General features: G+C 64.8%; 115 protein-coding genes, 1 tRNA gene and 2 pseudogenes (2 of these 118 running past the window's edge). 78 read left to right on the top strand and 40 right to left on the bottom strand.

Going from position 1 to position 109515, the window contains the following annotated elements:
• Positions 1 to 1163, top strand: the 3' portion of a protein-coding gene (rlmN, locus tag EOD29_RS17830) for a 23S rRNA (adenine(2503)-C(2))-methyltransferase RlmN (protein WP_127247343.1). It extends 73 nt beyond the left edge of the window; the window shows 1163 of its 1236 coding nt (coding positions 74-1236); its start codon lies off the left edge, out of view; the stop codon is at positions 1161 to 1163.
• The gene (locus EOD29_RS17825; protein ID WP_127247342.1) at positions 1160 to 1627 is read left to right on the top strand and encodes a hypothetical protein; all 468 of its coding nucleotides are present in this window, start codon (positions 1160 to 1162) and stop codon (positions 1625 to 1627) included. Before rlmN ends, EOD29_RS17825 begins: the two co-directional genes overlap by 4 nt.
• 14 nt (positions 1628 to 1641) lie before the next feature.
• On the opposite strand, the gene EOD29_RS17820 is transcribed toward EOD29_RS17825, so the two are convergent.
• On the bottom strand, positions 1642 to 2283 hold the full coding sequence (locus EOD29_RS17820) for a LysE family translocator (protein ID WP_127247341.1): 642 nt from the start codon (positions 2281 to 2283) through the stop codon (positions 1642 to 1644).
• A 180-nt stretch (positions 2284 to 2463) separates the two neighbouring features.
• On the opposite strand from EOD29_RS17820, the gene EOD29_RS17815 reads away from it, so the two are divergent.
• Entirely contained in the window at positions 2464 to 3687 is a 1224-nt protein-coding gene (locus EOD29_RS17815) for an argininosuccinate synthase (protein WP_127247340.1), read from the top strand.
• A 166-nt stretch (positions 3688 to 3853) separates the two neighbouring features.
• Positions 3854 to 4441, top strand: a complete 588-nt coding sequence (locus EOD29_RS17810) for a hypothetical protein (RefSeq protein WP_245456919.1) — start codon at positions 3854 to 3856, stop codon at positions 4439 to 4441.
• Positions 4442 to 4554: 113 nt separating this feature from the next.
• Here EOD29_RS17810 and EOD29_RS17805 read toward each other — a convergent pair whose 3' ends face one another.
• Entirely contained in the window at positions 4555 to 5352 is a 798-nt protein-coding gene (locus EOD29_RS17805) for a lytic transglycosylase domain-containing protein (RefSeq protein WP_066991813.1), read from the bottom strand.
• A 469-nt stretch (positions 5353 to 5821) separates the two neighbouring features.
• Between EOD29_RS17805 and EOD29_RS17795 the strand changes: the two genes are divergently transcribed.
• Positions 5822 to 6916, top strand: a complete 1095-nt coding sequence (locus EOD29_RS17795; RefSeq protein WP_127247339.1) for a putative zinc-binding metallopeptidase — start codon at positions 5822 to 5824, stop codon at positions 6914 to 6916.
• 64 nt (positions 6917 to 6980) lie between these two features.
• The gene (locus tag EOD29_RS17790; RefSeq protein ID WP_066991818.1) at positions 6981 to 7586 is read left to right on the top strand and encodes a DUF1236 domain-containing protein; all 606 of its coding nucleotides are present in this window, start codon (positions 6981 to 6983) and stop codon (positions 7584 to 7586) included.
• Between the two features lie 181 nt (positions 7587 to 7767).
• On the opposite strand, the gene EOD29_RS17785 is transcribed toward EOD29_RS17790, so the two are convergent.
• Positions 7768 to 8706, bottom strand: coding sequence for a tyrosine recombinase XerC (locus EOD29_RS17785; protein ID WP_095799631.1), 939 nt, complete (start codon positions 8704 to 8706; stop codon positions 7768 to 7770).
• A 98-nt stretch (positions 8707 to 8804) separates the two neighbouring features.
• Between EOD29_RS17785 and rimM the strand changes: the two genes are divergently transcribed.
• The gene (gene rimM / locus EOD29_RS17780; RefSeq protein ID WP_066991935.1) at positions 8805 to 9401 is read left to right on the top strand and encodes a ribosome maturation factor RimM; all 597 of its coding nucleotides are present in this window, start codon (positions 8805 to 8807) and stop codon (positions 9399 to 9401) included.
• Positions 9398 to 10099: a tRNA (guanosine(37)-N1)-methyltransferase TrmD gene (trmD, locus tag EOD29_RS17775; RefSeq protein ID WP_127247338.1), complete on the top strand. Its 702-nt coding sequence runs from the start codon at positions 9398 to 9400 to the stop codon at positions 10097 to 10099. The genes rimM and trmD overlap by 4 nt, the downstream gene beginning before the upstream one ends.
• Here the strand turns inward: trmD and EOD29_RS17770 are convergent.
• A complete protein-coding gene (locus EOD29_RS17770; protein WP_127247337.1) occupies positions 10081 to 10833 on the bottom strand; it encodes a sulfite exporter TauE/SafE family protein in 753 nt (250 codons plus the stop codon). The two genes, trmD and EOD29_RS17770, sit on opposite strands and share 19 nt — an antisense overlap.
• 323 nt (positions 10834 to 11156) lie before the next feature.
• On the opposite strand from EOD29_RS17770, the gene rplS reads away from it, so the two are divergent.
• The 5 genes from rplS to leuC all read left to right on the top strand — a co-directional run bounded on the left by rplS (position 11157) and on the right by leuC (position 16270).
• On the top strand, positions 11157 to 11675 hold the full coding sequence (rplS, locus tag EOD29_RS17765; protein WP_040974610.1) for a 50S ribosomal protein L19: 519 nt from the start codon (positions 11157 to 11159) through the stop codon (positions 11673 to 11675).
• A gap of 344 nt (positions 11676 to 12019) precedes the next feature.
• Positions 12020 to 12817, top strand: a complete 798-nt coding sequence (locus EOD29_RS17755) for a transporter substrate-binding domain-containing protein (RefSeq protein WP_095782807.1) — start codon at positions 12020 to 12022, stop codon at positions 12815 to 12817.
• A gap of 257 nt (positions 12818 to 13074) precedes the next feature.
• A complete protein-coding gene (locus EOD29_RS17750; protein WP_095799636.1) occupies positions 13075 to 13887 on the top strand; it encodes an amino acid ABC transporter permease in 813 nt (270 codons plus the stop codon).
• A gap of 57 nt (positions 13888 to 13944) precedes the next feature.
• On the top strand, positions 13945 to 14580 hold the full coding sequence (locus EOD29_RS17745) for a class I SAM-dependent methyltransferase (RefSeq protein WP_127247336.1): 636 nt from the start codon (positions 13945 to 13947) through the stop codon (positions 14578 to 14580).
• Between the two features lie 280 nt (positions 14581 to 14860).
• The gene (leuC, locus tag EOD29_RS17735; RefSeq protein ID WP_066991840.1) at positions 14861 to 16270 is read left to right on the top strand and encodes a 3-isopropylmalate dehydratase large subunit; all 1410 of its coding nucleotides are present in this window, start codon (positions 14861 to 14863) and stop codon (positions 16268 to 16270) included.
• Between the two features lie 60 nt (positions 16271 to 16330).
• On the opposite strand, the gene EOD29_RS17730 is transcribed toward leuC, so the two are convergent.
• The gene (locus EOD29_RS17730; protein ID WP_066991843.1) at positions 16331 to 16645 is read right to left on the bottom strand and encodes a hypothetical protein; all 315 of its coding nucleotides are present in this window, start codon (positions 16643 to 16645) and stop codon (positions 16331 to 16333) included.
• 126 nt (positions 16646 to 16771) lie between these two features.
• Here EOD29_RS17730 and EOD29_RS17725 point away from each other — a divergent pair, with 126 nt between their 5' ends.
• Positions 16772 to 17965, top strand: coding sequence for a GGDEF domain-containing protein (locus tag EOD29_RS17725; RefSeq protein ID WP_127247335.1), 1194 nt, complete (start codon positions 16772 to 16774; stop codon positions 17963 to 17965).
• Positions 17966 to 18072: 107 nt separating this feature from the next.
• A complete protein-coding gene (locus EOD29_RS17720; protein ID WP_127247334.1) occupies positions 18073 to 19272 on the top strand; it encodes a GGDEF domain-containing protein in 1200 nt (399 codons plus the stop codon).
• Here the strand turns inward: EOD29_RS17720 and EOD29_RS17715 are convergent.
• Positions 19256 to 19609: a hypothetical protein gene (locus tag EOD29_RS17715; protein WP_095799639.1), complete on the bottom strand. Its 354-nt coding sequence runs from the start codon at positions 19607 to 19609 to the stop codon at positions 19256 to 19258. The genes EOD29_RS17720 and EOD29_RS17715 overlap by 17 nt on opposite strands.
• Before the next feature lie 465 nt (positions 19610 to 20074).
• Between EOD29_RS17715 and EOD29_RS38020 the strand changes: the two genes are divergently transcribed.
• From EOD29_RS38020 to EOD29_RS17675, 7 genes are all read left to right on the top strand, one after another.
• The gene (locus EOD29_RS38020; protein ID WP_336618886.1) at positions 20075 to 20320 is read left to right on the top strand and encodes a hypothetical protein; all 246 of its coding nucleotides are present in this window, start codon (positions 20075 to 20077) and stop codon (positions 20318 to 20320) included.
• 223 nt (positions 20321 to 20543) lie between these two features.
• The gene (gene sdhC, locus EOD29_RS17705) at positions 20544 to 20966 is read left to right on the top strand and encodes a succinate dehydrogenase, cytochrome b556 subunit (protein ID WP_127247333.1); all 423 of its coding nucleotides are present in this window, start codon (positions 20544 to 20546) and stop codon (positions 20964 to 20966) included.
• Positions 20966 to 21361 carry a succinate dehydrogenase, hydrophobic membrane anchor protein gene (gene sdhD / locus EOD29_RS17700; RefSeq protein WP_066991857.1) on the top strand — a complete coding sequence of 132 codons (396 nt, stop codon included), beginning with the start codon at positions 20966 to 20968 and terminating at the stop codon, positions 21359 to 21361. The genes sdhC and sdhD overlap by 1 nt, the downstream gene beginning before the upstream one ends.
• A 4-nt stretch (positions 21362 to 21365) precedes the next feature.
• Positions 21366 to 23201, top strand: a complete 1836-nt coding sequence (gene sdhA / locus EOD29_RS17695) for a succinate dehydrogenase flavoprotein subunit (protein ID WP_127247332.1) — start codon at positions 21366 to 21368, stop codon at positions 23199 to 23201.
• Between the two features lies 1 nt (position 23202).
• The gene (locus EOD29_RS17690) at positions 23203 to 23637 is read left to right on the top strand and encodes a DUF3052 family protein (protein WP_067322940.1); all 435 of its coding nucleotides are present in this window, start codon (positions 23203 to 23205) and stop codon (positions 23635 to 23637) included.
• Positions 23637 to 24416, top strand: coding sequence for a succinate dehydrogenase iron-sulfur subunit (locus tag EOD29_RS17685; RefSeq protein ID WP_066991866.1), 780 nt, complete (start codon positions 23637 to 23639; stop codon positions 24414 to 24416). Before EOD29_RS17690 ends, EOD29_RS17685 begins: the two co-directional genes overlap by 1 nt.
• 293 nt (positions 24417 to 24709) lie before the next feature.
• Positions 24710 to 25339 carry a DUF480 domain-containing protein gene (locus EOD29_RS17675; RefSeq protein WP_127247532.1) on the top strand — a complete coding sequence of 210 codons (630 nt, stop codon included), beginning with the start codon at positions 24710 to 24712 and terminating at the stop codon, positions 25337 to 25339.
• Positions 25340 to 25541: 202 nt separating this feature from the next.
• Here the strand turns inward: EOD29_RS17675 and EOD29_RS17665 are convergent, their stop codons facing one another.
• Positions 25542 to 25967 carry an OsmC family protein gene (locus tag EOD29_RS17665; protein WP_095799953.1) on the bottom strand — a complete coding sequence of 142 codons (426 nt, stop codon included), beginning with the start codon at positions 25965 to 25967 and terminating at the stop codon, positions 25542 to 25544.
• Between the two features lie 205 nt (positions 25968 to 26172).
• Here EOD29_RS17665 and EOD29_RS17660 point away from each other — a divergent pair, with 205 nt between their 5' ends.
• The 3 genes from EOD29_RS17660 to EOD29_RS17650 all read left to right on the top strand — a co-directional run bounded on the left by EOD29_RS17660 (position 26173) and on the right by EOD29_RS17650 (position 27379).
• Positions 26173 to 26391: a hypothetical protein gene (locus EOD29_RS17660; RefSeq protein ID WP_067322949.1), complete on the top strand. Its 219-nt coding sequence runs from the start codon at positions 26173 to 26175 to the stop codon at positions 26389 to 26391.
• A 2-nt stretch (positions 26392 to 26393) separates the two neighbouring features.
• The gene (locus EOD29_RS17655; RefSeq protein ID WP_067322951.1) at positions 26394 to 26750 is read left to right on the top strand and encodes a YciI family protein; all 357 of its coding nucleotides are present in this window, start codon (positions 26394 to 26396) and stop codon (positions 26748 to 26750) included.
• A gap of 98 nt (positions 26751 to 26848) precedes the next feature.
• Positions 26849 to 27379, top strand: coding sequence for a hypothetical protein (locus EOD29_RS17650; protein WP_067322954.1), 531 nt, complete (start codon positions 26849 to 26851; stop codon positions 27377 to 27379).
• Between the two features lie 271 nt (positions 27380 to 27650).
• On the opposite strand, the gene EOD29_RS17645 is transcribed toward EOD29_RS17650, so the two are convergent.
• Positions 27651 to 28913: a ubiquinone biosynthesis hydroxylase gene (locus EOD29_RS17645; protein WP_095825193.1), complete on the bottom strand. Its 1263-nt coding sequence runs from the start codon at positions 28911 to 28913 to the stop codon at positions 27651 to 27653.
• A 107-nt stretch (positions 28914 to 29020) separates the two neighbouring features.
• Between EOD29_RS17645 and tesB the strand changes: the two genes are divergently transcribed.
• The 7 genes from tesB (at position 29021) to EOD29_RS17610 (ending at position 37008) form a co-directional block, all read left to right on the top strand.
• Positions 29021 to 29884: an acyl-CoA thioesterase II gene (gene tesB, locus EOD29_RS17640; RefSeq protein WP_066998363.1), complete on the top strand. Its 864-nt coding sequence runs from the start codon at positions 29021 to 29023 to the stop codon at positions 29882 to 29884.
• 248 nt (positions 29885 to 30132) lie between these two features.
• The gene (locus EOD29_RS17635; protein ID WP_066998360.1) at positions 30133 to 30471 is read left to right on the top strand and encodes a P-II family nitrogen regulator; all 339 of its coding nucleotides are present in this window, start codon (positions 30133 to 30135) and stop codon (positions 30469 to 30471) included.
• A gap of 196 nt (positions 30472 to 30667) precedes the next feature.
• On the top strand, positions 30668 to 31849 hold the full coding sequence (locus EOD29_RS17630) for an ammonium transporter (RefSeq protein WP_245322420.1): 1182 nt from the start codon (positions 30668 to 30670) through the stop codon (positions 31847 to 31849).
• Between the two features lie 295 nt (positions 31850 to 32144).
• Entirely contained in the window at positions 32145 to 32420 is a 276-nt protein-coding gene (locus EOD29_RS17625) for a hypothetical protein (protein WP_066998346.1), read from the top strand.
• 211 nt (positions 32421 to 32631) lie between these two features.
• Positions 32632 to 35292, top strand: a complete 2661-nt coding sequence (locus EOD29_RS17620) for a DNA translocase FtsK (RefSeq protein ID WP_095825195.1) — start codon at positions 32632 to 32634, stop codon at positions 35290 to 35292.
• A 143-nt stretch (positions 35293 to 35435) separates the two neighbouring features.
• Positions 35436 to 36104, top strand: coding sequence for an outer membrane lipoprotein carrier protein LolA (locus EOD29_RS17615; RefSeq protein ID WP_066998340.1), 669 nt, complete (start codon positions 35436 to 35438; stop codon positions 36102 to 36104).
• A 103-nt stretch (positions 36105 to 36207) separates the two neighbouring features.
• Positions 36208 to 37008, top strand: a complete 801-nt coding sequence (locus EOD29_RS17610) for an exodeoxyribonuclease III (protein WP_067322968.1) — start codon at positions 36208 to 36210, stop codon at positions 37006 to 37008.
• Positions 37009 to 37041: 33 nt separating this feature from the next.
• Here the strand turns inward: EOD29_RS17610 and EOD29_RS17605 are convergent, their stop codons facing one another.
• Together EOD29_RS17605 and EOD29_RS17600 are read right to left on the bottom strand one after the other, a co-directional pair.
• Entirely contained in the window at positions 37042 to 37500 is a 459-nt protein-coding gene (locus EOD29_RS17605; RefSeq protein WP_127247331.1) for a cyclic nucleotide-binding domain-containing protein, read from the bottom strand.
• Positions 37501 to 37746: 246 nt separating this feature from the next.
• Positions 37747 to 38430 carry a response regulator transcription factor gene (locus tag EOD29_RS17600; protein WP_066998380.1) on the bottom strand — a complete coding sequence of 228 codons (684 nt, stop codon included), beginning with the start codon at positions 38428 to 38430 and terminating at the stop codon, positions 37747 to 37749.
• A gap of 146 nt (positions 38431 to 38576) precedes the next feature.
• Between EOD29_RS17600 and EOD29_RS17595 the strand changes: the two genes are divergently transcribed.
• Complete coding sequence (locus EOD29_RS17595) at positions 38577 to 39110, top strand: L,D-transpeptidase (RefSeq protein ID WP_245322417.1); 534 nt, start codon at positions 38577 to 38579, stop codon at positions 39108 to 39110.
• A gap of 69 nt (positions 39111 to 39179) precedes the next feature.
• On the opposite strand, the gene EOD29_RS17590 is transcribed toward EOD29_RS17595, so the two are convergent.
• Complete coding sequence (locus EOD29_RS17590) at positions 39180 to 39437, bottom strand: DUF1127 domain-containing protein (protein WP_066998328.1); 258 nt, start codon at positions 39435 to 39437, stop codon at positions 39180 to 39182.
• A 131-nt stretch (positions 39438 to 39568) separates the two neighbouring features.
• Here EOD29_RS17590 and gcvA point away from each other — a divergent pair, with 131 nt between their 5' ends.
• Positions 39569 to 40495 carry a transcriptional regulator GcvA gene (gene gcvA / locus EOD29_RS17585; protein ID WP_127247330.1) on the top strand — a complete coding sequence of 309 codons (927 nt, stop codon included), beginning with the start codon at positions 39569 to 39571 and terminating at the stop codon, positions 40493 to 40495.
• 76 nt (positions 40496 to 40571) lie between these two features.
• On the opposite strand, the gene EOD29_RS17580 is transcribed toward gcvA, so the two are convergent.
• The 6 genes from EOD29_RS17580 to tsaD all read right to left on the bottom strand — a co-directional run bounded on the left by EOD29_RS17580 (position 40572) and on the right by tsaD (position 44665).
• On the bottom strand, positions 40572 to 40997 hold the full coding sequence (locus EOD29_RS17580) for a DUF1761 domain-containing protein (protein ID WP_127247329.1): 426 nt from the start codon (positions 40995 to 40997) through the stop codon (positions 40572 to 40574).
• A gap of 50 nt (positions 40998 to 41047) precedes the next feature.
• Positions 41048 to 41719 carry a methyltransferase gene (locus EOD29_RS17575; protein WP_127247328.1) on the bottom strand — a complete coding sequence of 224 codons (672 nt, stop codon included), beginning with the start codon at positions 41717 to 41719 and terminating at the stop codon, positions 41048 to 41050.
• Positions 41716 to 42141: an EVE domain-containing protein gene (locus EOD29_RS17570; RefSeq protein ID WP_095826266.1), complete on the bottom strand. Its 426-nt coding sequence runs from the start codon at positions 42139 to 42141 to the stop codon at positions 41716 to 41718. Before EOD29_RS17570 ends, EOD29_RS17575 begins: the two co-directional genes overlap by 4 nt.
• A 102-nt stretch (positions 42142 to 42243) precedes the next feature.
• On the bottom strand, positions 42244 to 42540 hold the full coding sequence (locus EOD29_RS17565) for a YciI-like protein (RefSeq protein WP_066998315.1): 297 nt from the start codon (positions 42538 to 42540) through the stop codon (positions 42244 to 42246).
• Between the two features lie 17 nt (positions 42541 to 42557).
• Positions 42558 to 43583, bottom strand: a complete 1026-nt coding sequence (locus EOD29_RS17560) for an NAD(P)H-dependent glycerol-3-phosphate dehydrogenase (RefSeq protein ID WP_095826265.1) — start codon at positions 43581 to 43583, stop codon at positions 42558 to 42560.
• The gene (tsaD, locus tag EOD29_RS17555; protein ID WP_179293682.1) at positions 43580 to 44665 is read right to left on the bottom strand and encodes a tRNA (adenosine(37)-N6)-threonylcarbamoyltransferase complex transferase subunit TsaD; all 1086 of its coding nucleotides are present in this window, start codon (positions 44663 to 44665) and stop codon (positions 43580 to 43582) included. Before tsaD ends, EOD29_RS17560 begins: the two co-directional genes overlap by 4 nt.
• 229 nt (positions 44666 to 44894) lie before the next feature.
• Here tsaD and hemC point away from each other — a divergent pair, with 229 nt between their 5' ends.
• From hemC to EOD29_RS17525, 6 genes are all read left to right on the top strand, one after another.
• Complete coding sequence (gene hemC / locus EOD29_RS17550) at positions 44895 to 45821, top strand: hydroxymethylbilane synthase (protein ID WP_127247327.1); 927 nt, start codon at positions 44895 to 44897, stop codon at positions 45819 to 45821.
• A 1-nt stretch (position 45822) separates the two neighbouring features.
• Complete coding sequence (locus tag EOD29_RS17545) at positions 45823 to 46536, top strand: uroporphyrinogen-III synthase (protein WP_127247326.1); 714 nt, start codon at positions 45823 to 45825, stop codon at positions 46534 to 46536.
• A gap of 105 nt (positions 46537 to 46641) precedes the next feature.
• Positions 46642 to 48114, top strand: a complete 1473-nt coding sequence (locus tag EOD29_RS17540) for a mitofilin family membrane protein (protein ID WP_127247325.1) — start codon at positions 46642 to 46644, stop codon at positions 48112 to 48114.
• A gap of 10 nt (positions 48115 to 48124) precedes the next feature.
• The gene (locus tag EOD29_RS17535; protein WP_127247324.1) at positions 48125 to 49696 is read left to right on the top strand and encodes a heme biosynthesis protein HemY; all 1572 of its coding nucleotides are present in this window, start codon (positions 48125 to 48127) and stop codon (positions 49694 to 49696) included.
• Between the two features lie 32 nt (positions 49697 to 49728).
• Entirely contained in the window at positions 49729 to 50208 is a 480-nt protein-coding gene (locus tag EOD29_RS17530) for a TerB family tellurite resistance protein (RefSeq protein ID WP_066998287.1), read from the top strand.
• An 18-nt stretch (positions 50209 to 50226) separates the two neighbouring features.
• On the top strand, positions 50227 to 50943 hold the full coding sequence (locus EOD29_RS17525) for a glutamine amidotransferase (RefSeq protein WP_127247323.1): 717 nt from the start codon (positions 50227 to 50229) through the stop codon (positions 50941 to 50943).
• 70 nt (positions 50944 to 51013) lie between these two features.
• Here EOD29_RS17525 and EOD29_RS17520 read toward each other — a convergent pair whose 3' ends face one another.
• From EOD29_RS17520 to EOD29_RS17490, 7 genes are all read right to left on the bottom strand, one after another.
• A complete protein-coding gene (locus EOD29_RS17520) occupies positions 51014 to 52252 on the bottom strand; it encodes an MFS transporter (protein WP_066998282.1) in 1239 nt (412 codons plus the stop codon).
• 157 nt (positions 52253 to 52409) lie between these two features.
• A complete protein-coding gene (locus EOD29_RS17515; RefSeq protein ID WP_127247322.1) occupies positions 52410 to 53510 on the bottom strand; it encodes a pyridoxal phosphate-dependent aminotransferase in 1101 nt (366 codons plus the stop codon).
• A gap of 110 nt (positions 53511 to 53620) precedes the next feature.
• Entirely contained in the window at positions 53621 to 54085 is a 465-nt protein-coding gene (locus tag EOD29_RS17510; RefSeq protein WP_127247321.1) for a MucR family transcriptional regulator, read from the bottom strand.
• 190 nt (positions 54086 to 54275) lie between these two features.
• Positions 54276 to 54980: an ROK family protein gene (locus EOD29_RS17505; protein WP_067323017.1), complete on the bottom strand. Its 705-nt coding sequence runs from the start codon at positions 54978 to 54980 to the stop codon at positions 54276 to 54278.
• Positions 54981 to 54996: 16 nt separating this feature from the next.
• A complete protein-coding gene (zwf, locus tag EOD29_RS17500; protein ID WP_127241022.1) occupies positions 54997 to 56373 on the bottom strand; it encodes a glucose-6-phosphate dehydrogenase in 1377 nt (458 codons plus the stop codon).
• A 16-nt stretch (positions 56374 to 56389) separates the two neighbouring features.
• Positions 56390 to 57397, bottom strand: a complete 1008-nt coding sequence (gene gnd / locus EOD29_RS17495) for a phosphogluconate dehydrogenase (NAD(+)-dependent, decarboxylating) (protein WP_066998266.1) — start codon at positions 57395 to 57397, stop codon at positions 56390 to 56392.
• Positions 57398 to 57428: 31 nt separating this feature from the next.
• Positions 57429 to 59846 (bottom strand): glucan 1,4-alpha-glucosidase, encoded by a 2418-nt coding sequence (locus EOD29_RS17490; protein ID WP_127247320.1) that lies wholly within the window; start codon positions 59844 to 59846, stop codon positions 57429 to 57431.
• Between the two features lie 224 nt (positions 59847 to 60070).
• On the opposite strand from EOD29_RS17490, the gene EOD29_RS17485 reads away from it, so the two are divergent.
• Both EOD29_RS17485 and EOD29_RS17480 read left to right on the top strand, forming a co-directional pair.
• Positions 60071 to 61348, top strand: a complete 1278-nt coding sequence (locus EOD29_RS17485) for a GAF domain-containing protein (RefSeq protein WP_127247319.1) — start codon at positions 60071 to 60073, stop codon at positions 61346 to 61348.
• On the top strand, positions 61348 to 62088 hold the full coding sequence (locus EOD29_RS17480) for a response regulator transcription factor (RefSeq protein WP_066998258.1): 741 nt from the start codon (positions 61348 to 61350) through the stop codon (positions 62086 to 62088). The genes EOD29_RS17485 and EOD29_RS17480 overlap by 1 nt, the downstream gene beginning before the upstream one ends.
• 22 nt (positions 62089 to 62110) lie before the next feature.
• On the opposite strand, the pseudogene EOD29_RS17475 reads toward EOD29_RS17480, so the two are convergent.
• Positions 62111 to 62450 (bottom strand): annotated as a pseudogene (locus EOD29_RS17475) (putative quinol monooxygenase).
• 142 nt (positions 62451 to 62592) lie between these two features.
• Between EOD29_RS17475 and EOD29_RS17470 the strand changes: the two are divergent.
• The 10 genes from EOD29_RS17470 (at position 62593) to EOD29_RS17425 (ending at position 73094) form a co-directional block, all read left to right on the top strand.
• A complete protein-coding gene (locus EOD29_RS17470; RefSeq protein ID WP_067323038.1) occupies positions 62593 to 62787 on the top strand; it encodes a 4-oxalocrotonate tautomerase family protein in 195 nt (64 codons plus the stop codon).
• Complete coding sequence (locus EOD29_RS17465; protein WP_127247318.1) at positions 62787 to 63671, top strand: SMP-30/gluconolactonase/LRE family protein; 885 nt, start codon at positions 62787 to 62789, stop codon at positions 63669 to 63671. Before EOD29_RS17470 ends, EOD29_RS17465 begins: the two co-directional genes overlap by 1 nt.
• Before the next feature lie 95 nt (positions 63672 to 63766).
• The gene (locus EOD29_RS17460; RefSeq protein WP_066998252.1) at positions 63767 to 64783 is read left to right on the top strand and encodes an ABC transporter substrate-binding protein; all 1017 of its coding nucleotides are present in this window, start codon (positions 63767 to 63769) and stop codon (positions 64781 to 64783) included.
• Between the two features lie 45 nt (positions 64784 to 64828).
• The gene (locus EOD29_RS17455) at positions 64829 to 66292 is read left to right on the top strand and encodes a sugar ABC transporter ATP-binding protein (protein WP_067323041.1); all 1464 of its coding nucleotides are present in this window, start codon (positions 64829 to 64831) and stop codon (positions 66290 to 66292) included.
• Position 66293: 1 nt separating this feature from the next.
• Entirely contained in the window at positions 66294 to 67268 is a 975-nt protein-coding gene (locus tag EOD29_RS17450) for an ABC transporter permease (protein WP_127247317.1), read from the top strand.
• Positions 67269 to 67271: 3 nt separating this feature from the next.
• Positions 67272 to 68219 (top strand): ABC transporter permease, encoded by a 948-nt coding sequence (locus EOD29_RS17445; protein WP_067323048.1) that lies wholly within the window; start codon positions 67272 to 67274, stop codon positions 68217 to 68219.
• Positions 68220 to 68365: 146 nt separating this feature from the next.
• Positions 68366 to 69391 carry a BMP family protein gene (locus tag EOD29_RS17440; protein WP_067323051.1) on the top strand — a complete coding sequence of 342 codons (1026 nt, stop codon included), beginning with the start codon at positions 68366 to 68368 and terminating at the stop codon, positions 69389 to 69391.
• A 164-nt stretch (positions 69392 to 69555) separates the two neighbouring features.
• Positions 69556 to 71067 carry an ABC transporter ATP-binding protein gene (locus tag EOD29_RS17435; RefSeq protein WP_127247316.1) on the top strand — a complete coding sequence of 504 codons (1512 nt, stop codon included), beginning with the start codon at positions 69556 to 69558 and terminating at the stop codon, positions 71065 to 71067.
• 30 nt (positions 71068 to 71097) lie between these two features.
• Positions 71098 to 72153, top strand: coding sequence for an ABC transporter permease (locus EOD29_RS17430; RefSeq protein WP_127247315.1), 1056 nt, complete (start codon positions 71098 to 71100; stop codon positions 72151 to 72153).
• The gene (locus EOD29_RS17425) at positions 72150 to 73094 is read left to right on the top strand and encodes an ABC transporter permease (protein ID WP_127247314.1); all 945 of its coding nucleotides are present in this window, start codon (positions 72150 to 72152) and stop codon (positions 73092 to 73094) included. The genes EOD29_RS17430 and EOD29_RS17425 overlap by 4 nt, the downstream gene beginning before the upstream one ends.
• A 61-nt stretch (positions 73095 to 73155) precedes the next feature.
• Here the strand turns inward: EOD29_RS17425 and EOD29_RS17420 are convergent, their stop codons facing one another.
• Positions 73156 to 73917 (bottom strand): SDR family oxidoreductase, encoded by a 762-nt coding sequence (locus EOD29_RS17420; protein ID WP_127247313.1) that lies wholly within the window; start codon positions 73915 to 73917, stop codon positions 73156 to 73158.
• Positions 73918 to 74197: 280 nt separating this feature from the next.
• Here EOD29_RS17420 and EOD29_RS17415 point away from each other — a divergent pair, with 280 nt between their 5' ends.
• Together EOD29_RS17415 and EOD29_RS17410 are read left to right on the top strand one after the other, a co-directional pair.
• Positions 74198 to 74347, top strand: a complete 150-nt coding sequence (locus EOD29_RS17415) for a hypothetical protein (RefSeq protein ID WP_082953811.1) — start codon at positions 74198 to 74200, stop codon at positions 74345 to 74347.
• Between the two features lie 153 nt (positions 74348 to 74500).
• Positions 74501 to 75532 (top strand): LLM class flavin-dependent oxidoreductase, encoded by a 1032-nt coding sequence (locus tag EOD29_RS17410; protein WP_245475363.1) that lies wholly within the window; start codon positions 74501 to 74503, stop codon positions 75530 to 75532.
• Positions 75533 to 75659: 127 nt separating this feature from the next.
• Here EOD29_RS17410 and EOD29_RS17405 read toward each other — a convergent pair.
• A pseudogene (locus tag EOD29_RS17405) lies at positions 75660 to 76333 on the bottom strand (isochorismatase family cysteine hydrolase).
• Positions 76334 to 76523: 190 nt separating this feature from the next.
• On the opposite strand from EOD29_RS17405, the gene exbB reads away from it, so the two are divergent.
• From exbB to EOD29_RS17345, 12 genes are all read left to right on the top strand, one after another.
• A complete protein-coding gene (gene exbB, locus EOD29_RS17400) occupies positions 76524 to 77522 on the top strand; it encodes a tonB-system energizer ExbB (RefSeq protein WP_245475362.1) in 999 nt (332 codons plus the stop codon).
• Positions 77523 to 77529: 7 nt separating this feature from the next.
• Complete coding sequence (exbD, locus tag EOD29_RS17395; protein ID WP_127247311.1) at positions 77530 to 78009, top strand: TonB system transport protein ExbD; 480 nt, start codon at positions 77530 to 77532, stop codon at positions 78007 to 78009.
• Positions 78006 to 78983: an energy transducer TonB gene (locus EOD29_RS17390; RefSeq protein WP_127247310.1), complete on the top strand. Its 978-nt coding sequence runs from the start codon at positions 78006 to 78008 to the stop codon at positions 78981 to 78983. The genes exbD and EOD29_RS17390 overlap by 4 nt, the downstream gene beginning before the upstream one ends.
• Positions 78984 to 79142: 159 nt before the next feature.
• On the top strand, positions 79143 to 80237 hold the full coding sequence (locus EOD29_RS17385; RefSeq protein ID WP_127247309.1) for a transporter substrate-binding protein: 1095 nt from the start codon (positions 79143 to 79145) through the stop codon (positions 80235 to 80237).
• A complete protein-coding gene (locus EOD29_RS17380) occupies positions 80234 to 80836 on the top strand; it encodes an ANTAR domain-containing protein (protein ID WP_066998217.1) in 603 nt (200 codons plus the stop codon). The genes EOD29_RS17385 and EOD29_RS17380 overlap by 4 nt, the downstream gene beginning before the upstream one ends.
• Before the next feature lie 19 nt (positions 80837 to 80855).
• Positions 80856 to 81722, top strand: coding sequence for an ABC transporter permease (locus tag EOD29_RS17375; protein WP_206520477.1), 867 nt, complete (start codon positions 80856 to 80858; stop codon positions 81720 to 81722).
• Entirely contained in the window at positions 81719 to 82639 is a 921-nt protein-coding gene (locus EOD29_RS17370; protein WP_067323079.1) for an ABC transporter permease, read from the top strand. Before EOD29_RS17375 ends, EOD29_RS17370 begins: the two co-directional genes overlap by 4 nt.
• A 33-nt stretch (positions 82640 to 82672) precedes the next feature.
• Positions 82673 to 84316 (top strand): ABC transporter substrate-binding protein, encoded by a 1644-nt coding sequence (locus EOD29_RS17365; protein ID WP_127247307.1) that lies wholly within the window; start codon positions 82673 to 82675, stop codon positions 84314 to 84316.
• Positions 84306 to 85250 carry an acetamidase/formamidase family protein gene (locus tag EOD29_RS17360; RefSeq protein WP_127247306.1) on the top strand — a complete coding sequence of 315 codons (945 nt, stop codon included), beginning with the start codon at positions 84306 to 84308 and terminating at the stop codon, positions 85248 to 85250. Before EOD29_RS17365 ends, EOD29_RS17360 begins: the two co-directional genes overlap by 11 nt.
• 151 nt (positions 85251 to 85401) lie before the next feature.
• Positions 85402 to 87207: an ABC transporter ATP-binding protein gene (locus EOD29_RS17355; RefSeq protein ID WP_127247305.1), complete on the top strand. Its 1806-nt coding sequence runs from the start codon at positions 85402 to 85404 to the stop codon at positions 87205 to 87207.
• Positions 87208 to 87336: 129 nt separating this feature from the next.
• Positions 87337 to 88731: a multicopper oxidase family protein gene (locus EOD29_RS17350; protein ID WP_127247304.1), complete on the top strand. Its 1395-nt coding sequence runs from the start codon at positions 87337 to 87339 to the stop codon at positions 88729 to 88731.
• 125 nt (positions 88732 to 88856) lie between these two features.
• Entirely contained in the window at positions 88857 to 89345 is a 489-nt protein-coding gene (locus tag EOD29_RS17345) for a hypothetical protein (protein WP_127247303.1), read from the top strand.
• A 54-nt stretch (positions 89346 to 89399) separates the two neighbouring features.
• Here the strand turns inward: EOD29_RS17345 and EOD29_RS17340 are convergent, their stop codons facing one another.
• Entirely contained in the window at positions 89400 to 89579 is a 180-nt protein-coding gene (locus tag EOD29_RS17340) for a hypothetical protein (RefSeq protein ID WP_127247302.1), read from the bottom strand.
• A 275-nt stretch (positions 89580 to 89854) separates the two neighbouring features.
• Between EOD29_RS17340 and EOD29_RS17335 the strand changes: the two genes are divergently transcribed.
• Positions 89855 to 90190, top strand: a complete 336-nt coding sequence (locus tag EOD29_RS17335; protein ID WP_127247301.1) for a hypothetical protein — start codon at positions 89855 to 89857, stop codon at positions 90188 to 90190.
• Positions 90191 to 90227: 37 nt separating this feature from the next.
• On the opposite strand, the gene EOD29_RS17330 is transcribed toward EOD29_RS17335, so the two are convergent.
• Positions 90228 to 90303, bottom strand: a tRNA-Ala gene (locus EOD29_RS17330).
• A 140-nt stretch (positions 90304 to 90443) separates the two neighbouring features.
• Between EOD29_RS17330 and EOD29_RS17325 the strand changes: the two genes are divergently transcribed.
• Both EOD29_RS17325 and EOD29_RS17320 read left to right on the top strand, forming a co-directional pair.
• Positions 90444 to 90734 (top strand): YggT family protein, encoded by a 291-nt coding sequence (locus EOD29_RS17325; protein ID WP_067002157.1) that lies wholly within the window; start codon positions 90444 to 90446, stop codon positions 90732 to 90734.
• A gap of 9 nt (positions 90735 to 90743) precedes the next feature.
• On the top strand, positions 90744 to 91055 hold the full coding sequence (locus EOD29_RS17320; RefSeq protein ID WP_067323104.1) for a DUF167 family protein: 312 nt from the start codon (positions 90744 to 90746) through the stop codon (positions 91053 to 91055).
• 106 nt (positions 91056 to 91161) lie between these two features.
• Here the strand turns inward: EOD29_RS17320 and EOD29_RS17315 are convergent, their stop codons facing one another.
• From EOD29_RS17315 to EOD29_RS17305, 3 genes are read right to left on the bottom strand one after another with little or no spacing between them, the layout of a single operon-like run.
• Complete coding sequence (locus EOD29_RS17315; protein WP_067001412.1) at positions 91162 to 92043, bottom strand: MurR/RpiR family transcriptional regulator; 882 nt, start codon at positions 92041 to 92043, stop codon at positions 91162 to 91164.
• Positions 92044 to 92052: 9 nt separating this feature from the next.
• A complete protein-coding gene (ugpC, locus tag EOD29_RS17310) occupies positions 92053 to 93120 on the bottom strand; it encodes a sn-glycerol-3-phosphate ABC transporter ATP-binding protein UgpC (protein ID WP_127247300.1) in 1068 nt (355 codons plus the stop codon).
• Between the two features lie 2 nt (positions 93121 to 93122).
• Entirely contained in the window at positions 93123 to 93893 is a 771-nt protein-coding gene (locus tag EOD29_RS17305) for an SDR family oxidoreductase (RefSeq protein ID WP_127247299.1), read from the bottom strand.
• Between the two features lie 171 nt (positions 93894 to 94064).
• Between EOD29_RS17305 and EOD29_RS17300 the strand changes: the two genes are divergently transcribed.
• From EOD29_RS17300 to EOD29_RS17285, 4 genes are all read left to right on the top strand, one after another.
• Positions 94065 to 95294: a sugar ABC transporter substrate-binding protein gene (locus EOD29_RS17300; RefSeq protein ID WP_067002159.1), complete on the top strand. Its 1230-nt coding sequence runs from the start codon at positions 94065 to 94067 to the stop codon at positions 95292 to 95294.
• A 304-nt stretch (positions 95295 to 95598) separates the two neighbouring features.
• Positions 95599 to 96468, top strand: a complete 870-nt coding sequence (locus EOD29_RS17295; RefSeq protein ID WP_127247531.1) for a sugar ABC transporter permease — start codon at positions 95599 to 95601, stop codon at positions 96466 to 96468.
• Entirely contained in the window at positions 96465 to 97292 is an 828-nt protein-coding gene (locus EOD29_RS17290) for a carbohydrate ABC transporter permease (RefSeq protein ID WP_067001418.1), read from the top strand. The genes EOD29_RS17295 and EOD29_RS17290 overlap by 4 nt, the downstream gene beginning before the upstream one ends.
• A gap of 79 nt (positions 97293 to 97371) precedes the next feature.
• Positions 97372 to 98898 carry a M81 family metallopeptidase gene (locus tag EOD29_RS17285; protein WP_127247298.1) on the top strand — a complete coding sequence of 509 codons (1527 nt, stop codon included), beginning with the start codon at positions 97372 to 97374 and terminating at the stop codon, positions 98896 to 98898.
• Positions 98899 to 99007: 109 nt separating this feature from the next.
• Here the strand turns inward: EOD29_RS17285 and EOD29_RS17280 are convergent, their stop codons facing one another.
• The 6 genes from EOD29_RS17280 to EOD29_RS17255 form a co-directional block, all read right to left on the bottom strand.
• The gene (locus tag EOD29_RS17280; protein ID WP_127247530.1) at positions 99008 to 101062 is read right to left on the bottom strand and encodes a M3 family metallopeptidase; all 2055 of its coding nucleotides are present in this window, start codon (positions 101060 to 101062) and stop codon (positions 99008 to 99010) included.
• A gap of 82 nt (positions 101063 to 101144) precedes the next feature.
• Positions 101145 to 101561: a hypothetical protein gene (locus EOD29_RS17275; protein ID WP_095799694.1), complete on the bottom strand. Its 417-nt coding sequence runs from the start codon at positions 101559 to 101561 to the stop codon at positions 101145 to 101147.
• Between the two features lie 10 nt (positions 101562 to 101571).
• Complete coding sequence (locus EOD29_RS17270; protein WP_067001427.1) at positions 101572 to 102213, bottom strand: carbonic anhydrase; 642 nt, start codon at positions 102211 to 102213, stop codon at positions 101572 to 101574.
• 140 nt (positions 102214 to 102353) lie between these two features.
• Positions 102354 to 103121 (bottom strand): DUF429 domain-containing protein, encoded by a 768-nt coding sequence (locus tag EOD29_RS17265; RefSeq protein WP_127247297.1) that lies wholly within the window; start codon positions 103119 to 103121, stop codon positions 102354 to 102356.
• Complete coding sequence (gene pdxY, locus EOD29_RS17260; protein WP_095824173.1) at positions 103118 to 104002, bottom strand: pyridoxal kinase PdxY; 885 nt, start codon at positions 104000 to 104002, stop codon at positions 103118 to 103120. The genes EOD29_RS17265 and pdxY overlap by 4 nt, the downstream gene beginning before the upstream one ends.
• Positions 104003 to 104014: 12 nt before the next feature.
• Positions 104015 to 104266 carry a hypothetical protein gene (locus EOD29_RS17255; protein ID WP_095824172.1) on the bottom strand — a complete coding sequence of 84 codons (252 nt, stop codon included), beginning with the start codon at positions 104264 to 104266 and terminating at the stop codon, positions 104015 to 104017.
• Between the two features lie 155 nt (positions 104267 to 104421).
• Between EOD29_RS17255 and EOD29_RS17250 the strand changes: the two genes are divergently transcribed.
• The 5 genes from EOD29_RS17250 (at position 104422) to ppa (ending at position 108144) form a co-directional block, all read left to right on the top strand.
• Positions 104422 to 105066 carry a LemA family protein gene (locus EOD29_RS17250; RefSeq protein ID WP_067001437.1) on the top strand — a complete coding sequence of 215 codons (645 nt, stop codon included), beginning with the start codon at positions 104422 to 104424 and terminating at the stop codon, positions 105064 to 105066.
• A 230-nt stretch (positions 105067 to 105296) separates the two neighbouring features.
• The gene (locus tag EOD29_RS17240) at positions 105297 to 106094 is read left to right on the top strand and encodes a YgcG family protein (protein WP_245475368.1); all 798 of its coding nucleotides are present in this window, start codon (positions 105297 to 105299) and stop codon (positions 106092 to 106094) included.
• Between the two features lie 6 nt (positions 106095 to 106100).
• Positions 106101 to 106739, top strand: coding sequence for a TPM domain-containing protein (locus tag EOD29_RS17235; protein WP_067324916.1), 639 nt, complete (start codon positions 106101 to 106103; stop codon positions 106737 to 106739).
• A 149-nt stretch (positions 106740 to 106888) separates the two neighbouring features.
• The gene (locus EOD29_RS17230) at positions 106889 to 107395 is read left to right on the top strand and encodes a GNAT family N-acetyltransferase (protein ID WP_067001444.1); all 507 of its coding nucleotides are present in this window, start codon (positions 106889 to 106891) and stop codon (positions 107393 to 107395) included.
• 215 nt (positions 107396 to 107610) lie between these two features.
• Positions 107611 to 108144 (top strand): inorganic diphosphatase, encoded by a 534-nt coding sequence (gene ppa, locus EOD29_RS17225; protein WP_067001447.1) that lies wholly within the window; start codon positions 107611 to 107613, stop codon positions 108142 to 108144.
• Between the two features lie 280 nt (positions 108145 to 108424).
• On the opposite strand, the gene EOD29_RS17220 is transcribed toward ppa, so the two are convergent.
• Together EOD29_RS17220 and EOD29_RS17215 are read right to left on the bottom strand one after the other, a co-directional pair.
• Positions 108425 to 109015, bottom strand: a complete 591-nt coding sequence (locus EOD29_RS17220) for a hypothetical protein (RefSeq protein ID WP_127247296.1) — start codon at positions 109013 to 109015, stop codon at positions 108425 to 108427.
• A 130-nt stretch (positions 109016 to 109145) separates the two neighbouring features.
• A protein-coding gene (locus tag EOD29_RS17215) for a TetR/AcrR family transcriptional regulator (RefSeq protein WP_127247295.1) crosses the window boundary here: on the bottom strand, positions 109146 to 109515 show its 3' portion. Its footprint extends 248 nt past the window's final position; only the last 370 of its 618 coding nucleotides appear in the window; its start codon lies off the right edge, out of view; its stop codon occupies positions 109146 to 109148.

Genomic DNA, 109515 nt, shown 5'->3' with positions numbered 1-109515 from the left:
GGCCGTCGCTGATCGGCCTGACGCGCGCCGAGCTTGGCGCCGCTCTGGTTGACGCCGGCATTGTGCCGGAGCGCCAGGCGAAGATGCGCGCCCAGCAGCTCTGGCACTGGATGTATGTGCGCGGGGTCTCCGACTTCGCCCATATGTTCAACATCTCCAAGGATCTGCGCGCCGAGCTCGATAAGCACTTCACCGTTGCGCGGCCCGACATCGTCGAGGAGCAGATCTCTTCCGACGGCACGCGCAAATGGCTGTTTCGCTTTCCGCCGCGCGGCGCCGGCCGTCCGGTCGAGATCGAGACCGTCTATATTCCGGAGGAAGGCCGCGGCACGCTCTGCATCTCCTCGCAGGTCGGCTGCACGCTGACCTGCTCTTTCTGCCACACCGGCACGCAGAAGCTGGTGCGCAATCTGACGACGGAAGAAATCCTGGCGCAGCTGCTCACCGCGCGCGACCGCCTCGGTGACTTCCCCGACCGCGACACGCCGGACGGCGCCATTGTGCCGGCCGAGGGCCGCAAGGTGTCCAACATCGTCATGATGGGCATGGGCGAGCCGCTCTACAATTTCGAGGCGGTGAAGAAGGCGCTGCTGATCGCTTCCGACGGCGACGGACTTTCCCTGTCGAAAAGACGCATCACGCTGTCGACCTCGGGCGTCGTGCCGGAGATTGCCCGCACCGGCGAGGAGATCGGCGTTATGCTGGCGATCTCGCTGCATGCCACCAATGACGACCTGCGCGACCTGCTGGTGCCGATCAACAAGAAGTATCCGCTGAAGGAGCTGATCGCTGCCTGCCGCGCCTATCCGGGTCTCTCCAACGCCCGCCGCATCACCTTCGAATATGTGATGCTGAAGGACGTCAACGATTCCCTCGAGGACGCCAAGGCGCTGGTCAAGCTGCTCAAGGGCATTCCAGCCAAGATCAACCTGATCCCGTTCAACCCGTGGCCCGGCACCAACTATCAGTGCTCGGACTGGGAGACGATCGAGAAGTTCGCCGACTACATCAACAATGCCGGCTACGCCTCGCCGATCCGCACGCCGCGCGGCCGCGACATCCTCGCCGCCTGCGGCCAGCTCAAGTCGGAATCGGAACGCATGCGCAAGGTCGACCGGCTGGCGCTTGAAGCGATGATGATCGCGGGGCACGGCGAGGCGTGAAGCGTATCATCGCCTATCTCGTCCGCTTCGCCGCCATCCTGATCGGCTATGTGATCGCCTCGCTGGCGGCGAGCGCCTTTCTCAACGTGCTGTTCCTCGGCTATTTCGGCTATGCGCCGGAGCCCGGACATCAGACGATCGCGCCCGCGCTCTATTATTCGGTGCCTTTCCTGGCATTGTTCGTCGCCTATTTCGGCTTCATGCCGGCAGCGATCGTCATCCTGATCGCGGAAGTGCTCGGCCGCCGCGACTGGCTGTTCTATGCGCTGGGCGGCGCCGTCATCGCTGTCGTCTTCCTCGGCTTCGCGCATAACATCGGCGACGGCGATTTCGATGTCGCCGACAACAATGTCAGGCTCGCGCTGATCGGCAGCGGCATGGTCGGCGGCATCTTCTATTGGCTCTCTGCCGGCCGCTGGGCCGGAAGCTGGCGCCGCGAGGCGCTGCCCGATCTGGAGCCCTGAGCTCGGCGCGGGCTTTACTTCGCCTGTGCCGTCAGGATCTTGAGCGCGAAGGCCGAGAACACGCCGCCGAACAGATAATCGACCACGCGCGTGACGCGCGGGCTCGCCTTCATCGCCGCCGCGAATTTCTCCGCCGCGAGCACCATCGGCGCCGTCACCGGGATCGACAGCACGATGAATGTGATGCCGAGGAAGAACAGTTTTCCGGGCGCGTTCGAATCGTGCACGGAGACGAATTGCGGCAGGAAGGTCATGAAGAACAGGATGATCTTCGGATTGAGGAGGTTGACCCCGAGCCCGGCCGCCCAGCTGCGGAACAGCGAGATTTGCGGTCCGGTCTTCTTCTCCGGCGAAAAGGCCGAGCCTTTGGTCACCGCCTGCCAGGCTAAAAACACCAGATAGCCGGCGCCGAAAATCTTCAGCGCAAAGAAGGCCATGGGAGAGGCCACGATCAGCGCCGAGACGCCGACCACCACCAGTGTGGTGTGGACCAACGTGCCGGTGAGCGCGCCTGCCATCGAGGCGAAGCCGGTGGCTCGGCCCTGGCTCAGCGTGCGCGACACGAACAGCGTCATGTCCGGTCCCGGCGTGATCGCCAGGATGAGCGTGGCGATCGCGAACTGGATGAGCGTCGAAGTGTCGGGAATGAAGGACATGGGTCGCCTCGGAGTGGATCGCGCAGCTCTATAGCGCGGCGATTTTTGCGTCGCCAGCGTCTGCCCAGGCAAACATCTGGCCCAGCCTGTGCCATCGGCGGGCATCTGTTCGTCTCTTGCGCCGCCCGGAACGGCCGTGATACCTCGCCCGCGAAGCCATCTTCCCGCGGAACCGCCAAAATGTCCAAGACCAAAGACGTCAAGAAAGTCGTGCTCGCCTATTCCGGCGGCCTCGACACCTCCATCATCTTGAAATGGCTGCAGACCGAGCTCGGCGCCGAAGTCGTCACCTTCACCGCCGATCTCGGCCAGGGCGGCGAGCTGGAGCCGGCGCGCCGCAAGGCCGAGATGATGGGCATCAAGGACATCCGCATCGTCGACGTGCGCGAGGAATTCGTTTCGGACTTCGTCTTCCCGATGTTCCGCGCCAACGCCGTCTATGAAGGTACATATCTGCTCGGCACTTCGATCGCCCGGCCGCTGATCTCCAAGCACCTGGTCGAGATCGCCAAAGAAACCGGTGCCGACGCCATCGCGCATGGCGCCACCGGCAAGGGCAACGACCAGGTCCGCTTCGAACTTTCGGCTTACGCGCTGAACCCCGACATCAAAGTCATCGCGCCGTGGCGGGACTGGTCGTTCAAGTCGCGCACCGATCTCATCCACTTCGCCGAGCAGCACCAGATCCCGGTGCCGAAGGACAAGCGCGGCGATGCGCCGTTCTCGGTCGACGCCAACCTTTTGCATTCCTCCTCGGAAGGCAAGGTGCTCGAGGATCCGTGGAGCGAGCCGCCGGAATTCGTCCACCAGCGCACCGTCTCGCCGATGGACGCGCCGGACGTCGTCACCGAGATCGAGATCGAGTTCCTGAAGGGCGATCCGATCGCGCTCAACGGCAAGAAGCTGTCGCCGGCTACCATGCTGGCGGCGCTCAACGACCTCGGCCGCGACAACGGCATCGGTCGCCTAGACCTTGTCGAAAACCGTTTCGTCGGCATGAAGTCGCGCGGCGTCTACGAAACCCCCGGCGGCACCATCCTGATCGCCGCCCACCGGGCGATCGAATCGATCACGCTCGACCGCGGTGCCGGGCACCTCAAGGACGAGTTCATGCCGCGCTATGCCGAGCTGATCTACAACGGCTTCTGGTTCTCGCCCGAGCGCGTGATGCTGCAGGCGATGATCGACAAGAGCCAGGAAGACGTCGAAGGCGCGGTGCGGCTGAAGCTCTACAAGGGCAATGTCATCGTCACCGGCCGCAAGTCGAAGAAGACGCTCTATTCCGATGCGCTGGTCACCTTCGAGGATGATCGCGGCGCCTACGACCAGAAGGACGCCGCCGGCTTCATCCGTCTCAATGCGCTGCGGTTGCGGACGCTGGCGGCAAGGAACCGCGAAACATGATTTCCGAACGTCGAAAGTTGAGATGAGCGGGAAAAACCCGGCGGGGATGCCGGGTTTTATTTCGCGTATCTGATCTAAGAAAAGTTCAGACTACTTCAGAGAAATTATCGTTTGACCTTTCCGCCGCTCCAATTAAGTTCGCCAGCGGGATGCGGGGGTTTTGACAGTGAAAAGTAGTATTTCTCTTCTGGTCGCGACGGCGTTGACCTTGATGACGTGCGGGTCCTCGCAAGCAGCCACGAAGCAGGCGTCTGCGGCTAATTTGGACGGGTGCATCTCCGCTGTCCATCTATGGAGCATCACGTTCAAGCACGAAATCGCCTCCTTCATGGGCGTCTCGCAGGAGCGCATGCCGGCCTTGTTCTGCCAGCGCATAGCCGAGGGGATACGCAGCGGCCGCATCAGCTACTCCGACATAAACAGGCTGCAGCTCGACCAACCGACCGAAATCTGGTTGGTCATCAAGGGCAAGTCCAAGGCGGCTGCTGCGGCCACAACGGCGCCGCGGAACTCTAAATTCCGTACCTGCTCAAATGTTATCACCGGCTCCTTCGAGGTTGCCGCTTCCGAGAAATGCCCCTTAGGCGGCAGCTACTCGCAAGCTGCCGGAGTCCCGACGGTGATCGAGGACAGGCCAAAGGCGGCTCCTTCAGCGCCGCGGAACCCCAAATTCCGTACCTGCAACGGCACTACCGGTACCTTCCAGATTCCCGTTTCCCGGAAATGTCCATTGAGCGGCTACGCGAACGATTGAGAGTTAGGTGATGAGATCGAACCTGGTCGTTCCGGGTGGTTGGGTTTTGATCCTTGCTCCGTAACAAAAAGCCCGGCGCAGGCCGGGCTTCTCGTTGGAATGGAGATATTGCATCAGTTGGCGTCGATCGCCTCGGCGATGCGGGCGATGGCCTGCTGGTAGACGCTTGCCGAATTCCAGCCGGCGATGGCGCCCATATTCGCCTCATATCCCGCGCCGGCCTGCCAGCCATGGGCTTTGAGGAAGTTGGCGGTGGAAGCCAGCGCGGTGTTCCTGTCGCGCAGATTTCCGTTGCCGACGCCATACTTCAGAACATTTCCGGGCAGGAACTGCGTATGGCCGATCTCGCCATGCATGGCGCCGACCGAGGAGGCGGTCAGCGCGCCGCGATCGACCAGCTTCAGGGCGGCGATGGCATGGGGGGTGAAATAGTCCGGGCGGCGGCAATCATAGGCCAGCGTCAGAATGGCGGAGACCGTGTTCTGGTTGCCCATCGACGCGCCGAAGCCAGTCTCCATGCCCCAGATCGCAAGCAGGACGCCCGGCGGCACGCCGTAAGTCTGTTCGATCCTGTCGAACATCGCCGCGTTCTGCTTCTTCAACGCACGGCCCTTGGAAATAATCGCGGCCCCGCCACGACGCTGCATGAACGCTTCCACCGAGCCGCTGAAAGCCTTGTGGATCGCGCGGTCGGCAGCGATCGTCCTTGTCGCGTAAGTCGCGCCGGCCAACGCGGACAGACCCCTCTGGCCCACGCCCTCGGCTTGTGCTTCCGCGGCAAATTGCTGTTTCCATGCGTCGAAGCCGGCGCCGTTCTTGCCGCAGCTGGCCGCGGCCTGCGCGCCTGTCGCCAGCCCGAAAGCCGCCACAACGGCGGCCATGAAAATCCTTCCCTTGGCAAAAAATGCCATATCGTTCTCCTGGTTGCCTGAATCACGTCCCGGCTGCAAATCTGCCAGTGAAGCGCCCGGTTGTCACCGCCCGCGCGGGCTGCGCGGCGCTTGAAGCTGGCGAATGCCGGGGAATTTGCCCACGATCAAGCATAAATTATGGCGCAAGGATTTATTGTGGCGTGTCTTGAGGGAAGACGTCGATATTTGTGATCATTGGCGCAGGCTCGCCTATGCGGCTGCCCATCCCGGCTGTTCCGAAGCGCGCGCCACACTGATGCAGGCGGTAGCGGAGAAGATCTTCTTCGCCGGCGCGCATGTCGCCGGACCGCTCACCCAGGCTTTGTTACGGCGCGACATTGTCAGGCGAAAGCGTGGCCAGGCGGGGCGTCGCCCTGCTCGCGACGAAATAGAAACGGAACGACGGCCGGCGACGGGCGTTTGGGCGTTGCCCAACTTCGTTGACCTTTTTCCCGCGGTTCGATGACCGATGAAGCTGTTCGACTGCCCTCATTGCGGCCACCGTCTCTATTTCGAGAACGCGCAATGCCTGAACTGTTCAAGCCTGGTGCTTTACGATCCGGAGCGGGCGTGTTTCGTGCTTTCCGGCGGCGACGCCGTTCCATGCGGAAATGCCGACGAGTGCGCCTGCAACTGGCGGGCCGAGCCGGGCAGGATTTTCTGCCGCGCTTGCGCGCTCAACCAATTGATCCCCGACCTTTCGGTGGAGGGCAACCGCCGGCGCTGGATCCGCGTCGAGGCGGCCAAGAAACGCGCCGTCTACTCGCTGCTTGCCTTCGGCTTGCCGGTCGCGCCCAAGGTCGGACCGCAGGACGAGGCCGGGCTCGCTTTCGACTTCCTCGCCGATCCGATCGGCGGCGGACCAGGCGGCGAGCGCATCCTGACCGGCCACGACAACGGCAGGATCACCCTCAACGTCGCCGAGGCCGATTCCGCCGAGCGCGAGCGGCGGCGCGTCGAGATGGGCGAGAACTACCGCACCTTGCTCGGTCACTTCCGCCACGAGCTCGGCCATTATTACTGGGACCGGCTGATCCGCGACGATCCCGAGCGACTTTCGAGCTTTCGCGCTCTGTTCGGCGACGAGCGGGTTGACTACGAGCAAGCGCTGAAGGCCCACTACGCCAAGGGCGCGCCGCCGGACTGGGAGCAGCGCCACATCTCGGCCTATGCGGCGTCCCACCCCTGGGAAGACTGGGCCGAGACCTGGGCGCACCACCTGCACATCACGGACACGCTGGAGATGGTGCATGCGCTGAATTTTCCGCTCGGCCGGCTGGAGACAGTGGAAGCCAACGACCTGCCGCCTGGCGATACAGGGGGAGATCCGCTGCGGGAGCCCGCCGAACCCGATCCGGCGCCGGAACCGTTCGAAAGGATCCTCGGCCGCTGGCTGGTGCTGTCGGAGGCCTCCAATTCGATCAACCGCTGCATGGGTCTGCCCGACCTTTATCCCTTCGTCATTTCGGAGGTGACGGCGCAAAAACTGGCCTTCGTTCACCAGCTTTTGACCGACCTGCCCAAAACAAATGGAACAATTCGTGAGCAGGCGACGGCACTTTAGCCGGAACGCATAAGGTTCTGGTTCGTTTTCGAGCCCGAGGGAGCGTTGAGAACGGAGAGAAATCATGAAAAGTCTATTGTTTCCGGCACTTGCCGGTGCGCTGCTTGCCATGTCGGGCGCGGCGCTTGCCGACACGCCCGTGTCGGCAGTGACGGATCTGAATGTCCGCGCCGGCCCTGGCCCGCAATATCCCGTTATCGGCGTGCTGGCTGCCGGCCAGTCGGCGACGCTCAGAGGCTGCATCGAAGGCAGTAAATGGTGCACCATCGCCGAAGCCGGCGGCAAAGGTTGGGTTTATTCCGACTATGTGACTGCCGAATTCGGCGGCAGCCGTGTTGTGGTGACGCGCCGGCCGGCCGATGCCGGCATTGCCGTCGTGGCTCCGCCGACCGATGATATCTACACCACTGACACCTACACCGGCGCCATCGTTTCCGGCGATGACGCCATCGAGCCGATCGCCAGGCCGCCGGCCGAGGTCGGCACCTATGTCACCACGCACCGGGTCGAACCGGTCTATCTCGAGGGCGAAGTGGTGACCGGCGCGGTGCTGCCCGACACGGTCGAGCTGCGCGAGATCCCAGATTACAACTACCGCTATGTCTATGTGAACAACCAGCCGGCGCTCGTCGATCCGGGCACACGGCGCATCGTCTATGTGATGCGCTGACCTAGGGTATTCGAGAGGCGGCCGTCGGGAAACGGGCGGCCGACTTTCGAAGAATGTCAAGGTTGGGTCAGGCTACCTGCAGCTGCTCGACAGCCGCCGGTTTCGACCTACGATTTCAGGGGTTCGCTCCGCTCGTTGCTTCGCCTTGGACGAGGAGGGCAGGGTGGCTCCGTCAAACGCTTCACGCCCTTGGATGCGCCCGGTCGTAGATGTCGAGCAGCCTTGCCGTATCGACGCCGGTATAGACCTGGGTGGTCGACAGGCTGGCATGACCGAGCAGTTCCTGGATGGTGCGCAGGTCGCCGCCACGGCCGAGCAGATGCGTGGCGAAGGAATGGCGCAAGGCATGCGGCGTCGCGGTTTCCGGCAGGTTGAGGGCCGAGCGCAGCTTCGCCATCTCGCGCTGGACGATGGCCGGATTGAGCGGGCCGCCGCGAGCGCCGCGGAACAGCAGCTCTTTCGGATCGATGTGGAAGGGACACAGCCGCTGGTATTCGGCGACCGCCCTGAGCGCCACCGGCAGCACCGGCACCAGCCTTGTCTTGCCGCCCTTGCCGGTGATGCGCAGGACCGTGTCGGCCTCGGTGGCGAGATCGGCCCCGGTCAGGCCCAGCGCTTCCGAGATGCGCAGCCCGGAGCCGTAGAGCAGCGTCAGCACGGCGGCGTTGCGGGCGGCGATCCAGGGTTCTTCCGCCAGCTGGCCCTCGACAGTCACGACCTGCTTGGCATCGCTCGCCGTCAGCGGTTTCGGCAGCGATTTCGGCTGACGCGGCGCGCGCAGAGCGGCCGCACCCGCCGCGTTGACGAGGCCGCGCTTTTCGAGAAAGCGCAGCAGCGAACGGACGCCGGCCAGGCCGCGGCCGAGCGTGCGGGCGCCGGCGCCGCCGTTGCGGCGCGCGGCGAGGAAGCCGCGCAGGTCGGCCGGCCGCAGGTCGGCGATATCGGAGATGCCTGGCGGGCCGCCGCAATGCCCGGTCAGGAAATGCAGGAACTGGCGCGTGTCGCGCTCATAGGCTTCGACCGTTTCGGGCGACAGCCGGCGCTCGCGCGCCAGCATCTTGAGCCAGCTCTCGCGCGCCGCCTGGAGGTCGGGTTTTGCCGGGATGAGGAATTCCTGCATGCCGGCATTTTCGGGCAGTCAGGTTAGGAAGCGGTGAAGAGCCGATCATTGAAATGGCGGCTTCAGAGGGTTAGAGCAGGGCAAAGGAAGTGATGCCGATGTCGAAGCTCGAGAACCCTGTACAGATGGCCGTGATCGGCGCCGCGCACGGCATCAAGGGCGAGTTGCGGGTGAAAACCTTCACCGGCGATCCGCTGGCGCTGGCCGACTACGGGCCGCTGCATGCCAAGGATGGCCGAGCCTTCCAGATCCTCGACATCCGGCCGGCCGGCACGGTCGTGGTGGTGCGCTTCAAGGGCGTCAGCGACCGCAACACGGCCGAGGCGCTTGCCGGCACGGAGCTGTTCGTCGACCGTTCGGTGCTGCCGGACGACGGCGAGGAGGACGAGTTCTACCATGCCGACCTCATCGGCCTTGAGGTGAGGGACGATACCGGCGTCATCGGCAGGGTCGTCGCCGTGCATAATTTCGGCGGCGGCGACATACTCGACGTCACGCTCGCGGGCCGCAAGGGCGTGCTGATCCCGTTCACGCAAGCCGCGGTGCCGCATGTGTCGATCGCCGACGGCTTCGTTCAGGTCGATCCCCTGGCGGCGGGGCTGGTCGAGGACGAGGATAGCGAAGCCGCCGGGCGGCCCGGTTTCGACCCGAAGGGCCGGCCGCGCGGACCGAAGGACGCCGGGGGCAACCGGTGAGCTTTGCCGCCTCGGTGATGACGCTCTATCCGGAGATGTTTCCGGGTGCGCTTGGGCTTTCGCTCGCCGGCCGGGCGCTGGAAGCCGGCACCTGGTCGCTGGAAGCGATCCAGATCCGCGATTTCGCCACCGACCGGCATCGCACGGTCGACGATACGCCGGCCGGCGGCGGCGCCGGCATGGTGATGCGCGCCGACGTGCTGGCCAGGGCCATCGATCACGTTTCGCCGCAGGGCGATGAACGTCCAAGGTTGCTGATGAGCCCGCGTGGAAAACCGCTGACGCAGGCCCGGGTGCGCGAGCTCGCCGCCGGGCCGGGTGCCGTCATCCTGTGCGGCCGGTTCGAGGGCGTCGACCAGCGGCTGATCGAGGCGCGCGGTCTGGAGGAAGTCTCGATCGGCGATTTCATCCTTTCGGGCGGCGAGCCGGCGGCACTGGTGCTGCTCGATGCGGTGGTGCGGCTGCTGCCGGGGGTGATGGGCAACGCCGTCTCGGGCGAGGAAGAAAGCTTTGAGAACGGCCTGCTCGAGCATCCGCATTACACGCGGCCGCAGGAGTTCGAGGGCAGGCAAATCCCCGAAGTGCTGACCTCCGGCAATCACAAGAAGATCGCCGCGTGGCGTCGCGCCGAGGCGGAGAAGCTGACGCGGGAGCGCCGGCCCGATCTGCTGGCCGGTGCTCAGCCCTTGGTAAAGTAATAAAAGGCCAGAAACAGGCCGACGGCGACGACGAAGCCGCGCACGACACCTTGCGGCACGCGCCTGGCGATCCACACCCCGGCATAGCCGCCCAGCGCCCCGCCGGGGATCATGACGATCGCCTGCGGCCAGGCGACGATGCCGCCCGAAACGAAAACCAGGATGGCGATCGCCGCGATGACCACCGCCAGCATGTTCTTCAACGCATTGAGCTTGTGGTAGTCGCCGGCCTGCGTCAGGCCGAGGGTGGCAAGCATCATCACGCCCATTCCGGCGCCGAAGAAACCGCCATAGACCGAGGTCAGGAATTGCGCCAGCGATCCGGCGAGCGAGCCGAGCGAGGCCTGGTGCTCCGGTCCGGCCGCCGGCTTCAGCCACGGACCGGCCGCGAACAGGGTGGTCGCGGCGATCAGCAGCCAGGGCACAAGCGCGCGGAAGGACGTGTTGGAGAGCGCCAGCAGAATGAGCGAACCGGCCAGCGCGCCAAAGCCGGATATCACGCAGAGCACAAGTGCTTGGCGCCAGAAATGCCTGATGTCGTTGAGATAGGCGAGCGTCGAGGTGATGTAGCCCGGAAACTGTGTCACCGAGGACGTTGCGTTGGCGACGATCGGCGGCAGGCCGACCAGCGTCATGGCACCGAAGGTGACGAAAGTGCCGCCGCCGGCGACGGCGTTCACCGCGCCCGAGACAAAGCCTGCTAAGAAGAGCAGGACGGCATCGAAGAATGTCATCGAGGGAGGCCTGGGAAATAGCTTTCTCCGACTTAGAAAGCTTGCATGGCGCGCGCAACCCGGCACGGAGGCAATAATGATGGGGCCATAGTTTTCAAAAATTAGGCGTCAAAGGCGTGACAAAGCGCCGAAATAGCTGTATGTCGCCGCCCGAACCGGAAGAACGATCTTCCGGACCCGTCAACAAATGGCGGTGTAGCCGTCCCTGTCCGATGCCCCCGATTTGAATGTCTGGGCAAAGGACATAGCCGAGCGGTCATTGGAACTGCAAGGCAAGTCGAGGACGCTCTGGCTGTCGGAAGAACAAGAAGTGGATATTTGAGATGGATCTCATCCGTCAGCTCGAGGCCGAGCAGGCCGCCAAGATCGAAGCCAAGCGCAAGCTGCCCGAATTCCAGCCTGGCGACACCGTGCGCGTCCAGGTGCGCGTCACCGAAGGCAGCCGCACCCGCGTCCAGGCCTATGAGGGCGTCGTCATCGCCCGTTCCGGCTCCGGCTTCCAGGAGAATTTCACCGTCCGCAAGATTTCCTACGGCGAAGGCGTCGAGCGCGTGTTCCCGGTCTACTCGCCGATGGTCGAAGGCGTCGAGATCGTGCGCCGTGGCAAGGTGCGCCGCGCCAAGCTCTATTACCTGCGGGACCGTCGCGGCAAGTCGGCCCGCATTTCGGAAAACACCGGCGTGCGCGCCCGCAAGCTGAACGATGAAGAGCGTGATGCGCTGAACGCCGAACGCGCCCGCATCGAGGCCGAGAAGGTCGCCGCCGCCGAGGCGCTGGCTGCTGAGAAAGCCGCGCAGGACGCCGCCGAGAAGAAGGCTGCGGAGTCCGCGTCGGCCGAATAAGGCGCTTCCGCAGATTGTCTTGGAAAGGCGGCTTCGGCCGCCTTTTTCGATTGGATGTGCAGGCGGCGCTTGCCTGAAGCATGCCGCTGGATCGCGCCGAGCTGAAAGCCCTGCATGGCACGCTGACCCGGCTGGTCGCCGGGTTGCGCGAAGCGGTTGCGGATTGCGCGGATGGTCCGTCGCAGGCTGGGTTCGGGAAGCGTGCCGATCAGAGCATGGGAATCCGCTTTGGCGCTCATCGGTGCAGCGGATCTGCTTGCAAGGCGCTTGCGGAAAGCTAAAGTCGGCGCCGGTTTTTCTCTTGGGGCGAGCGTAGCGCCGCCAGTCACGTTCGGGAGTTCGTCATGATCAAGTCGAAACTGCTGCTGGCCGGCCTATTGGCCTGCCTTCTCGCGCCCGCTGCGGCGCTCGCCGACACGCTGCCCGATCTCGGCGGCAGAAAAGTCGTGGTGGTGACCGAAAACGCTTACCCGCCGCTGCAGTTCATCGACAAGAAGACCGGCAAGCAGATCGGCTGGGAATATGACGCGATGGATGAGATCGCCAAGCGGCTGAATTTCAAGGTTGAGTACCAGAACACCTCCTGGGACGCGATGATCCAGGCCGTTTCCGACAACCAGTACAATATCGGCATGACCGGCATCACCATCAAGGACGAGCGCAAGGCGAAGGTCGACTTCTCGGACCCTTACATGCGATCGGAACAGTTCATGCTGGTGCGCGGCGACGAGAGCCGCTTCACCGACGCCAAGAGCTTTGCCGCCTTCAAGGACGGGCTGATCGGCGCGCAAGCCGGCACGACGCCCTTCTACACCGCCGTCTACAGCGTGCTCGACGGCAATGAGCAGAACCCGCGCATAAAATTGTTCGAGACCTTCGGCGCCAGCGTGCAGGCGCTGAAGTCCGGCGATGTCGACGTGGTGCTGACCGACGGCACCGCCGGCAAGGGCTATGTCGACGCCTCCGAGGGCAAGCTGAAGCTGATCGGCGGGCCGCTCGGCAGTGAGGATTTCGGCTTCATCTTCCCCAAGGGCTCCGACCTGGTGAAGCCGGTCAACGCCGCGATCGCCGCGCTCAAGGCCGATGGCACGCTCGATGCGCTGAACAAGAAGTGGTTCCTCGACTACAAGATGGGGCAGTAGCCCACGTTGTTGACGGCAGTGCCTGTGCAGGGAATCGCGCTGACTTGGCGCATGAGCACCCCCCTCTGCCCTGCCGGGCATCTCCCCCTCAGGGTGGGAGATTGGCAGTTTCAGCGCCTCCGCACATTCTGCATCGATGGTTTGCGAAAGCCGATCGACCATCTGATCTCCCGCCTTGAGGGGGAGATGGCCTGCAGGCCAGAGCGGGGTACCTGGGCGCCATCCTTTCTGGGTCGTTACACCGGCGGCACATCCTGATGACCGCCACGACGTCCACCGCCAAATCCGAATTCCCCTGGTGGCTGGCCGCAGCGGCCGTTCTGGCGCTCGCCGCGGCGCTGGCTATCGCCGCCAGCGACCTTTACGCCGAGGTCTTCGCCACCGTCGCCAAGGGCATCGGCATCACCGTCTTCGTCACCGTGGTCGGCTTCGCGCTGGCCTCGGCGCTTGGACTCGGCATCGCGCTGATGGCCTTGTCGGGGTCGCAATGGCTGCGCCAGATCGCGCGCTTCTATGTCGAGATCATCCGCGGCGTGCCGATCCTGGTGCTGCTGTTCTGGATCGCTTTTGCCGGGGCGCCGGCATTCGTCGCGGCGTGGAACGCGCTGACGGCGCCGCTGCAGAGCGCCGGCTGGATCGGCGAGCTCCTGGTGCGCGACATCTCGCTTCTGTGGCGCGCCATCATGGCTCTGACCATCGGCTATTCGGCCTTCATCTCGGAAGTGTTCCGGGCCGGCATCCTGTCGGTCGAGAAGGGTCAGATCGAGGCGGCAAAGGCGCTCGGGCTGACGCGCGTGCAGCGCTTCCGGCTGATTGTCTTTCCGCAGGCGATCCGCACCATCCTGCCGCCGCTCGGCAACGATTTCGTCGCCATGGTCAAGGACTCCTCGCTGGTCTCGGTGCTGGGCGTTGCCGACATCACGCAGATCGGCAAGGTCTATGCCGCCGGCTCGTTCCGCTTCTTCGAGACCTATTCGATCGTCGCCTATATCTATCTGATCTTGACGGTCGGCCTGTCGCTGGCGCTGCGGGCGCTCGAGAAACGGCTGCGACGGCAGCATGAGCAATAGCCCCCGGGCCAAGAGCGCGCTACGCTTCCTGGGTTAGTAACGTCCAGGAGCTGACCCATGAATTTCGACAAGGCCAATGCGGCGCTGGATTCCGTCTATTCGGCCGAGACGCCGGAGGCGCTCGCCAAGGCCTATGCCGAATGGGCGGCGACCTATGACGGCGAGACCGCCTCGCTCGGATATCTGCTGCCCTTCCTTATCACCGCCTGGGTGGCGCGGCATGTGCCGGCGGGCGAAGGCCCGCTGCTCGACGCCGGCTGCGGCACCGGCCTGTCCGGGCCGTCATTGAAAGCGCTGGGCTATGGCGACATCTGCGGTCTCGACCTTTCAGACGACATGCTGAAGATCGCAGGCAGCCGCAATGCCTATGGCGAGCTGAAGAAGGCGATGCTCGGCGGTCCGCTGCCCTGGCCCGACAGTCATTTCCGCGCCTTCTTCTCGACCGGCGTCTTCACCATCGGCCACGCGCCGGCCGAGGGCCTGCACGAACTCGTGCGCATCACGAAGAGCGGCGGCCACGCCATCTTCACAGTGCGCGACCAGGTTTTTGAGAGCGGTGGCTTCCAGGCGGTGTTCGACGATCTCAGGCAGGCAAGGAAATGGCGGCTGGCCGAGGAAAGTCCGTGGTTTCGCTGCTATGCGATCGGCGACCCGGACGCGCTGGTGAAGACTTTCGTATTCGAGGTGCATTGAGCGCGGCTTCCCCTTCTCCCACAAGGGGAGAAGGCAAAGCTACCGCAATTGCCGAAAAGCCAAAACGTTGATATGAGCAGCGCCATGGAAGAGCTTTTCAGCGATCCGGCCTATAAGGGTTTCGTGCTGCAGGACAGGAAGCGCCTGCCGTCGCGATTTGCCGCGCGCGTCTGCGGCGCGCTCACCAGCCGACTTAGCTGAGGCGACCGATCCGGTCGCTTCGCCGGTCAGAAGCCCCGGCGCCAGCTTTTGCCATTCTCATATCGACGGATTTACGCACATGAGCGCACCGCGCACCCTCTACGACAAGATATTCGACGACCATGTCGTCGACCGCCAGGACGACGGCACCTGCCTGCTCTATATCGACCGCCACCTCGTCCACGAGGTCACCAGCCCGCAGGCCTTCGAAGGCCTGCGCATGAGCGGCCGAGACGTTCGCCATCCTGAGAAGACGCTCGCCGTGGTCGACCACAACGTGCCGACCTCGCCCGAGCGCAAGTTCGGCATCAAGAACGAGGAAAGCCGCATCCAGGTCGAGGCGCTGGCCAAGAATGCCAAGGATTTCGGCATCGAATATTATTCGGAGAACGACGTCCGCCAGGGCATCGTCCACATCATCGGGCCGGAGCAAGGCTTCACGCTGCCCGGCATGACCATTGTCTGCGGCGACAGCCACACCTCCACGCACGGTGCGTTCGGCGCGCTGGCGCACGGCATCGGCACTTCGGAAGTCGAGCATGTGCTGGCGACGCAAACTTTGATCCAGCGCAAGGCCAAGAACATGCTGGTGCGCGTTGACGGCCAGCTTCCGGAAGGCGTCACCGCCAAGGACATCATCCTCGCCATCATCGGCGAGATCGGCACTGCCGGCGGCACCGGCTACGTCATCGAATATGCGGGCGAGGCGATCCGCTCGCTGTCGATGGAAGGTCGCATGACGATCTGCAACATGTCGATCGAAGGCGGTGCGCGCGCCGGCTTGATCGCGCCGGACGAGACCACCTTCGCCTATGTGAAGGACAAGCCGCGCGCGCCGAAGGGCGCCGCCTGGGACGCCGCGCTTGCCTACTGGAAGACGCTGCATTCCGACGAAGGTGCGCATTTCGACAAGGTGGTCGTGCTCGATGCGCAAAAACTGCCGCCGATCGTCTCCTGGGGCTCCTCGCCCGAGGATGTCGTCTCGGTGCAGGGTTTCGTGCCGAATCCGGCCGACATCGCCGACGAGAACAAGCGTTCCTCGAAGCTGCGCGCGCTCGACTATATGGGGCTGACGCCCGGAACCAAGATCACCGACATCACGCTCGACCGCGTCTTCATCGGGTCCTGCACCAATGGCCGCATCGAGGACCTGCGCGCCGCCGCCAAGGTTGTCGAGGGCAAGAAGGTCAATCCGCGCGTGAACGCCATGATCGTGCCGGGCTCCGGCCTGGTGAAGGAGCAGGCCGAAGCCGAAGGGCTCGACAAGATCTTCGTCGCCGCGGGCTTCGACTGGCGCGAGCCCGGCTGCTCGATGTGCCTGGCGATGAACGACGACCGGCTGAAGCCGCATGAGCGCTGCGCCTCGACTTCGAACCGCAATTTCGAGGGCCGGCAGGGTTTTAAGGGCCGCACCCATCTTGTCTCGCCGGCCATGGCGGCGGCGGCGGCAATCGCCGGCCATTTCGTCGATATCCGCGACTGGAAGTAACGGCCTGCCGCGGACGCGATCAAAGGCCCGGAGCGCACCGCGTTCCGGGCCTTTTGTCGCTCAGCGGTCGCCGAGCCGGATAATCTCGTGGAACTCCTCACGTCGGCCAGGCTCGTCGGCAGCGACGATCAGCGCCAGTTGCTGCTCGTCGAAAATCTTGAACCACTCGTCCCATTCGACCAGCTCGTAGCCGCCGGCGTTGGGAGGCCGCTCCGGGCGGTCGTCGTCCTCATAGGCGTTCTGGCCAAAAACCAGGCGCAGCATGGGTTGCGTGCCGGCCTCGGGCGAAATGTCGACAATGGCCGGAAATCCGGCGCGCGCCGCCGCCCAGGAACGGATCGCATCGTGCTCGGTCAGGGTGATTGTACCGGCCATCGGCGTTCTCCTGTTTTGTGTTGAGAACGCCGGTCTCCCGGAGCTGTTCCAAGCCGTCGCTTAACCGCTTGTTTGTGCTTCCCGACTAGCATCTCCCCTTGGGTAACTTGGGGAAGTCACGGTCCGTTGGACACCGGTCTGCTCATAGCGCTGCTCAATCCGACGATAGCGCTGGCGCTCGGCGCTGCGTTCCTCGTGCTGTGGTTCTACCAGCGCCATCGTCCGTATCTGGCGGTGCTGGCGGCGAGCTACTGCCTGTCGGCGTCGGGTTTCCTGCTGCAATATTTCACGCTGCCGCTCGGCATCGTGGCGACCAAGCTGATCTCCAACATATGTTTCACGATAGCCGCCTGCTGCCTTTCCGGCGCGATCATCGCCCGCTACGGCCGGCGCGTGCCTTATTTCGGCATCGGGCTCATGGCCGGCGGCGGGCTCGCCGCCTTCGCATGGTTCATGTTCGTCGAGCCGGATCTTACCTGGCGCGTGCTCAGCATGAATTTCGGCTTCGGCGGCCTGAGCCTGCTCGTCGCCGCCGAGCTCAGGACAGTGCGCAACAATGGCCCTGAGAAAATCCTGGTCGCGCTGGCCCTGCTTTCTGCGCTGAACTTCACCGCCCGTACCCTGATCGTCGTCATCGCGCATGGACCGTTCCCAAGCTATGACGGCTTCTACGGCTCGTCCTACTGGACGACGGCGCTGCTCTCGCACGCGCTTTTGTCGCTTCTGATCGCGCTCTGCCTGTTCACGGCGGCCGCCCTCGATGTGCTGAAGGCACTGAAGGCCGAGACGCACACCGACCCGTTGTCCGGCCTTCTTAACCGGCGCGGCTTCGAGGACCGGGCAGCACTTCTGCTCGATCAATGCGCCAAGGCCGGGTTTCCCGTCGCGTTGGTGCTTGCCGACCTCGATCACTTCAAGGCGCTCAATGACCAGCACGGACATGAGGCAGGCGACCGAGTGATTGCCGATTTCGCTGCCAAGCTGCGCTTTGCCACCGGCGCGCGCGGCGCAGCGGGCCGCATCGGCGGCGAGGAGTTCGCCGTGCTCCTGCCGCTTAGCGATCTCGCCGCGGCGCGCCTGTTCGCCGAAGCGATCCGCACCTTCTATTCGGCCGGGGCCGTCGACGGCCTGCCGCTCGGCACCAGGGTGACAGCGAGCTTCGGCGTCGCCGCCCGCAGCGGCGCGGAAGGGCTGGCGCCGCTGATGCGGCGCGCCGACGAGGCGCTTTACAAGGCCAAGAGGAATGGCCGCGACAGCGTCCGCCTTTCCTACGAGCGCCCCGAAACCGCCTTCGTGCCCGAAGCGGTGAGCGTCGGCTGAAATCGCAGACTACCCGTCCAGAGCACCTGACAACAGCCAACATCACCGGGCGTTAACGTGTTTTTCGCCCGTCGATGGTTTTCTGCCCGGGGGGCTTCGAAGGGAACATGGGCAGCGCCGATTTCATCCTGATGATCAATCTGCTCGTCGCCGGGCTGTTGGCGGCGGCCTTCGCGGCGATCGCCGTCCACGACGTCGGGCGTGTGTCGGCGCGCTGGCTGGCTTTCGGTTATTTGCTCGGCATGGCCTATTTCGCCATCGAGTTCAGCATCCCCGCTTTTGCCGATGCCCGGCTGCCGGTTGTCATGGCCTTCGCTGTCTTCCTCGGCGCGACCATCGCCTTCAACGGCGGGCTTGCCCACAAATATGGCGTGACGCCGCCCTGGGCGCCGATGCTGGTCTTCCTGGCCGTGGCCTCGGCCGCCGTCTATCTGGTGCAGGACCTGCCGCGATACTCGCTCACCCGCATGTTGGCCTATCAGCTTCCTTATGCGGCCATGCAGTGCACCGCGCTTGGCATCGTGCTGTCCTCCAGGCAGCGGCTCGAGCGGCTCGATCACCTCCTGATGCTCGTGCTCGCGGCAAGCGCCCTGCAGTTCGCATCAAAGCCTTTCATCGCCGGCGCGCTGGGCGGCTGGGGCGCCAATCCGCAATCCTATGTGCAGACGGCTTATGCACTGGTGTCGCAGTCGCTTGGCACCGTGTTCGGTCTGGCGCTGGCGCTGCTCGCGCTCGCCATCCTGGTGCGCGACGTGCTGGCCGAGGCGATGTCGAAATCGGAGACGGACACGCTGTCGCGGCTCCTCAACCGCGGCGGTTTCGAACGCCATGCCGAGTTGGCGTTGCGCGATGCGGTGCGCCGGGGCGTACCGGTGGCGCTGGTCATTGCCGACCTCGATCACTTCAAGAGGATCAACGACAGCTACGGGCATGCCTGCGGCGATCGTGTCATCGAGACCTTCGCAGGCCTGCTGCGCGAGGCGGCGGCCGAGCATCACGTCGCCGGCCGCATCGGCGGCGAGGAATTCGCCATCATCCTGCCCGGTACCAACCTTGCTGCCGCGCGATTGTTCGCGGAAGGCGCGCGCAGCGCGTTTGGCGGGCTGCCGATCGAAGGCCTGCCCGCCGATCATCGCTGCAGCGCGAGCTTCGGCGTCGCCGAGCTTGCCACGGATGAGGATTTTCCAGATCTGCTGCGGCGCGCCGACGAAGCGCTTTACGCGGCCAAGAATGCCGGCCGCGACTGCGTGCGCGTCTCGCTCGGGACCGCGCGCCGGCAGTTCCCGGCGGTCAGCGGCAGGGGCTGAGGTTGGGCATCTCGCCGTCGGAGAGGCCGTACATATAGGAACGGCCCTTGATGAAGACCGGCGGCTGGTAGCAGCCCGGGGCGCCGGCAGCGTCGGAATCGTAGATGACATCTGGCTGGCCGGCGCCGGTGAAGTTCGAGAGCTGCTTGGCGTGCCGGCCCTCGCCGACGATGATGCGCTTGTAGCCGGCGGCGCTGTCGATGACGAGATTGCCGAAGGAATCGGCATAGACGCGGTCATGATGGCGCAGGCCGGCTTCGGCCGGCACAGCAACGGCGGTGGCAAGTGCAGCCAGCGTCGCGACCGCCAGGCCTGCCCGCACTGAATTCGAACGCATGTCGCTCTCCCTTGGACGGTGCGACCCTCGGGATCGCCCTGCAAACGTCGTGCGAATCGGAAATTAACCCTTTCTTAACCTTTGTTAAGGGGCAGACAGGCTTCAGGAGGGGAACTTAATGAACATGGTTAATTTCGGCGCCTTGGCTCCACTCCGTCCATCGCCCCGCCCCGGCCCAGGCGAGCTTGATCTTGGCGCATTGCGTGGCTAGCGTGCCGCGCACGAAAGGGGCAGCACATGATGTTTGGCCGTGCGATTTGGGTGTCGCTCGTTGTTCCGCTGCTTCTTGCGGCTGCGGCCTGTATGCCGCAGGACGGCGTGCCGAAGGCGGCGAATACTTTATCGCCAACAGTCTCGCCCGTTCCAACCAGCCAACCCGTCGCTCCCGGGGCCGGAGCTGCCGCAGCGCCCAAGACATCGGCAACAGCTTCGCCACCCGCAACCAAAATCACCACCGACTTGACCATGCCGCGAGCCGGCGTCGGAACGGCCACCTACAGATGCGGCGATGGCGGCATGATCACCATCCAAAATCTCGGCTCTTCGCTGCGCGTGCTCGGGCCGGATGGCTCGGCCGAAGTGTTTCCAGCGTCGCCCGCCAATCAAACCAGCCGCTACCAGGAAGCGGCGACGCATGACGCAATCGTGATCGACGGTCGCGAGGCGCTGGTGATGAAGAAGGGGTCCACGCCGCAGAGCTGCAAAAGATAACGGATCTTATTGCACTGCAGCGACGTTGCGCCGGCTGCAGATCGGCCGCTAATCGATTGAAGCTGCATTTCCCCGTTTTGTCAGACTAAATGACGTTTCCAAAACGATTTTCCGGCTTTGACGCGGTGCAAAAAGCGCATTAGAAACCCGCTATCCGAGGCCCTATGTCGTGGCGGCAAAAGCCGCATCCTTCGCGGCTCAGGAACGCCGATCTGGGGGAGCCATGAGCAAATCACCAGCCACCCGCGCAATTGCCAGACGTGAACGGCCGCTTTCGCCGCACCTGACGATTTACAGGCCCCCGATCACGATGACGATGTCGATCGTCCATCGCATCACCGGCGGCGCGCTCTATTTCGGCACGCTCCTGGTGGCGGCCTGGTTGATCGCTGCGTCGAGTTCGCAGGCTGCGTTCGACTGGGTCAACTGGGCCTTCGGCTCCTGGCTCGGCCGGCTGGTCCTGTTCGGCTACACCTGGGCGCTGATGCACCACATGCTGGGCGGGTTGCGCCATCTCGTCTGGGACACCGGCGCCGGGCTCGAAAAACACACCGCCTCGAGGATCGCATGGGCAACGCTCGCCGGCTCGATCGTGCTGACGCTGCTGGTCTGGATCGCGGGCTACATGGCGCGGGGGGCATTCTGATGACCGCAAAGAATTCGGACATGCGCACGCCGCTCGGGAAGGTTCGCGGCCTTGGTTCGGCGCGTGAGGGTACCGGCCATTTCTGGCGCCAGCGGCTGACGGCGGTGGCCAATATCCCGCTCATCCTGTTCTTCGTCGGCTTCCTGATCGCCCTCAACGGCCACGGCTATGCTGAAGTGCGGGCGTCGCTCGCGAACCCCTTCGTGGCGCTGGTGCTGTCGTTGGTGCTGATTTCCGCGCTCTACCACATGCGGATCGGCATGCAGGTCATCATCGAGGACTATGTGCATGGCGAGGGCATGAAGCTGGCGCTGATCGCCCTCAACACATTCTTCTCAATAGCAGTCGGCGTCGCCTCGCTCTTCGCTCTGCTCAAACTCGCATTCGGAGGCTGACGTCTTGGCCAGCGCAAACACAGCCAGCACGGCTTCGGCCTACACCTTTGTCGATCACAAATTCGATGTGGTGATCGTCGGCGCCGGCGGCGCCGGGTTGCGCGCCACGCTCGGCATGGCCGAGCAGGGGCTGCGCACCGCCTGCATCACCAAGGTGTTTCCGACACGCTCGCACACGGTCGCGGCGCAAGGCGGCATCGCCGCCTCGCTCTCCAACATGGGCCCAGATTCCTGGCAGTGGCACATGTACGACACGGTCAAGGGCTCAGACTGGCTGGGCGACGTCGACGCCATGGAATACATGGTGCGCGAGGCGCCGGCCGCCGTCTATGAGCTCGAGCATTACGGCGTGCCATTCTCGCGCACCGAAGAGGGCAAGATCTATCAGCGGCCGTTCGGCGGCCACATGATGAATTATGGCGACGGCCCGCCGGTTCAGCGCACCTGCGCCGCCGCCGACCGCACCGGGCATGCCATCCTGCATACGCTCTACGGCCAGTCGCTGAAGAACAACGCGCAGTTCTTCATCGAGTATTTCGCGCTCGACCTGATCATGGAGCCGGACGGCACATGCACCGGCGTGGTGGCGTGGAATCTCGACGACGGCACCATCCACCGCTTCTCGGCAAAGATGGTGGTGCTGGCGACCGGCGGCTATGGCCGCGCCTATTTCTCCGCCACCTCGGCGCATACCTGCACCGGCGACGGCGGCGGCATGGCCGCGCGGGCCGGGCTGCCGCTGCAGGACATGGAGTTCGTGCAGTTCCACCCGACCGGCATCTACGGCGCCGGCTGCCTGATCACCGAAGGCGCGCGCGGCGAGGGCGGCTATCTCGTCAATTCCGAGGGTGAGCGCTTCATGGAGCGCTACGCGCCGTCGGCCAAGGACCTCGCCTCGCGCGACGTGGTCTCGCGCTGCATGACGCTGGAGATCCGCGAGGGCCGCGGCGTCGGCAAGAACAAGGACCACATCTTCCTGCATCTCGACCATCTCGATCCGGCGGTGCTGCACGAGCGGCTGCCGGGCATCTCGGAATCGGCCAAGATCTTCGCCGGCGTCGACCTGACCAAGGAGCCGATCCCGGTGCTGCCGACGGTCCACTACAATATGGGCGGCGTGCCGACCAATTATTGGGGCGAGGCGCTCAACCCGAGCTTCGACAACCCCGACCGCGTGTCGCCCGGCCTGATGGCGGTGGGCGAGGCCGGCTGCGCCTCCGTGCATGGCGCCAACCGGCTCGGCTCCAACTCGCTGATCGATCTCGTCGTGTTCGGCCGCGCGGCCGCAATCCGCGCCGGCCAGGTGATCGATCGCAAGTCGGCGATTCCGTCGCCCAATCAGGAATCGATCGACAAGATCATGGACCGCTTCGACAAGCTGCGCCACGCCAGCGGCTCGACCCCGACCGCGGCGCTGCGCGAAAAGATGCAGCGGGCGATGCAGGAAGACGCAGCGGTGTTCCGCACGCAGGAATCGCTGGAAAATGGCTGCAAGCGCGTTTCGCAGATCTGGAGCGAGCTCAAGGACGTCAAGGTCTTCGACCGCTCGATGATCTGGAACTCGGACCTGGTCGAGACGCTGGAGCTCGAAAACCTGATGGTCAATGCCATCGCCACGGTCTACGGCGCCGAGGCGCGCAAGGAGAGCCGCGGCGCGCATGCGCGAGAGGATTTCTCGGCGCGCGACGACGCCAACTGGCGCAAGCACACGCTGGCCCACGTCGGCGAGGACGGCAAGGTGACGCTTTCCTACCGCCCGGTGCACACCGACCCGCTGCTGGCGGAAAAGGATGGCGGCATCAGCCTGGCCAAGATCGCGCCAAAGGCCAGGGTCTACTGACATGGCATTGGCGGCCGCGGGATATTCCGGCACGCCCCTTCCGGCCAAGCTCGGCCTGAAGGACGGCATGGTCGCCGCCTTCATCGCGCTGCCGCCGGAGCTCGACGAGTTGGCTGGGGCCGTCGCGTTTGCCGGGGTCGACCGAGTGCCCAACTGGTCGGCGATCTCGGGCAACCGGAAATACGATGCCGTGCACGCTTTCACCCGGCAGCGCGCCGAGATCGAGGACGGCCTGGCCGGCATCGAGACGGCGATCAAGCGCGACGGCATGGTCTGGGTCTCCTGGCCGAAGAAGGCTTCGAACGTGCCGACCGACGTCACCGAGGACGTCATCCGCGCCGAGGCGCTCAAGCGCGACCTTGTCGACGTCAAGGTCGCGGCCCTCAACGAAATCTGGTCCGGGCTGAAGCTCGTCATCCGAAAGGACCGCAGGTAATGGTCGAACTCACGCTTCCCAAGAATTCGAAAGTCCAGCAGGGCAAGACCTGGCCGAAGCCGGAGGGCGCCACCAATCTGCGCGAATACCGCATCTACCGCTGGTCGCCGGACGACGACGAGAATCCGCGGATGGACACTTATTTCGTCGACATGGACGATTGCGGCCCGATGGTGCTCGACGCGCTGCTGTGGATCAAGAACAAGATCGACCCGACGCTGACGCTGCGCCGCTCCTGCCGCGAAGGCATTTGCGGGTCCTGCGCCATGAACATCGACGGCTCGAACACGCTCGCCTGCACCAAGGGCGCCGAAGACATTTCCGGCGCGGTGAAGATCTATCCGCTGCCGCATATGCCGGTGATCAAGGACCTCGTGCCCGACCTCACCAACTTCTATGCCCAGCATGCCTCGATCGAGCCCTGGCTGAAGACGGTCTCGCCGACGCCCGCCAAGGAATGGCTGCAAAGCCATGAAGACCGCGAGAAGCTCGATGGGCTCTATGAGTGCATCCTGTGCGCCTGCTGCTCGACCTCGTGCCCGAGCTACTGGTGGAACGGCGAGCGCTATCTCGGCCCGGCAACGCTGCTGCAGGCCTATCGCTGGCTGATCGATTCCCGTGATGAGGCGACCGGCGAGCGGCTCGACAATCTCGAGGATCCGTTCCGGCTCTATCGCTGTCACACCATCATGAACTGCGCGCAGACTTGTCCGAAAGGGCTCAATCCGGCGAAGGCGATCGCGGAAATCAAGAAGATGATGGTGGAGCGGCGCGTCTAGAGTTTAGCGGCTCAAGTTCGTACGCAGCGATTCTTCGCGCCCCCCTCTGGCCTGCCGGCCATCTCCCCCACCGGTGGGGAGATTGGCTGTCATCGCGGCTTTCGCCAATCGCCAACGTTGAAGGATGAGCGCCGTCGGCGAAGCTGCTGATCTCCCCCCAAGTGGGGGAGATGTCCGGCAGGACAGAGGGGGGCGCTGTCCCGCCGACGATCCGAAGGTTCTGCCTTGTCGCGGCGATCCGATGTCTGTCAAAATCGGTACCCGAGAACCGACCTTATCGAAAAGCCAAACCCATGACCGATCTTCCCACCCTCTCCGCCGTCGAAGCGCGCGTGCTCGGCTCGCTGATCGAGAAGAAGGAGCTGACGCCGGACGTCTATCCGCTGACGCTGAACGGTGCGCATGCCGCGGCCAACCAGAAGACGGCGCGCGAGCCGGTGATGGCGCTGGAGCTGACCGACGTTAGGCGCGCGCTCAGCTCGCTCGAACAGAAGGGTCTGGTGCGCCAGGCTTTTGCTTCGCGCGTCGAGCGTTACGAGCATCTGATGGCGCAGCGCTTTTCGCTGACCACGCCGCAGATCGCGATCGTCGGTCTGCTGCTCCTGCGCGGCGCGCAGACGGCGCATGAGCTGCTCGCCCGTTCGGAGCGCATGGCGCGCTTCGGGTCGATCGAAGAGCTTCGCGATAATCTCGACCTCCTCATCGGCCGCCGGCCACCGCTCATTCTGCTGCTCGAACCTGCGCCCGGGCAGCGCGAGGAGCGCTATGTGCATCTGCTCAGCGGTCCGGTGGAAGTATCAGCGGCGGCAGCGCCATGGCAACCGCCGGCGTCCTCCGACGCTTCCGATCTCGAAGCGCGGGTGCGGGCTCTGGAGGAAGAGGTTGCTTCGTTGCGGGCGAAGATCGAGGCGCTGGGCGGCTAGCGTGAGATGATGGCGGGACAGCGCCCCCTCTGTCCTGCCGGACATCTCCCCCACAAGGGGGGAGATTGGCAGTTCCAGCGCCTCGCTCGCGGCGTCGGTGATTGGCGAAAGCCGGCGCGAATATCCGATCTCCCCCCTCGTGGGGGAGATGTCCGGCAGGACAGAGGGGGGCGCGACGGATCCCTGCCCCGCGCAGCCTACGTCAGCCCAGCCTGGCGTCCAGCGAGACTTTGATGGCGCCGAGCGCCTTTGAGACCGGGCACTCGGCCTTGGCCTTCTCGGCCAGTTCCTGGAACTTTGCCGCATCGATGCCCGGGACCGTGCCGACCAAGGTGATGGCGCTGCCGGTTATGCCGGTGCCGGGCACCAGTGTCACAACAGCCTTGGAGTCGAGCGCGGTGGCCGGGGTGCCGTTCTCGGCGAGGAAATGCGACAGCTGCATGGCGTAGCATCCGGCATGGGCGGCGGCGATCAGCTCTTCCGGATTGGTGCCGGATTTGCCGCTCTCATCCTCGAAGCGCGCCTTGAAGGAATAGGGTATGCCCTTCAGAGTCCCGCTCTGCGTCTCCAGCGTGCCTTTGCCCTCTTTAAGATTGCCTTTCCAGACGGCGTTTGCGGTGCGGTCCATGAAGTCCTCCTGGCTTGTCGGGGTTCGCGCCGGCGGGCGCCGGCGTTCCGCTGAACTATAGCGCGAGCGCGCCGGAAGACCATGGCGCGATTGGGTCGACGCCCGCGAAAAAATTCTCAAAAAAAGCGCGTGCAGAATGTCGACTTCCCGGCGGCCGGACCGTCCTGGGGGCGGCCACGAAGTTCGGGGCCGAAGGAGGTTGAAGATGGACAATCTGTTTTTCGCACTTTGGAGGCGCCCAGGCGGAAGGGTGCAGCGACCGGAAGAGTTCTGGCTGGATCCCCCGGCCTTCGGCCTCGGCCGGCTGGCGGCGGCCGTGGCCATAATCGGGATTGCGGCATGCCTGCTCGATCATGCGGCGGCCAGAAGCAAGGCTGACAGCATCGCGGTCGCCTCCTACGGTTCATCGCAGGAAGGGAACTGACAATGAAATATGTCCTGCTGGTCTACGGCGAGGAAAAGGACCTCTTCGCGCTCACGCCGGAACGATCCGCCAAGCTCGACGCCGATTCGCTCGCCTATGACAGGGAACTCGATCGACAAGGCAAGCTGATCATCGCGCAGGCGCTGCAGCCGGTGAAGATGTCGAAGTCGCTCAGGCGTCGCAAGGGCAAGCGGCTGGTTACCGACGGGCCGTTCGCCGAGACGAAAGAACAGCTGCTCGGCTTCGTCATGATCGAGGCCGCGGATCTCGACGAGGCGATGGCGATCGCAGACGGCATTCCGCTGGCCGAGCTCGGCACCGTCGAGGTCAGGGCTGTCTACGACATACCGGGGTCATGACCCGGAGCTATTAGCGGTTTGTTCATCGCCGCAATTGTCGCGAGTTGAAGCGATGCTGTACTTCTTCTATCGTTGCCGCAGTTTCGGGGGAATTCGGCATGCCTTTTCTGCTCGCTATGCTTGGCCTGCTCGGCGTGGCGGCCATCTGGTGGTACCGGCTGAAGGCGATGAACGAGGCGGCCAGCGAGGTCGCCGACGTTATCGGCCGCGTGCAGGGCAATATCCGCCGCAAGAAGCTGCGCAAACAGGCGGCACTTTCGCCGCTGACGGCGATCGACGATCCGGTCGTGGCCGCCGCGACGCTGATCACCGCGATCGTTTCGGAACATGGCCCGATCCTGCCGCAGCGCGAAGCCGTCATCCGTGAGGTGATCGCGCAGATTGCCGACAACCCTAAGAAAACCGACGAGGCCGTCGTCTACGCCAAATGGGCGGCCGCGCAGGTCGACGACACCACGATCGTCATCGACAAGCTGGCGCCGTTCCTGCGCGAGCGCCTCGAGCCGCACGAACGGGACGATCTGCTCAGCATGCTGAACCGGGTGGCACAGGGCGGCGAGCAACGCCTGCGGATCGCCGACCAGCGGATGGTGAGGCTGCGGCAGAAGCTGGGTTTTGAGGTCAATTAAGCTGAAGCAGTGGCGGCCGGATCGCCTACCTTCGTGATTGGCCGAAACGCCTCTCGCATCCTCATTCTATGGCGGAGCAAGGAGCGAAGCGGCGCGGCGCAGACCATAGAATCCATTCCGTTACCTATAAGCGTTGCAGCGGTGCAGAATTCTGCTCGGCGGCATTCTTCGACCAAGGTCACGGCATGGATCCTCGGGTCTTGGCGTCCGCTTCGCTCCCGCTCCGCCCGTGGATGACGACGTCGCGTAGGCACCGGCCAATTGCTAGGCGCTAGATCGCTTCGCCCTTCAATAGCCGCGGCGTGTCGCCTGACAGGCCAGACGCCTGACGGATGAAGAAGTCCTTGAGCTTCGGCATGCGCTCGACGAGGCCGAGGCCGAGGTCGCGCACGGCGCGCAGCGGGCCGATGTCGTTGGAAAACAGGCGGTTCAGCACGTCGGTGGTGACGCCCATCTGCAGCGTGTCGAAGCGGCGCCATTGCTGGTAGCGCTCGAGCACGTCGAGCGCGCCGATATCCTGGCCGAGCCGGTCGGCCTCGACCACCACTTCGGCAAGTGCTGCGACATCCTTGAAGCCGAGATTGAGGCCCTGACCGGCGATCGGATGGATGCCGTGCGCCGCATCGCCGGCGAGCGCGATGCGCGGTGCGACGAAGGCGCGCGCAAGGATCAGGCCGAGCGGCCAGGCGCGCGGCTTGTCGGCGACGCGGATCTCGCCGAGCTTCAGCCCAAAGCGCTGCTCCAGCTCATGCTCGAAGACGAATTCGTCGCCCTCGACCAGCTTCTGCGCGTCTTCCGTGCGCTCCACCCAGACGATCGAGGAGCGATTGGTGCCGTCCTCCTCAGGCTTCAGCGGCAAGGTGGCGAAGGGGCCGGCGGGCAAAAAATGTTCCTCGGCGCGGCCATTGTGCGGGCGCTCATGCGCGACCGTGCAGACGATACCGGACTGGCCGTATTCCCATTTCACCGTCTTGATGCCGGCCATGTCGCGCAGCTTCGAATTGACGCCGTCAGCGGCGACGAGCAGGCAGGCCTTAAGTGCGGCGCCGTCGGCCAGATGCACGGTGATGCCGGCGCCGTTCGTGTCGAAGGCGCTGACGGCCATGCCTTCGATGACGTCGATGCCGAGTTTTTCGGCGCGGCGGCGCAGCGCGCCGTTTAGGACCCGGTTGGCCACCATATGGGCGAAGGGTTCGCCGGGCGCCACCTCGCCGTCGAAGGTCAAAAACACCGGCCGCACCGGATCGGCGGCGCGCGAATCGGTGATGATCATCTCGGTGATCGCCTGCGCCTCGGGCGCGATCTCGTCCCAGACGCCGAGCTGCTCCAGCATGCGGCAGGCCGCGGCGGCGATCGCCGAGGCGCGGCCGTCCTTCTGCCAGACGCCGGCAGGCGCGGCATCGACAATGGCGACGGCAAGGCTCGGTCGCGCCTGCTTCAGCGACACGGCCGCGGCAAGGCCGACGTAACCGGCGCCCGCCACCAGCACGTCCACCGAGGTTTTGTCCGCTGCATCCGCCTTGCGGTCGACCATGGCACTTTCCTTTCGCGGCCTCCGGCCACCGCGGCGGCCGTTGCAGCTTGACTGCCCGGCTCTCCTGTCCGAAACCCGCCATGACACATCTTCAAGGGAGGTGGAACATGACGGCGGCCATGGACGAGCTTCTCGACATTCTCGACCTCGAGCAGCTCGAACACAACCTGTATCGTGGTCGCAGCCCCAAGCTCGACTGGCAGCGCGTGTTCGGCGGCCAGACGATCGCTCAGGCGCTGGTCGCCGCCCAGCGCACTGTCGAGCCCGGGCGCCATGTGCATTCGCTGCACGGCTATTTCATGCGGCCCGGCGACACCAAGGTTCCGATCGTCTATGAGGTCGACCGCATCCGCGACGGCGGCTCTTTCACCACGCGCCGGGTGGTGGCGATCCAGCATGGGCAGGCGATCTTCTCGCTGGAAGCCTCGTTCCAGCAGGACGAGGTCGGGCTGGAGCATCAGCTGCCGATGCCACGCAACGTGCCGGCGCCCGACACGCTTCTGTCGCAGCGCGAGCTGCTCGGCAAGTTCGGCGAGGCGGTGCCGGAAGGCATCAAACGCTACTGGGAGCGCGACCGGCCGATCGAGATGAAGCCGGTAATGCTCAAGCACTATACCAGCCGCGAAAAGCTGGAGCCGGAGCAGAATATCTGGATCCGCACCACAGGCCCGGTGCCGGAAGACCGCGCCACGCAGGCGGCGGTGCTTGCCTATCTCTCCGACATGACGCTGCTCGACACCTCGACCTTCGCGCATGGCCGCGCCATCTTCGATCGCGACATCCAGGCGGCCAGCCTCGACCATGCCATGTGGTTCCACCGCAGTCATTCGCTGGACGACTGGATCCTCTACACGCAGGACAGCCCCTCCACGCAAGGCTCGCGCGGTTTCACCCGCGGATCGCTGTTCGCCCGCGACGGAACGCTGATCGCCTCGGTCGCGCAGGAAGGCCTCATCCGGCTGAAACGCTGAGCCGGCTTCGAGGCAAGCCTAGAAAGCAGGCATTTTCCAAATTTTGCCCATTTTTTAATCATGAGTCATTGCGGCACTGCGCCCGTTTGTTGAGCAAGGGCTGCGGATCCCGTTTGTTTACAACAGGTTAATGTCCTGCTTCGGCAATTGGCACGGAGCTTGAATCCTGTCCTGCACTCTCCGGCTCTCCTCGGGATCGGTGAAGGTGTGCAAACGCGGGGGACCGCAACAGCAAAGGGTGAAACCTTATGAAAATCGTGATGGCAATCATCAAGCCGTTCAAGCTCGACGAGGTGCGCGAAGCGCTCACCGCCGTCGGCATCCAGGGCCTGACCGTCACCGAAGTCAAAGGCTACGGGCGTCAGAAGGGACATACGGAAATCTATCGCGGCGCCGAATACGCGGTCAGCTTCCTGCCCAAAATCAAGATCGAGGTCGCCGTCGGCGCCGACATGGTCGACAAGGCCGTCGAAGCCATCAGCTCCGCCGCCAAGACCGGCCAGATCGGCGACGGCAAGATCTTCGTCTTCGGCATCGACCAGGCGGTGCGCATCCGCACCGGCGAAACAGACACCGACGCGCTCTGAGCGGCGACCAGCTATTCCAACGGAGAGTTCAATGAATATTCCTTCCCCCTTGAAGACGACGGGACGCGCGGCCGCTGCGCTCGCTCTCGTAGCGTTCAGCACCGCCGCCGCCTTCGCGCAGGAGGCCGCTCCGGCAGCCACGGCCGCAGCGCCGGCCGCCCCGGCGCCCGCGCTCGACACCGGCAACACCGCCTGGATGCTGACCTCGACGGCGCTGGTGCTGATGATGACCATCCCGGGCCTGGCGCTGTTTTACGGCGGCATGGTGCGCAAGAAGAACGTGCTCGCCACCATCATGCAGAGCTTCGCCATCACCTGCCTGGTGACGGTGCTGTGGTTCATGTTCGGCTACTCGCTGGCCTTCTCCGACGGCGGCGGCATGAACAAGTTTATCGGCGGTGCCTCGAAATTCTTCCACCACGGCATCACCACTTCCTCGCTGTGGGCGCCCGGTGTGGCGAACATTCCTGAATTCGTCTTCTCGATGTTCCAGATGACCTTCGCCATCATCACCCCGGCGCTGATCGCCGGCGCCTTCGCCGAACGCTTGAAGTTCTCGGCGCTGCTCATCTTCATGGCGCTGTGGCTGCTGGTCGTCTACGCGCCGGTCGCCCACTGGGTATGGGGCGGCGGCTTCCTCGCCACCGCCGGTGTGCTCGATTTCGCCGGCGGCACCGTCGTCCATATCAATGCCGGTGTCGCGGGCCTGGTCTGCGCGCTCGTTCTCGGCAAGCGCGAGGGCTACGGCACCACCAACATGGCGCCGCACAACCTGGTCTATTCGGTGATCGGCGCCTCGCTGCTGTGGGTCGGCTGGTTCGGCTTCAACGCCGGTTCGGAACTGGCGGCCGACGGCCTCGCCGGCGCTGCGATGTTGAACACGCAGGTCGCCACCGCCGCGGCGGCGCTGGCCTGGATGTTCGCCGAATGGATCGTCGCCAAGAAGCCTTCGGTGCTCGGCATCATCTCGGGTGCTGTCGCGGGCCTTGTCGCGGTGACGCCGGCTTCCGGCTTCGTCAACCCGACCGGCGCCTTCTTCGTCGGCATCATCGCGGGCGTCGTCTGCTACCTGTCGGCGGTCAAGCTCAAGCACGCCATGGGCTATGACGACTCGCTCGACGCCTTCGGCGTCCACGGCGTCGGCGGCATCGTCGGCGCACTGCTGACCGGTGTGCTCGCCGATCCGGCGATCAACAGCCTGTCGTCGGGCGCCTCGCTCGCCAAGCAGGCATACGGCGTCGCTGTCACCATCGTATGGACGGCGGTCGCCACCTTGGTGATCCTCTACATCGTCAAGGCGCTGGTCGGCCTGCGTCCGAGCACCCAGGAAGAGGTCGAGGGTCTCGACGTCACCCAGCACGGCGAAGTCGTGCCGTAAGGCCGACCCTGCCAAGGACCGGCGGATACTCCTCTCGCCGGTCCGGATATCAACGAAGGCCGCGGCGCGGCTTTCCCGATTTGCTCCCAAGATCCCGTCGTGATGCTCTCGAAAGGGGCTCACGCCTTGAGGCCCGGAAGATCTTCCGGGCCTCCTTTTTTCTCGGATATGAGCATGGAGCGTTTCGATCACATTCACTTGATCGCGAATGTGTGAAACGTCCGCCCTTCCGGTTCCGTACTGGGATTGCGACCGCCATCGTGGTGTCGCCAAATATCAGGGAAGGAACCGACCAATGAACTGCAAGAACATCTTCCTGGGAGCAATGGCTCTGTCGATGGTCAGCGGTGTTGCACTTGCTGGCGCGCTCGACTCGCCTGACAATATGGCTCCGTTCTTCACCGATTCCAGCATGAAGACCATGAAGTCCGAGGCCGATTTCAAGGCCGCCTGGGCGACGACGGCAAAAGACAAGCAGGACGCGATGATGAAGGAGTGCCAGGACGCGGCGATGAGCAAGCCGCATGCCGAATTCTGCGCCAACTTGATGCAGTACGCCGGCCATAAGTGATGTGCGGAAGATCGGGTCCTTACGGGCCTGATCGTTTCGTCTTTGCCAATGAGGGATGGCGGGCTTCATGGGCCCGCCATCTCCTTTCCGGGAGCATCTCGGTAAAAGGCCATGGTTAATGCGCCCTTAACCTTCCCGCCGATAGTCTGGGAGACGAATCTCCCGGCATGCGTCACGCATCCGGCCAGGCATCGACACACGGGGAAGAGGCATGCGTTCAGGCGCTTCAGCACCGCTCGCGCTGACCGATACGGGGCACGGCATCCAGGCGTTCGCGCGGCGGCAGGTTGGGCGCCTGGTCGGCGCCGGGATGTTCGTGTTCACCGCTTTCGGCGTCGCCAGCCTCGCTACCTGGAACGTCGCCGATCCGAGCTTCTCGCACGCCACCAACAATCTCGTCACCAACGCCATGGGCTATGCGGGCGCGGTGTTTTCCGACCTTGCCATGCAGTTCTTCGGCCTTGCCGCCGTCGCTGGGCTGGTGCCGGCGGTGATCTGGGGTTTTCTGCTGTTCTCCGCCCGCGGCATCGACAGGCTGGGCAAGCGCGGGCTTGCCTGGTTCGGCTTCGCGCTGCTTGCCGCGGCGATCGTCGGCTGCGTGACGCCGCCCAACACCTGGCCGCTGCCGACCGGTCTCGGCGGCGTGTTCGGCGACATGGTGCTGAAGATCCCGGGCATCGCCGTCGGCGGCTATCCGAAGGGCCTTTTCGCCACCATCATCGCCGTTGTGCTCGCGACGCCGGCGCTCTGGCTGTTCGCCTATGGCTCGGCGCTGATCGCGCGCAAGAACGGCTTTGCCGTCATGGAGCGCGCCGCCGAGCCGGAACCGCGCGAGCAGGACGATCTGCTCTTCGATGAGGATGAAGACGAGGGCGACGAAGGCATTCTTGCGCTCGGCGCCATCACCCATTGGTGGCTGTCCTTCCGTGCATGGATGCATCGGCGTGCCGCGCGCCGCAGGCAGGAGCGTGACGAGTTCGAGCCTCAGATTGAGCCGCGGGCCAGCGCCTGGCGCCGCGCCGCCGAACGGGTCGAATCGGCCGAGTACGCCGAATCCAGGATGAGCCCCGGCGGCCGCGCCCGTGTCGAGCCGGAATTCTTCGCCGCAATGGTCAACGACCGCAGCGCTTCGGTCGATCCCGTGGACGACAATGTCTTCGACGACGAAGAGGCCGATCTCGACGACTTCGACGACGAGGAGCCGGTCCAGCGCCGCGCCAATGTGCGCAACTTCCGCTCGGACGCGGCGACGCGCGTGGAGGCGCCTGCGCCGCGCCCGGTGCAAGGCGCACGCGTTCAGCGCGAGGCGCAGACCTCGCTCATCGGCTCCGGCACGTTCGAGATGCCGTCGCTGCATTTCCTGTCCGAACCGAAGAACGTCGCGAAAGACCCGAGCCTGTCGAAGGACGCGCTGGAGCAGAACGCAAGGCTGCTCGAAGGCGTGCTCGAGGATTTCGGCGTCAAGGGCGAGATCATCCATGTCCGCCCGGGTCCGGTCGTCACGCTCTATGAGCTGGAACCTGCGCCCGGTATCAAATCCTCGCGCGTCATCGGCCTCTCCGACGACATCGCCCGCTCGATGAGCGCGATCGCCTGCCGCGTCGCCGTCGTGCCCGGCCGCAACGCCATCGGCATCGAACTGCCGAATGCCAAGCGCGAGACAGTCTATCTGCGCGAGATCATGGCGAGCCGCGACTTCGAAACCACCAAGGCGAAGCTCGCCTTGGCGCTCGGCAAGACCATCAACGGCGAGGCGGTCATCGTCGACATCGCCAAGATGCCGCATGTGCTGGTCGCCGGCACCACCGGCTCGGGCAAGTCGGTCGCCATCAACACCATGATCCTGTCGCTGCTCTACCGGCTCACCCCGCAGGAATGCCGGCTGATCATGATCGATCCGAAGATGCTCGAGCTCTCGGTCTATGACGGCATCCCGCATCTGCTCACGCCCGTCGTCACCGATCCGAAGAAGGCCGTGGTGGCGCTGAAATGGACGGTGCGCGAGATGGAAGACCGCTACCGCAAGATGTCCAAGGTCGGCGTGCGCAATATCGACGGCTTCAACGCACGCGTCAGCCAGGCCGAAAAGAAGGGTGAGAAAATCTCGCGCACAGTGCAGACCGGCTTCGACCGCCAGACCGGCGAGGCGATCTACGAGACGGAGGATCTCGACCTCGAGCCGATGCCCTATATCGTCGTCATCATCGACGAAATGGCCGACCTGATGATGGTTGCCGGCAAGGACATCGAAGGCGCGGTGCAGCGCCTGGCGCAGATGGCGCGCGCCGCCGGCATCCATGTCATCATGGCGACGCAGCGCCCGTCGGTCGACGTCATCACCGGCACCATCAAGGCCAATTTCCCCACCCGCATCTCATTCCAGGTAACGTCGAAGATCGACAGCCGCACCATCCTGGGCGAGCAGGGCGCCGAGCAGCTGCTCGGCATGGGCGACATGCTCTACATGGCGGGCGGCGGCCGCATCCAGCGTGTCCACGGTCCCTTCGTCTCGGACGACGAGGTCGAACGGATCGTCGGCCATCTCAAACTGCAGGGCGTGCCGGAGTATCTCGACGCCATCACCGAGGATGACGAGGAAGACGATGAGGACGGCGCCTCGGGCCGGGGCGGTTCCGGCGGCGGCGGTGGGGGCGGCAATTTCGAGGATTCCGACGATCCCTACGATCAGGCGGTGGCCGTGGTGCTGCGCGACGGCAAGGCCTCGACCAGCTACATCCAGCGCCGGCTGGGCATCGGCTACAACCGCGCGGCGTCGATCATCGAAAAGATGGAGAAGGAAGGCATCGTCGGCCCGGCCAACCACGCCGGCAAACGCGAGATTCTCGTTCCCACCGAGGACGATAAGTTCTAGAGCGGCGACGTCCACGGGAGGCGGCCGGCAACTTTGAACCCTCTGGCGCGTTGATGCGACCAAGCGCCGTGCGACCCGCCAAACTTAGGCCCAACTGGCGGTCCAGAGACTGCGACCAAGGCAAATCACAGGAAGTGAACGGCATGAAGACCCAGACAGATTTCGCTCCGACCCGCCGACAGCTGCTCGGCCTTGGCCTGGTGCTTGCGGGCGCCGCCGCCATCAATGTCGTGCCGGGCTTCCAACTTCTGGCCTTGGCTCAGGCCGCCGTTCCGCCGGCGGCGCAAAAGATCGCCGACCATTTTTCCTCGGTCAAATCGATGAGCGGCGAATTCGTGCAGTTCGGCCCGAAGGGCGAGCAGACCGGCGGCAAGTTCTTCCTCGAACGTCCCGGCAAAATCCGTTTCAACTATGACGGATCGTCGAATTTCCGGGTGATCTCGGACGGCAAGTCGGTCGTCATCCTCAACAAGAAGCTGAACACCTCCGACCTCTATCCGCTGTCGAAGACGCCCTTGAAGCTTTTGCTCGACGACCGGATCGATCTCTCCGGCGGGCGCGTGAAGGCCGTCAAGGAAGAAGACGACCTCACCACCATCCAACTCTCCGACAAGTCGGTGTTCGGCAACGCCAAGATCACCATGATGTTTGATCCGAAGACCTATGAACTGCGCCAGTGGACGATCACCGACGCGCAGGGCAAGGACACGACGGTGATGATCTTCAACGTCAAGGAAGGCGTCTCCATTCCGGACGGCACCTTCGCCATCGACTATACGGCGAACCGCGAGCTCAATACCAAGACGCGGTAGGTCCGCCCATATTCAGGGCAGGGCCGGCTTGCAGCGCGGGCCGGCTTGTCTTTATGGCGCGTGGCTGGCAGTAGATCGGCGATCTTTTGCCGGACCTGCCTGAATGCCCTTCACCATAGCCACCTGGAACATCAACTCGGTGCGTCTGCGCATGCCGATCGTCGAGCGGCTGCTCAAGGAGCACGCGCCGGACGTGCTCTGCCTGCAGGAAACCAAGGTCCCGGACGAGCTGTTTCCGGAAAAGGCTTTCCGCAAGGCCGGATACCAGCACATCCTGTTCCACGGCCAGAAAGGCTATCACGGCGTGGCGACGGTCGCGCGCCGGCCGATCGCGCTGGTCGAGAAGCGGCGTTTCTGCGAGATCGACGACAGCCGGCATCTCTCGGTCAGGGTCCAGGCCGGCGGCAGGTCGATTCTGCTGCACAATTTCTACGTTCCGGCCGGCGGCGATGAGCCCGACCCGGAGATCAACCGGAAATTCCGCCACAAGCTCGATTTCGTCTATGAGATGAACAGCGTGCCGGCGAGCGAGCACGATGCCTCGATCCTGGTGGGCGACCTCAACATCGCGCCGCAGGAGCATGACGTGTGGTCGCACAAGCAATTGCTCAACGTCGTCAGCCACACGCCGGTCGAGACCGAAAACTTCGAGGCGATGCGGCGGGCCGGCGGCTGGGTTGACCTGATGCGGCTCAACGTGCCGGCCGAGCAAAAGCTCTACACCTGGTGGAGCTACCGCGCGAAGGACTGGCAAGCATCGGACCGCGGCCGGCGGCTCGACCATATCTGGTCGTCCGCCAATCTGGTGCCGAGCTTTGCCGGTTACGAGATTGTCAAGGCGGCGCGCGGCTGGGAGAAGCCGTCGGACCATGTGCCGGTCATCGCTAAGTTTGAATTGGATTGAGCGCTATCAATCGGCAGAGGCGCTGCGGCGCTTCTATTCCGTGAACCGTGGCGCCAGCTCCTCGATGCGGGCGATCATCTCTTGGAATTCCTCCAGGATGCGCTCGTGCAGCTGCACCGCGAGCTCCGGATATTCCTCGAGGATGCGGCGGAACATCTTTCGGCTCAAGCGGATCACTTCCGAATCGATCGCGGCCGAGGCGCTGGTGAGCCGGTTGGTGTCGGCGATAAGGGCCAGTTCGCTGAGCATGGCGCCGGGGCCTGCCGTGCCGATCGGGACGCGTTCGCCGCTGCCTTGCTCGCGATAGAGGACTATGCGCCCGCTGACTACGATATAGGCCGAGTCGGCCACGTCATCCTCGCGGTAGAGCTTGTGGTCGGCCTGCAGAAAAGTGGTCTCGGCGCCGAAGGCGAGCAGGCGCAACTGTTCCGGCGTGAAGCCCTGAAAAAGCTTCACGGCGGACAGGATGCGGATGTCGTCATCCAGCGCCATCCTAGCTGTGTCCCCGAGCGGTCAGTCCAGTCCCTCCTTTGGAGCGCCGCCTCCTTGCGGGAGCGCGCACTCCAACTTTCAATCACGCATCGTGCGATGCGTGCAGCGAGCCGATCCATCACCCTCCAGCATCAGGATCGTACCCGAGGCAGTCCCGCCCGACCGCCTATCTGTTTGGTTCGACGCAATTCCGATCGGAAAACCGCTTTCACACTTTTCCTGGAATCGCTCTAGATCATGAAATGTTTAAGGAACCAGCTTGTAGCCGCCGCTTTCTGTCACAAGAATTTCGGCATTGGAAGGATCGCGCTCAATCTTCTGGCGCAGCCGGTAGACATGGGTTTCCAGCGTGTGGGTGGTGACGCCGGAATTGTAACCCCACACTTCTTCCAAGAGCACGTCGCGCGTTACCACCTTCTGGTCGGCGCGATAGAGATATTTGATGATCGAGGCTTCCTTTTCGGTCAGCCGCACCTTGGCGCCGCGCGGATCGATCAAAAGCTTCTGGCTGGGCTTGAAGGTGTAGGGGCCGACCGAGAAGGTGGCGTCCTCGCTCTGCTCGTGCTGGCGCAACTGCGCACGGATGCGCGCCAAGAGCACCGCGAAGCGGAAAGGCTTGGTGACGTAATCGTTGGCGCCGGCCTCGAGCCCCAGAATGGTGTCGGAATCGGTGTCGTGGCCGGTCAGCATGATGATCGGGGCCTTATAGCCGCCCTTGCGCAGGATCTTCACCGCCTCGCGACCGTCCATGTCTGGCAGGCCGACGTCCATGATGAGCAGATCGACAAGGCCGCCGCGCGCCGTGGCGACGCCTTTTGCGGCAGTGGCTTCCTGCTGGACGTCGAATTCCTCGTAAAGCGCCAGTTGCTCGACGAGGGTGGCTCGCAGGTCGTCGTCGTCGTCAACGATCAGAATGGTGCGTGATGTCATGATCAATCCGTTGTTTTAAAAAGAATATTCAGTTGACCTCCCCCCATTTATGCGGAAGCTCACCGGCGCAACAGTCGTTCACAGTGATTTGTTCCGTGAGACAATCATACAAGAAAAAACGCGCGCGCAATGCGGCAGGCGAATTTTTGCCGAAGGGGCTGCATGTCCTGGTTGTGCGTGCGAGGCCCGGCAACCCTGCGCAGGGATTGCTGCAAGCCGGCCAAACGGTGTTTCCCTGCGCCCTCGGGCGCGGCGGCATTTCCGCCAGCAAGCGCGAGGGCGACGGCGCGACGCCACTGGCTGCGATGCGGATATTGTCAGGCTATTTCCGCAACGACCAGTTTCCCGGCGGCCGCCGGACGGGGCTGGCGATGGCGCCGATCGGCCCGGATCTCGGCTGGTGCGAGGTGCCGGACGACCGCAACTACAATCGGCCGGTGAAGATCCCTTACGGCGCCAGCCATGAACGGATGCGGCGCGCCGACCGGCTCTACGATGTGTGCCTGGTGCTGGACTGGAACATCGCGCCGCGCCGGCGCGGGTGCGGCAGCGCGATCTTCTTCCATCTGGCGCGTCCCGGCTTCACGCCGACGCAAGGCTGCGTCGCGGTGACGGCGCGCACCATGGCGAGGCTGCTGCCGCTGCTGTCGGACCGGACCGTGGTGAAGGTGGTGAGGTAGGGGAGTAGGATATGTCACGGAGGACGCACGTCCACCGAAGCGAGATTCTCTGCCTACTCCCCTATTCCCTCAGTGCCGCTTAGGCTGCTGCCAGCCGGTATCCAGCAATCCGATCCGGCCAAGCTCCCGGTTCATCGCCTTTGCGACGTCCCTGCGCTCGACGCCGATGTCGCGCAGCTGACGGTCGGAGAGATCCTCGACGGATTCGTCGGGAAGCCGAGCGGCGACCCCGGCCTGGCGCAGCCACTCGAACGCCGAACGCAGCCAAAGCGTGATGCCGGAGTCGGATTTCTGGACGGCGTGAGACTTCAGGACGATCTCGGTCATGGCGCTATCCGTGTTCTCCGGATATCAAATCCGGTTTGATGGTTTATCGATGCGGCCATCTTGCCGGATTGAAAAACAAACGGAAAACGAGTAGTTCTTGTCTGATCATCAAGTTTTTTTTGGAGATTGAGATGGCCCGCTTGCTGCCCGGAACGCGTGCGTTGAGGACGTTCGAGGCAGCGGCGAGGCACCTCAATTTCACCCGTGCCGCGGACGAGCTTGGCCTGACGCCGGCGGCGGTCAGCCACCAGATCAAGGAAATAGAGGATCAGCTCGACCTCGTGCTGTTCACGCGCACCAGCCGCACCATGCGGCTGACCGAAGCGGGGAACGTTCTGTTCGAAGCCTCGGTCGATGCGCTCGACCTGCTTGGCCGCGCCGTTACCCGCGCGCGCAAGATGGCGAGAGGCACGGCGCTGCTGAAAGTGACGCTCGACGCGCAGTTCGCAACCAAGTGGCTGATGCGGCGCGTCGACGGTTTCCGCCGGCAAAAGCCTGGCGTCGAGTTGCGCTTCGACATTACCTATGAAGTCAGGGATTTCGAGCGGGACGATGTCGATATCGGCATTCGTTTCGGCAGCGGCAAATATCCCGGGCTCTGCGCGCACCGGCTGTTCGAGAACATCATCATCCCCGTCTGCAGCCCGGCGCTGCTCGCCTCAGGCCTGCCGCTAAAGGAGCCGCGCGATCTCTTCCACCATACGCTGGCGCATATCGAATGGTCCCGGCAGGGCGTCACTTGGCCGAACTGGAGCATGTGGATGCACGCGGCAGGGGTCGAAGATTTCGACGACAGCCGCACCCTTGTCTTCGGGTCCTCGACCGATGCCGCGCAGGCGGCGCTCGACGGCAATGCGGTGGCGCTTGCCGACTTCGCCATGGTGGCCAACGACCTTTCGCAAGGGCGGCTGATCCGGCCCTTCGAACTCGGCATCAAGGTCGCGCCGGAGTTCGCCTATTTCCTGGTTTATCCGGAAGCGATGAAGGACGACGCGCGCATCGTCGCCTTCCGCGAATGGCTTCTCGACGAAGTCACGAAAGACGCAGACGCGGGTTAGCGGCGCTCCGGACCGCTCTCTCTGTTTATTGGGCGCAATTCCAACGGAACCGTTTCACACTCTTCCTGGAAGTGCCCTAGCCTGCCGGCGCGGCCGGCGCGCCGAACCAACCGATCACGGCGCCGATGATGAGCAGCACGCCGAGCCAATGGCCGGCATCGATCAGCGTGAGGTCCCAGCCAAAGCCCTGATAGCGGTGGTTGACCGACAGCGTGGTGGCGACGAAGCCAAACCAGAGCACAAAGCCGAAGATCACGCCGGCGAGCGGGTTGGGCTCGCCGCCGGTCATCGCGCCGACCACCAGCGTCATGATCAGCGCCATGACGAGCTCGGCGACGAAGCTGACGATGAACGGAACGGCCGAGCGCTTCATCGTCGCCGGATCGAGCTTTGCCGCCTTCAGCCAGGGCCTGCTCAGGCCCATGTACCAGGCGGCACCGAACAGCCACGCCACGACGGCTGCGGCGATCACCGCCAGCCAGTTCACCGTTGAAAAATCCATAGAATCCCCTCCCGAAAGATGAGCGATGGAATCCCTGTTCGCCGGCTGCGTCAAGCCGAAGCGGCGGAAACCCATCGCCACACGGTCGTGCGCTTGACCTCGGCATCCTCCAGCACGCGCGTCACCGGCACCTGGTAGACGGCGAGCGATTGCAGTCCGGTCTTCGGCAGATAGGCGCGCCCGGGATCGCCGACGAGGATGTCGGCGCCGCGCGCCTTGAGGCTCGTGAACCACGGCGTCAGCCTCTCCGCCAAAGGCTTGTCGTAGAAGACATCGCCGGCCAAGACGACGTCCCAGCCGTCATCCGTGCCGATGGAGTCCGCATCCAGGAAATCGGCCTTCACGCCATTGGCTTCCAGGTTGAGGGCGATGACCGTCGCGCAAAAGGGATCGATATCGGCCGCGGTCACTTCAGCCGCGCCGGCCTTCAAGGCAGCGATGGCGACCACGCCGGAGCCGGAAGCGAAGTCGAGCACGCGTTTGCCCTGCAACGTCGCCGGATGGTCGAGCACATAGCGGGCAAGGCCCTGGCCGCCGGCCCAGGCGAAAGCCCAGAAGGGCGGCGGCAGGCCGATCTCGGCCAGCTCCTCCTCGGTGCGCAGCCAGAGGTCGTGCGCCTCGTCAGCCAGGTGCAGCAGCACTTCCGGCACGTGCGGCGGCGCCATCAGCGCCGTATTGTCGAGGATGAATGTCCTTGCGTTTTTGGGAGTGAGCCTGGTCACGGCGCCGGGTCGAGGCCGGCCATGCGGCAGACTTCTTTCCACTCTGCCGGCGTCACCGGCTGCACGGAAAGCCGGCCAAGCCGCACCAGCGCCATGTCGGCCAGCTTCGGATTGGCCTTGACCTGTTCCAGCGTCACCGGCTTCGGCACGTCCTTGCAGGCGCGGATGTCGACGCATTCCCAGCGTGGATCGTCGGTGGTGGAGTCGGGGTGGGCAAGCGCGCAAACCTCGGCGATGCCGACGATGTCGAGGCCTTCATTGGAATGGTAGAAAAAGCCGAGATCGCCGATCTGCATGGCTTTCATGTTGTTGCGCGCGGCGTAGTTGCGCACGCCGTCCCACTGCGTGCCGGCCTTGCCCTTCGCCTTCAGCGCCTCGAAGGAAAAGACCGAAGGTTCGGACTTGAACAGCCAGTAGTTCATCTCAGTTGTCCCCTTGCCATTGTCGGTTCGCCCCGATTGAAGCGTTGGCGCTCTTCCTTATCCTTTCCCCGTTCTCGCGGGGAGAGGGAGCGCCGCGACCGGTCACGCGGCGGCGGGCTTCTGGAAGACCCAGTTCCATGGACGGATTTCGACGCTTTCGAACAGGCCGGCCTTGGCATAGGGGTCGGCGGCCGCCAGGGCTTGCGCGCCGGCCATGTCGGGCGCCTCGATCATCACCAGGCTTCCGTCAGGCTTGCCGGCAGCGTCGAGGAAGGGACCTGCAAAGGCAAGTCTTCCTTCGCTGATCAGGCCTTCCAGGAACGCCGCATGCGCCGGCCTTGTGTCGGCGCGCAGCTGCAAGCTGCCGGGCTTGTCCTTGCAAATCAACGCAAACAGCATGTTTCAACTCCGAGGCTTCAGATGTCGGTTTCGGTTTTGAGCGGCCGCGTCATCAGCGCCGTCACAGCCTGGCCGATGGTCACCTTGCCATCGAGGATGGCGGCGACCGCGGCAATGATCGGCGCCTCGATGCCGCGCTCGGCGGCGATGCGGGCAGCAATGCCCGCCGTCGGCACACCTTCGGCGAGCGGGAGGCCGGTGAGCTCCTTGCCTTGGCCGAGCGCCAGGCCGTAGGCGAAGTTGCGCGACTGCGCCGAGGAACAGGTGAGCAGCAGGTCGCCGAGGCCGGAGAGCCCCATTAGCGTCTCCGGCCTGGCGCCGAAGGCGGCGCCGATGCGGCGCAGCTCGACGAAGCCTCGCGTCACCATGGCGGCCTGGGCGCTGGCACCAAGCTTGGCTCCGGTGACGGCGCCGGCAGCAATGGCGAAGACGTTCTTCAGCGCGCCGCCGATCTCGACGCCGATGAGATCGTCGCTGGAATAGCAGCGCAGGTTCTCGGCCGAGAAGCGGGCAGCGAGATCGGCCGCCAGTTCTCCGTCGCGGCCGGCCACCACCACGGCCGTCGGCAGGCCGCGCGCGACATCGCTGGCGAAGCTCGGGCCGGAAAGTGCTGCGACCGGATTGTCGGGCAGGTTTTCCTCGACGATCGAGGACAGCAGCGCGCCGGTGTCGCGCTCGATCCCCTTGGCACAGAGGACGAGCGGCACGCCGGATGGCACATGGCCGGCGGCGGCGGTCAGCACCACGCGCAGCGATTGCGCGGGCGTTACCGCCAGCACGCAATTCGCACCGTCGAGCGCAGCAGCGATATCGCTGGTGGCGACGATGCCGGGCTCGATCGCGATGCCGGGCAGATAGTGCGGGTTTTCGCCACGGTCGATCGCGGCGACGGTGTCGGGATCGCGGGCATAGAGGCGGACAAAATGGCCGGCGCGCAGCATGGCGAGCGCCAGCGCCGTGCCCCAGGCGCCGCCGCCAAGCACCGCTACGCGCCAGCCGCTGGGCGCCTTGGCCTGTGCGCCGTTCGTGACCGCGTCAGTCATGCCTTTGCCCCGCGACGGCCCGAGCCGACCAAGGGAGCCGAAACACTGTCCAGCGGCCAGCGCGAGCGCGGCACGAAGTCGGCGGCGCTCGCGTCGGCCATCGCGGCGCGCAGCCGCTCGATGCCGGCCCAGGCGATCATCGCGGCATTGTCGGTGCAAAGCTTTTGCGGCGGCGCGACGAATGCGAAGCCGGCCTTGGAACAGCGCGCCTCCAACGTCGCCTTGATCGTGCGGTTGGCGGCGACGCCGCCGGCGACGACCAGCGCCGGCTTTGCCGTCTCGGGAAATTCCTTGCGGAAACGGGCGAGCGCCCGCGCGACACGGTCGCCCAGCGCATCGGCCACCGCAGCCTGGAAGGAGGCGCAGATGTCGGCGACGTCCTGGTCGCTGAGCGGCGCGATTGCCGTTGCCGCCTGGCGCACAGCCGTCTTCAGGCCGGAGAAGGAGAAATCCGGCTGCGCCGACCCTTTCATCGGACGCGGGAAGGCAAAGCGGCTCGCATCGCCGCTGGCCGCTGTCTTTTCTACGTTGGGCCCGCCCGGATAGGGCAGGCCAAGCATCTTGGCCGTCTTGTCGAAAGCCTCGCCCAGCGCATCGTCGATGGTCGTTGCCCAGCGCTGGTAGTCGCCGACGCCGCGCACCGCGACGATCTGGGTGTGGCCGCCGGAGACCAGCAAGAGCAGATAGGGAAAGTCGAGCCCCTCGGTCAGCCGGGCAGTCAGCGCGTGACCTTCGAGGTGGTTGATGGCGATCAGCGGCTTGTTCGCGGCGGCGGCGATCGCCTTGGCGGTCATCAGACCAACGATCAGCCCGCCGACCAGCCCCGGCCCGGCAGTCGCGGCGACGGCGTCGACCTCATCGAGCGATACGGCCGAATCCGTCAGCGCTGCCTCGACGATCCCATCCAGCGCCTCGACATGGGCGCGCGCGGCAATCTCGGGCACGACGCCGCCGAAGGCGGCATGCTCCTCGATCTGGCTCAAGACGACATTGGAGAGGATTTCGGGCGCGGAGTCGCCGTCCAGCGCCACCACGCTGGCGGCCGTCTCATCGCAGCTTGTCTCAATGCCCAGAACGCGGATCAATTCGTCGCTGTCCTCGAAGATTGTGTCTCCGACCTTTCCTATATAGGAGGTCTGTCGATAGTCAGGTGGTGCCGGCCTGCGAATGGCGGTTTTCTGCGCTTCCGGCGCTCACGTACCCAAAAGTACGCTCCGCTCCGGTTCTCGAAATCCGCTTTTTTCGGCTCGGCCTGACCTGAATCTCGGCAGACCTCGGAATCGCCTCGGGGGTTATCACGGACCGCGCGCCATGCAAACAACCTTGAAAATCGGAACACGCGGCAGCCCGCTGGCGCTCGCCCAGGCGCATGAGACGCGGGCGCGGCTCATGCAGGCGCATGGCCTGCCCGAGCAGACCTTCGAAATTGTGCCGATCTCAACCAGCGGCGACCGCATTCAGGACCGGCCGTTGTCGGAAGCGGGCGGCAAGGGCCTGTTCACCAAGGAGATCGAGGAAGCGCTGCTCGACCGCCGCATCGATATCGCCGTGCATTCCTCGAAGGACATGCCGACGGTGCTGCCCAACGGGCTGGAGCTTTCCGTCTTCCTGCCGCGCGAGGACGCGCGCGACGCCTTCATCGGCAAGACCGCGAAGCGGATCGCCGATCTGCCGCATGGCGCCACGATCGGCTCGTCGTCGCTCCGGCGCCAGGCGCTGCTCCGCCGGATGCGGCCGGACCTCAATGTGGTGATGTTCCGCGGCAATGTGCAGACCAGACTGCGCAAGCTGGATGAGGGCGTGGCCGAAGGCACCATCCTCGCCTATGCGGGGCTGAAGCGGCTCGGGCTCGAGAGCGTGATCACCGATCTGATGCCGCTGGATGTCTTTCCGCCGGCGCCGGGGCAGGGGGCGATCGGCATCGAAAGCCGCATCGGCGACGGCGTGGTCGACAATATGTTGGCGGCTATTCACGACATGCCGACCGGCCAGGCGCTGGCTTGTGAGCGCGCCTTTCTTGCTGCGCTCGACGGCTCCTGCCGCACGCCGATCGCCGGCCATGCGATCGTCTCGGACGAAAACCTGTCTTTCGCCGGGCTGATCATCTCGCCCGACGGCACCGAGTCGCATGAGGTCAGATTGAACGGCCCGGCCCGGGACGCGGCGAATATCGGCGTGGAAGCCGCGCGGGCCGTTCGCGCCAAGGCCGGCGCAAAATTCTTCGACGGCTGGGCCTGACATGGTCCGCGTCCTGGTGACGAGGCCGGAACCGGGCGCCTCCCGCACGGCCCGGCGGCTTCAGGCCCAGGGGTTCCAGCCCGTCCTGCTGCCACTGACGGAAACAGTGGCGTTGCCGGTCGAGGCAAGCGTCTTGCCCGCTGCTGCCGCGGTTGCCGTCACCAGCGCCAATGCGGTGCGCTATGCGCCCAAGGAACTGGTCGCCGCGCTTGCCGCGCTGCCTTGCCATGCGGTCGGGACAAGGACGGCGGAAGCCTGCCGTGCGGCTGGATTTACGTCCGTCTTTGAAGGCCCAGGCGATGCCGAAGCACTGGCCGGTCAGATAACCGCCGAACTGACAGGCAAGGAGATGGTTTATCTTTGTGGCCGCGTGCGCTTTCCGGTGTTCGAAGAACGGCTGGCGGCAGCCAGGGTGCGTGTCCGGCCTGTCGAGACCTACGACACCATCGAATTGGACTATGGCGACGATGCCGTCGTTGCCCGATTGTCGGGCATGCCGGTCGAGGCAGTGCTGCTCTATTCGGCCAAGGCGGCACCCGTGATGATTGGCCTGGCCATGCGCCCAGCACTGCGGCATCTCTTTGAACGGGCGGAGTTTTTGGCCCTGTCCGTAAGAATCGCCAAAGAATTGGACGGGGTTGGCGGGCAAAAGGTTCGCATTGCCTCTAAACCCGCCGAGGACGCGCTGTTCCAGCTTTTGTCGCTGACGAGCTGAGCCGCGTCATCACACCGCCCCTTTTCACCGCTTGGTGATGTGGTAGAGCATCCTTGAGCTCTAGACCCTTTGAACCATCCTCAAGCCAATTTGCGGAGCCCAAGCATGGTCAAGACGCCTAAGGTGCGACATTCGAAGAGCCGCCGCGAGCCGGTGACCATCGAACTCGAACCCGGCGCCGTCTCGCGAATCACCGACGAGGATGCCGCCAATACCGATACCAACACGGAACGAACCGACCAGGCGAAGGCAGAGGAAGGGGCTGCTGCTTCGCAGCCGGAAGCTCCCGAAGAGCCGATCCATGCCGAACAGGCCGACATCGAGCCGTGGGAACACACCGACGCGGCGCAGGGCGGAGCTGACCAGGCTGGAACCAACAAGGATGGGGCGGAAGCATCCTATCCGGGCACTGATGAGGCTCCGAAGAGCGAACCAAAAAGCTTCGGCTACAGTTTCGAGGATGCGTCGGCAGCCAAGACCAGTTTTGCCGCCTCGACGGCGAAGCCGAGCGAAACCCGAAGCGACGATCGCGACTTCCCGGCCGCCAGGCGCTCAGGCGTCAACATGATTGCCGCCGGCGTGATCGGCGGCGTTGTCGCGCTTGCCGGCGCCGGCCTTCTGCAAGCGGTAGGGCTGCTCGGTTCTCCGACTTCGGTCGGCGGGCCCTCGCCCGACGGCGTCACCGGCGAGATCGCTTCGCTGAGAAGCCAAATCGCGGCACTTAAGGAGGCGGCCGATACCGGCGCTTCGGCCAAGGTCGACGGCCTGTCCTCGGCGCTCGACCAGGTGAAGTCGGACGTCGCGGCGCTGAAATCCTCGCCCGGCCAGGGCGACGACGGCGCCGCGCTCAAGGCGCTCACCGACAAGGTCGGCCAGGTCGAGACGTCGGTCGCCGACCTGCAGAAGGCCGGAAATGCTGCACCGGTCGATCTCGCCCCGCTCAACGAGAAGCTCGCCGGGCTCGACGCGCTTGTGAAATCGGCGGGCGACGCGGCGAAGGCGGCGGACAGCCGGATCGCGGCGCTGGAACAGTCGGTGCAGCAGCTCTCCGGCAAGGTCGAGGCGCAGGCCTCGCAGCCGAAGATCGCGTTGGCGATTGCCGCTTCGGCGCTGAAGGCGGCGCTCGATCGCGGTGCGCCGTTCGCGACCGAGCTCGACACGTTCGCCGCCATTGCGCCTGACTCGCCGGAGCTTGGCGTTCTGCGCGGCTATGCGGAAAAAGGCGTGCCCACGCGAGCCACCATCGCTTCCGAGGCCGAAGCCGCCGCCAACGCCATGATCGAAGCGGCAACGCCGGTCGACCAGAATGCCGGCTTCTTCCAAAGCCTGGTGTCGAGCGCGAAATCGCTGGTGCAGGTGCGGCCGGTCGGCGCCGTCGAAGGCAAGGGCGTGCCGGAAACGGTCGCGCGCATTGAAGTGGCAGTCAACCAGGGCGACTATGCCAAGGCGCTCGCCGAATACGATACCCTGCCCGATGCGTCGAAGGCGGCCGGCGCCGACTTCGCCAGCAAACTGAAGGCGCGGCTCGAAGTCGAAAAGCAGATCGAAGCGCTGATTGCCGGCGCGACCAAGGCATGAGGACCGTCAGATGATCCGCATCCTCGCCTTCCTCGCCGTCGTGTTCGCGCTGGGGCTCGGCTTTGCCTGGCTGGCCGACCGTCCGGGCGAGATGATCATCACCTTCAACGGTTACCAGTACCAGGTCACGCTGATGGTGGCGGCGGTGGCGATCGTCGCCGTGGTCGCAGCGGTGATGATCGTCTGGTGGCTGATTAAGTCGCTGTGGAACAGCCCCTATGCGATCTCGCGCTATTTCCGGGTCCGCCGCCGCGATCGCGGCTACCAGGCGCTGTCGACGGGGATGATCGCAGCCGGCGCCGGCGACGGCGCGCTGGCGCGTAAGAAGACCAAGGAGGCGGCCAAGTTGATCAGTTCCGACCAGGAGCCGCTGATCAACCTGCTCGATGCGCAGGCCTCGCTGCTCGAAGGCGACCATGACGGCGCGCGGGAAAAGTTCGAGCGCATGCTCGATGATCCGGAGATGCGACTGCTCGGCCTGCGCGGGCTCTATCTCGAAGCTGAGCGACTGGGCGACCGCAACGCCGCGCGCCACTATGCCGGTCGTGCCGCAGCTGTGGCACCGCAGCTTGCCTGGGCGGCGGAATCGACGCTTGAAGAGCTGACCGAGCGCGGCGACTGGGACGGCGCGTTGAAGCTGGTCGAGGCGCAGAAATCGACAAGGCAAATCGAACGCGATGCCGCCAACCGCCGCCGCGCCGTGCTGCTCACTGCCAAGGCGCAGGCGCTGGTCGACAGCGATCCGAACGCTGCCCGGACCGCGGCGCTCGAAGCCAACAAGCTGGCGCCCGATTTCGCGCCGGCCGCGGTGATCGCGGCCAACCTGCTGATTAAGCACAACGATGTGCGCAAGGGTTCCAAGATCCTGGAGACCGCTTGGCGGGCCGAACCGCATCCGGACATCGCCGAGCTCTACATCCATGCGAGGCCGGGCGATGCCGTGCTCGATCGCCTCAACCGGGCGAAAAAGCTGCAGGAATTGAAGAAGAACCATGCCGAATCGTCGATGGCCGTGGCACGCGCCGCGCTCGACGCGCAGGATTTCGCCACCGCCAGGCGCGAGGCGGAATCCGCCATCCGCATTGATCGCCGCGAAGGCGCCTATCTGTTGCTGGCCGACATCGAGGAGGCCGAAAGCGGCGACCAGGGCAAGGTGCGGCAGCTGCTGTCCAAGGCTGTGCGCGCGCCGCGCGATCCGGCCTGGGTGGCGGACGGTGTCGTCTCGGAGCGCTGGGCGCCGGTATCGCCGATCACCGGCAAGCTCGACGCGTTCACTTGGCGCGCGCCGATGGAGCGGCTCGGGCAACTAATCGACAGCGAGGTTGAGGAGGCGGTTCCCGCGATCGCTGCATCGGCGCCCGCTTTGCCGGCTGACGAGAGAGCGATCGACCTTGAGCCCGATAGTTCGGCCGAGAAGGCGGCCGCCGAGGCGCCGAACGGCATCGAGAGGGAAACCGAGGTCGCCGCCGCCGATGACATGGTGGTCGAGCAGGCGCCCGAGTTGCCGCGCTTGCCGGATGATCCCGGCGTCACGCCGGAAGACGAGGCGGAAAAATCGCCGCGCCGGTTTCGTTTGTTTTGAGGCTCGGCTTGGCGGACAGGGAAAAAGCATCGATGTTCGAACGCGTATTGTCCTTCCTGAGGGATTTGCCTGCTGCGGGCGCGAGCAAGCCAAGCGCGGACGATCCGCGCGTCGCGGCCTCGGCGCTGCTCTATCACGTGATGAACGCCGACGGCGTGCGCCAGGATATCGAGTGGGAGCGCTTCAAGGAGATCCTGGCCGAGACCTATTCGATCAGCGGCGACGAGCTCGACGCGCTGGCCGCCGCCGGCGAGCGTGCCGATAACGAGGCGATCGACCTCTATGCCTTCACCAGCGTGCTCAAGCGCCATCTGGATGCCGAGGCGCGCAAGGCCTTCATCGGCCTGATGTGGGAGATCGTCTACGCCGACGGCGAGCTGCACGAGCTCGAGGACAACACCGTCTGGCGCGTCGCCGAACTGATCGGTGTCGAGCGCCACGACCGCATCGAGGCGCGCCGCAAGGCGGCGGCCGAAGCCCCGGGCGCTCGGGGCACATCGAGCGACGAATAGCTGGACCTTTCTTCTTCCATGCCACCCAGACCCAGGCCGAGACCAAAAATCCTGATCGTGCTGCATCAGGAGACTTCGAGCCCCGGCCGCGTCGGCCATATGCTTCTGGAAGAAGGTTTCGATCTCGACATTCGCCGGCCGCCGCTTGGCGAAGAGCTTCCCTGCACTTTGGACGGCCACGCCGGGGCGGTGATCTTCGGCGGGCCGATGAGCGCCAACGACCAGGACGAGTTCGTCCGGCGTGAGACCGAGTGGCTCGAAATCCCGCTCAAGGAAAACCGGCCTTTTCTTGGGATCTGCCTCGGCGCGCAAATGCTCGCCAGGTATCTTGGCGGCAGGGTCGAGGGTCATGGCGAAGGACTGGTCGAGATCGGCTGGTATCCGCTGAAGGCGACCGACGCCGGCAAGAAACTGCTGCACTGGCCGGAGATGGTCTACCAATTCCACCGCGAGGGCTTTTCCCTGCCGAAGGACGCGACGCTGCTCGCCACGGCCGAAACCTATCCCAACCAGGCTTTTCGTTATGGCGAGAATGGCTGGGGCATTCAGTTTCATGGCGAGCTGACCAGGGTGATGATGCAGCGCTGGGTGGTGCGAGGCGCGCATCGCTTCGAGCTGCCCGGCGCGCAGCCCGGCCGCGATCATCTCGGCGGCCGGCTGATCTGGGACATGCACCTCAAGCGCTGGCTCGGCGAATTTTTGAGCCTGATCTTCGGCAAGCCGGCCGTCGGATAGATTTTGCCGCAATTGCAGAGGGAAGTCGCTGCACTCTTCTAGTCCGGCCGTCAAGTTGCTGCGCCGGCAATTAGTTCCTGCTATTCAAATGCCGCACCTGCCGCAGCGCAGGGAACAACCAAGCCCAGATACCGGCAACCGCGATGGCGCCGATGCCGCCGATCACCACCGCCGGCACGGTGCCGATCAGCGCCGCCATGGTGCCGGCGCGGAACTCGCCAACCTCGTTGGAAGCGCCGACGAAGACCTGGTTGACGGCGTTGACGCGGCCGCGCACCTCGTCCGGCGTCCAGAGCTGGATCAGCGTCTCGCGGATATAGACGCTGAACATGTCGGTGGCTCCGAGCATGGCGAGCGCCACGATCGACAGCCAGGTGATGGTCGAGACGCCGAACAGGACGGTGAAGGCGCCGAACAAGGCGACGAAACCGAGCATGATCTTGCCGGCATGGTCGCGAATCGGATGGCCGGCGAGCCAGACCGCCACGGCGATGGCGCCGATGCCAGGCGCCGAGCGCAGCAGGCCGAGGCCCCAGGGCCCAAGCTCCAGAATGTCGCGGGCATAGACCGGCAGCAGCGCCGAGGCGCCGGAGAGCAGCACCGCGAACAGGTCGAGCGAGATCGCGCCGAGCACGATCTTCTCGCCCCAGATGTAACGAAAGCCGGCAAACAGGGTCTGCATCGTCGGCTTGTCGGTGGCCGTCTGCTGCGCGGGCTTGGGGATGGTGAAGACGAGCAGCGCGGCGACAAGCATCAGGATCGCCGCAGTAGCGTAGGCGATCTCCGCCGAAAGGCCGTAGAGCAGGCCGCCGGCGACCGGGCCGACGATGGTTGCCGTCTGCCAGGCCGACGAATTCCAGGCAATGGCGTTGGCGAAATCCTGTGGCGGCACCAGATTGGCGACCAGCGAGGACGAGGCCGGCCCGTAGAAGGCGCGGGCGATGCCGAACATGGCGAGCACGACGAAGATCGGCAGCGGGCCGCCAAGGCCGCGCAGCGTCAGCAACAACAGAGTGAGCGCACAGCCGGCCTCGACGAACGACGCCAATGTCATGATCAGGCGGCGGCCGAAGCGGTCGGCGACGACGCCGGTGACAAGCACCAAGAGCAGCGACGGCAGGAACTGGACGATGCCGACGATGCCGAGGTCGAAGGGATTGCGCGTCAGGTCGTAGATCTGCCAGCCGACGGCGACGGAGACGATCTGGGTGGCGAAAGTGGTGAGGAAGCGCGCCGTCCAGTAGCTGAGATACGGCCGGTGCCGGAAGGCGGCGTAGCGCTGTTCAGGTGAAGTTGCTTCGGCGGTCATGATTCGAGGGCCCCGTTGTGACATCGGCCGGCGGGGCACTTCCACGGTGGGCGCTGTTCCGGCCGGAGACCCTTAGCCCAGTTCGCCTCGTCGCGCGCGCAAAAAATCGGCGCGGCATGAAGGATCTTCGGGATTGTCGTTCGCGGTGGAAAGAGGCTCAGTCTCCCAGCGCAGCGGAAATCGCTTGCAACCCGCCGCGCAATTCCGCCTCTTTCGGCCAGCCGAAGCCGACGCGGAAGAAGCGCTTCGGCATCTCGAACCAGTGGCCGGGGCCGACATAAGTGCCGTGTTCTTCCAGGAGCCGCAAGTAGAACCGGTCGAGGTCGAAATCCGCATCGACATTCAGCCGCGGGAAGCCGACCACACCGCCTTGCGGACGCACCCAGTCGACCAGCGGCTCGCCGTCGATCCAAGCCTGGACGATATCGCGGCGCTTGGCCATCTCCGGCAACAACGATGCAAGGAAGGCATCGCGCCGCTCGAGCATGAAGCGTGCGATCGCCTCGTCGATGACACTGCCGCAGATGCCGATCTGCTCCTTGGCGGCGAGGAACGTCTCTTGCAGAGCGTTGTCCTTGCTGACCAGCCAGCCGATCCGGATGCCCGGAATGCCAAATGCTTTCGAAAGGGAACAGACGCTGATCGCGCTTGGACTGAGCGATGCCGCGGAGGGCAGGCGCTCGCCATAGGACAGCTCGCGATAGGTTTCGTCGACCAGCAGCCGGCAGCGGCGGCTTTCGGCAAGCGCGACCAACGCGTCGAGATCGGCGCCGGTCATCATCGTGCCGGTCGGGTTGTGCGGGCAGGTGACGCTGATCAGCCTGGTGTTCGGCCGCACCGCCGCCGCGACGCGCGCGACATCCACGGCGAAGCCCTCGTCGAAGTCGAGATCGACATAGCTGATCGCGCAGCCGATCGCCTTGGGCGTCTCGATATTGGTGGCATAGTTCGGCCGCACGACGACGAGATGGTCATCGGCCGAAAGCAGCGAGGTGGCAATGATGAACAGCGCGCCGGCAGCGCCGGCGGTAACCAGCACGTCGTCCGGGGATAGCCCTTTGTCCTGCCCGGCGATCAGCGCGCGCAATTCCTTGTCGCCGCGATGCTCGCCGTAGAACAAGGTGAGGTCGGGCAGCGAGAGGCCGATATCGGCAAGCTTCTGGTCGGCGATCGAGCTTTCGGAGAGATTGAAGCGGATGCGGTCGTAGCCGTATTCCTCCGGCGCTTCCTTCTCGATCACCATCCTCGCATAGTTCATGGCTCACCCGAACCGCCTTCGTTGGTCTTATCCAAGCCAAAAGCAGGAAGCCTGCCAAGGCGGATTCCTTGGCAGGCTTCTTCAAACCGTTGGCACAGGGCCAAGATCGTTCAGGCGGGGGCCTTTACCTTCCTGGCCTTTGCCGGCTTCTCCGGCTCGGCTTCGGCCTTGCGGCCGAGGCCGATCGACTTGGCGAGCTCGGAGCGCGATGCCGCGTAGTTAGGCGCGACCATCGGGTAGTCTGCCGGCAGGCCCCATTTGGTCCGGTAGGCTTCCGGGCTCAGCCCGAAATGCACGCCGATATGACGCTTCAGCGATTTGAACTTCTTGCCGTCCTCGAGGCAGATGATGTAATCCGGCGTCACCGAGCGCCGGGGATTGACGGCAGGAACGGGCGGCGGTGCCGGCGGAGTCGGCGGCTGGTTCAGGGCGCCGATCGAGGAGGCGACACTGGCGATGAGCTCGCCCAGGCCCGAAGCAGGCAGCCGGTTCTTGGCGACATAGGCCGACACGATGTGGGCGGTGAGCTCGAGCAGGTCGACATCTTCCTTGGCTGCATTGGTTTCCTCGTCCACGTCAGTCCTCCTCTATGCCGCACGGCCACAAATCGGGATGTAAAATCAGCGCGCTGCCGCGCCCTTGGCGCGCCGAGGCAGGCGCATGTGCGGCAGGCCGGCGGATTCCTAGTCGGCAAACCTGCGCGGCGCAACGACAGGTCGTGCGACTACACGCTATTTTGAACGACTATACTGAAAAGTAAAAATATCAGACGATCAGCGCCTTATCGCGCCACAGTCGAAATCCGCCTTCGAAGGCACGTGTGTTGTCGCCGCGCCTGGATCTTTCAGGCAATTCATCGAGCTTGTCGACATTGCCGCCGCCGATGACCACATAGTCCGGCTGCAAGGCGGCGCGAAGCCTGTTTACGACATCGAAAACGTATCTGCGCCATTTTTTCTTGCCGTGCTTTTCCAGGCCGCGCTCGCCGACATAATCCTCGAAGCTGCCGCCCTTCTTGTAAGGAAGATGAGCAAGCTCCATCGGCTGCCCGACATTGTCGAGGATCATGGCGGCGCCCAGGCCGGTGCCGAGGCCGAGGAACAGCATACGGCCGCCGTCATAGCTGCCAATCGCCTGCAGGAGCGCGTCGTTGACGACTTTGACCGGCTTGCCGAAGGCGGCGGCGAAATCATAGCCGTTCCAGCCCTTGCCGAGATTGAAGGGGTCGAGCGAAGGCTTGTTGTCCCTGACCGGGCCAGGGTAGCCCATCGAAATGACGTCGTAATCCAGGCCCTCGGCCAGCTTCTTCACCGAAGCCACCATCTGCTCAGGTGTCAGGCCCGGCCCGGAATCGGTGCGGCGCATCTCGCCGCCGGCGCTGGTGAGAATTTTCACACGCGATCCGCCGACGTCGATGGTGAGGACGACCTGCCCGTCCTTCGTCGAAGCCCGTTTTGCTGCTTTCGCCATCCCGTCCCCCGAGAAGCTATTTCGTCGGATTGATCCAGCCATTGGGCGGGCCGAAGCCGTTCATGGCGTCGGCCGGCCCCCAGGTCTTCGGCGCGTAAATCGGAGGCGGCGTGGTGTCGCCAAGCACCGGTCCGACGATCCGCCACGCAAGCTCGGCCGCGTCCTGGCGCGTGAAGAGCTGGCCGTTGCCGTTCATCGCGTCGCCGATCAGCCGCTCATAGGGCGGCATATCGCCCTTGGTGTCGTCGAGCGCGGTCAGTTCCACCTGCTCGCCGATCATGTCGTCGCCGGCTACCTTGCGCTGGGCGCCGATCGAGATCGCCACCTGCGGATCGATACGGAAACGGACATAGTTGGCGTCGCCCGGCTTGATCGGATCGAAGACGTCGAGCGGCGGGCGCTTCAGCCGCACGATCACTTCGGTCGCATGCACCGGCATGTTCTTGCCGGCGCGGATGAAGAAGGGCACGTCCTGCCAGCGCCAGGTGTCGACGAAGAAGCGTACGGCGGCGAAGGTCTCGACCGGCGAGTTCGGCCGCACGCCCGGTTCGGCCAGATAGCCGTCGAACTGGCCGCGCACGACATCGTCCTTGGTCAAGGTGCGGATGGCGCGCAGCACCTGCACCTTCTCGTCGATCAAATCGTCGGCAGAGCGGCCGACCGGCGGCTCCATGGCGAGCAACAGCAGGATGTTGAGCAGATGGTTCTCGATGACGTCGCGGATGCAGCCGACGTCGTCATAGAACTTGCCGCGGCCTTCGATGCCGAAATCCTCGGCCATGGTTATCTGCACGCTCTCGACGAAGTTGCGGTTCCAGATCGGCTCGAGGAAGGCGTTGGCGAAACGGAAATAGAGCAGGTTCTGGATCGCTTCCTTGCCGAGATAGTGGTCGATGCGAAAGATCGACTGTTCGTTGAACACCAGATGCAACACGCGGTTCAGCCAGCGGGCCGACTGCAAATCGTGGCCGAAAGGCTTTTCGACCATCAATCTGGCGCCCCGCGCGGTGCCGGATTGTTCGAGGCCCTGGACGACGGTTTCGAACATGGTGGGCGGCACTGCCATGTAATGCAGCGGCCGCTGCGCCGAGCCGAGCGCTGCCTTCAATTTCTCGAATGTCGCCGGGTCGCGATAGTCGCCGCTGACATAGCGCAGCAGCGAGGCGAGCTTGGCGAACACCTTGTCGTCGACGCCGCCCAGCGCATTGAAGACGCCGTCGCGGGCGCGGTCCACCAGCTTGCCAAGATCCCAAGGATCGAAAGCGACGCCGATCACCGGCTCGCTCAGCGTCCCCTTGGCGACCATGTGATAGAGCGCCGGAAATATCTTCTTGTGCGCAAGATCGCCGGTCGCCCCGAAAAGCACCAGCGTGTCGGACCTCTCCTGGCTCATCCCGTCACTCCCGCCCTCACGCCTTCGGCTTTTCGACATGGCCGCCGAAAGCGTAACGCATGGCGGACAAGAGCTTGTCGGCGAAGGCGGATTCGCCTTGCGAGGAGAAGCGGTCGAACAGCGCCGAGGAGAGCACCGGCGCCGGAACGCCGGTATCGATCGCGGCCTTGAGCGTCCAGCGGCCTTCGCCGGAATCGGAGACGCGGCCGCCGAACTGGGCGAGCGACGGATCGTTCTTCAGCGCGCCGGCGGTGAGATCGAGCAGCCAGGAGCCGATGACGCTGCCATGGCGCCAGACTTCGGCCACGGCGGGCAGGTCGATGTCGAACTGATAGTATTGCGGGCTTTCGAGCGGGCTGGTTTCGGCGTCCGCCGTGCGGGCGCGCTTGCCGGCATTGGCCGATTTCAGGATGTTGATGCCCTCGGCGTAGGCCGCCATGACGCCGTATTCGATGCCGTTATGAACCATCTTGACGAAATGGCCGGCGCCGCTCGGCCCGCAATGCAGATAGCCGTAAGGCGCGGTTCCGGCGCCTTTCGGCGGATTGGAGCCCGGGTCGGCGCCCGGCGCCAGCGTGGCGAAGACCGAATCCAGGTGTTTCACGGCTTCGTCGGGGCCGCCGATCATCAGGCAGTAGCCGCGCTCCAGCCCCCAGACGCCGCCGCTGGTGCCGACATCGACGAAATTGATGCCCTTGGTCGCCAGCTTCGCCGCCTGGTCGACGGCGTCGTGATAATAGGAATTGCCGCCGTCGATGATGATATCGCCCGGCTCCATCAGCGCCGCAACCTGGTCGACGATCCTGCCGGTGATCGCCGCCGGCAGCATCAGCCAGGCACAGCGCGGCTTAGCGAGCTTGGCGACGAACTCCTCCAGCGAGGCGGCGCCGATGGCGCCGTCCTTTACCATGCCGGCGACGCTTGCCGAATTGATGTCGTAGACGACGCATTCGTGGCCGTCGCGCATCAGGCGCCGCACCATGTTGGCGCCCATCCTGCCCAGTCCCATCATTCCGATCTGCATGGTGTTATCCTAATAGCTTGAGGAAAGAACCTTACCGGCTATCCGAAGGATCGATGCCGACGGTGAAGTCGACATTCTCCCAACGGCTCGCTTCGGGCCAGAAAAATGTGAAGACGACCGTCGATCCCGGCTGCAGGCCGGCGACATCCAGGTCAACCAGGTGGACGCCGAAGGCGTTCTCCACCGTGTTGTCGTCGTGCACCGTCAGCCACTTGTCGCTACTCCAGTGAACCACGCCGCGCGCCGCAAGTTCCACGCGCAGGAGCTTGCCGGCGGGAAGCGAGCGGATCTTGTTGTTGAAGCGCCATGTCCTGAACGGCGACACGGTCTTGCGCTCGATGTAGCGCTCGACGCCCTGCGGCGGCATGTCGAAGACCTTGCCGTCGCGCAGCGAGCGCAGCAGCTTGATATGCTCGGCATGCGCCCAGACCAGCGGCATGGCGCTGCCCGATGGCGCGCCGAGCCGCAATTCGCGCTCCGGCAGGTCGGGTCTGTCCCACACCTGCTCCGGCAGCAGGCCGCCTGCACCGGCAGAGCGCTCGAAGGTTTCGAGCAGCTCGGCCGCTTTGCCGGGTCGCCCCGCGGCCAGCTCGTAATGCGCGCGCTCGCCGGCGAGCAGCGGCCAGGGCCGGCCCCGGCCGGTGCCGTCGAAGGGCGAGCCGTCCTCATGCTCGCCATAGCCGTCGCCGGAATAGCGGTACCAGAGCGGGCCTTGCGGCAACTCGCAGCGCAGAAGCGCGTCGATGGCTTTGACGGTGTTGACGATCCGCTTATCGTCGGCGGCTCTCAGCCCGAAGCGGACCAGCGCCAGCGCATCGGGACTTATGATGGCCTCGGCCGGCCGATGGCTATCGCCGGGCGGCCGGTTCTTGATCGGCACGAAACCGTCCTTCGGCGAAGCGGCGCCAGCACGGTCGGGCGGTGCGATGCGGACATAGTAGCCGTCGACGCCCTCCCTGGCGCAGAGTTCGGTGCCGGTGACATAGGTCCAGCGCTCGATCTGGTCGTTCCAGCAATCGGCCGTCTCGCGCAGATAGTTTGCCGGCTCTTTTTTGTCGCAAGCATCCAGCATGTCAGCCGCCGCAAGCAGCGCCGCGATCTCGACGGCGAGCGTGAACGGGCTGTAGCCGGCGTCCTCTTCCCAGCGGTCCTCGCCGGTGACCGGGCCGTTGCGCACCACATAGGAAGCCGCGCTTTCGATCATGGCTAGGAAGTCGTCGAGCTTCGCGCGCGGCAGATGACCCGCGCGGCGGAGCGCGTCGGCAAGCAGCAGCGGAAAGGCGCATTCGTCCATCTGAATGCCAGGCCAGTAGGGCGTGCCGCTCGCCCAGCAGTTCTGCGGCCAATGACCGTCCGGCTGTTGGTTCGAGCAGAGATAGGTGAGAATATCGAGCGCCTGCCAGGCGTCGCCGGCTGCAAGGAAGCCCCCCGCCGTTTCGACCAGGTCGCGCGGCCAGACCAGATGGTAGCCGCCCAGATCGTCGTCGCCCATGCTGAAGCCCCAGGGGATCGAAAGACTGGCGACTGCGGCTCCAGGCCTGGCGATCGACAGATGCGAGGCAAGGACGGCGGTACTGACGCGGTAGGTGTTCAAGCCGGAGGCGGCTTGCCTGTCGAGCGTCTCCAGGCCGGACTGGAAATTCCGCCAGCTGGCGGCATAGGTTTCGGCGGCCGCATCGAAACCGTCCTTCAGGCTGGCCAGCGCGGCCTCCGCCGCCTCTTCCGGCGAGGCGCCGAAGCCGAGCGCCAGCAATGCGGTGCCCTTGCCTGTCGAGAAGCCGATCTCGCCGGTCAGCGCCACATTGCCATCCTTCGCGCGCTCAGCGGCAGGATCGAGCGCGCCGCCGTTCCGCAGCTGCTGCCAGCCGTCCGAGAAACCGACATAGCCGGCCGAGCATGCGCCCCAGGGCCGCGAGGCGGCAAGCGCGAGCGAGACGCCGCGGCCTGACGCAAAGAGAACACGCTGCCCCTTGTGCTCGCCGACCCAGGCGGTGTTGCCCATGCCGCGATTGACGAGATGCGGCGCGAGCAGCGCGTAAACCTGGTAGTCCGAGGCTGAGCCTTTGAGCGCCGCGAATGTAATTTCCTGCAGCAGAACGGGCCGTTTCGAATCCGTAACAATGCGCTTTTCAATCCGATAGGAGCCATTGACCGCCGTGTTGACCAGGCGATAGCCGGGGACGCCGGCTTCGAATGGCTCGACAAGGTGGGCGGCATCGCGTTTCTCTTCCGAGAAATAGCCATCGGGACCGGTTATGATCAGCCCCAGGTCGCGCGTGCAGGCGCTGTCGAGGCGGGGATAATAGACCTCGTTCAATATGCCGTGACTGATGGTGAACCAAAGTGGGCTGTTCGCTGAAAGCCCTGTGCCGACGCCGCTCTTGGCGCTTGACGTCCAGCGCGCGGGAATTCCCGGGGCGCCCTGAGCAACGGTCGGCGTCACTGCCATCAATTGGCCTCCTGCGGCCGTTCCTAGACCAGGAGCCGGCGGCTTTTCAATCGCCGCACCCGAAGTTGATCGGGCTCGGGTCGCTTGACCCATCGTTGACAGCGGCGCCGTCAAGCGCTCACTATTTCTCGGGCAGGGAGGAACTGCGGAAAACAGGATCGAGGCCGCGCGGCGCGGCTTGGCTGTCGTTCCACGGCATTCATCAGGGCGAAAAGGGAGGAGACATGTCTGAGGTATCTCCCCAGCTAATCGATCGGCTGCTCGCAATCTCGCGGGCGCTCGCCGGCCATATCGATCCGGGCTCCGCGTTCCGCGCGACAGCGATCGAAATCGGCACGCTCATCCCGCACGACCATATCGATCTGGCGGTGTTGTCGCTCGATGGGCGCATGCATGCCTGCTACGAGGCCGGCTTCCATACCAGCTGGAGCGATCTGGCGCAGCATCCGGTCGAGGGCAGCCCGATCCGGCGCGTGCTGTGGGGCGACACGCCTTATCTTCTGACCGACAACGCGCTTCTCGACGACCGATTCCACTTCGAGGGAGCGTTCGACGGACCGATCTTCGCCGCCAAGCTGCGCAGCCGCATCATCGTGCCGCTGCGGGCACGCGGCAGCGTGATCGGCGCGCTCAACATCAGCCGGCACAAGGCCGGCTGCTACTCGCAAGAGGACGTCGAGGTCGCTCAGCAATGCGCCGACCTCATCGGGCCCTATATGTTCGCGCTGATCCAGACAGAGGAAGCGCGCCGCGCCATGCTCGCCGAAAGCGAGGCGCGCAACCGGGCGGAACTGCTGAGAGTCGGCGCCTCGCAACTGACCGAGGGCATGGAGCGCGAGCGGCGCCGCATGGCCATGGACCTGCACGACCAGACGCTCGCCGACCTGGCCCGCATAGCACGACAGGTTTCAGCTTTCCGCAGCCGGGGCGTGGCGCGGACGGCCCAGCTTGCCGATCTCGAGCAGGAGGTGGCGGGCTGCCTCGCGGAGCTGCGCCACATCGTCGACGACATGCGGCCGAGCGTCCTGGAACTGTTCGGGCTGCGCGACGCGGTCGAGGCACATCTCAACCGCAGCGTTGCCAGGGCCAAGCCGCCGATCGCGGTGCGCATCGCCGACACCAGCGACGGCAGCGCCGACGGCCTGTCGGAAACGCTTCGCACCGCGCTCTATCGCATCGTGCAGGAAGCCATCAACAATGCGGTCCGTCATGCCGCGCCAAGCCGCATCGAGGTGCAGCTGGCGTCGACGGCAACCACATTCAACGTGACCGTCACCGACGACGGGCATGGCTGCGGCGCGATCGATCCCGCCGCTCAAGGCGGCATCGGCCACATGCACACGCGAGCGGCCCTTGTCGGGGCGCGGCTGCGTTTCGAGCCGGCCGACCGCAAGGGCGGCACCAGGGTCGTGATCGAGATCGATCGCGAGTCCGCCGAGGCCGAGGCGGCGGCGTGCGGCACCGCGATAACCGAAGCTCAGCCGGTGGTGGAGGCAGTCTGATGCTGGTCATGATCGCCGAAAATGACGGGCTGCATCGCACCTTCGCGCGGCGGACCGTCGAGCAATTGTGGCCCGGCGATGTCGAGGTGATCGAAGCCGGCGACGGCGAGGACGCCATCAATCTTGCGGCGGAACGGCAGCCGCCGCATGTCGTGCTCGACTTGCAACTGCCCAAGGCGACCGGGATCGAGGTGGCGCGCGCCATCTGGAGCCAGCGCGCCGGCACGCATATCCTGTTCTGGTCGAACTTCGCCGACGAGGCCTATGTGCGCGGCGTGGCCCGCATCGTGCCGCCGGGATCGGTCTATGGCTATGTGCTGAAATCGGCGACGGAAGAAGGCATGCGCTCGGCGCTGCGCGGCGTGTTCCGCGAGGGGCATTGCATCATCGACCGCGAGATCCGCGGCATCCAGCACCGCGTCCAGGACCGGTTCGAGGGCATCACCGACGGCGAATATGAAAGCCTGATCGACATCGCGCTCGGCCTCACCGACCGAGCGATCGCGGCGCGGCGCGGCCTGTCGATCCGCGGCGCGCAGAGCCGCATCAAGCATGTCTACGAGAAGCTCGGAATAGTGCCGCCGGAGGAGGGTGCTGGCGAGGCGTCGGTGTTCAATTCGCGCACCCGCGCGATCTATCTGGCCATGGCCCGAGGCCTGATCAACATCGATGCGCTGCGGCGCGAGCAGGAGCAACTCGACGCCTGGCTCGCGCAGGCAACGCCGTTGCAGGAGCAGTAAGCCCCGCGATGGGCGAACAGGCTCAGCTTGAATGCTGATTGCTCTTGGCCCTCAGAACGATCGGCTCGGTCTCGATCAATCGAAGCGACCTGACCATATCAGCCGTCCGCGCCTTGTATTTGAGAAAGTGCGGCGCGGTCAGGGTGGGCGTGGTATGCGGAATGATCGACATAGCATTCGATGACGCGCACCGTTTCGGGCGAACCCTTTATCGAGACCGCGTGCAGGAACAACACGCCAGGCTCGTTCTGCACCGAGGCCTCGATCTCTTCGGCGAGCAAGGCCCTGAAGCTTTCGAGCTGGGATGCCTCGATCTCCAGTTCCGCAATCCGCACGATCGGCCTGCCGCATCTCTCTGCCATCCATGGTTCTCCTGTCTGCAGCCGTGGATGCCGGTGCCGACTGTGCAAAACCACAGTCGGTGCTGCGCTTAGACCGCTATCGCCCGGTCCGCGTCCCGACTAGCTTTTGTCCTACAAAAACAAAAATCCCGGGGAAGCGCTCATGCCGTTCGTCAGCATACGGATACTCGAGGGTCATTCGCAAAAGCGCAAGAACGAGATCTCTCGCCGGGTCACCGAGGCGATCAGCGAGGTCGCCGGACTGCCCATGGACGCGATCTGGGTGGTGATCGAGGACGTGCCGGGCAGCGACTGGTTCGTCGCCGGCAAGCCGGTGCGGGAACCCAAGAGCCCGTGATGTCGATCCCGGCGCGCGCCCGTCATTCTGGCTTTGATGACGTCGTCGGCAATGCGGCGATGGAGCGGCTCGCCACCGGCTACGGCTTCATCGAAGGTCCGGTGTGGCATCCCTATGAGAAATGGCTGGTCTTTTCCGATATTCCGCAAAGCCGCATGTACCGGCGCAGCGCTTCCGGCGAAATCGCGGCGTTCCGCGACCCGAGCCACATGGCCAACGGCAACACGCTCGACCGGCAGGGGCGGCTGGTGACCTGCGAGCACGCCAGCAGCCGCGTTACCCGCGCCGAGCCGGGCGGCACCACGACCGTTCTCGCCACGCATTACCAGGGCAAGCAACTCAACAGCCCGAACGACATTGTCGTTGCTACTGGAGGCTCGATCTATTTCACCGATCCGACCTACGGCCGAGCGGAATTCTACGGCGTGCCGAGGCCGCAGGAACTGTCCTACCAGGGTGTCTACCGGATCGACGGCGACGGGCTGACGTTGCTTGCCGACGATTTCGCGCAGCCCAACGGGCTCTGCTTCTCGCTCGATGAATCGCGGCTCTTCGTCAACGATACCACGCGTGGCCACATCCGTGTGTTCGGCGTCGAATCCAATGGTGACCTCAATGGCGGCGCCGTATGGGCTGTGACCGAGGGCGATGCGCCAGGCGCGCCGGATGGGATGAAGATCGACAGCCGCGGCAACCTCTATTGCACCGGCCCGGGCGGCATCCATGTCTTTGACGCGTCGGGCGATCTCCTCGGCGTCATCGCGACGCCGGAAGATTGTGCCAATTTCACCTTCGGCGACGAGGACCTGCGGAGCCTCTACATCGCCGCGTCGACGTCGCTCTACCGGCTGAGGGTACGGGTGCCGGGATTGAGGCTGTTTTGAGCGGGAACGTTCGCGCTCAGATCGGATGGGAGTGAAGCCGGCCCGCAGGGGCCGGTGGGAAGTGCAGCAGTCAACACATCTGGGAGGATAATGACATGAAGAAACTACTGGTCTTGAGCGCCTTTGCAGCCATGCTCGCCTCGGGCACCGCGCTTGCCGACACGAGCGGCAAGAAGATCGCCTTCTCCAACAACTACGCCGGCAATTCGTGGCGCCAGGCGATGCTCGACAGCTACGCCATCGTCACCAAGAAAGCGGTCGAGGACAAGGTGGTGGCGGCGGCGGATGTCTTCACCACCGCCGACAAGGAAGTGCCGACGCAAGCCGCGCAGGTGCAGAACCTGATCCTGCAGGGCTATGACGCCATTGTCATCAACGCCGCCTCGCCGGATGCGCTGAACGGCGCCATCAAGCAGGCCTGCGACGCCGGCATCGTGGTCGTTTCCTTCGACGGCATCGTGACCGAGCCTTGCGCCTACCGCGTCGTCGTCGACTTCAAGGACATGGGCAGGCAGGAAGTCGAGCAGATGGCCAAGTTCCAGCCGAAGGGCGGCAATTTGCTGGAAATCCGCGGGCTGGCAGGCACCTCGATCGACGATGCCATCCATGCCGGTATCCTCGAAGGCGTCGCCGCCCATCCCGAGTTCAAGATCGTCGGCTCCGTGACCGGCGACTGGGACCAGACCACGGCGCAGAAGGCGGTGGCGACCATCCTGCCGTCGCTGCCGGAGATCGTCGGCGTCGTCGACCAGGGCGGCGACGGCTACGGCGCCGCGCAAGCGTTCGCCGCCGCCGGCAAGCCGCGTCCGACCATCATCATGGGCAACCGTCAGGACGAGCTGAAGTGGTGGAAGGAGCAGAAGGACAAGGACGGCTACCAGACCTGGTCGGCCTCGATCGCGCCCGGCGTGTCGACGCTCGCCTTCTGGGTAGCGCAGCAGGTGCTCGACGGCCGCAAGGACGTGCCGCACGATCTGCTGGTGCCGTATCTCGCCTTCACCCAGGACAATTTCGAGGCCGCGCTGCCGAAGATCAAGGAAGGCGGCGTCGCTACCCACGAATACACCCAGGAAGACGCGATCGCGGCCATCAAGGCCAACATCAAGCAATAGCGGCGCGACATTGCCAGCCGCATCGCCGACCGGATATCGTTGAGGATGCTCCAGGCTATTGCAGACATCGTCAGGCTGGACGGCGCCGAAAAGCACTTCGGCGCCGTCCGCGCGCTCAACGGCGTCGACTTCCATGTCGGCGCCGGCGAATGCGTCGGGCTGGTCGGGCACAACGGCGCCGGCAAGTCGACGCTGATGCATATGGTTGCGGGCACGCTGCGGCCCGATGGCGGGCAGATCGCGGTGCGTGGCAACCAGGAAGCGAGCTATTCCGTGGCGCGCGCGCTCGAGCTCGGCATACGCTGCGTGTTCCAGGAGCTGTCGCTCTGCCCAAACCTCAGCGTCGCCGAGAACACGCGCATCAACCATCCCTCGCTCAGCGGGCTCGGCTGGCGGCGCAAGGCCGCCGATCTCATCCAGGCCAAGCTCGACGAGATCTTTCCCGACCACGGCATCGCGGCGGACGACATTGCCGGCGATCTGTCGATCGGACGCCGCCAGATGGTCGAGGTGGCGCGCGCCTTCACGCTGACCCGCGAGCCGCTGCATCTGGTCATCCTCGACGAGCCGACCTCGTCGCTCGATGCGCACACGGCCGGCCAGCTGCTTTCATTCGTGCGCCGCTTCGTCGCCGCGGGCGGCAGCTGCATCCTGATCTCCCATGTGCTGGGCGAGGTGCTGCAGAATGCCGACCGCATCGTGGTGATGCGCGACGGCAAGGTGGTCGCCGCCGACGCCGCAAGCGCGTTCGACCGGGACAAGCTGGTCGCCGCGATGGGCGGCGCCGGGGAACATCAGAAGGCCGCCGCCGAGACCCGCAAGGTCGCGGTTGGGGCTCTCAGGGTGCGGGCGCGCCCGGCGCGGCAGCAGGATGGCAAGGAGCTTGTCGCCCGGGCGGGCGAGATCATCGGCCTTGCCGGACTCGCGGGGCATGGCCAGACGGACCTGCTGCTCGCGATCTTCTCGGCCGCCTCGCGCGCCAGGGCCGGCATCGAAGTGACGGCGCCGGTGGCGCTGGTCGCCGGCGACCGCCAGGCGGACGGCATCTTCGCCCAATGGTCGATCGCCCAGAACATCGGCATCCGCTCGCTTCAGCGCCTGCGCGACGGCCTGCTGATCTCGCCGCAGCGCGAGGCGGAGCTGGCCGAATTCTGGAAGAAGAAGATCGGCATCCGCACGCCGGACATGAACAACAACATCTATTCGCTGTCGGGCGGCAATCAGCAGAAGGCGCTGTTTGCGCGCGCGCTCGGCTCCGATGCCGAGATCGTGCTGATGGACGATCCGATGCGCGGCGTCGACATCGGCACCAAGCTCGAAGTCTACGACCTCGTGCGCGAGGAGGCCGGAAAGGGCCGCACCTTCCTCTGGTACACGACCGAAACCGAAGAGCTCGACAATTGCGACCATGTCTATGTCTTCAAGAACGGCCGCATCGTCGCCAATCTTGGGCGCGACGAACTGACGGAGGAGAAGATCATCCAGTCCTCGTTCGGCGACACGGCCTGAGATGACGGCGATCGCTCCCGGCACGGTCCCCAAATCCTCGCGCGGCAGCGCGGCCCGCGCACGCACGCTGCGCAGCCTGCTGCCGGCGCTGTCGCTGGCGCTGGTGCTGATGGCCATCGCCTGGCTCAATCCGCGCGCCATCAGCTATTTCGGCTTCAATCTAATGCTGAACCTGGCGATCCCGATCGCGCTGGCGACGATCGCGCAGATGTTCGTCATCGCCGGCAATGAGCTCGATCTCTCGATCGGCACTTTCGTCGGCTTTGTCGGCTGCGTCACCGCCACCTGGCTCAGGGATGCGCCGTTCATCGGTGTCGCTGTGCTGCTCGGTTCAATCGGCGTCTACGCGCTGCTCGGCGCGCTGATCCATCTGCGCAACCTGCCCTCGATCGTGGTGACGCTCGGCATGAGCTTCGTCTGGCAGGGGCTGGCTATCCTCATCCTGCCGAAGCCGGGCGGCAAGGCTCCGGACTGGCTGCTGGCGATCATGTCTTTCAAGCCGCCCTATATCCCGTTCCCTATCCTGGCGGCATTGCTCATCGCGGCGATCGTGCATTTTGGCCTGATGCGCACTTCATATGGCGTCATCCTGCGCGGTTCCGGCGGCAATGCCGCGGCGCTCAGGCGCGCCGGCTGGTCGCTGCTCAAGACAAAGATCGTGCTCTTCGCGCTGACGGGCCTGTTCGGCGTGCTTTCCGGCATGGCGCTGATCGGCATCACCACTTCGGCCGACGCCAATATCGGCAACGGCTACACGCTGCTTTCGATTGCCGGCGTCATCCTTGGCGGCGGCGAGTTCGTCGGCGGCCGGGTGTCGCCGATCGGCGCGGTCATCGGCGCGCTGACGCTGGCTTTGGCCGCCTCGCCGCTCCTGACCTTCATGCACATCCCGCCCGATTGGCAAGTGGCCGCCAATGGCGCGATCCTGATCATCGTGCTGGCGGCCCGGGTGCTGATCAGCCGCAGGGAGAGGTGAACGATGACCTCGGTCCGGATGCTGCTTGAAAAACCCTGGCTCTGGTCCTTCGTCGGCGCCGTTCTCGTGTGGGTGGCGACCGTCGCCTTCACCGGCGGCTATGGCGCCGGCGGTATGGTCACGGCGGCACTTTCGCTTGCCGTCTTCACCGTCATCGTCGGCGTCGGCCAGATGTTCGTCATCACGCTCGGCCCCGGCAATGTCGACCTGTCGCTGCCCGCCAATATCGGACTGGCGAGCGCGGTGGCGATGAAGGTTATGGGCGGCAGCGATTCGATGATCGTCGTCGGGCTGTTGGCGGCGCTCGCCTGCGGCGCGGCGATCGGCGCCATCAACTATCTGCTGATCTGGGCGCTCAGGATTCCGCCGATCATCGCGACGCTGTCGGCGAGCTTCATCATCCAGTCGGTCGACATCAGCTACGGGCGCGGCCTTCAGATCAAGCCGCCGCCTGGCTTTGCCGATTTCACCAACTGGCAGGTGCTGGGGATCCCGGTGCTGGCGATGCTGACGGTGGTCTTCACCATCGCCGCGGCGCTGGCGCTGCAGCGCATGATCTATGGCCGCTCGGTGCTGGCGATCGGGCAGAACATCCGCGCCGCCTGGCTGGCCGGCGTCAATGTCGGCCGCATCCGCTTCCTCACCTACACGCTTTGCGGCGCGCTGGGTGGCATCGACGGCGCGCTGCTTGCCGGCTATTTCCGCGGCGCCAATGTCGATATCGGCAATGAATATCTGCTCGCCTCCATCGCGGTCGTCGTCATCGGCGGCACCTCGGTCGCCGGCGGCAAGGCCAACGTGCCCGGCGTCTGGGGCGCCGGCCTGTTCCTGGTGCTTTTGCTCACCATGCTCAACACCTTCGGCGTCAGCGCCGGCGTGCGGCTGGTGCTGACCGGGCTGATCATCGTCGGGGTGATCACGGCGGCGGGTGGCGAGAAGGCTGTGCGGTGACAAGTCGCGAGGAGGGGGTCGCTCTGCGGGGTCTCTCCAGCCAAATTTGACCATGTGGACAAAGGTCGGGCGTCGTTCCATAGTCCTCCCGTCTGACATGTTTTGAACGGCCGGCTCGACACGGTCGTCGAGCAGAGGGGATTTCAATGGAAAACGATCATCGCAAAACGCAACGCGCCGGCCTGTCGCGGCGCAATGTGCTGGAACTCGGCGCCCTCGGGCTGACCGCGGCGGCGCTGCCCGGCGTGGCCTTCGCCAAGGACAAGAAGCTGAAGGTGGCGGCGATCTTCGCGACGCCGATCGAGGAGCCCTGGGACAACCAGATCCATGTCGCCCTGCAGAAGGCCGAGAAGGAGCTGGGCATCGAATACAAATGGTCGGAGAAGGTGCAGACCGCCGACTTCAGCCGCGTGATGCGCGAATATGCGCAAGGCGGCTACCAGTTGGTGCTGGGCGACGCCTTCGCCGCCGAGCGCGAATCGCGGCGCACGGCAAAACAGTTCCCGAAGACGGCCTGGCTGTTCGGCTCCGGCGCCGGGCCTGCGGAACCCAATTTCGGCGTCTTCGACAACTGGATCCACGAGCCGGCCTATCTCTCCGGGCTGATCGCCGGCAAGATGTCGAAGTCGGGCACGATCGGCGCTGTCGCGGCAATGGGCATTCCGGAAGTGAACCGCCTGGTCAACGCCTTCTTCGCCGGCGCCAAGGAGGTCAATCCAAACATCAAGCGGAAGGTCGCCTTCATCGGCTCCTTCTTCGATCCGCCGAAGGCCAAGGAGGCCGCGATCGCGCAGATCGATGCCGGCGTCGACGTCATCTATGCCGAGCGTTTCGGCGTCATCGAAGCGGCGGTCGAAAAGAAGATCTACGCCATCTCCAACATGTCCGATCAGTCGAGCCTCGGACCCGACACGGTGATCACCGGCCCGGTATGGAATATGTATCCGACGGTCGAGCAGGCGATCAAGCTGGTCAAGGCGGGCGTCTTCACCGCGCAGGACTATGGCGACTTCTCGCGCATGGCCAAGGGCGGCTCCGATCTCGCCCCCTATCACAAGTTCGAGAAGACGCTGCCGGCCGAGGTCAAGGACCTGGTCGCCAAGAAGAGAGCCGAGATCCTGGAAGGCAATTTCCGCGTCGACGTCGACGAGAACACGCCGGTGTCGGATTGACCAGTACCCTCCCCCTTGCGGGGAGGGGTGCCGAGCGAAGCGAGGCGGGAGGGGTCGTCTCAACCGCTCGACCTTGACGACTGAAGATGGAGCGCGTCGCGGGCGACCCCACCCGGCCCTGCAGGCCACCCTCCCCTCGAGGGGGAGGGATATTAGGAGCATCCTTGCCCGTCCCACTGATCGAAATGCGCGGCATCACCAAGAGCTTCGGCGCCGTCAAGGCGAACGAGGGCGTAGATCTCAGCGTCGCCCCCGGCGAGATCCTTGGCCTGCTCGGCGAGAACGGCGCCGGCAAGACGACGCTCATGAACGTGCTGTTCGGCGCTTATGCGCCGGATGCGGGCGAGATCCTGGTCGAGGGCAGGCCGGTCGCCATCCACAATTCGGCCGATGCACTCGCGGCCGGCATCGGCATGGTGCATCAGCATTTTCATCTGGCGCCGCGGCTGACGGTGCTGGAAAACCTCTTGATCGGCATTGCCGGCAAGTCCGGCCGCATCGACCGCACGGGCGGGCTGGCGCGGCTGAAGGAGATCGGCCGCCAACATGGCTTACATCTCGATCCCGGCCTGCCGGTCTCGGCGCTCTCGATCGGCGAGCAGCAGCGGCTGGAAATCATCAAGGCGCTGTTTCGCGGCGCCAGGCTCCTGATCCTCGACGAGCCGACGGCGGTGCTGGCGCCCAGCGAGGTCGATGGCCTCTTCGCCGCGCTGCGCTCGATGGCGGCGCAAGGGCTCGGCATCATCTTCATCTCGCACAAGCTCAACGAAGTCAGGGCGCTCACGCATCGTTGCGTCGTGCTTCGGCATGGCAAGGTCGCCGGCCGCGTCGATCATCCGGCAGGAACCACCTCGGCCGAGATGGCCAAGCTGATGTGCGGCCACGAAATCATGCCGCCGATCAAGGAGGTCTCGACGCCGGGCGCGCCCGTGCTGACGCTCGACGGCGTTTCCACCTCAGGTCATGGCGGCACGCCGCTGCGCGAGGTCTCGCTCTTTGTCCGCGCCGGCGAGATCCTCGGCGTTGCCGGCGTCTCCGGCAATGGCCAGCGGGCGCTGGCTGATGTGATCTCCGGCATGCTGTCGCCGAGTGCCGGTTCGATGACGATAGCCGGCAAAGCAGTTGCACAATTTTCGCCGCGGGCGCTGCAGGCGCTCGGACTCGGCCGCATCCCGGAAGACCGGATGACGACCGGGCTGGTCACCAACCTGCCTTTAGCCGACTCCATGGTGCTGCCCCGCATCGGCACCGAGGCCTTCAGCCGCATGGGGCTGCTCGATCCGGTGGCGATCCGCGCCTTCGCCGAAGCGCAGATCAAGGCCTATGACATACGCTGTCCCGGGCCCATGACGCGCGCCGGCGCGCTTTCCGGCGGCAATCTGCAGAAGGCGCTTTTGGCGCGCGAGCTCGCCTTCGACCCGAAGGTGCTGATCGTTTCGCAGCCGACGCGCGGCCTCGACATCGGCGCTGCACGGTTCATCCACGAAAAATTCCTGGCCATGCGGGCGAAGGGTTGTGGGATCATCGTGATTGGCGAGGATCTCGAGGAATTGCTGATGCTCTGCGACCGCATCACGGTGATGTATGAGGGTCGCATCGCCGGCACGCTTTCCGGCCCGGAGGCCACCGTCGCGAGGCTTGGGCTGCTGATGACCGGCGCGGAGGGGAGGGCGTAGAGCTATGGAATTGCCTCGGGAGCACGCCTGATGTTCCGTCTCGAAGTCCGCAGCTCGACGCCGGCCTGGTTCAATCTCGCACTACCGCTACTCGCCATCGCCGTCGCGCTGGTTTTGTGCAGCGGTCTCATCGCCGTCGCCGGCGCCGGTGTCATCGAAGCCTATGGCGTGATGCTCTCGGCCTCGCTCGGCGACAGCTACGCAATCACCGAGACGCTGGTGCGCGCCGCGCCGATGATCTTCACCGGCCTTGCGGTGGCGATCGCCTTCCGCGCCAAATTCTGGAACATCGGGGCCGAAGGCCAGCTGCTGGCCGGCGCGGTTGCGAGTTGTGCCGTAGGCGCCATCCCGATGCCAGGACCGCTCGCCATCCTGCTGATGGCGCTGGCCGGCGCGGCGGCCGGCGCCCTCGTCGCGCTGGTGCCGGCGACGTTGCGCGTCAAATTCAAGGTCGACGACGTGGTCAGCTCGCTGCTGCTCAACTCGGTCATCTATTACGCGCTGATGGCGCTGATCGAGGGGCCGTGGAAGGACACCTTTTCCGGTTATCCGATCTCGCCGCCAATCGAGGATTCCGCCAATTTCCCGGTGCTGATCGAAGGCACAAGGCTGCATATCGGCGTCGTCGTGGCGCTGATCGCAGCGCCCGTTTGCTGGTTCCTGATCGCGCGCACCACGCTCGGCTTCCGCATCCGCGTCACCGGCGAGAATGCGGAGGCGGCCCGCTATGGCGGCATCAATACCCAGCGCGTGCTGCTCTCCACCGCGCTGCTTTCCGGCGCGCTGGCCGGACTGGCCGGCGTCGGCGAGGTTGGTGGCGTCCATTTCCAGGTGATGAGCGACATCTCGCCGGGCTACGGCTATTCCGGCATCGTCGTCGCGATGCTCGCCAGGCTCAATCCGCTCGGCGTCGTGCCGGCCGCGATCTTCCTTGCCGCGGTCATGACCGGCGCCGAGGCGATGTCGCGCGCGACCGGCGTGCCGGCCTTCCTCAGTGAGGTCATCCAGGGTACAGCGCTGCTTGCGATGCTGGTGGCGCTGCTCTTCACCGCCTATCGCATCCGCCGCGTGGGGGCGCCCGCATGAGCGCGGTGTTCGAGCAGATTTTTCAGGTCGGCTTTCTCGCAGCCATCATCCGCATCGCCACACCGCTCGCCTTCGCCACGCTAGGCGAAATGTTTTCCGAGCGGGCCGGCGTGCTCAATTTGGGCATCGAAGGCATCATGCTGTTGGCGGCCATGGCCGGCTTCACCGCCGCCAGCCTGAGCGGCAGCCTGTGGCTGGGCGTGCTGGTGGCCGTGCTTGTCGGGGCGGCGATGGGCGCGGTGCATGGGCTGTTCACGGTGGTCTTGGGCCTCAGCCAGCATGTCTGCGGCATCGGCGTGACGCTGTTCTGCTCTGGGCTCGCCTATTTCCTCTACCGGCTGATCTTCGGCCAGCAATCGGTGCCGCCCAGCATCAAGGGCTTTCAGCCGGCGCCGATCCCCCTGCTGTCGGAAATTCCGATCCTGGGTCCGGCGGTGTTCAACCAGTTCACACTGGTTTATCTCGCGATCATCGCCGTTCCGTTTGCCGCCTTCGTGCTCTACCACACGCCCTGGGGGCTGTCGGTGCGCATGGTCGGCGAAAACCCGCGCGCGGCGGATTCCGCCGGCGTCAGCGTGATCGCCACGCGCTTCCAGGCGGTGATCCTCGGCGGCGCGCTGATGGGGCTCGCCGGCGCCTTCCTCACCATGGCGCAGTTCAACGCCTTCACCTTCGGCGTGGTGTCGGGGCGCGGCTGGGTGGCGATCGCGCTGGTGGTGTTCGGCCGCTGGGACCCGTGGCGTTCGGCGGGCGCGGCATTGCTCTTTGCCTTCGTCGACGCGCTGCAGCTCAGGATGCAGGCCAGCGGCCTCGGGCACATCCCTTACGAAGCCTTCCTGATGCTGCCCTTCATCTTCACCATCGTCGCCATGGCCTTCATTTCGCGCAACGCGGTCGCGCCTTCGGCGCTGCTGAAGCCGTTTCGACGCGAGGAACGGTAGGTAGATTCTTTCCTCTCCCCCGATCGCCGGGGTAGAGGAAGGGCGCCAAGCTTGGGACGCCTCAGATCGCCGTGAAGGCGTTGTCGACGAAGAGATGCGCGCCGAAGCTCGATTCGTCGCTCGCCAGGAACAGCGCCGCCTTGGCCACTTCCTCCGGCTCGCCGATGCGGCCCTGTTGCGCGGCCATGGCGGCATCGGAAACATCGACGCCGAGCTTGCCGAGGTCGGCGACCTCGCGCATTCCGTGCGGCGTGCGGATGAAGCCGGGACAGATGGCATTGCAGCGGATGTTGCGATCGCGGAACTCCACCGCGATGGCACGCGCGAACATGTGGCAGGCGCCTTTAGTGGTGTCATAGAGCACTTCGTTCGGCGTCGCCGCCACCGCCGAGATCGACGAGGTGCAGACGATCGAGCCGCCGCCGGCGGCGATCATGCCCGGCAGCACCGCGCGCGTCATCAGGAACATCGAACGCACATTGACGGCGTGCAGCCAGTCCCATTCCTGCAGAGTCGTCTCCAAGAAGGGTTTAATCACAATGGTGCCGGCGTGGTTGAACAGCACGGTCACCAGCCCGAATTTTTCCGCGGCCGCCTTCGCCGCCGCCTCGACCTGCGCCTCGTCGGAAACGTCGGCTACGAAATGCTCGGCGACATGGCCGCGCGCGCGGATCGCCGCGGCGGTCTTGCCGGCGGCCTCGCCATTGCGGTCGATGATCGCAACCTTGGCGCCTTCGGCGGCAAACAGCTCGGAAGCCGCTCCACCCATGCCCGTCGCGCCACCCGAGATGATGGCGACCTTGCCCGCCAGCCTTCCACCCATGTTTTTCTCCCTGAGTCCTGTGAGACTATTTTGATGCTATCCCCTCGCGTACCGAGTAGCCAAGCGCTTGAACGAGGCCGTTTGCCGCCGAAAAAGCCGGAGCTACAGGCATTTTGTCGGATCCTCCGGTGGCGCATCCCCGCACTCTTTCGATCTCGGCTGAGAATAAACGCCCCTCAAGTTGCCGTTTCCGAGGACGTCCTTCCAAAAACCGGCGAAAAATAGCACTCGACAAAGTCTACTATCTTTATAGATTAATGGCCGAGACGGAGGTTCGACCATGACCTACATGCAGAATGCTCAGCGCAAGGGCCAGAGGCTGACCGCCGACCAGAGCTGGAGGCCCGCCTATGGCGGAACCTTCGCCTATCTCGTTTTCGCGCTGGCATTCGTGTTCACCGGCGCGGTGGTGCTTGGGATCATCCCCTGACAGAGCCGGGGCCTACGGCCCCGCCGTCCAAAAATCTGAGTTGGAGTAACCGGAGAAGATAACTGGCCGAGCGCCAGGGCGCGTCGGCGCGCCTGCGCGCATTGGATTGTTCGAGGTGGAGCGGGGCAAGCCAACGTGACGGAGGAGATGGCAATGCCGATCGAGTTCACGCATGTTCCCGGTAAGCCTGCGAATGGCAGCTTCTTCTACGATTTCGCCGAGACGGCGACCAAGCTGTCGCTGATCGAGGATGTGGGGTTCCGCAAGCTGGTGATCGACGATCCGGCCGGCCTGCTCGCCAACATGGACATCGCCGCGCAGACGCTCGACCGCACCCCGGCGCTGGAAGTGGTGCTGACGCACTGGGCCGGCGTGGTCGAGCCGACCGTGGCGGCAAGGCAGCTCGCGGCGCTCGACTTGAGAGGCGGCGGCCGCCTGTCGCTCAGGATGCTGAGCGAGCCGCTCCAGGACAGTGATGCCGAGGCGCGGCCGGTCGGCCACAGCGTGGTGTGGCAGCGCATCGACGAATATCTTGTGCTGCTGAAGCGGCTGTGGTCGAACGACGAGCCCTTCGACCATGAAGGCGCCTTCTACAGCGTCAAAGGCGGTTACGTGCCGCGCAAGGGCCCGCATGGCGGCGACCTCACCATCCGGCTCGGCGGCCAGTCCGGCACCGCGCTGAAGGTCGCCGGCCGGCATGCCGATATATTCGAGCTGGCGGCCGGCTCGCCGGACGAAGTCGCGCAGCTGATGCAGCGTGTGCGCGGCGCTGCAGCCGAGCACGGCCGCGCCGGCAGATTGCGCTTCGCGCTTCCCGTCCGCATTCGCCCCGAAGGCTGGTCCGGCGCCTCCGACCACAAGGCGGTCGAGGTCGCGGGGCCGCCGGCGCGGCTTGCGCTCTCGCTGTTGCCCTATGCCGCGCTAGGCATCGAGGAATTCATGATCGGCGGTATCGACCGTCCCAGCGAGATCGCGCGGATCGGCCGCGAGACGGTCACGCTGATCGCGAAATTCGCTGGCGCGGTGCGACGCCGACACCCTGGCGCCAGGAACGTTCGCGTCGCGCTCGTTCATCGGGGCACACCTTCGGTGAAATCGCGGATGGCGGTGAGACCGGCCGCTGCGGCTGCCGGTTTCATCAAGACGGGACATAGTGAAGACATTGATCAAGGTCACTGCGGTTGACATGGCTTGGCTCCGTCTGTCCTGGCGGCGGCGGCTAACCGTGAAGACGAAAGCGTCGCCGGCAACGGAACGGTGCACGCAAAAAGATTTGTGACCGATGGATTCTTGTGATCCCGAAATCCCGATATCAATCCCGTTCTTCTGCGATCCGCGACAGCGCGGCGATGACCGCCTCCGAGCTCGCCAGCGCGCCGAAGACGCCGTCCTCGACCGTCACCATATGCAGCGCGGCTTCGTGCGCCCGGCCGTCGCCGCTGGCGCAGGCGTCCGCAATCGTCAGGCATTGGAAATTGCGGTCGCAGGCCTCGCGCAGCGTCGTGTGAACGCAGACATCGGTCGTGCAGCCGGTGAACATCAGATGGGTGATGCCGCGCGCCCTCAGCACCAGTTCCAGATCCGTATAGGTGAAGGCGCCGTTACAGGTCTTGTCGACAATGATGTCCTCGGGCCTGACTTCTATGTCGGCGACGATCTGGAAGCCTGGCTGGAGCGCAGCAGGATATCGGTGCCGTCCAGTCCCGCCCGCTTGCGGCGCCATTTTTCGTAAGCCGTCATATCGGCCATGTCGGCGCGGTAGCCTTGCCTCGTATGGACGATTGCGAGGCCGGCGGCGCGCGCGGCCGCAATCAGCCGATTCACCGTCGGCAGAATGGCCCGCAGCGGCGAAGGGTCATAGCCTTTCCTGGCGAAATAGCCTGTCGGCGACAGGAAATCCTCCTGCAGGTCGATCACGAGCAGGGCGGTGTCTTGCGGCACCAGCCTTCCGTCATAGGGGAAGTCGAGCGGGGTCGCCCTGATCATCGCCTGCTGCCTCGGTTGTGGCTGACATGGTGGCCCAGCGACGGCGTCGCAGTCCAGACCTCACGGCGTCCCCGGCTACCGGCGCGCGACCCGGATATTTGATGGTGATGGACATCTTAATAGTTGACTCGCTAACTCATGTTTTCTAGTCAGACGGCATTGGCGTGCAATGATGAAGCGAGGACTAGCCTTGTCCCGGAACAGTCTTTTTGTGGTGCTGGCCGCGTTCGCCATTCTTGCGGCCGGCTCCTTTCTTCCCGACGTCGCGCTGGCGCAGGAGCAGCCGGCACCCGCGGCACCGGCCGCACAAGCGCCCGCTCAGCAGCCCATAACAGCTCCGGCAGCCGTGCAGGCAGCTCAGGCCCCGGCCGCGGCACAGCCCCCGGCGACGGAGGCACCAACCGCTGCCGCACCGACCGAACCGCGCGTTCAGCCGGCGCCGGGCACTGCCGGGGGCGAAGAGACTTCCGCCATTGCGCTGACGCTGCCGCATGACCTGTCGCCCTGGGGCATGTTCATGAATGCCGACATCGTGGTGAAGGCGGTGATGGTCGGACTTGCTCTCGCTTCTCTGGTCACCTGGACGATCTGGCTCGCCAAGTCGCTGGAGATCCTCGGCGGCAAGCTCAAGGCGCGGCGCGCGGCGAACGCGATCGGCAATGCCGCGACGCTGATGCAGGCCGGCCGCGCGCTCGGCCACAGCGGCGGCCCGGGCGCGCTGCTGGTGCGGGCGGCGGAGGAAGAGCGCGCGCTCTCGGCCGGCGCGTTGGATCACATCTCGGGCGACGGCCTGAAGGAGCGCGTCACCTCGCGGCTGTCGCGCATCGAGGCGGCAGCGTCCCGGCGCATGTCGCGCGGCATCGGCCTGCTCGCCACCATCGGCTCCACGGCGCCCTTCGTCGGCCTGTTCGGCACCGTCTGGGGCATCATGAATGCCTTCATCGGCATCTCGCAGGCGCAGACCACCAATCTTGCGGTGGTGGCGCCGGGCATCGCCGAAGCCCTGCTCGCCACGGCAATGGGTCTGGTGGCTGCGATCCCGGCGGTGGTGATCTACAACGTCTTCGCGCGATCGATAGCCGGCTACAGGCAGATCCTCGCCGACGCCTCGGCAGGCGTCGAGCGGCTGGTCAGCCGCGACCTCGATTTTCGCACGGTGCCGCCGGCAACCGCGTTGGCAGCGGAGTGAGCGGCCAATGGCGGCGCGGATTCGCGAGACGGCCGGCGACGATCTCGAGGAAAGCCACGAGATCAACGTCACCCCGTTCATCGACGTCATCCTGGTGCTTTTGATCATCTTCATGATCGCGGCTCCGCTTGCGACCGTCGACGTCAATGTCGACCTGCCCGGGTCGACGGCGACGCCGGCGCCACGGCCGGAGACACCGCTGTTCCTGACGCTGAAAAGCGATCTTTCTCTGGCGATCGGCAATGAGGCTGTGCCGCGACCGAGCTTCGCCACCGTGCTCCACAGCCGCACCAAGGGCGACAAGCAGACCCGCATCTTCCTGCGCGCCGACGAGACGGTGGGCTATGGCGAGCTGATGGAGGTAATGAACCTGCTGCGCGCTGCGGGCTACCTCAAGATCGCGCTGGTCGGGCTGGAGACGGCGTCCGGCACCGGGGCTGCGGCCGCCACCTCCGCGCCGGCGACAAGCGGAAGCGCGGCGCAATGACGCAAGCGATCGCCGCCTTGTCCACCCAGCCACGCTTCGGCTTCCGCGAAGCCGGTCTGTGGGCAAGCGCGGCCACGGTTATTTTCGCCGCGCATGTCGCGGTCGCTTATGCGGTGCAGAATCTGAGCTTTACCGAGGTGCCGGACGGCGGCCCGCCGCCGGCGCTGGCTGTCGAAATGGCGCCGCTGCCGACGACGCCTGCCGTGCCGGAAGAGGCGGCCATGCTGGACACGGTCGCGCCGGACCAGCCAGATGCGGCGGAGGAGACGGAAAAGCCCGCCGAAGTGAAACCGGTGACCGATCCGGCGCCGGTCGTGAAAAGGGTCGAGCCGGTCGCCGAGCCGCCGGTCGTTTCCGACAAGGCGGCGGAGGCCGAACCGGCGGAGACAGCAGCTGCGCTCAGCGAGCGGCCGCCGCTGGACGAGGTCGTGCCCGACCCTGTCGAGACAGCTACTCCCGACGTCGTCGTTCCGCTGCCGCAGCCAAAGCCTTTCGAGGCGCAGCCGAAGGCAAGCCAGCCCGTCGAGGCGAGGAAAAAAGTGGAAAAGAAGCCGGCCGAAAAGCCGAACCAGAGGAAAAGGGCAAAGGCCGCGCCGCCAAAGGCCGTGACGATGGCCGGCATCGATGCCAACGCAGGCGCGAAGGCCGCCGCGCCGCAATCCTCCGACTCGGTGTCGCGATCGAGCGTCAGCCCGTCGCGCTGGAATTCCAACTTGGCGGCATGGATCAGGCGGCATACCCGCTATCCGAGCGCGGCGCGCTCCAGGCGCGTCGAGGGCACGCCTACTGTAACCTTCACGGTAGACGTCTCCGGCAGGGTGGTCTCTGCCCGGCTGGCGCAATCCTCGGGCGATCCGGATCTCGATCGCGCCGCGCTCGGCGTGTTGCAGGGCGCGTCGGTGCCGGCGCCGCCGGCCGAACTCGGCGCCCACGTCACCCGCACCGCGCCTTTCGTCTTCAGCCTGCGCGATTAGATGCCCCGCCGCGCCATGCAACTTTGAGGCTTGACTGGCGGGCGGTAGGGAATAGGGTAGCTGCGAACATATCGGCCTCGGTCGCCGGACGGCAAGAATGCCTCGTATGCCTCGCCTGTCGGCGGCGGCTGCGGGGCTTTTTCATTTTTGGGGCATTGCTTGAAACGGCGTATCGAGATCGGCGTCCTCTATTCGCGATCCGGCAGCTACCAGCTCGTCTCGGACGCGTGCCGTACGGGCGCGATGCGGGCGATCGCCGACATCAATGCCGACCGAAGCTGCGAGATCGAGCTGGTGCCGGTCGAACGCGATCCGCAAAGCAATGCCGACCGCTACGCCACGCTTTGCGAGGATATCTTCCGGACCAGCAGCGCCCGCCACGTGATCGGCTGCATTACCTCCTGGAGCCGCAAGGAGACGATCCCTGTGCTGGAGAAGGCGGGCGGCATGCTCTGGTATGCCTGCCCCTATGAGGGGTTCGAGGCCAACGAGCATGTCGTCTACATGCATGCCTGCCCGAACCAGCATCTGGTTCCGCTGATGGCTCATGTCGCGCCGCGTTTCGGCGCCAACGGCTTCCTGCTCGGCTCGAACTATATCTGGGGCTGGGAGATGAACCGCGTCGCGCGCGACCTGATCGCCGACGCTGCGGGCAAGGTGCTCGGCGAGCGCTACCTGCGCATCGGCGAAACCGACGTTTCGCGCCTGATCGATGAAATCCGCGCCACGCGGCCGAATTTCATCCTCAACAACCTCATCGGCACCTCGTCCTATGCCTTCCTGGCGGCATATCGCGACTTGGGACGCGAGAATGCGGCCTTCAAGGCCGATGCCTGCCCGGTCATATCCTGCAATCTCACCGAGGGCGAGTTGCCGGCGATCGGCGAAACGGGCAGGGGCCATTTGTCGGCCGGACCCTATTTCGCGCCGCGCCCGGCTGCCTTCGCCTCGTCCTTCGAGGCGTCCGCCTATGCATCGGTGCAAGTGATGGCGGACGTGCTCTCCGGCGATCCCGACGCCGGCCCGGCGGCGTTCTCAAAAGCCTTCGCCGGGCGCCGCTTCACGACGCGCCTGGGGCCTATCGCAATCGATCCGCACACGCAGCATGCAACCCTGCCGGTGATCATCGGGCGCATAGCCGATGGATTTTTCGAGGTCGTCAGCCGCGAGGAAGAGGTGGCGCCCGATCCCTATCTGTCGCGTTACGACCCGGCGAAGACCTTCGGCCATCCGCGGCTCAGGGTGGTGTCGTGAGCCGGTCCGCACGCATCCCCAATCTTGGCGGCGCGCGGGCTTTCGTGCTGCATCGCCCGCACGCGACGGTGCAGGCGATCACCAGGCAGCTGTCGGCGATCGGCCTTGAGGCGGTCGAATGCTGGCCGCAATTGCCGGCAGAGGCGCTTGCCGCGGATTTCGTCTTCTTCGACGCCGATCTCGGCTTCGACGAGCAGTTCCCGTGGCAGCCGGGCGAGGCGCCGATGCCCCTGGTGGCGCTGATCGGTTCGGAAGCGCCGGGCCGCATCGAATGGGCGCTGTCGCAAAAAGCCGACGCGCAATTGTTGAAACCGGTCGGCAATGCGGGCGTGTACAGCGCGCTGCTGATCGCCCGGCAAAGCTTCGAGGCGGGGAAACGGCTGGCCGACGAGATCGCGTCGCTGCGCCAGCGCGTCGGCGAGCGCCAGACCATCGTGCGCGCGGTCGCGGCGCTGTCGAAAGGCAGCGACGACGATCGCGCCTATGCGCAGTTGCGGTCGCTGGCGATGAGCTGGCAGATCAGCGTCGAGGAAGCGGCCCGGCGGATCGTGGCGATGACGGAAAACGAGGATGGCGGTGACCAATCCCATCGCGCCTGATCTCCCGGCGCCGGGCCAAATGCCGGTCAAGCCGCGCGCCGGCGTCTGGCGCCGGCTGCTCAAGCGGCCGCTGGCGCTGCTCGGACTCTTCATCGTCGCCATCGTGCTTGCTGGCGCCATCCTGGCGCCGTGGCTGACCGGCTACCATCCCAACGAGCAGATGTTCGACGGACTGACGCTGGAAGGTTCACCCTTGCCGCCGAACGCCAAGTTCTGGCTGGGCACCGACCTGCTCGGCCGCGACCTGTTGACCCGCATCCTGTTCGGCGCCCGCACCTCGCTGATCATCGGCATCGTCGCCAACGGCGTGGCGCTTCTGATCGGTACGCTGGTCGGCGTCACGGCCGGTTATTTCCGCGGCTGGATCGGCAGCGCGCTGATGCGCTTCACCGACCTGATGATGGCCTTCCCGGCACTGCTTCTCGCCATCTGCCTGGCGGCGGTGTTCGAGCCGAGCCTTTGGATCGTTGCCATGGTGATCGCGCTGGTCAACTGGGTGCAGACCGCGCGCGTCATCTACACCGAAACCTCGTCGCTGTCGGAGCGCGAGTTCATCGATGCCGAGCGCACGATAGGGGCGAGCGCGCCGCGCATCCTGTTGCGCCATATCCTGCCGCATCTGCTGCCGACCATCATCGTCTGGGGCACGCTCGGCATCTCGACCACGGTGCTGCTCGAAGCCACGCTCAGCTATCTCGGCATCGGCGTGCAGCCGCCGACGGCCTCCTGGGGCAACATCATTTTCGAGAACCAGACCTATTTCCAGGCGGCGCCCTGGCTGGTGTTCTTCCCCGGCGCCGCGATCCTGGCGCTTGCGCTTGCCTTCAACCTGATCGGCGACGCGCTGCGCGACATCCTCGACCCGACGCAGAGGGGGCGGGCATGATCGCCTATCTCGGCCGACGTCTCATCCAGTCGCTGCTCATCCTGCTCGGCGTCTCGCTGATCACCTTCGCGCTGCTCTATCTGCTGCCGGCTGATCCAGTGCGCCAGATCGCCGGCCGCAGCGCGACGCCCGACACGGTTGAAAACATCCGCAGGCAGCTCGGCCTCGACCAGCCCTTCATCGTCCAGTACTGGCACTATCTCACAAGGCTGCTCAGCGGCGATCTCGGCCGCTCCTACATCCAGCGCTCGGAAGTCACCGAGCTCATCGTCTCGCGGCTGCCGGCGAGCCTGCTTCTGATGGTCGGCGCCATCCTGTGCGAGCTCGCGATCGGCCTTACCATGGGCCTGATCGCCGCCGTCAAGCGCGGCACCTCCACCGATCAGACCTTGATGGTCGCCTCCTTCGTCGGCGTCTCGGCGCCGCAATTCGTCGTCGGCCTGCTCCTGCTCTATGTCTTCGCCGTCCGGCTCGGCTGGTTCCCGATCGGCGGCTACGGCAGTTGGCGTCATCTTGTGCTGCCCTCGCTGACCATGGGCATACTCGGCGCCGGCTGGTATGCGCGCATGATGCGCTCGTCGATGATCGACGTTCTGCGCCAGGACTATATGCGCACCGCCCGCGCCAAGGGCCTGGCGCGCGGCGCCATCCTGTTCCGCCATGCGCTGCCCAACGCCATCCTGCCGGTGGTCGCCATGATCGGCATCGACATCGGCGTCTTCATGGGCGGCATCGTGGTGGTCGAAAGCGTCTTCGGCTGGCCCGGCATCGGCCAGCTCGCCTGGCAGGCCATCCAGCGCGTCGACATCCCGATCATCATGGGCGTCACCCTGGTCTCGGCCTTCGCCATCGTGCTCGGCAACCTGCTGGCCGACGTCATCGCGCCCTTCATCGATCCCCGAATTAAACTCAGATGAACAAGGCAACAACCAGAGAAAGGGAACAGTGACATGAGACGATTTCTGGCATCCACCGTGGCGGCCTCGGCGCTTGCGCTGATGCTCGGCATGGCAAGCGCGCGCGCCGACGACGCGATCGACCCTAACGCCAAGCAGGGCGGCGCCATCACCATCACCTACAAGGACGATGTCGCGACGCTCGATCCGGCGATCGGCTACGACTGGCAGAACTGGTCGATGATCAAGAGCTTGTTCGATGGCCTCATGGACTATGAGCCCGGCACCACCAAGCTGAAGCCCGACCTTGCCGAAAGCTACGAGATCTCGCCGGACGGCAAGACCTTCACCTTCAAGCTGCGCCACGGCGTGAAGTTCCACAATGGCCGGGAGATGACGGCCGACGACGTCAAATACTCGCTCGACCGCGTCACCAATCCGAAGACGCAGAGCCCGGGCGCCGGCTTCTTCGGCTCGATCAAAGGCTATGACGAGGTCGCCGCCGGCAAAGCGAACAGCCTCTCCGGCGTCACCGCGGTCGATCCCTATACGATCAAATTCGAGCTGACCCGCCCGGACGCCACCTTCCTGCATGTCATGGCGATCAATTTCTCGCATGTGGTGCCGAAGGAGGAGATCGAGAAATACGGCGCCGACTTCGGCAAGCATCCGGTCGGCACCGGCGCCTTCAAGCTTGCCGAATGGACGCTCGGCCAGCGCATCGTCTTCGAGCGCAACCCCGACTACTGGCACAAGGGCCTGCCGCATCTCGACAAAATCACCTTCGAGATCGGCCAGGAGCCGATCGTGGCGCTGCTGCGCCTGCAGAAGGGCGAGATCGACGTGCCCGGCGACGGCATTCCGCCGGCCAAGTTCCAGGAGGTGATGAACGATCCGGAGCAGAAGGCCCGCGTCGTGGTGGGCGGGCAATTGCACACCGGCTACATCACCATGAACACCACCATGCCGCCCTTCGACAACGTGAAGGTGCGCCAGGCGGTGAACATGGCGATCAACAAGGACCGCATCGTTCAGATGATCAACAACCGCGCGGTGCCGGCCAATCAGCCGCTGCCACCGTCGATGCCCGGTTACGACAAGGCATTCAAGGGCTATCCCTATGACGTCGCCAAGGCCAAGGCCCTGCTTGCCGAGGCCGGCCACCCCGATGGCTTCGAAACGCAGTTGTTCGCCATGAACACCGACCCCAATCCGCGTATCGCGCAGGCGATCCAGCAGGACCTGGCTGCCATCGGCATCAAGGCCAGCATCCAATCGCTCGCCCAGGCCAACGTGATTGCCGCCGGCGGCGACAAGTCCGGCGCGCCGATGATCTGGTCGGGCGGCATGGCCTGGATCGCCGATTTCCCGGATCCGTCCAACTTCTACGGACCGATCCTCGGCTGCGCCGGCGCGGTGCCGGGCGGCTGGAATTGGGCGTGGTACTGCAACAAGGATCTCGACGCCAAGGCGGCCGAAGCCGATTCGGTCGTCGATCCGGCAAAGTCCGCGGATCGCGAGAAGATGTGGAGCGCGATCTACGACAAGATCATGGAGGACGCACCCTGGGCGCCGGTCTTCAACGAGCAGCGCTTCACGCTGAAGTCGGCCCGCATGGGCGGCGCCGACAATCTCTATGTCGACCCGGTTCATATCCCGATCAACTACGACAATGTGTATGTGAAAGATGTGCAGTAACTGCGACTACACCATCCACGGGCGCCATCACCACTTCGGCTGGGACAATTCCTTTGCCCCGGCCGAGCGCGTGGCGCCAGGCTCGACAATCGAGTTCCAGTGCCTGGATTCCTCCGGCGGGCAGCTCAAGGCCGACAGCACCGTCGGCGATATCGCCAGCCTCGATTTCGGCATGATCAACCCGGTGACCGGGCCGATCTTCGTCGAGGGCGCCGAGCCCGGCGACGCGCTGAAGGTGACGATCGAAATGTTCAAGCCGTCCGGCTTCGGCTGGACGGCGAACATTCCGGGGTTCGGTCTGCTTGCCGACGACTTCAAGGAGCCGGCACTCAACATCTGGAAATACGACGCCGGCTCGCTCGAGCCGGCGCTGTTCGGCAGACACGGCCGCGTGCCGCTGAAGCCGTTTGCCGGCACGATCGGCAACGCGCCGGGCGAGATGGGCCACCATTCGGTGGTGCCGCCGCGGCGCGTCGGCGGCAATCTCGACATAAGGGACCTTGCCGCCGGCACCATTCTCTATCTGCCGGTGGAAGTGGCAGGCGCGCTGTTTTCGGTCGGCGACACGCATGCCGCGCAGGGCGACGGCGAAGTGTGCGGCACTGCGATCGAGAGTCCGATGGACGTCGTGCTCAAGCTCGACCTCGTGAAGGACGCGCGGCTGAAGACGCCGCGCTTCACCACGCCGGGCCCGGTGACGCGGCATCTCGACGCCAAAGGTTATGAGGTGACGACCGGGATCGCGCCTGACCTGATGACCGGCGCCAAGCAGGCGGTCAGTCAGATGGTCGACCTGCTGGCCGGCCGATACAAGCTCGACCCGGTTGACGCCTATATGCTGGTCTCGGTCTGCGGCGATCTCAGGATCAGCGAGATCGTCGACATGCCGAACTGGGTGGTGTCGTTCTACTTCCCGCGCTGCGTGTTTGAATGAGAGGTCGGCGCCCCACCCCCGCCCCGCTGCTTCGCAGCGACCCTCCCCACAAGAGGGAGGGTAAAACGCCAGCGCCCTACCTCCCCCTCGTCGGGAGGTCGGACCAAAGGTCCGGGTGGGGACCGGCGCTCCGACTTGCTCGGGGAGAGCAATGACGCAAAGCGTTCGCGAAGTTCCATCAGCGCTGGCCGGCGAGGCGGTGCTGGAAATCGCCGGCCTCAGCGTCAGCGTGCGCGGCGAGGATGGCGAGCGCGAGGTGGTATCCGGCCTGTCGCTGTCTCTCAAACGCGGCGAGACGCTGTGCATCGCCGGCGAGTCCGGCTCCGGCAAGTCGATGACCGCGCTGGCAATCATGCAATTGCTGCCGCAGCCGGCCGGCCGCATCGCCGCCGGCACGATCCGGCTTTGCGATAAGGATGGCAGTGCCGTCGAGCTGACGGTGCTCGACGAACGGCGCATGCGCGACATTCGTGGCGACCGCATCGCCATGATCTTCCAGGAGCCGATGACCTCGCTCAATCCGGTGCTGTCGATCGGCCGGCAGCTCACCGAGTCGATCGAGGCGCATACCGGTGTATCCCACACGGAGGCCAAGCTGCGCGCGGTCGCGGCGCTAAAGGCGGTGCGCATCTCCGAGGCCGAAAGCCGGCTGAAACAATTTCCGCACGAGCTGTCCGGCGGCATGCGCCAGCGGGTGATGATCGCGATGGCGCTGGCGCTCGAACCCGCCGTGCTGATCGCCGACGAGCCGACGACGGCGCTCGACGTGACGGTGCAGGGCGAGGTGCTGGAACTGCTGCGCGACCTGCAGCGCCAGCACGGCACCAGCGTGATCCTGATCACCCACGACATGGGCGTCGTGGCCGAAATGGCCGATCGGGTGATCGTCATGCGCAACGGCCGCATGGTCGAAGAGGGGACGACATCGGCTATTTTTGCCAGGCCGCAAGCCGCGTATACGCGCGAGCTCCTTGCCGCCGTTCCGCGCATCGGCTCCGGCGCGCGCCGGGCTTCCGGCGAGTCCGACGTGGCGGCAATGCAAGACAAGGTGGCGGTCGTGAAAGACCTGCATGTCCGCTTCGACCTGCGCGGTGGCTTCTTCGGCCGCGTCAACCGAAGGGTGCATGCCGTCGAAGGCATTAGCTTCTCGATCGCGCCGAACGAGACGCTGGCGCTGGTCGGCGAGTCCGGCTGCGGCAAGTCGACCACCGCCAAGGCGCTGGCCGGCCTCGTTCCTTATAGCGGCGGCGTGACGATCGGCGGACGCGAATTGTCCCGCCTCGGGCGCGACGAGCGCAAGGCGGTGCGACGAGACGTGCAGATGGTCTTCCAGGACCCTTATGCCTCGCTCGACCCGCGCATGCGCGTCGGCGAGCTGGTGGCGGAGCCGCTGCTGATCCATGGCATCGGCTCGAAGGAAGAACGGCGGGAGCGCGTGGCAGCGCTGTTCGAGCGGGTCGGTCTCTCGTCTGAGCAGATGGAGCTTTATCCGCATGAATTCTCGGGCGGCCAACGCCAACGCATCTGCATCGCGCGGGCGCTGGCGCTGAGGCCGAAGCTGATCATCGCCGACGAGAGCGTTTCGGCGCTCGACGTTTCGGTGCAAGCGCGCGTGCTCGATCTCTTGAAGGAGCTGCAGCGCGAATTCGGCGTCGCCTATCTGTTCATCTCGCACGACATGGCGGTGGTCGAAAACGTCTCGGATCGTGTCGCCGTCATGTATCTCGGCCAGATCGTCGAGATCGGCAGTCGCGACCAGGTGTTCTCCAATCCGCGCCATCCCTATACGCGGCGGCTGATCGAGGCCGTTCCTGTTCCCGATCCGTCATTGCGCCGGACACGCTTTGCCCGTCTCGATCGCGAAATTCCAAGCTCGACGCGGCGGATCGGGGAGAGCGTGCCGAAACTGGTGCTCAAGGATTTCGGCGGCGGACATTTCGCCGCCGTCGGAGATTGATCAGGGCCACGGCCTGCCGCATTCAGCCTGGCATTCGATTGGCTTTCGGGAGCGGCGATCTGTCCGTTTCGGAATGTGCGCGAATGATGGTAGAGCCTGAAGCCGCCACTCACCCATTTCGGATTCTCAATGTCGGTCCTCACACGCCGCAAACTCCTGCAGGGCGCCGCGGCGGCCGGCGCGGCCGGCATCGGCCTCTCGACCGCCGGCAAGTTTGCCGGTTGGGCGGCGGCGAAACCCGAACCGCTGATCTTGAAGACGGCAGGGATTGCAGCGCAGTTGATGGCCGGCGCGCCAACGAAGAATGTCCTGACCTATGGCGAGGCCGGCCCGCCGCCGGTCATCAGGATGAAGAAAGGCAAGCCATTCGCTGCGCGGCTCGTCAACGGCATCGACGACCCGACGACCATCCATTGGCATGGCATCCGCGTTCCCAACAAGATGGACGGCGTGCCGTTCATGATCCAGCCCTATGTGTATCAGGGCGATCATTTCGACTACGCCTTCGCGCCGCCAGACGCCGGCACTTTCTGGTATCACCCGCATTGCAATACGCTGGAACAGATGGGCCATGGGCTGACCGGCGTCATCGTGGTGGAAAACCCGAACGATCCTGCCTTCGATGCCGAAGTGGCGCTCAATCTGCGCGACTGGCGCCTCGGCGATGACGGCCAGTTCATCGCGCAGTTCCGGCCGCGCGATGCGGCGCGCAGCGGCACCTATGGCACGGTGCGCACGGCCAACTGGCTCGACCAGCCGCAATATGACGCGCCAGCCGGCGGGCTGGTGCGGCTGCGGGCCGCCATCACCGACGTCACGCGCATCTATGGCTTCCGCGTCGACGGCGCCGAGGCCGCCGTCATCGCGCTCGACGGCAATCCGGTGCCGCAGCGCTTTGCGCCCGACGCCCTGCAGCTCGGGCCCGGACAACGGCTGGAGCTTGCCATCCGCATGCCCGACGACGAAGGCGCGATCGTCAGCCTGCGGGATGTCAGGGGCACGAAGCCAAAGGTTCTGGCGACACTGCGTGCGGTCGGCCAATCGCTCAAGCGCGATCTTCGCGATCTCGGCCCGCTCGAGCCCAATCCGGTGGCGGAGGTGGACGTCGCCGCCGCGAGGCGCATTCCGCTGGCGCTGAGCGCCACGGCCGAAAATGTCGCGGCCGACAGCATCTGTGGGTCGCTCGGCTATAGTTTCTGGGCGATCAACAAGGTGCCGTGGCCGGGCGACACGCCGGACCCGACCGCGCCGCTGGCCGAGCTGAAACTCGGCCAAAGCTACATCATCGACATGGAAAACCTGACGCCGCACGCGCACCCGATCCACCTGCACGGCATGAGCTTCAAGGTGCTGTCGTCCTCGACGCGCGCGGTCCAGCCGCTTATCTCCGACACCTATCTGATCCAGCCCGACGAGAAGGTGCAGCTGGGCTTTGTCGCTGACAACCCCGGCGACTGGCTGCTCCACTGCCACATCATCGAGCACCAGAAGACGGGCATGACGAGCTATTTGCGCGTAGCGTGAGCGCATGGAGCGGTAGGCGCCCTCGCCTTTGACGGGAATTCGCGGACCTCGACGGGTTGACGCCCTTGCCCGCTTGCCTAGGTAGCCAAGAGGCGCTGGGGCGGCACGCAACTCCGACCGACGGCATGACATCTTTGCGCATTCGAAAACTTGCCCTTGTTGCGGCAGGCATCTCCATTCTGTCGTCCTGCGTCATCCCCGACGATACGTCGCGGGTCGCGAAAGAGGATGCCACCACGGCGGCCGCCCGCCGGGAAATGGTCGGCCTCAGCGAGGCCGATGTTCGCATGTGCGCCGGCTTTCCGACCGCGACCGCCGATGTGGGACCTTCCGGCCAGATCTGGACCTATCAGCGCAGCGTGCAGCGCGGCAATCTCAACATCGCGGTGCCGACTATGGCCCTGGGCGCTATCCCCGCGGTTGGAGGGTCCGTCAACGTCGCGCCCGGCGGCTATTGCAACACGCAGATTCGCATGCTCGGCGGCCGTGTCGCGGAAGTGACCTATGCCGGCGACAACAATTTGCCCAACAGCATCGATGCGCTCTGCGTCAGCACGGTGGACGCCTGCGTGGCCTATGCGCGACAGCGCAAAGCGACGGCGGTCTCCAGATGATCGGGCAATACCGGCCACGCGGAGCGTCCAATTCGCACTTATCCTGGAGCTGTATTAGCGTCCGCCGGGATGAATGGCGCCGGGCTCTTTTTCGGAGGCGCCGGGTGAAATTTGCCGGCCCATGTTTATGCGGGTTTCGGGCGGCGAGGCGTCCATCAGGTTCCTGACCTTGGCGTTGTTGTGCGCATGGATGATGGCACGGCCGAGATGGAGCAGGATTCCCACCACTGACATTGGTACTTCTCCGTTGAGATGGCGGATATGTCGGCGGCGGGACGCCCAACCCAATGCGCCCCGTCTGTTTCGTGGGAATGACGCGGAAGATGGCTTCTCGTTGCCATTTCGTGACCTGGAAACAGAGCAGGCCGGCGTGCAGGACGCAGGATGCTAGTGGAAACATGATCTGACGCTCATATGTGCGGCGGGAAAGAAAAGTGATGCTGGTCGCCGCAAATCGTCCTGAATCCGAAGGTCTTTCGGCCGCCCAATTCGAGACGATGGAGAGGTCGATGAAATTGTCCGTCCTTACCCTTGCCGGCACCATGCTGGCGCTGGCGCCCGCGGTTCAGGCGGCGCCGATGATCGGGATCCCGGCTGGAGACGGCCTCGTGCAGCAGGCGCATGTGACATGCGCGTACCTGACGGAAGACGGCTATTGCGTGCGCCCGCACAAGAAGCACAAGCATTGGAAGCGCGAGCGGCACTACCGGCCGGTCTATCGCACCTACGAGCCGCAGCCGTCGGACGAGTATTACTGGCGCTACGAGCGCCAGCGGCCGATTGTCCGCGTCATCCCCGGCTATCCGCGGCAGGATGAAGACAATTGGGACGATTGGGATGATTGAGCGACTGGCGGGCCCAGAGCCCGCCCCTGCTTTCGGCTGGTGGAGCTGAGGGGGATCGAACCCCTGACCTCATCATTGCGAACGATGCGCTCTCCCAGCTGAGCTACAGCCCCGTTCCAGCGGATCGGCTTGTATCGGTCGCGGCGGTTTGATGTCAAGGCGAAACGGCTGCCCGGCATCGAGCGCCGAAACGGCCGGGCCTTGCCGGTTCCGCGCGCAATGGCTACATGTCGGCGACAATTTGGAGACCGGCATGATCGCCCTTATTCAAACCATCGTCATGGCGCTTGATATCTACTGGTGGATCATCATCGCCTCGGCGATCTTTTCCTGGCTCTATGCCTTCAACGTCGTCAACTCGCGCAACCAGTTTGTCGGCACCGTCGGCAATATGCTTTACCGTCTGACCGAGCCGGCGCTGCGGCCGATCCGCCGCTACATGCCCGATCTTGGCGGCATCGACATCTCGCCGATCATTCTTCTTTTGATCATCTTCTTCATCCGCCAGTTTTTGATCACCACCGTCTTCTCCTGGGTCGCTTAAGGCCGATCCATGGCCTCGCCGTTCCGTCCGCGCGACGACGGCATCGACCTTTTCGTGCGGCTGACGCCGAAGGCGGCAGTGGATCGGATCGAAGGCATTGAGATGGCCGCCGACGGGCGCAGCCATCTCAAGGCGCGTGTGCGCGCGGTGCCGGAGAACGGCGCCGCCAATACGGCGCTGGAGCGGATGGTGGCGAAGGCGCTTGGCGTGCCGGGATCGGCGGTTTCGGTGGTGGCCGGAGGCACGTTCCGGCTTAAGACGCTGCGGATCTGGGGTGATGCGGCTGAGCTGGCGAAGCGCGTCGAGGCGCTTTCCGGGTAATCCAAACTTGAGAGGCAGGGCGGGCCGGCGCCCGCCTCTGTCCTGCCGGACATTCCCCCCGCTTGGGTTCCTACTCGGGGGAGATCGGCAGTTCAGCGCCGGCGCTTCAATCTCCCAGCGGCAGCTTCGGATCGTCGACCTTCAGCGTGTTCACGCTCTGCTTGATGCGGCGCAGGTTCTCCAGCACCTTCGGCCCGCGCGATTCCGCCACCGTGGTGGCGATCATGTCGAGAATGGCAAGCAGTGCGTAGCGCGACGAGGTCGGCTTGTAGATATTGCCGTCCTCGAAAGACTGCAGCTGGATAACCGTGTCGGCGACCTTGGCCAAAGCCGAATCGGGCGCGGTGATGGCGACGGTGGCTGCCCCATATTGCTGCGCGACCTCGACCGCCTCGATGACCGAGCGGGCATAGCCCGAGACCGAGAAGGCGACCAGCGTCGTCTCCGGTGTCGCGACCGCCGCATACATGCGCTGTAACTGGCCGTCGACCTGGGCGAGCGCCGAGAGGCCCAGCCGGAACAGCCGATTTTGCATCTCCGTCGCCATCATCGAGGAGATGCCGCCGGAGCCGATGCACAGCACATTGCCGGAACCGGCGATGCGGGCGCCGACAGCCATCAGCGTGGTCATGTCGAGATTTTCGCTGGCGCGCTGGATGGCGGCGACCGCTGCCTCGGTAATGGCGGAAGCGATGCGCTGCTCCCGCGCGTCGCGGCTGAGCGGTTCCGGCGACAGGTACTGACCGCCGATGGCGATCGCCTGCGCCAAATAGAATTTGAAATCGCGCAGGCCCTCGCAGCCGAGATTGCGGCAGAAGCGGGTGACGGTCGGCTCGCTGACGCCGACACGCGCGGCAATCTCCGAAATCGCTGCCTTGGAGGCGAAATCGAGATCGGAAAGCACCAAGCCGGCCAGCCGGCGGTCCGATTTGGTGCCGTCCTGCGACATCAGTTGCAGGCGGGTGATGATGTCGGCCGGGGTCTTCATCCTTTCATCTCACAGCGGCAGGCCCGTCGCCTTGTCGAAGAGATGGATGTTGCGCGGGTCGACGCTCACTGGCAGCCGGTCACCCGGCTTCACCTGCAGCCGGTCGTGGAACACGGCGCGTACCGTGTCGTCGCCGATCGAGCCATAGACATGGGTCTCTGAGCCGGTCGGCTCGACCACGTCGACGTCGATGGCGATGGCATCGTCACGCGCGCCGATGATGAAATGCTCGGGGCGGATGCCCGCCTCGACCGTGTCGCCGCCGGACGCTGTCTTGCCGGCAAGCGCCAGCCGGCCGCCGCCTTTGGTCTCGAACCAGGACTTGGCGTCGGCGGTCTTCAGCGCGCCGGAAACAAAACTCATCGACGGCGAGCCGATGAAGCCGGCGACGAACTTGTTGGCCGGCCGGTCGTAGAGTTCGAGCGGCTGTCCGACCTGTTGGATGCGGCCACGATCCATCACGACGATGCGGTCGGCCATGGTCATGGCCTCGATCTGGTCGTGGGTGACGTAGACGATGGTCGATTTCAGCCGCTGGTGCAGCGCCTTGATCTCGGTGCGCATCTGCACGCGCAACTGCGCGTCGAGATTGGAGAGCGGCTCATCGAACAGAAAGACGGAGGGCTCACGCACGATGGCGCGGCCCATGGCGACGCGCTGACGCTGGCCGCCGGACAACTGCCTGGGATAGCGGTCGAGATAGGAGAAGAGGTTGAGCACGCCGGACGCTTTCTTCACCTTGTCGTCGATCGCGGCACGCGTCTCGCCGCGGATCTTCGGGCCGAAGCCGATATTGTCGGCGGCCCTCAGATGCGGGAACAGGGCATAGGACTGGAAGACCATGGCGATGTTGCGCTTCTGCGGCGGCAGGTCGTTGGCACGGGTGCCGCCGATCACGAGATCACCGGAGGAGATCGTCTCCAGCCCGGCCAGCATGCGCAGGAGCGTGGACTTACCGCAGCCGGACGGACCAACCAGCACGACGAACTCGCCGCTCTTGATCTCGAGGTTGATGTCCTCGAGGATTTTATGCTGGCCGAAGGATTTCGACAGGTTGCGAAACTGGACATCGGTCATGGTCACGCTCCCAAAATGTCATCGATGAAAGGCAGGTAGCCGGCTGTCAGTCCGGCGTCCACCGGCACCACGGCGCCCGTTATGCCGGATGCGCGGTCGGAAGCAAGGAAAGCCACGGCCTCGGCCACTTCCGACGCATTCACGATGCGGCCGAGCGGATAGAGCCGCTTCAGCCGGCCGAGGATCTCGGGATCCTTAGCCAGGCGATGATCCCAGGCGGCGGTGCGGATCGAGCCAGGGCAGACGACGTTGGCGCGCACGCCGCTGCGGCCAAGTTCGACGGCGATCGACTTGGCGTAAGCGTTGATGCCGGCCTTGGCGGCGGCATAGGCCGGATTGCCGAAATGCGCGATGGCGTTGACCGAGGAGATGAAGACGACGCTGCCCCAGCCGCGCGCGGCCATCGCCTTGACCAGCGGATCGGCGAAACTCATCACGCCGGCGAGGTTGAGGTCGAGCTCCTGTTCTATTCTGTCCGGCGTCAACGCTTTCAGCGTCTCGGCGCGCGTCCAGCCGGCATTGTTGACAAGGATATCCGGCACGCCGTCCTTGTCGAGCAGGCTTGAGATCGCCGCTTCGATCGAGGTGCGGTCGAGCAGGTTGAAAACGTGGCACGAGGCGATGTACGGGCTGGTCAGCGCCTCGGCCGACTGGTCGCAGCCGACGATGCGGCCGCCGCGCTCGGCCATCAGCGCCACGATCGCCGAGCCAAGACCGCCGCCGGCGCCGGTGACGACAATTGTCTTGCCCTCGAAATCGCCCTGCGACGCCACGATCAGTGCTCCTCGCCACTTCCGACAGGGAGAGAACGCTACTCAACGAAATGTAATTAAGCAACATGATAAACCGCTTGCTTCCCCAAAAAACGTCGATAATGTAGGAAAGTAACATAAATCCTGTGCCCGCCGGGCCAGGCGCGAATGCGCATCACGGGAGGAGATCAGATGAGCCTTGCGAAATGGACTGTCGGCCTGTTGGCCGGAATGAGCATGCTGGCGCTTGCCGCGCCCGCCGATGCGGGCGAGGTGCGCGTCACCGTCGCCGAATACAGCGCCAAGACCGGCCCCTATTTCGAAGAGGTGAAGAAGGAGTTCGAGGCGGCCAATCCCGGCATTACCATCAAATATGAAGTGGTGCCGTGGGACGTGCTGCTACAGAAGCTGACCACCGACATCACTGCCGGCACCAATGCCGATCTGTCGATCATCGGCACGCGCTGGCTGATCGACTTCGTGCAGCAAGACGTCGCCGAGCCGCTCGACAGCTACATCAAGCCCGAGTTCAAGGACCGCTTCATAGATACCTTCCTGCAGCCCTCGATCATGAACGGCCATACCTATGGCCTGCCGATCGCCGCCTCGGCGCGTGCCATGTATTACAACAAGGAGCTGTTCGAGAAGGCCGGCATAGCCAAGCCGCCGGCAACCTGGACCGAGTTGCAGGAGGACGCGCGCAAGATCAAGGCGGTCGGCGCCTTCGGCTACGGCCTGCAAGGCAAGGAGATCGAGACGGACGTCTATTACTACTACGCGATGTGGTCATTCGGCACCGAGATCCTCAACAAGGACGGCACGTCGGGCCTGAGCACGCCGGGCGCGCTTGAAGCGGCCAAGCTTTACAAGTCGATGATCGACGAGGGCCTGACCGAGCCTGGCGTGACCTCCAACAACCGCGAGGACGTGCAGAACCTGTTCAAGCAGGGCAAGGTCGGCATGATGATCACCGCGCCATTCCTCTCCAACCAGATCAAGGAAGAGGCGCCGAGCCTGAAATACGGCGTCGCCGCCATTCCGGCCGGGCCGACCGGCGCGCGCGGCACCTATGGCGTCACCGATTCCATAATCATGTTCAAGAACTCCAAGAACAAGGACGAGGCCTGGAAGCTGCTCGACTTCCTGTTCACCAAGGAGCAGCGCGCCAAGTTCACGCAAGGCGAAGGCTTCCTGCCCGTGAACAAGGAAGAGGCGAAGATGGACTATTACGTCAACAACGCCGACCTCGCCGCCTTCACCGCGCTGTTGCCCGACGCTCGCTTCGCGCCGGTCATCCCGGGCTGGGAAGAAATCGCCCAGATCACTTCCGACGCCATGCAGAAGATCTATCTCGGCAGCGCCGAGCCGGAGGCCGCTTTGAAGGAGGCGGCAGACAAGGCCAACGGCGTACTGAAGAAATAGGGCGTATCTCCCTGCGCCCGTGGCGCGCCCCACCCCGTCGGGGCGCGCCACATCTCTCCGGCTTGGCAATCGCAGGAAAACGGGCGCGGTTTTCTGTCGGATTGCGGAAAAACGACCGGGCAATCGGTTCAGACAAGGACAATCATCGATGTCGGCTCAAACGCCGGCGAGGAATGCAAATCCTGAAGCAATTGCCCAGGAAGAACGACAGCCAAGCCGGCAGGCCAGCGAAATTCCAATGCGGGGACGTGCCTTGAGCACCAATGCCACTGCCATCTACCCGCAACGCGGTGCAAGCCAGCCGATGCAAAGCCGTATCGTGCCCTATCTGCTGACGCTTCCCAGCCTTTTGCTGGCGGCGGTGGTGATCTTCTGGCCCGTCTGGGATCTCGTGCAGATCTCGACGCATGACGTGAATCGCTTTGGCCAGCTGCGCGACTTCAGCGGCCTGGCCAATTTCCGGGCGCTTGCTGCCGATCCCGATTTTGTCGCCGCCCTGTGGCGCACCGGCCTATGGACCGTGCTGGTGGTCGGCGGGGCGCTGCTCTTGTCGATCCCGGTGGCGATCATACTCAATACCGACTTCTACGGCCGTGGGCTGGCCCGCGTCATCATCATGCTGCCCTGGGCGGTGTCGCTCACCATGACGGCGGTGGTATGGCGCTGGGCGCTCAACGGCGAAAGCGGCATGCTGAACTCGGGGCTGATGAAGCTCGGCCTAGTCAGCCAGAACATCCAGTGGCTGGCGAGCGCCGAGACCGCCTTCCCGATGCAGGTGCTGATCGGCATACTGGTGACGGTGCCGTTCACCACCACGATCTTCCTCGGCGGCCTGTCGTCGATCCCCGACGATCTCTACGAAGCCGCGGCGCTGGAGGGCGCGACCCCCTTACAGCAGTTCCGCGAGATCACCTTTCCGCTCCTAGAACCGTTCATCAACATCGCGATCGTGCTCAACACGATCTACGTCTTCAACTCCTTCCCGATCATCTGGGTGATGACTCAAGGGGGACCGGCGAACTCCACCGACATATTGGTCACCCATCTCTACAAGCTCGCCTTCCGCATCGGCAAGCTGGGCGAGGCTTCGGCGGTGTCGCTGGTGATGTTCGTCATCCTGCTCATCTTCACCATGATCTATGTGCGGCTCGCCATGCGGGAGCAACGCGCATGAGAAACGGCAAGCTGAAACGCTCGATCATCGCCTGGCTGCTGCTTGCGCCATTGATCGTGGTGACGATCTTCCCCTTCGCGGTGATGTTCCTCACCGCGGTCAAGCCGCGGACCGAAGTGCTGACGCCAACATGGTGGCCGAGCGAATTCCGCTGGTCGAATTTCGCCGATATGTGGGTGGCGACCGGTTTCGGCCAGGCGCTTCTCAATTCGCTCTATGTCTCGGCGCTCGCCACGATCGGCGCCATCCTGATCTCGGTGCCGGCGGCCTATGCCATGTCGCGCTTCCGCTTTGCCGGTTATGGCGCCTTCCGCCAGTTCCTGCTGATCTCGCAGATGATCTCGCCGATCGTGCTGGTGCTTGGCCTGTTCAGGCTGATGGCCGCCTGGGGGCTGGTCGAGAGCACGACGGCACTCGGCTTCATCTACATGGCCTTCAACGTCGCCTTCACCGTCTGGATGCTGCAGAGCTATTTCGACACCATTCCGCGCGACCTCGAGGAGGCGGCCTGGATGGAGGGAGCCGGCCGCTGGCTGACGCTGCGAAAAGTGTTCCTGCCGCTTTGCCTGCCGGCAATCGCTGTGACGGCGATCTTCACCTTCATCAACGCCTGGAACGAGTTCGTCGTGGCGCTCACCATGTTGCGCAGCCAGGAAAGCTACACGTTGCCGATCCAGGTTTTCTCGCTGGTCGCCGGCCGCTACACGATCGAATGGCACCACGTCATGGCGGCCACGCTGCTGGCGACGCTGCCGGTGGCGATCCTCTTCATCTGGCTCCAGCGCTACCTGGTCCGCGGGCTGGCATTAGGAGCGGTGAAATAGCAATCCCGGCAATTCCAGGAAAACTGTGGAGCGGTTTTCCGTCCGGAATTGCCAAAAACAAATAGTCCACGGAGTTTTGATGCGCATCTTCACCGCCTCCCTGGCGACGGAAACCAACACCTTCTCGCCGGTGCCGACCGACCGGGCCTCGTTCGAGATGGCCTTCTATGCCGGCCCGGGAAAACATCCGGAGACGCCGACGCTGTGCTCCTCGCCGATCGTGGCGCTGCGCCGGCGTGCGGCCAGCGAAGGCCTGACCGTCATCGAAGGCACCGCCACCTGGGCGGAGCCCGGCGGGCTGGTGCAGCGGCAGGCTTTTGAGGCGCTGCGCGACGAGATCCTCGACCAGCTCAATGCCGCCCTGCCGGTCGATGCGGTGATCCTCGGCCTGCACGGCGCGATGGTGGCGCAGGGTTATGACGACTGCGAGGGCGACCTGCTGGAGCGTGTGCGCGCTATCGTCGGGCCGAAGGTGGTGATCGCCTCGGAATTCGATCCGCACAGCCATCTGACGCCCAAGCGCGTCGCGGCCTCCGACATCATGGCCTATTTCCTCGAATTCCCGCACACCGATTTCTACGAGCGCGGCGAGCATGTGGTCGAGCTCGGCCTTGCCGCGGCGCGGGGCGAAATCAAGCCGGTGATCTCGACCTTCGACTGCCGCATGATCCAGGTGCTGCCGACCAGCCGCGAGCCGATGCGCTCCTTCGTCGACAAGATCAAAGCGCTGCACGGCAAGGACGGCGTGCTGTCGGTCTCGGTCATCCACGGTTTCATGGCCGCCGACGTGCCGGAAATGGGCACGCGAATCCTGGTCATCACCGACAACGACAAGGAAAAGGGCGAGAAGCTTGCCGAGACGCTGGGACGCGAGCTCTATGCGCTGCGCGAAAAGACGGCGATGACGATGCTCTCCGCCTCCGCCGGCATCGAGCGGGCGCTTGCCGTGCGTGCGGCACAGAAGGACAAGCCGGTCGTGATCGCCGATATCTGGGACAATCCGGGCGGCGGCGTGCCGGGCGACGGCACCATCGTGCTCTCCGAATTGCTGGCGCGCGGGATCGACAGTGTCGGCGTCGCCACGATCTGGGATCCGATCGCGGTGACCTTCTGCCAGGCGGCCGGCGATGGCGCCGTCATCGACCTGCGCTTCGGCGGCAAGGCCGGGCCGCAGGCGGGCGAGCCGATCGACGCGCGCGTCACGGTGCTCAAGGCCGTCAGCGAGGGCTGGCAAAGCTTCGGGCCGAGCCGGGTGACGCTCGGGCCGGCTGCGGTGGTTCGCATCGAGGGCACCGAGGTCGACGTCATCCTAAACACCAACCGCACGCAGACCTTCGAGCCGGACATCTTTTCCAATATCGGCGTCGATCCGATGTCGAAGGACATCCTGCTGATCAAGTCGACCAACCATTTCTACGCCGGCTTCGCGCCGATTGCCGCCGAGGTCATCTATGTCGCGGCGCCGAGTTCTTATCCCAGCAATCCGGCGGCGACGGATTACAGGAAGCTGACGAGGCCGATATGGCCGAGGGTGAAGGATCCGTGGAAGGATGAGGCTCCTCCTTCTCCCCCTGTGGGAGAAGGTGTCGCCGCAGGCGACGGATGAGGGGTGCTCCAAGGAATGCTGACGTCTCACTCCGCTGGAACACCCCTCATCCGTCTCGGCGCTCCGCGCCGATCCACCTTCTCCCACATGGGGAGAAGGGAGGGGCGCGCTACACCAACCCTCTTTTCACCATCATCGCCTCGGGCGAAGGCATCTTGCCGCGGAAGGCCGTGTAAAGCTCTTCCGGATCCTTCGCTCCGCCGGCGGCGTAGATGTTCTTCCTCAGCCGCTCGGCCAGTTCCGGGTTGAAAGGATCGCCTGTTTCCTCGAAGGCGGAAAAGGCGTCGGCGTCCAGCACCTCCGACCACATGTAGGAATAGTAGGCGGCTGAATAACCTTCGCCGGCGAAGATATGACCGAAATGCGGGGTGCGATGACGCATGGCGATGGTGTTGGGCATATGCAGCTTTTCCAGCGTTTCGGCCTCGAACGGAAGCGGCTCGGCCGGCGCGTCCGGCCTTGCGTGATAAGCCATGTCGATCAGCGCCGAGGCGGTGAACTCGACCGTGGCGAAGCCGGCGCCGAAGGTGCGGGCGGCGAGCATCTTGTCCAGCAGGTCCTTCGGCATCGGCTTGCCGGTCTTGACGTGCAGCGCATGCTTTTCCAGCACCGCCGGCACCGTCAGCCAATGCTCATACAGCTGCGAGGGCAGTTCGACGAAGTCGCGGCTGACCGAGGTGCCGGAGACCGACGGCCACGTGACGTCGGTCAGCATGCCATGTAGCGCATGGCCGAATTCGTGAAACAGGGTCTTTGCTTCGTCGACGGAGAGAAGGGCCTGCTCGCCGGCCGGCGGCTTGGCGAAGTTCATGATGTTGTAGATGACGGGCTTCGCGCCTTTCCCAAGTTTGTAGCCGGATTTCAGCGCGCTCATCCAGGCGCCGGAGCGTTTCGAGGGTCGCGCGAAGTAATCCGCCAGAAACAGGCCGCGCTCGCTGCCGTCCGCGTTCTTGACCACGAAGACGCGCGCGTCGGGATGCCAGGCGGCAATGCCCTTCTTCTCTTCGAAGCTGATGCCGAACAGCTTGGTCGCGACGTCGAAGCAGGCGTCGATGACGCGCTCGAGCTGCAGGTAGGGCTTCAGCTCGGCCTCGTCGAAGGCGAATTTCTCGGCGCGCAGCTTCTCCTGGTAGAAGCGCCAGTCCCATGCCGCGAATTTTTCGTTGCTGCCGGCTTCGGTGGCCAGCCGCTCCAGCTGCTTCTGATCGGCGGCCGCCTTTTCCAGCGCCTTTTCCCAAACCGGATCGAGCAGGTTGTGCACCGCCTTCGGCGTCTTCGCCATCGTGTCGTCGAGCTTAAGCGCCGCGAAAGACTCATAGCCGAGCAGCCTCGCCTTCTCGGCGCGCAGCTTCAGCATGTCGCGCACCACATCGGTATTGTCGCTGGCGCCACCATTCTGGCCGCGCATGATGAAGGCGCGGAAGGCGATCTCGCGCAGGTCGCGGCGCTCCGAGAAGGTCGAGAACGGCTCGTAGATCGAGCGCGACAGCGTCACCGCATAGCGACCTTTCTGGCCACGCATCTCGGCCGCCTTGGCCATCGAGCTCTTCAAGAAATCCGGCAGGCCGACGAGATCAGCCTCGTCGAGGAACAGCGCCCAGTCGCGTTCGTCGGCCAGCACATTCTGGCCGAATTTGGTGCCGAGCGAGGAGAGTTCCTCGTTGATTGCCGCCAGCCGCTTCTTGCCTTCCGCATCGAGCTTCGCACCGGAGCGGACGAAGCCTTTCCAGGTCTTTTCCAGCACACGCAACGTCTCGGCATCGAGGCTCAGCCTGTCGCGGCGCTGGTAGAGGTCGTCGATGCGGGCAAACAGCTTCTCGTTCATCGAGATCGCGGAGAAGTGCCGCGACATCTTGGGCGAAATCTCGCGCTCCAGCTGCTGGATGGTGTCGTTGGTGTGGGCGCCGGCCCGACACCAGAAGATCGACGAGACATGGTCGAGCGGCTCGCCGGCGAGCTCAAGTGCAGCCAGCGTGTTTTCGATCGTTGCCGCCTCGCTGTTGCCGGCGATCGCGTCGATCTCAGCCTGGTGCGCTGCCAGCGCCGCGTCGAATACCGGCCCGAAATCATTGTCGCCGATGCGGGTGAAATCGGGCAGGCCGAGCGGGCCTTGCCAAAGCGTCAGCGGATGGGCGGCGAGGTCGACGGTCTTTGACATGGGCAAATCCATAGGCGCTTTTGGTGGGGCTGAATGCAGGCGGGTTATCCCGATGTAGGGCGGTGCTCGGCACCGCGCAACAACAGGATCAGTAGGCGCTGCAGTCCTGTGCGACCGCCGTCTGAGTGCTGGCGGTGATGCGGCCGCCGACGACGGTGAAGGTCTCGCGCATCAGCGTGTCGTTCTCGGGGAAATCGTAGCAGGCGAGCACCGTGGTCTCGCCCTTTTCGCTCTTCTCGATGCGATGGCGGATGGCGGCGCCGGCAACCGCGCCTTGCCATTCGTCGATCGAAGCGAGGAATTCCTGCTTGTCCTGGACGACGCCGACATCGTCGAGCTTCATGTGCACCTCTTCAGAAAGCAATTCGGACAGTTCGGTTCGGTCGGCGACCAGGAGTGCCGAATACCAACGATCGATGACGGCGCTGTCATCGGCGCTGGCGCTGATCGTTGCGGACAGCAGCAGCGCTGCCGCAAGGAAAAACCTACACCAGATCCGCTCCATCAACCCTCCATCAAAGCTCCGGCCGCTCGAAATCGCCGGTCTCCTTGTTCATCACCCAGAGCTCGCCGGTCGAGATGTCGAACCAGGCGCCGTGCAGGGTAAGCTTGCCCTTGCCCTCGAGGATCGAAACGCAAGGGAATGTCCTGAGATTGGCGATCGAATAGCGGATCGAGATGCGCTCCAGCGCCGTCTGGCGCTCGGTCGCCGTCATGAAGGTGCTGGACGAGACGGTCTCGGCAGCCGGCGCGATCAGGCTCATCCATTTGCCGATGAAATCGCCGGGCGACAGCGGCGCAAAATTGGTATCGAGCGCGGCGCGGATGCCGCCGCAGCGGCCGTGGCCCATCACCACGATGTTCTTAACCTTCAGGCTCTGCACGGCGAACTCGAGCGCGGCAGAGGTCGAGTGGAACTCGCCGTCCGGCTCATAGGGCGGCACGAGATTGCCGACATTGCGCAGCACGAAGAGCTCGCCCGGCCCGGCATCGAAGATCGCTTCGGGGGCCGAGCGGGAATCGCAGCAGGCGACGATCATGGTCTCGGGCGCCTGGCCCTCGCGCGCCAGCGAGCGGTAGCGGTCGCTTTCGGCGGGATAGCGGCCGCTCATGAAGTTGCGATAGCCGGTCAGCAGATGTTCGGGAAGGTGAGGCATTGGCGGCTAGAGCCTTTCCGAGGGTTTGGGGGCGGCAGCTCGTTGCGATCGAAAAAAGCCTCTAGCGGCAAAAGCCGGTCGCGGGCAATGCCGAATTGCGGATGGCGGCGCCGCAAACGCATGCCGGCCGCCCCGATCGGTCATGCCCAGATGGCGACCTGAATGCCGAACCGGTCGGTAAGCGGCGGATCGGGAGAGGGCCGCGCCTCGCCGCTGGCGATGCGGCCGGCGATCAGCATCATGGCGGCCGCGTCGAGGAAGTCGTCGCCGGCGGCACCCTTCGGCGGCGCCTGGTCGAGGAAGGTCTTGTCGTAGCCTTGCCGGCAAAGCAGCGCCTTGCGCTCCTCCAGGCCGGCCGGGTTGATAGTGCCCTTGATCTTCTTGGGCAAGATCATCGCGGTGCCGCCGTTCATCCGGCAGAAGGCGACTTCTGGGTGCGATTCGAAGATGCGGCCGCGCAAATCCGGTCGCGCGATCAACAGCTGGTCGATCTCGCGAATCTTCGAAAAAATACCGAAGGCCTGGATGGAAACGCCGCGCGGCGGATTGGAAGTCGTCATCGCCACCTCGCTCGCCCGCCGGTGCGCGGCATACCAGGCTTCGACCGTGGTGAAGTTGCCGGTATCGGCGTAGAGCGCCGCGCGCGATGGTATGGCAAAGACGCTCGACTGCCGTGCTCCGAGCAGCGGACGCACCAGCGCCTCCGGACCGCGACCGCCGCGGTTGGAAAAATCAGGCAGGCCGATCGGCATGTCGACGGCGATCGTGAAGTCGGGCAGGGCGTGTAGCAGAGCCTCGAAAGTCGCGAAGACCGATGCCGATGGCGGCGCGCCATGTTCGCGATGGACGGCGATCCAGCCGGCCTTGCAGCCGTCGACGCCGGCCGGCACGCCGCCGCCTGGCGTCACGCCCGCTTGTCCCGCCCGGGATGAAGGAGATGGCGAAGCTGCACCATCGCCATCGGATGCGAAAGGCTCTGCGCGTCCGTCTCGAGCTGCAGCTCGTCGCCGCCGCGTTTCGCCGTGCGCGCCAGGATCTCGTAGACGGCGGCCGTGGTCGACTGCAGCGCCTTCGCCGCCGGCTGGCCGGAAAGGATGCGGGCGAGATAGACGGCGGCCGTCAGGTCGCCCAACCCGTTCGGCGGCTTCTCGATCAGGCGGTGCTCGGCAAGCAGCGCCTGGCGGCCGTCGAGGAGGAAGTTACCGGTGCCGCCCGCCATCATCGAGGGTGCCGAGGTGACCAGCATGGTGGAGGGACCGGCGTGCAGGGCGGCCGCCGTCACCGATTTGATGTCGGGCAGCGGCGCTCCGGCCATCCATTCGAGCTCGTAGCGGTTGGGCGTGGCGATGTCGGCGATCGGCATCAGCCTGTCGCGCAGCGCGACGGCCGTCGGCTCCGGCACATAGAGCCCGCCCGAATCGCCCATCACCGGGTCGCAGACATAAAGGGCATCCGGCGTCCTCGCCTTGACGGCCGCAACCAGCGAAGCGACGGCCTCCGCCTGGCCGGCCTCACCGAGATAGCCCGAGAGCACCGCGCTCACCTCGCCCAGCCACGGCGCGCGCTCGAGGTCGGCCATCAGCGCCTTGAACTGATCGAGCGGCGGCACGATGCGGGTGGCGCGGCTGTGGCCTGGGTGCCAGGGCAGGATCACGGTCGGCACCGCCCAAACCGGGAAACCCAGCGTCTCCAGCGCGAAGACCGCGGCGCGGTTGCCGACCGAGCCGCGGGCGACATGACTGGAGATGACGATGACCGCGCGCGGCGCGTCGGTTTTATCAGCAATCATGAAATTCGGTTCCTAGCCACTCTGCGTGGCGGCATACACCAGCCACACCAACAGCCCAATGGCGATGATGAGGCCGAGCGTTCGGCCAATGCGGGTGCCCCAAACTTCGATCGGATCGGACCGGTCGGCATCCGCCGCGGTCACGTGGTCGCGTGCGTCCTTCGCGGTGCGGGCGACGAAGGAAGCGCCGCCCGGCGTCGTTTCGCGCGCCACGCGCTCAAGGATGCGGCGCGATTCATTCTCGTCGTCCCGGCGCTCGGCCATGGCAAATGTCCTTTCCGGCCCGGAGCTTAGCCTGTTCGGTCGCGTATTCACAGGGGCGAGCGGCCAAGATCAGAGCGCTGCCACGACCGGGTCATTTTCTTGCGCACGGATTGTGGTAATGCTTCGCATCACAACTTCTGTCGAGGGGACCAATCATGTTCGCCGAGCGCCTTCTTCTACCCTCCGCTTTCCGCAATTTGCCGGCCTTGCTGATGATGGCCTTCGTGCTGCCGCTGCTTGCCGGCTGCGGCTACAACACCATCCCGACGGCGGAGGAGAATGCCAGGGCGGCCTGGAGCGAGGTGCTCAACCAGTATCAGCGTCGCGCCGACCTGATCCCCAACCTGGTCGAGACGGTGAAGGGCTACGCCTCGCACGAGAAGGACACGCTCGACGCGGTGGTCCAGGCGCGCGCCAAGGCGACGCAGATCACGGTGACGCCGGAGACGCTGAAGGATCCGGAAGCCCTCAAAAAATTTCAGGATGCCCAGGCCGGGCTGACGGGCGCGCTGTCGCGGTTGATCGCGGTCTCGGAAAACTATCCCGACCTCAAGGCCAACCAGAATTTCCTCGCGCTGCAGGCGCAGCTCGAAGGCACCGAGAACCGCATCGCGGTGGCGCGTCGCGACTACATCCAGGCGGTCAGGGAGTACAATCTGACACTGAGGACCTTCCCGTCGGTGCTGTGGGCGACATTCTGGTTCCGCGGCAATGAGCCGTTTGCGAACTTCACCGTAGAGGAAGACAAGATGCAGGTGCCGAAGGTGGATTTCGGCACGAGCACCAAGCAGGGCGGGTGAGCGGCGCGACTCAAATTTATTCGAGCTTGCAGGCCTTGCGTTCCTTCGCGCCCCCCTCTGTCCTGCCGGACATCTCCCCCTCTTGGGGGGAGATCGGCAGTTTCGCTGACCGTGCATCTCCTGCAACGCAGGCGGTTGGCGAAGGCGGCGGTGACATCCAATCTCCCCCCCTGCGGGGGAGATGGCCGGCAGGCCAGAGGGGGGTGGGACGGAATGCCTTCAGCGGCGTTTTGCTGAGCATCTTCTGCCTCCTCCTCGCCTTTGCCGCCCTTGCCGCCGACCTGCCCCCGCTCACTGGCCGTGTCGTCGACAATGCCGGCATTATCGACGCCGGCACGCGCGCGGCGCTGACCCAGAAACTCGCCGATTTCGAGAAGAAAGGCTCCGACCAGATCGTCGTCGCGACCATCCCCACCCTCGGCGGCGAGGAGATCGAGCCCTACGCCAACCGGCTGTTCCGCTTCTGGAAGCTCGGCCAGGCCAAAGAGAACAATGGTGTTCTTCTCCTGGTTGCGCCGAATGATCGCAAGATGCGCATCGAGGTCGGCTATGGGCTGGAAGGCACGCTGACCGACCTGCACACCAAGCTGATCATCGAGAACGACATGGTGCCGGCCTTCCGCGCCGGGGACTTCTCCGGCGGCATCAGCAAAGCCGTCGACGACATGATCATGGTGCTGGAGGGCAATCCGGAGGAGCTGGAGGCGCGCGGCAAGCGTAACGAGCAGGCGCCGTTCAACTCCGACGACCTGTTCTTCGCCATCTTCATCACCATCTGGGCGCTGATCTTCTTCGGCGGCATCGCGCTGACGGTGCTGCCGCCGATCTTCGGCCAGAAGATCGGGCCCGGCCGCTACCGCTGGCTCGGCATGACCTTCGAGCCCAGCCGGCGATCCTCCGGCGGATGGTCGTCCGGTGGCGGCGGCTGGTCGTCGGGCGGTGGAGGTTGGTCCTCCGGTGGCGGCGGTGGCGGGTTTTCCGGCGGCGGCGGTTCGTCGGGCGGCGGCGGCTCCTCTGGAAGCTGGTGAGAAACCATGGCAACGCGACCGATCAGCCCCGAGGACCATGACCGCATCGCCGAGACCATCCGTGCCGCGGAAGCAAGGACCGACGGCGAGATATACTGCGTCGTGGCGGGGTCCAGCGACGGCTATTTCTTCCCGGCCGCGTTCGCGGCGGCGCTCGCCACGATTGTCGTCAGCCTCGCAGTGGCCTACGGGCTGGAAGCCTTGTGGCTGACCATCCGTTTGCCGCATTTCGTGCTTGCTCAGCTTCTGGCGTTTGGCTGCATGCTTGCGCTCCTCTGGGCGCTGCCCGGCTTGCGCATTCACCTCGTGCCGAAACGGCTGCGCTACCAGGCGGCGCATGCCAATGCGATGAAGCAATTTCTCGCCCGCAACGTCCACCGCACCCAGGCGAGGACGGGCGTGCTGATCTTCGTCTCCATCGCCGAGCGCTATGCCGAGGTCGTTGCCGACAGCGGCATCGATGCTAAGGTCGGCCAGCATGTCTGGGATGGCGTGGTGCGGGACCTGACACAGCACGCGGGCGACGACCGACTCGCCGACGGCTTCGCCAAGGCGATCGAATCGGTCGGCGCGGTGCTGGCCGAGCATTTCCCGGTTACCGCCGGCGACACCAATGAATTGGATGACCATCTCGTCGAGATCTGACGGAACTGGCTGAAAATCTGCTCTGCCGGGGCCGGGTGAGGGCTGGTTTTCGGCGCCTCCGATGCCGCCAAGCTCGTTTGTGAGAAAGCGCGGGCGCGACAGCGCGGACTCTTTGCAGTCGGGCCAAGCGGGTTTATGATTAACAAATCATGAACACGCTGACGATCGACATCCGGAAAGCCGACCCTCGCGATGCAACAGCTATCGCGGACGTGCACCAGGAGGCATGGCGCGGCGCCTATTCCGGCATCATCCCGCATCGCACGCTGACGGCCATGATCAATCGCCGCGGCCCCGATTGGTGGGCGAACGCAATTCGCAAGGCAGCGACCGTGCTGGTGGTCGAGATCGGGGGCACGATCGCCGGCTATGCCACGATCGGCAGGAACCGCGCCCGCGAGCTCAGGCAGCAAGGCGAGATCTACGAGCTTTACCTGCGTCCGGAATATCAGGGCATCGGCCTCGGCAGCAGGCTGTTCAAGGCGGCGCGGACGCGCCTTGCCGACCACGGCCTCAGAGGCCTGGTGGTGTGGGCGCTGGAGGACAATTACAACGCGCTGGCCTTCTATGCCGGCAATGGCGGCCGCGACGTCGCCGAAGGCGTCGAGGTCTTCGAGCAGAAGGCGCTGAAGAAGGTTGCCTTCGTCTGGGAATGATGGCCGCCACTTAAAGCGCGTAGCGGTGACGTGCTTCAAGTCTTCGTTTGATGCATATCGTTCGCCCAAAACCGCTGCGCAGTCTTGGGCGACATGCATTGGGTTACAATCCATCACAAACTGTGCGCTTCCATTAGCGTCCAGTGCTATTCGCCGCATTGCACCATGAAGCGCCGCCCGCTATCGATCTCACAAATCGAGAGAGGGATTTGAGCATGCGCATCGAAGCCGTACCAACGGGGAAGAATCCGCCCGAGGACATCAACGTCATCATCGAGGTGCCGATCGGCGGCGAGCCGATCAAGTACGAGATGGACAAGGAGGCCGGCACGCTGTTCGTCGACCGCTTCCTGCACACCTCGATGCGCTATCCCGGCAATTACGGCTTCGTGCCGCACACTTTGTCGGGGGACGGCGACCCAATCGACGTGCTCGTCTGCAACACGCGCGCGCTGGTGCCGGGCTGCGTCATCAATGTGCGGCCGATCGGCGTCTTGATCATGGAAGACAATGCCGGCCAGGACGAGAAGGTGATCGCGGTTCCCTCGCCGAAGCTGACGCTGCGCTACGAGAATGTCACCGAATACACGCACCTGCCGGAAATCACCCGCCAGCAGGTGCAGCACTTCTTCGAGCACTACAAGGATCTCGAGCCCGGCAAATGGGTCAAGATCGAGGGCTGGCACGATTCCAACTATGCCAAGAAGATGATCGTCGAGGCGATCGAACGGGCGAAGGCGGTCAAGTAGGTAAGCGGCAGCCAACGGCTGGGCGATGGGGCTTGGGCGAGCCCTCAACGTCGTCATCCCAGGCGAAGCAGGAGCGCAGCTCCGTCGCGGAGACCCTGGGAGCCATGCCGTGAGGTCGCGCGAAGATCGTTACGGAACAGAATTACTGCACCGTGGCAACGCCTTGATGTAACGGCATGGATCCTTGGGTCTGCGCCGCGTCGCTTCGCTCCTTGCTCCGCCCAAGGATGACGGATGCGCAACCTTCGCCGTCTCGCATTCGTCGAACACCCTCTGATTTCTAGTTATCTACTCGCCCGAAGTCCGGCACGTTGCCGATCACCTCGCGCTTGTCCTTGCCGCAAGCAAAACCCTTCGCCTTTTGGTCGGCGAGCTTGCGGGCCTGATCGTTGGCCTGAGGGTTGCCGGTAGCGAGCACGAGGCCTATTGTGCAGCCCTCATGCTCCTCCGGCTGCGCGACCTTGGCGACCACCAGCACCTCGGTCGGCTTGTTTTCGTTTTCGGGATTGCTGATCTCGCGACGATGAATCACGGCGAAGGGCACCGCCTTGTCGCCATTGGTTTCGATGCGCCACTCGATCTTCGCCCCAGCGGTGTTGAACCCGGAGAAACTCTCCCAGATGGCGGTCATGTCGTCGGAGGGAAAACCGTAGTAGACGGACTCGCGCGCGTCGTCATAGCCGATCAGCACCGGATAGCCGCGATAGCCCGCGCAGGCGAGGTTCGCCCAGTCGCCGTCGCCTTCTTCCGATTGCGCGTAGGTCACGCAGTCCTTCTTCCAGTCGAGGTCGGTATAGTCGCTGGAAATGTCGCCGGCATGGGCCGAGCCACCAAGGATGACAAAGGCAGTAAGAGCAAGCCAGGCGCGCATCCGAAGACCTCCGTTTGGTGCAGCAGCGTAGCGTTGAAACCCGCGTGAGCCTAGGAAGCTGGGTTGGCGCGAAGGGTCAATTGTCTAGGCCACCGACGCCCGGAACTGGGCAGTCGGACGGTGCGGACCACTATTTCTTCAAGCTGGCTTCAATCAGCAGATCGGCGTTACGGGCGACTGATGCCGCCGGTCCGCCGAGGCCGAACAATTGGCCGCTGATATAGGCGCCTTCGATCAGCAGCAGCAGCCCATCGCCCAGCGTGTCGGAATCACTCGCACCCATCGCTGCCGCCATGGCGCGCAGGCGCCGGCGCAATTCCTGCTTGTTGTTCTCGCTCACCACCCGCGCGGGATGGCCGTGCTCGGGATATTCGACCGCCGCATTGGTCATGCCGCAGCCGCGATAGTTCGGCCTCTGCGTGCGTTTGCCCACGCGGGTGAGGAATGCGATGATCTGCGCGCGCGGATTGCCAGGATGCGCGTCCACAGCCTCGTCGAAC

Origin of the sequence: Mesorhizobium sp. M1A.T.Ca.IN.004.03.1.1, from assembly GCF_003997555.1 — a bacterium.
GTDB lineage: Bacteria > Pseudomonadota > Alphaproteobacteria > Rhizobiales > Rhizobiaceae > Mesorhizobium.
This window is presented reverse-complemented; position numbering and strand designations above follow the sequence as displayed.

Excerpts from the sequence above, each read along its gene's own strand:
- EOD29_RS17745 (WP_127247336.1), top strand. The coding sequence starts at position 13,945 with ATGAATTTCGACAAGGCCAATGCGGCGCTGGATTCCGTCTATTCGGCC.
- exbD (WP_127247311.1), top strand. The coding sequence starts at position 77,530 with ATGGCGGCGCGGATTCGCGAGACGGCCGGCGACGATCTCGAGGAAAGC.
- EOD29_RS17615 (WP_066998340.1), top strand. The coding sequence starts at position 35,436 with ATGAAGACCCAGACAGATTTCGCTCCGACCCGCCGACAGCTGCTCGGC.
- EOD29_RS17390 (WP_127247310.1), top strand. The coding sequence starts at position 78,006 with ATGACGCAAGCGATCGCCGCCTTGTCCACCCAGCCACGCTTCGGCTTC.
- EOD29_RS17820 (WP_127247341.1), bottom strand. The coding sequence starts at position 2,283 with ATGTCCTTCATTCCCGACACTTCGACGCTCATCCAGTTCGCGATCGCC.
- EOD29_RS17490 (WP_127247320.1), bottom strand. The coding sequence starts at position 59,846 with ATGGCAGTGACGCCGACCGTTGCTCAGGGCGCCCCGGGAATTCCCGCG.
- EOD29_RS17650 (WP_067322954.1), top strand. The coding sequence starts at position 26,849 with ATGCCTTTTCTGCTCGCTATGCTTGGCCTGCTCGGCGTGGCGGCCATC.
- EOD29_RS17335 (WP_127247301.1), top strand. The coding sequence starts at position 89,855 with ATGAAATTGTCCGTCCTTACCCTTGCCGGCACCATGCTGGCGCTGGCG.
- gcvA (WP_127247330.1), top strand. The coding sequence starts at position 39,569 with ATGGCCCGCTTGCTGCCCGGAACGCGTGCGTTGAGGACGTTCGAGGCA.
- EOD29_RS17530 (WP_066998287.1), top strand. The coding sequence starts at position 49,729 with ATGTTCGAACGCGTATTGTCCTTCCTGAGGGATTTGCCTGCTGCGGGC.
- EOD29_RS17285 (WP_127247298.1), top strand. The coding sequence starts at position 97,372 with ATGCGCATCTTCACCGCCTCCCTGGCGACGGAAACCAACACCTTCTCG.
- EOD29_RS17770 (WP_127247337.1), bottom strand. The coding sequence starts at position 10,833 with ATGACATTCTTCGATGCCGTCCTGCTCTTCTTAGCAGGCTTTGTCTCG.
- EOD29_RS17645 (WP_095825193.1), bottom strand. The coding sequence starts at position 28,913 with ATGGTCGACCGCAAGGCGGATGCAGCGGACAAAACCTCGGTGGACGTG.
- tesB (WP_066998363.1), top strand. The coding sequence starts at position 29,021 with ATGACGGCGGCCATGGACGAGCTTCTCGACATTCTCGACCTCGAGCAG.
- EOD29_RS17465 (WP_127247318.1), top strand. The coding sequence starts at position 62,787 with ATGTCGATCCCGGCGCGCGCCCGTCATTCTGGCTTTGATGACGTCGTC.
- EOD29_RS17440 (WP_067323051.1), top strand. The coding sequence starts at position 68,366 with ATGGAAAACGATCATCGCAAAACGCAACGCGCCGGCCTGTCGCGGCGC.
- EOD29_RS17685 (WP_066991866.1), top strand. The coding sequence starts at position 23,637 with ATGGTCGAACTCACGCTTCCCAAGAATTCGAAAGTCCAGCAGGGCAAG.
- EOD29_RS17665 (WP_095799953.1), bottom strand. The coding sequence starts at position 25,967 with ATGGACCGCACCGCAAACGCCGTCTGGAAAGGCAATCTTAAAGAGGGC.
- rimM (WP_066991935.1), top strand. The coding sequence starts at position 8,805 with ATGTCGAAGCTCGAGAACCCTGTACAGATGGCCGTGATCGGCGCCGCG.
- EOD29_RS17655 (WP_067322951.1), top strand. The coding sequence starts at position 26,394 with ATGAAATATGTCCTGCTGGTCTACGGCGAGGAAAAGGACCTCTTCGCG.
- EOD29_RS17715 (WP_095799639.1), bottom strand. The coding sequence starts at position 19,609 with ATGCGTTCGAATTCAGTGCGGGCAGGCCTGGCGGTCGCGACGCTGGCT.
- EOD29_RS17360 (WP_127247306.1), top strand. The coding sequence starts at position 84,306 with ATGTGCAGTAACTGCGACTACACCATCCACGGGCGCCATCACCACTTC.
- EOD29_RS17450 (WP_127247317.1), top strand. The coding sequence starts at position 66,294 with ATGACGGCGATCGCTCCCGGCACGGTCCCCAAATCCTCGCGCGGCAGC.
- EOD29_RS17515 (WP_127247322.1), bottom strand. The coding sequence starts at position 53,510 with ATGAACTATGCGAGGATGGTGATCGAGAAGGAAGCGCCGGAGGAATAC.
- pdxY (WP_095824173.1), bottom strand. The coding sequence starts at position 104,002 with ATGATTGCTGATAAAACCGACGCGCCGCGCGCGGTCATCGTCATCTCC.
- EOD29_RS17750 (WP_095799636.1), top strand. The coding sequence starts at position 13,075 with ATGACCGCCACGACGTCCACCGCCAAATCCGAATTCCCCTGGTGGCTG.
- zwf (WP_127241022.1), bottom strand. The coding sequence starts at position 56,373 with ATGAGCCAGGAGAGGTCCGACACGCTGGTGCTTTTCGGGGCGACCGGC.
- rplS (WP_040974610.1), top strand. The coding sequence starts at position 11,157 with ATGGATCTCATCCGTCAGCTCGAGGCCGAGCAGGCCGCCAAGATCGAA.
- EOD29_RS17345 (WP_127247303.1), top strand. The coding sequence starts at position 88,857 with ATGACATCTTTGCGCATTCGAAAACTTGCCCTTGTTGCGGCAGGCATC.
- EOD29_RS17610 (WP_067322968.1), top strand. The coding sequence starts at position 36,208 with ATGCCCTTCACCATAGCCACCTGGAACATCAACTCGGTGCGTCTGCGC.
- EOD29_RS17255 (WP_095824172.1), bottom strand. The coding sequence starts at position 104,266 with ATGGCCGAGCGCCGGGACGACGAGAATGAATCGCGCCGCATCCTTGAG.
- EOD29_RS17580 (WP_127247329.1), bottom strand. The coding sequence starts at position 40,997 with ATGGATTTTTCAACGGTGAACTGGCTGGCGGTGATCGCCGCAGCCGTC.
- EOD29_RS17795 (WP_127247339.1), top strand. The coding sequence starts at position 5,822 with ATGAAGCTGTTCGACTGCCCTCATTGCGGCCACCGTCTCTATTTCGAG.
- ppa (WP_067001447.1), top strand. The coding sequence starts at position 107,611 with ATGCGCATCGAAGCCGTACCAACGGGGAAGAATCCGCCCGAGGACATC.
- EOD29_RS17815 (WP_127247340.1), top strand. The coding sequence starts at position 2,464 with ATGTCCAAGACCAAAGACGTCAAGAAAGTCGTGCTCGCCTATTCCGGC.
- sdhC (WP_127247333.1), top strand. The coding sequence starts at position 20,544 with ATGAGCAAATCACCAGCCACCCGCGCAATTGCCAGACGTGAACGGCCG.
- EOD29_RS17690 (WP_067322940.1), top strand. The coding sequence starts at position 23,203 with ATGGCATTGGCGGCCGCGGGATATTCCGGCACGCCCCTTCCGGCCAAG.
- EOD29_RS17790 (WP_066991818.1), top strand. The coding sequence starts at position 6,981 with ATGAAAAGTCTATTGTTTCCGGCACTTGCCGGTGCGCTGCTTGCCATG.
- EOD29_RS17565 (WP_066998315.1), bottom strand. The coding sequence starts at position 42,540 with ATGCTGTTTGCGTTGATTTGCAAGGACAAGCCCGGCAGCTTGCAGCTG.
- EOD29_RS17295 (WP_127247531.1), top strand. The coding sequence starts at position 95,599 with ATGCAAAGCCGTATCGTGCCCTATCTGCTGACGCTTCCCAGCCTTTTG.
- EOD29_RS17590 (WP_066998328.1), bottom strand. The coding sequence starts at position 39,437 with ATGACCGAGATCGTCCTGAAGTCTCACGCCGTCCAGAAATCCGACTCC.
- EOD29_RS17275 (WP_095799694.1), bottom strand. The coding sequence starts at position 101,561 with ATGGAGCGGATCTGGTGTAGGTTTTTCCTTGCGGCAGCGCTGCTGCTG.
- EOD29_RS17420 (WP_127247313.1), bottom strand. The coding sequence starts at position 73,917 with ATGGGTGGAAGGCTGGCGGGCAAGGTCGCCATCATCTCGGGTGGCGCG.
- EOD29_RS17535 (WP_127247324.1), top strand. The coding sequence starts at position 48,125 with ATGATCCGCATCCTCGCCTTCCTCGCCGTCGTGTTCGCGCTGGGGCTC.
- EOD29_RS17425 (WP_127247314.1), top strand. The coding sequence starts at position 72,150 with ATGAGCGCGGTGTTCGAGCAGATTTTTCAGGTCGGCTTTCTCGCAGCC.
- EOD29_RS17350 (WP_127247304.1), top strand. The coding sequence starts at position 87,337 with ATGTCGGTCCTCACACGCCGCAAACTCCTGCAGGGCGCCGCGGCGGCC.
- EOD29_RS17370 (WP_067323079.1), top strand. The coding sequence starts at position 81,719 with ATGATCGCCTATCTCGGCCGACGTCTCATCCAGTCGCTGCTCATCCTG.
- EOD29_RS17365 (WP_127247307.1), top strand. The coding sequence starts at position 82,673 with ATGAGACGATTTCTGGCATCCACCGTGGCGGCCTCGGCGCTTGCGCTG.
- EOD29_RS17540 (WP_127247325.1), top strand. The coding sequence starts at position 46,642 with ATGGTCAAGACGCCTAAGGTGCGACATTCGAAGAGCCGCCGCGAGCCG.
- EOD29_RS17415 (WP_082953811.1), top strand. The coding sequence starts at position 74,198 with ATGACCTACATGCAGAATGCTCAGCGCAAGGGCCAGAGGCTGACCGCC.
- EOD29_RS17340 (WP_127247302.1), bottom strand. The coding sequence starts at position 89,579 with ATGTCAGTGGTGGGAATCCTGCTCCATCTCGGCCGTGCCATCATCCAT.
- EOD29_RS17270 (WP_067001427.1), bottom strand. The coding sequence starts at position 102,213 with ATGCCTCACCTTCCCGAACATCTGCTGACCGGCTATCGCAACTTCATG.
- EOD29_RS17375 (WP_206520477.1), top strand. The coding sequence starts at position 80,856 with ATGCCGGTCAAGCCGCGCGCCGGCGTCTGGCGCCGGCTGCTCAAGCGG.
- EOD29_RS17570 (WP_095826266.1), bottom strand. The coding sequence starts at position 42,141 with ATGAACTACTGGCTGTTCAAGTCCGAACCTTCGGTCTTTTCCTTCGAG.
- EOD29_RS17785 (WP_095799631.1), bottom strand. The coding sequence starts at position 8,706 with ATGCAGGAATTCCTCATCCCGGCAAAACCCGACCTCCAGGCGGCGCGC.
- EOD29_RS17250 (WP_067001437.1), top strand. The coding sequence starts at position 104,422 with ATGTTCGCCGAGCGCCTTCTTCTACCCTCCGCTTTCCGCAATTTGCCG.
- EOD29_RS17455 (WP_067323041.1), top strand. The coding sequence starts at position 64,829 with ATGCTCCAGGCTATTGCAGACATCGTCAGGCTGGACGGCGCCGAAAAG.
- EOD29_RS17300 (WP_067002159.1), top strand. The coding sequence starts at position 94,065 with ATGAGCCTTGCGAAATGGACTGTCGGCCTGTTGGCCGGAATGAGCATG.
- EOD29_RS17605 (WP_127247331.1), bottom strand. The coding sequence starts at position 37,500 with ATGGCGCTGGATGACGACATCCGCATCCTGTCCGCCGTGAAGCTTTTT.
- EOD29_RS17445 (WP_067323048.1), top strand. The coding sequence starts at position 67,272 with ATGACCTCGGTCCGGATGCTGCTTGAAAAACCCTGGCTCTGGTCCTTC.
- EOD29_RS17600 (WP_066998380.1), bottom strand. The coding sequence starts at position 38,430 with ATGACATCACGCACCATTCTGATCGTTGACGACGACGACGACCTGCGA.
- EOD29_RS17355 (WP_127247305.1), top strand. The coding sequence starts at position 85,402 with ATGACGCAAAGCGTTCGCGAAGTTCCATCAGCGCTGGCCGGCGAGGCG.
- EOD29_RS17675 (WP_127247532.1), top strand. The coding sequence starts at position 24,710 with ATGACCGATCTTCCCACCCTCTCCGCCGTCGAAGCGCGCGTGCTCGGC.
- EOD29_RS17315 (WP_067001412.1), bottom strand. The coding sequence starts at position 92,043 with ATGAAGACCCCGGCCGACATCATCACCCGCCTGCAACTGATGTCGCAG.
- gnd (WP_066998266.1), bottom strand. The coding sequence starts at position 57,397 with ATGCAGATCGGAATGATGGGACTGGGCAGGATGGGCGCCAACATGGTG.
- EOD29_RS17430 (WP_127247315.1), top strand. The coding sequence starts at position 71,098 with ATGTTCCGTCTCGAAGTCCGCAGCTCGACGCCGGCCTGGTTCAATCTC.
- leuC (WP_066991840.1), top strand. The coding sequence starts at position 14,861 with ATGAGCGCACCGCGCACCCTCTACGACAAGATATTCGACGACCATGTC.
- EOD29_RS17485 (WP_127247319.1), top strand. The coding sequence starts at position 60,071 with ATGTCTGAGGTATCTCCCCAGCTAATCGATCGGCTGCTCGCAATCTCG.
- EOD29_RS17320 (WP_067323104.1), top strand. The coding sequence starts at position 90,744 with ATGGCCTCGCCGTTCCGTCCGCGCGACGACGGCATCGACCTTTTCGTG.
- EOD29_RS17525 (WP_127247323.1), top strand. The coding sequence starts at position 50,227 with ATGCCACCCAGACCCAGGCCGAGACCAAAAATCCTGATCGTGCTGCAT.
- EOD29_RS17325 (WP_067002157.1), top strand. The coding sequence starts at position 90,444 with ATGATCGCCCTTATTCAAACCATCGTCATGGCGCTTGATATCTACTGG.
- EOD29_RS17520 (WP_066998282.1), bottom strand. The coding sequence starts at position 52,252 with ATGACCGCCGAAGCAACTTCACCTGAACAGCGCTACGCCGCCTTCCGG.
- EOD29_RS17755 (WP_095782807.1), top strand. The coding sequence starts at position 12,020 with ATGATCAAGTCGAAACTGCTGCTGGCCGGCCTATTGGCCTGCCTTCTC.
- EOD29_RS17460 (WP_066998252.1), top strand. The coding sequence starts at position 63,767 with ATGAAGAAACTACTGGTCTTGAGCGCCTTTGCAGCCATGCTCGCCTCG.
- EOD29_RS17630 (WP_245322420.1), top strand. The coding sequence starts at position 30,668 with ATGCTGACCTCGACGGCGCTGGTGCTGATGATGACCATCCCGGGCCTG.
- EOD29_RS17410 (WP_245475363.1), top strand. The coding sequence starts at position 74,501 with ATGCCGATCGAGTTCACGCATGTTCCCGGTAAGCCTGCGAATGGCAGC.
- EOD29_RS17635 (WP_066998360.1), top strand. The coding sequence starts at position 30,133 with ATGAAAATCGTGATGGCAATCATCAAGCCGTTCAAGCTCGACGAGGTG.
- EOD29_RS17620 (WP_095825195.1), top strand. The coding sequence starts at position 32,632 with ATGCGTTCAGGCGCTTCAGCACCGCTCGCGCTGACCGATACGGGGCAC.
- EOD29_RS17730 (WP_066991843.1), bottom strand. The coding sequence starts at position 16,645 with ATGGCCGGTACAATCACCCTGACCGAGCACGATGCGATCCGTTCCTGG.
- ugpC (WP_127247300.1), bottom strand. The coding sequence starts at position 93,120 with ATGACCGATGTCCAGTTTCGCAACCTGTCGAAATCCTTCGGCCAGCAT.
- EOD29_RS17505 (WP_067323017.1), bottom strand. The coding sequence starts at position 54,980 with ATGGCGAAAGCAGCAAAACGGGCTTCGACGAAGGACGGGCAGGTCGTC.
- EOD29_RS17805 (WP_066991813.1), bottom strand. The coding sequence starts at position 5,352 with ATGGCATTTTTTGCCAAGGGAAGGATTTTCATGGCCGCCGTTGTGGCG.
- EOD29_RS17545 (WP_127247326.1), top strand. The coding sequence starts at position 45,823 with ATGGTCCGCGTCCTGGTGACGAGGCCGGAACCGGGCGCCTCCCGCACG.
- EOD29_RS38020 (WP_336618886.1), top strand. The coding sequence starts at position 20,075 with ATGCCGCGAGCCGGCGTCGGAACGGCCACCTACAGATGCGGCGATGGC.
- EOD29_RS17560 (WP_095826265.1), bottom strand. The coding sequence starts at position 43,583 with ATGACTGACGCGGTCACGAACGGCGCACAGGCCAAGGCGCCCAGCGGC.
- EOD29_RS17480 (WP_066998258.1), top strand. The coding sequence starts at position 61,348 with ATGCTGGTCATGATCGCCGAAAATGACGGGCTGCATCGCACCTTCGCG.
- hemC (WP_127247327.1), top strand. The coding sequence starts at position 44,895 with ATGCAAACAACCTTGAAAATCGGAACACGCGGCAGCCCGCTGGCGCTC.
- EOD29_RS17720 (WP_127247334.1), top strand. The coding sequence starts at position 18,073 with ATGGGCAGCGCCGATTTCATCCTGATGATCAATCTGCTCGTCGCCGGG.
- sdhD (WP_066991857.1), top strand. The coding sequence starts at position 20,966 with ATGACCGCAAAGAATTCGGACATGCGCACGCCGCTCGGGAAGGTTCGC.
- EOD29_RS17235 (WP_067324916.1), top strand. The coding sequence starts at position 106,101 with ATGGCAACGCGACCGATCAGCCCCGAGGACCATGACCGCATCGCCGAG.
- EOD29_RS17220 (WP_127247296.1), bottom strand. The coding sequence starts at position 109,015 with ATGCGCGCCTGGCTTGCTCTTACTGCCTTTGTCATCCTTGGTGGCTCG.
- EOD29_RS17470 (WP_067323038.1), top strand. The coding sequence starts at position 62,593 with ATGCCGTTCGTCAGCATACGGATACTCGAGGGTCATTCGCAAAAGCGC.
- EOD29_RS17290 (WP_067001418.1), top strand. The coding sequence starts at position 96,465 with ATGAGAAACGGCAAGCTGAAACGCTCGATCATCGCCTGGCTGCTGCTT.
- EOD29_RS17230 (WP_067001444.1), top strand. The coding sequence starts at position 106,889 with ATGAACACGCTGACGATCGACATCCGGAAAGCCGACCCTCGCGATGCA.
- EOD29_RS17660 (WP_067322949.1), top strand. The coding sequence starts at position 26,173 with ATGGACAATCTGTTTTTCGCACTTTGGAGGCGCCCAGGCGGAAGGGTG.
- EOD29_RS17625 (WP_066998346.1), top strand. The coding sequence starts at position 32,145 with ATGAACTGCAAGAACATCTTCCTGGGAGCAATGGCTCTGTCGATGGTC.